We start from the raw sequence: 101,154 nt of genomic DNA, 5'->3' as shown, positions 1-101,154 counted from the left end.
TCATGGGGGGAATGCAGTCACTGAGCTTGAATAAAATTGACAAGCTTGATTGTTTAAAAGCCTTTATCGTCGGAATATTAGCTTCTTAATAAGTGCACTTGGGGTGGTGCGCTTATCGAATCAAACCTGCCGGAACAGTCTTAAAATCCATTCGTTTCGTATTCACGGGCACCAATGACATCCTTTCATTAGCACCGGCCTTACACTGCCTTTTGGCATTCCTGCGACCTATTATTATTGTTAGTCCCTGTTGCAGGTTTTTAGCTTACATAGCTGCTTTATATCAGCTTTTTATGTAATAAAATTGACAAACCTGAGGGTGAACAGCTCTATATTTTACAATAGATTTGTCGCTAATTAATTGCCGATGGGGGCAGCGTTTAATTCAATCAAGTTTGTCGGAACTGTGTTAATCCCCACTAATTGCTATTAATCGATAACAGCTGCTGATTCAGCTGAGATAACTTAAGTTGTAAGTGAGCTATCTCTGACACTAAAGCGCTTTTCTGTTTAGCTTGTGTACGCTTGCGAGTGGTCACGCCCTCGGCATTAGTTTTTGATGTCATCGCGGTTTCTTTATTTTTAACCCATTGGTAAACCGTTTTTGCTGAGATGCAGTATTGCTTAGCAACATCAGAAATTAATCGATTATGTTGCTTCACTTCAGCGATCACTTGCTGCTGAAAGCTCTCGGGATAAAACTTTGTTTGTGCTGACATATTAGCTCCAAGCATTTAAAAGCGATTAACTTCGTCGGCTTAACGATAAGACTATTCTACTTCCCATAGGCTACAGCCTACATGCTTATAAAAGTGGCACTGATTACGACAAAGATTCAAACATGTGTGTAATAATTTCATCATCGACTCCTGCTGATATTCAAATTTATAAGGCTTAAATTTCTCCACTAAATTGGTCAAATTAAAAGCTACCTCTTTAGTGATACGTAACTCAATGGAATACTTGTGCCAATTATGAAATAAATATTTTACCCTTTTATTACAATGACTTATTTTTTTAAAGTGTTAGCTCTAAAAAGTGGGCGTGAAACATCTTGGTGCAAAAGTACTATTTTGGTGCGAATTGGTTTTAATTGGTAAACAAAAGTAACCATTAAAACTCTATGGTTTTAAGGCACAAAAAAGCGGCAATAAATGCCGCTTTTTATGTTGATGAGAGAGGGGGTTTTACGGCGCTACATTAAGAAAATGGTCGCTAAGCCTAAAAAGGCGAATAAGCCAATCACATCGGTGACTGTGGTTAGTACCATACCGCCAGCCAATGCCGGATCGATATTGAGTTTTTTAAGTATGAGCGGAATACTGGCCCCCGCTAGTCCGGCAACGGTCATGTTAATGAGCATCGCGCCGCCAATGAGACCGCCCAGTGCCATATCACCTTTCCATAGCCACACTGCAAAGAAGACCAGTACCGACCACATGAGGCCATTAAGAAAACCAATGGCTAATTCTTTACCGATAAGCCAACGGGAGTTACTTTGGCCAATATGACCCAAGGCGATACCACGAATAACCAGAGCTAAGGTTTGATTGCCTGCCACACCGCCCATACTAGGGACAATAGTCATTAAAATCGCGATGGTGGCAAATTGCTCTAACGTGCCTTCAAACATATTACTTACTGATGCAGCAAGTAAGGCGGCAAACAAGTTAATGGTAAGCCATAGCGAGCGTCTGAAGGTGCTTTTCATTACGGGGCCAAAGGTATCTTCATCGTCATCCATACCCGCCATCCCCATCATTGAGTGTTCGGCGTCTTCACGAATAACATCGACCACATCATCAATGGTAATACGGCCTAATAATTTTTGCGCTTCATCTACCACTGGGGCCGAAATCCAGTCATGGCGTTCAAATAATTGCGCCACTTCATTATCAGGCATGTCCACAGGGATGCTTTCTAATTCAGGATCCATGATGCTGCGAATGGTTGAATTAGGATCACAAGTGAGTAGATCGGCAAGGCGCACCCCACCAAGCACATGATCGTTGCGATCAACCACATATAAGGTATCTGTGGTATCGGGTAAGTTGCCGCGCTGGCGCAAATAGCGTAATACCACATCAATATTAACGTCAGGACGCAAAGTGACCGTATCAGTATTCATGATACTGCCAGCGGTGTCATCAGGGTATGACAGTGCTTGTTCGACGCGATGGCGGTCTTGACTGCTCATGGATTGCAGTACTTTTTTATAAACAGCATCTGGCAAACTTCTTAAGATGTAAGCCAAGTCATCGGTATCCATCCCAGAGGTGGCTTGGGCTACTTTTTCTGGGGTCATAGCGCTGATGAGTGAATCTTTTAACTCTTCACCGAGTTCTTCTAGGATTTCACCCGCTTGCTCATGATCAATCAGTTGCCATAACACTTGACGAGTTTTCGGCGGTGATGATTCAAGAATTAATGCGACATCGGAGGCGGCCATGTCATGAAGCATATTTCTGACATGAACAAACATACCGCTACCTAATGCTTGTGTAAGCTGATTAAGACGTTGTTCGGTCAGTTCGCTGTCGATGACTTCAATACCCATTGGCTACTCCTGAAAAGACGATGATGAAATGTTAACTTAACTCACCGGAAAGAATGAAGAAATTTCTAATATCTGATGGCTTGATGCGCAATTCATAAATACGCTAATACTGCTTGGTGGTGTGTTGAGTATAGCTAATAAAATAATGGTAAAGGTGAGTCGCTGTGTTTCCTTGGAGATGTTACTGGGCGCAGGCGGTTAGCTTTCTTCGTCAAATTTATCGTTGATTAACTTGCATACGGCCTCAAGGGCTTTTTCTGCATCACGGCCTTGAGCTTCAACAGTAATGATTTTACCAATGCCACTTTCTAACATTAATAACCCCAATACACTGGCAGCACTGGCTTGTTTCTCACCTTGGATAAGGGTGATAGTTGCGTCAAACTCGGTAGCTAAAATTGCCAATTTAGTCGCCGCTCGCGCATGCAAGCCTAGCTTGTTACTGATGGTAATTTGCTTTGAATAGGCCACCGTTTTGGCTGGCGTTGTGGTTAGCTTATTCAATGCCAAGCTCTCTATGGCGGGCGCTGACTTTGTGCTTAGAGTTGTTGAAACGTTTAGCGAGCTGATCGGCAATATAAACCGAACGGTGCTGACCGCCAGTACAACCAATGGCAATGGTCAGGTAGCTGCGGTTATTACGCTCTAAATGTGGCATCCAAGTGTCAAAAAGGTTTTCAATTTGCCAGATAAACTTATTCACCAAAGGCTGTCGCTCTAAGAACTCTTGCACGGGCGCATCTAGGCCTGTGTAGGGCCTTAACTCAAGCTCCCAGTGCGGATTCGGTAAAAAGCGCACATCAAACATAAAGTCTGCTTCAGCCGGCATGCCATGCTTAAAGCCAAATGACTCAAAATGTACCACTAATTCTTTATCAACACTGCCTAGCAAGATTTGCCGAACATGATCGCTCAATTCGTAGATATTAGTTTGCGAGGTGTCGATATAGTGATCAACCATTTTGGCTATGGGTTCGAGTAACCGCCCCTCAAGCTTAATGGCTTCTTGTAACGAAATTTGATTCTTAGACAGTGGGTGTAATCGGCGGGTCTCACTAAAACGCTTCAGTAACACTTTATCGTTGGCGTTTAAAAAGAAACTGGTAATGCTGGTATCGTCAGACAGTAAAGCAATTTGCTCTTTGAGTACTTTGCCTTGCTCTTCGATATTACGCACATCGACGCTAATGGCGACAAGCTCGTTACTATCTTTAAGCTGTTCAAGCAGGCTGCCAATCAGTGGCAGTGGCAGGTTATCAACACAGTAATAACCTAAATCTTCAAGCACTCTCAGTGCGACTGATTTTCCTGAACCTGAACGTCCCGATACGATGACAAGTTTCATGCAGTAATAACCTGATAAAGTTCTGTAGCGTCATGACTCTTTCGAAGTCGTTTAAGTATCAATTTATCACTGAGTTTCTCTGCCATGCTAGATAATGTGCTTAGGTGTTGCTGGCACTGATCTGCAGGTACAAGAAGCGCAAATAAAATATCTACAGGTTGCTTGTCTATGGCATCAAAGGCGATTGGCTCTTCGCATTTGATTAAAATAGCAATGGGTTCTTCGATATTATCTAAGCGCCCATGTGGAATTGCTATGCCATTTCCTATACCTGTACTGCCCATTTTTTCACGCGCTATTAGACTTTCAAAAATAGCCTGTGAAGAAAGGGTTGGGTACTGGGCAGCCATTAAATTGCTGATTAATTCCAGTACCTTTTTCTTACTGCCCGGAGTGGCACAGGTAGTGCACGCCGGCTGCAGGATGGTACGAAGTTCCATCGTTAATGCTTAGTGAGTTTCTCTTTATGTTTAATTACCTGACGGTCTAGCTTATCTATCAGGGCGTCTATTGCCACATACATATCAGCGTTACGCGATACAGCAAACACTTCACCGCCTTTTAGGTGCAGTTTGGCTTCGGCAATCTGTTGTAGCTTTTGAACATCGAGCACAACGTGAACATTATTGATCTGTTCGAAGTGTCGTTCAAGCTTTGAAAATTTTGTTTGCACGTATTCCCGTAAAGATTGAGTTATTTCAATATGGTTTCCAGTCAGGTTAATTTGCATAGGTCATCCTCCAATAACAAAAGTTATAAGCTTTTGCGTTGGTTTGAGGGAGGGATGAGCATTGCCTCTCGATATTTGGCTATCGTACGTCGAGCAACGTTAATCCCTTGTTCAGCCAATAGTGTCGCCATTTTACTATCACTAAGAGGCTTTTTCGGGTTTTCTGCAGCTACGAGCTTTTTAATAAATGCGCGAATTGCTGTAGAAGAGCATTCTCCACCATCATCGGTACTTACATGGCTTGAGAAAAAATATTTTAGTTCAAAAAGTCCACGGGGGGTATGCATGTATTTTTGGGTCGTGACCCGTGAAATGGTCGACTCGTGCATTTCAACCGCTTCAGCAATATCATTGAGCACCATCGGCTTCATGGCTTCTTCACCGAACTCAAAGAAACCTTGCTGAAATTGTACGATACAGTTAGCCACTTTTAGTAAGGTTTCATTACGGCTATCGATGCTTTTGATAAACCATTTGGCTTCTTGTAAATGACCACGAATAAATTGGCTGTCAGCTTGGCTTGAACCGCCTTTGGCCATAGCTGCATATTGCTGATTAACGCCAATTTTAGGCATGTTATCGGGATTTAGCTCGACCACCCAGCGACCATTCTTTTTAAGTACAGTAACATCAGGAATGACGTACTCATCTTTAATGGGGGTAATTTGCAAGCCTGGACGTGGATTGAGCGTTTGAATAAATTCAATGGCTTCACGTAAATCATCTTCTTTAAGCTTGGTTTTACGCATCAGTAACCTAAAGTCACGACCGGCGATTAAATCAAGATGATCTTTAATCAGTAACTTAACATTATCTATGCAAGGAATTTCATTAGGGTATTGGCCTAATTGAATTAATAGACACTCACTTAAATCTCGCGCTGCAATGCCGACGGGATCGAAGTGTTGTACCCGTTTAAGTACAGCTTCAACTTCATCGAGTTCGATATCGTCAGTGCCTAAGGATTGCAAAATGTCTTCAACGCTCTGGGTGAGGTAACCGCGCTCATCAATGGCATCAATAATGGCGGTTGCAATCACCAAGTCATTTTCAGAAAAGGGAGTGAGGTTTTTTTGCCATTCAAGATGCTCATACAAGCCTTCACTGGTTTCGCCTTGAAACGGCATATCATTACCGCTCGATACTGCGCCAGAGCCAGAAGTCGGCGAGGCGGTATACACCTCATCCCATGTGGTATCCATAGGGAGTTCTTCAGGCATAGAATCTTTAGTGAGCGATTCAGTGGTATCAACCGTTGAGGTGTCTTTTTCTATGGTGACTTGGCTATTATCACTAAAATCGGTGTCAGTTTGCAGGGCGTTTTCTTTTACGGGCTCTTTGGCTTTAGTGAATTCGTCTTCAAGCTCTAATAGCGGGTTTGAATCAAGTGCTTGTTGAATTTCTTGCTGTAGCTCCAATGAGGAAAGTTGCAATAAGCGAATCGCTTGTTGCAACTGTGGGGTCATGGTTAAGTGTTGACCCATTTTGAGTTGGAGTGAGGCTTTCATGTACCGCTTGTCCCTAATTGAATTACATCATCGCGACGAACAGTGTGGGCGCTAGTTTATGATCCTAGAAAAATAGACTAGATTAAGGTTTGTTGTTGGCCGCGAATGCCATACTAAAAACTGAATAGTGCTAACTATAGCTTGAATTGTTCACCTAAGTATACCGACCTAACTTGCTGATTGACTAAGATCTCAGCAGGTGTTCCTTCAGCAATCAAGTTTCCGTGACTCACAATATATGCTCGCTCACACACATCAAGTGTTTCACGGACATTATGGTCGGTAATTAGCACCCCTAAACCACGGCTTTTAAGTTGTTGAATAATTTTCTTGATGTCGATTACTGAGATAGGATCTACCCCTGCAAAAGGTTCATCTAATAAAATAAACTTAGGATTTGCCGCTAATGCGCGTGCAATTTCAACTCGGCGACGCTCACCTCCCGATAACGCCATACCTTGGCTATCACGGATATGAGTTATGTTAAATTCTTCTAATAAATGTTCCAGTTCTTCAATGCGCTGCTCATTTGATAAGCTTTTGCGAGTTTGAAGCACTGCCATTATATTATCGTGTACTGTGAGCTTACGAAAAATACTGGCTTCTTGAGGTAAGTAGCCAATGCCTTTTCGGGCGCGCAAATGCATTGGATCTGCGGTTAAATCATCTTCATCGATCAGAATGCGGCCCTTATCACTTTTGACTAGGCCTACGACCATATAAAAGGTGGTGGTTTTACCCGCACCATTAGGGCCAAGTAAGCCAACAATTTGGCCGGTTTTTACCGTCAGGCTGACATCTTTTACTACCTGGCGACTTTTATAACTCTTAGCGAGATTTTCAGCGGTTAACGTAATTTGGGTCATTAGTCATTTTGCTCAGCTGCTGGGGCTGACAATGTCGCCTGCGCCTCAGCGTTAAGTGATTCAGTTACTTCGGGTGTTTCAGTTGAGTTCACAGCCTCTACAGCAGATAAATTGTTGTTTTCAATTATAGCTGGTGGCGTGTCATCACCGGGTTTAGCGCTGTCTGGTAAATGTGGTTGCTCATCTTTTTTCTTTTCAGAATCAATCAAGTCTGGGTGACTTTCTGGTTGAAAAATAGTGATAACCCGATCTTCACCAGTACCGGTGCTTTCAGCAATTAACTGCTGCTTTTCAATGTTGTAGCTAATTAGGTTACCAGTAACCTGGCTGCCAGCTTGGTCCAATTTAGCATTACCCGTTAAGGTTAAAATGCTAGTGGCAAGCTCATATTTAATTTCATCGGCACTGGCAGTACCAATACGGCCATCATCTAACTCTTGGGAAAATGTCGCAGGGTTACCTGTGGCAACCATGGTTTTTTGGGTGCCGCTTTCGGTGCCAAATGCGCGTAATTCGTCGGCATTAATGTTAATCGACCCTTGAGTCACATTAACTGGGCCATAGAAGATGACCTGATTGTTTTTTATGTCAGCTTTTTGGCTCACAGCTGCGACTTTAAGCTCTTGCTGTAAATCGCCTTCTTTTGCATAGGCGCTGGCAATACTGACTACACTGAGTAGTGAGGCAATCAAAAGTTTACTTTGCTTCATACGTTCCTTCTACTTGACTTAAAAGTTCAAGTTCTTGAGCATTTAAATCAGCATACAGGCCTAAACCTTGTATATTAAAATCTGACCCAGTAACAAAAATTTGTCTATCTGAGGTCAAAATCATGGTGTTCATATCGAGTGCCAACATGGTGGTTGTCAAAGATTGTAATGGCTCGTCGATGTTTATTGCATCAATAATAACATTATTTTCTAAAACTACTTTGCCTGTTTCATTATTCAGCTTGCCTAAATCTGCGCTTAATTGCCATTCGGCTTCACCATTTTCAGGATAAATAAGGTAGACAGGCTCAGTAAACATGGTTTCATTACTTTGCTGAAAGTGCTCCATGTATTTCGCTGAGACTCGGCTTTGCACTAAACCTTGCTCATTAAATTCAGTGGTGCGTAAGTCATTGGCGATAAAATCAGGGCGAGCAGGGGCAGGCAATTTACTTGCCTCCATCTGACTACGTTTAATTTGTACTTGCCAATAAAGGACTAAGGCTGCGCCAAAAAATCCGATAATAGCGAAGGTCACTCGGCTCATATACTCATTCCGTGGGCATTTTCAAACTTATCTTGGCTAAGTAATAGCAAATCGGTGAGTTCACGTAATGCGCCATTTCCGCCGTTAATGGTGGTGGTCATATGGCAATGTTGTTTAACATAAGGATGGCCATCAGCCACACAAACTGCAAGGCCAACCTGTTTCATCACAGGTAAGTCAACCATGTCATCACCAATATAGGCGACTTCATCTGGGCTAACGCCATAGGTATCTAACAGGCTTTGGTAAGGCACTAGTTTATCATCAACACCTTGATAAATATGAGTGACACCTAAAGCGGTCATTCTATTTTCCACAATGGCAGATTTACGCCCGGTTATCACAGCAACATGAATATTACTGGTTAAAATAGAGCGAATGCCATAACCATCACGGGTATGAAATGCTTTTAACTCTTCCCCTGCATTACTTAAATAAATACGGCCATCGGAAAATACCCCATCGACATCGCAAATAAGCAGCTTAATTTTTTTGGCTTTTTGCCAAACATCATCAGAGATTGGGCCGTAAAAACCTTGGTGCAGTGTTTCGTGTAATGACATGTTAAATGACTCCAGCTTTAACCATATCGAGCATGTTAAGTGCGCCGACTGGGCGTTGGTTCTCGTCTACGACAATTAAACCGTTAATACTTTTTTCTTCCATAATCTGTAATGCTTGCGCGGCTAAAATACCTGGGCTGATGGTAATGCAGTTGGTTGTCATTACATCGGCAATAGCGGTAGTACGCAGGTTCACTTCAGCATCGATGACGCGGCGTAAATCACCGTCAGTAAAGATCCCGACTAGCTTGTCTGCATTATCGATCACTGCAGTCATACCTAAACCTTTATTTGAGATCTCATATAGGGTTTCAGTAATGCAGAGCTCACTTTTCACCTGTGGAATATCAGCGCCTTTGTGCATTACATCGCTGACTTTAAGTAATAGTTTACGACCTAAAGATCCACCAGGGTGGGATAGGGCGAAATCATCACGGGTAAAGCCTTTCGCTTGCAATAATGCTACGGCCAAGGCGTCACCCATCACCAAGGTTGCGGTAGTGCTTGATGTTGGTGCTAGCCCTAATGGGCAGGCCTCTTCAGGCACTTCAATACATAAATGCAGTTTAGATAGCTTGGCCATATTGGATTCTGGTTTACCCGTAATCGCGATTACCGGGACCCCCATGCGCTGTATAACGGGCATTAAGGTGAGAATTTCACTGGCTTCACCAGAATTTGATATGGCTAAAATAATATCATTTTTTGCCAGAGCGCCTAAGTCGCCATGGCTTGCTTCGCCAGGGTGAACAAAAAATGCAGGCGTGCCTGTGCTGGCGAGTGTGGCAGAAATCTTATTGCCAATGTGGCCAGATTTGCCCATGCCCATGACAATGACTTTGCCTTTACATTCTAAAATGAGTTCACAGGCTTGGCCAAACTCGTCTGAGTCTACATATTGATAAAGGTTATCTAATGCTGCCTTTTCAATATCAATGACTTGACGACCCCATTGGCGCAATTGTGTTTGTTCTGTCATATGTATCTCTCTATTGTCCAAAGCGATTTCGGGTTACGCTTTGGTGAGTCACACATCTTTATGCCCCATTATTGTGATTGAAATAAGACAACTTGGTACGCAATAAAGACGATTAATAAAAGGGCTCCATGCCAGCGAGTAAGCTGCTTTTTAGCGCCACTCGATAATACCAGTACTGCTAATGCGGTGCTGGTTGCTAGTACCATGTAAAAATCTCGACCGCTTGCATTTATGTCGATTTCACCTGGGGCAATCAGCCCTGGAATGGCCAGCACTGCTAAAATATTAAAAATGTTTGAGCCAACAATATTACCAATCGCGAGGTCGTCTTCTTTTTTTAGGACGCCAGCGATGCATGCTGCTAGTTCCGGTAAACTGGTGCCAATGGCAATAATGGTCAAGCCGATGACCAGATCTGACAAGCCAAATGTCTTGGCAATGCCTACCGCGCCAGTCACCATCCAGTCTGCCGAGAGTGGCAATAACACCATACCAACAATGATCCAGATAATAGCATGTAATGTGGGTACATTTTTAGGGATCTCTGCGTCAGACTCATCAGCTAGGACATCTTTTTTCTTATTTCGCATCGCGCTCCAAATGAAATAGCCCATCAAGGCGAAAAATGCGATTAATAATACCCCACCTTCAACACGGGTGAGCATGCCGTCGTGAATAAGGTAGCCAGCTAATACGGTTGCCGCAATCATGATTGGAATTTCACGCTTTAAGGTTTCTGAGCGAACTGAAATAGCCCCAAACAATGCGGTAACCCCTAATATCAAGGTGATGTTAGCCACGTTTGAGCCGAGCACGTTACCAATTGCAGTATCGCTCATGCCTTCCATTGATGCGGTGGCAGCAACCAGCATTTCTGGCGCTGAGCTGCCCATGGCCACAATGGTTAAACCGATTAACATTGGTGGCAGGCCTAAGTTTCTAGCAAAGGCGGCTGCTCCGTAAACAAAGCGATCTGCGCTCCAAACTAATGCGCCCAATCCGACGATGAGCATCATGATATTAAAAAGCATCTTGTTCCAATTATTTGAGTTATGGCGATATTTTTGTCAGATATTAACAAAAATCGTCGCTATTGCGAAAATTGTTAGGGATTGTAACGCATGGTGATTGATTTGTTGTAGGTTCTTACACAATTTCGTACACTTCAGCTCTACATCTCGTTCTCTAGGAAGGCTATTATTTCCTCTATAGACATGTCTACTCCAAGTTTAGAGCCCACTAGGTCAGCCCTTGTAGAAGTTAAGAACATGGGCTTTAGCCGAGGGACTAAGGTTATCTTTGATGATATCAGTCTCAGCATTCCAACTGGCAAAGTGACCGCCATTATGGGGCCAAGTGGCATAGGTAAAACCACCTTACTTAAACTTATCGGCGGTCAATTAACCCCTGATAGTGGTGAGGTGCTTTTTGCTGGGCAAAACATTCACCAACTGAAGCGGCAACAATTATTTGAGCAGCGAAAGCGCATGAGTATGTTGTTTCAAAGTGGGGCGCTTTTTACCGATATGAATGTGTTTGATAATGTGGCGTTTGCCCTGCGTGAGCACTCAGGGTTAGCTGAAACTATTATTCGTAAGATTGTGTTGATGAAGCTGCAAGCCGTGGGGCTGCGGGGCGCCGCTCTGATGATGCCCAATGAGTTATCCGGCGGCATGCAGCGCCGAGTTGCATTGGCGCGGGCGATAGCACTTGAGCCTGAAATGATTTTGTATGACGAGCCTTTCGCCGGTCAAGATCCTATTTCGATGGCGGTGCTGGTGAAATTGATTGGCGAATTATCTGAAACATTGAGGCTGACTTCGGTGGTCGTGTCCCACGATGTGGATGCAGTATTGAGTATTGCCGACTATGTTTATGTTATCGCCGAGAAAAAAGTAATCGCTTCAGGCACGCCTGCTGAATTACGGGCTTCAACCAATCCACAAATTGAGCAATTTATTCATGGAGCACCCGATGGGCCGGTGGCTTTTCATTATCCAGCTGAAGACTATCAACAGGAGATGTTAAGTGGACGTGATTAACTTTATCAGTAATATTGGCCGCTTTGCTTTGGATTTTATTTCAGGTCTAGGCCGAGCAGGGCTGATGTTATGGGGCGCTATTGCCCGTTGGCCGAATGTTAAAAAAGATATTGGCTTAATCACCAAGCAAGTTTATGTGTTGGGTGTTCGCTCCATGGTGATCATCATAGTCTCTGGCCTGTTCATCGGTATGGTGCTGGCATTACAAGCTTATACGGTACTGGCTGATTTTGGCACGGTCGAAAGCCTAGGGCCCATGGTGGCATTGAGCTTATTAAGAGAGCTTGGTCCTGTGGTTGCGGCATTACTTTTTGCCGGGCGCGCAGGCTCGGCATTAACCGCTGAAATTGGCTTAATGAAGTCAACCGAGCAGTTATCAAGCTTAGAGATGATGGCGGTTGACCCTTTACACCAAATCATAGCGCCACGTTTTTGGGCGGGGGTTATCACCCTGCCATTATTAGTGATGATGTTTTGTCTTGTTGGCATTATCGGCGGTCATTTAGTGGGAGTTGAATGGAAAGGCATTGATAGCGGCTCTTTTTGGTCAATTCTGCAAGCATCGGTTGAGTGGCGCCAAGATATTGTAAATTGTTTAATCAAAAGTGTGCTTTTTGGCGTAGTGGTAACCTGGATATCTTTATATCGTGGTTATGAAGTCATTCCCAACCCCGAAGGCATTAGCCGAGCGACCACATCCACTGTGGTTCAGGCGAGTTTAGCAGTGTTAGCGCTCGATTTTTTACTGACAGCGATTATGTTCGGCAATTGATGTTAACTGCTGAGTGTTAGCGGGAGGTAAGTTGGGTAAATTTTGCATTCATTAATTAAAGTGGTTTAGTCGTATGTTGACACGGAAAATAGAGTTATTGGTTGGATTGTTCTTATTGTCAGGCTTAGTGGCATTTTGTGTGCTGGTATTTAATGTGGCCAATGTTGAGCTTAAGCCTAATCAGGCAACTTACAGTTTACACGCTGAATTTAGCAATATCGGTGGCTTAAAAGTACGCTCGCCAGTGAAAGTGGGCGGGGTGGTTGTCGGAAGGGTAACTGATATTCAGCTCGACCCCAAAAAGCTTGTACCGATAGTGAGCATCACTATGGATAAGCAATATGATCAATTTCCAGAGACCAGCAGCTTATCGATTTTAACTGCAGGTTTATTGGGTGAGCAGTTTTTGGGGTTAACCCCAGGCTTTATGGATGATGATATTGAGATGCTCGCTGATGGCGATAAAATTTATGACACGCGCTCAGCATTAGTACTGGAAGACTTAATCGGTCAGTTAATCTATAGCATGTCATCGGATGATAAGTAGGAGCGGTATATGAAGCAGTTTATTCGCGTTATGTTAAGTGTCTTTTTATGGTTAAGCATCAGCCCGCTTGGTGCTGCAGAGCTGACGACTGATGACATAGATACCCGTGATCCGTTCAAGCTAGTGCAGCAAGTATCAGAGAAAACCTTTGCGCGTTTTGATAAAGACAAAGCCCTCATTGACAATGATTTAAGCTATTTAAAAGTTATCGTTCGCGAAGAGCTTATGCCCTATGTTGATTATAAATACGCCGCGTATAAAGTGATGGGGCAATACCTGCGTGACACGACTCCTGAACAACGTCAGCGGTTTGTGGATGCTTTTGAAGGTTATTTAGTGGCTACCTATGCCCAAGCCTTTACTGAGTACACTGGTCAGCAAGTACAGTTTTTCCCGGCTGCTGATTTTAGTAACGAGAAAATGATCGATGTCCGCGTCGAAATTATTGAAGATGGTCGCCCGCCCATTAAAGTGGTGTTTAAAGCCAGACGTCTAAAAGATGACAGCTGGAAAGCGTTTGATTTGGTGGCGGAAGGCGTGAGTTTACTGGCGTCAAAGCAATCAGAAATTTCCAATTTAATTCGCCAAAAAGGCGTCGATAAGGTCATCGACATGCTTTATGAGCGCACCAACCAAGATATTCGCTTAGATCAGGACGAGGGCAATGCTGCGTGATTGAATTTTCACAGCAAGGTGATATTTGTCACCTAAAAGGGCAATTAACTCAGGTTGAGGTCAGAGAATTGTGGCCAAATCAACAACAATTGTTTACTGATACGACTCAAGTGTTAGACTTGTCTGCTTTAGAGTATGTTGACAGTGCAGGCGTGGCCTTATTGCTTGAACTAATATGTTTAGGTCATTGTCATGGGGACAACACTCAGCCAAGGAGCTTGGCTAATCCGAGTAAGCATCTAAAAAAACTTATCGAGTTGTATGATTTAGAGTCCTTTTTCATAGAACAATAGCATTGAATTTAAGGTAGCACATTTCATGGATTGCAAAGTAATTGAGCAGATTTTATCAGAGGCGTTAACCCTAGATGAAGTACATGTGACTTCAGATGGTAGCCACTACAAAGTGGTTGCAGTTGGCGAAATGTTCGACGCTATGAGTAAAGTGAAGCAGCAGCAGACCATTTATGCACCACTGAATGAACATATTGCCAGTGGTGAGTTACATGCGCTTACTATCAAGACTTTTACGCCGACTCAGTGGAAGCGTGAAAAATTATTTAATATGTAAGCGTAATACTGAGTGTAGAGAATTAGTGTGGATAAATTAACAATACAAGCCAGCAAGCCCCTTGCCGGAGATGTGACCATCTCTGGCGCCAAGAATGCGGCTTTGCCGATCCTGTTTGCTGGTGTTTTAGCTGAAACTGACTTTAATATTTCGAATGTACCTAACCTTCGCGATGTAAAAACAACCTGTGAATTACTTCGCTGCCTTGGTGCTGATATCACTGAGTTAGGCAATAGCCAATATCGGATCTCAACCACTAATCTCAAAGAGTTTTGTGCGCCATACGATTTGGTTAGAACCATGCGCGCCTCTATTTTGATTTTAGGGCCGTTACTGGCTCGATTTGGTACCGCTGATGTTTCATTGCCTGGTGGCTGCGCGATTGGCGCAAGACCTGTGAACTTGCATTTGCAAGGGCTAGAGCAAATGGGCGCTACTATTGAGGTAAAAGAAGGTTATATTAAAGCCAGAGTTGATGGCCGCTTAAAAGGCGCGCATATCTTTATGGATATGGTCAGCGTTGGTGCCACTGAAAACCTATTGATGGCTGCGACCTTAGCTGATGGTGAAACCATTATTGAAAATGCCGCTCGCGAACCTGAAATTAATGATTTAGCACATTGCTTAATTGCAATGGGCGCAAAAATTACCGGTGTTGGCAGCGCAACCTTGCGTATTCAAGGGGTTGAGAAACTCTCTGGTTGTAACCACAGAGTGATGCCTGATCGCATCGAAACCGGCTCATTTTTAGTGGCTGCATCCGTGACGCGCGGAAAAATTCGCTGTCTAAGCGCTGATCCTTCAAGCCTAGAAGCAGTTCTGGCAAAACTTGAAGATGCTGGCGCGGTGATTAATACTGGCGACGATTGGATTGAACTTGATATGCAAGGCAAGCGCCCTAAAGCGGTTAATATTAAAACTGCGCCATATCCTGCTTTTCCGACGGACATGCAAGCGCAATTTTGTGTGTTAAACGCATTAGCTGAAGGCACCAGTCATGTGACTGAAACGATTTTTGAAAATCGTTTTATGCATGTACCTGAGTTAAGCCGTATGGGCGCTGAAATGGAGCTAGAGGGTAACACCTGCATCATTAATGGTATTGAGCGCATGAACGGTGCGCAAGTGATGGCGACAGATTTACGCGCTTCAGCGAGTTTAGTGATTGCAGGCCTTATGGCTGACGGTACGACAACCGTTGATCGTATATATCACTTAGATCGTGGTTATGAGCATATCGAAGAGAAGTTTAAAGCCATCGGCGGTGAAGTGGTTCGTATTGCATAAGCTGTAGATTGCTTAAGTTGTTTGCCAAAGCGTTATAGTAAAGAATAAAAAGTCAGTTACCTAAGGTAGCTGACTTTTTTATGATTAAATGGTTAAGTTGTAATTTGTGCTTAAGGTTCGACAGCCTTCTCACCAATAATCACTGGCACATCATAAGACTTACCTTCGCGGATGATGGTCATTGTGATGCTATCTCCGGGCGCTGTTTCAGCAATTCTATCCATCAGCATTTCAACCCCAGGAACACTCTCTTCTGCATAAGCGATAATCACATCTCTTGGACGCAGTTTCGCATCTGCCGCAGGCCCTTTGGGATCAACAGCGGTGACCAATACGCCTTTTAAATCCGGTAAGTTGAGGATTTGCGCCATAACAGGGCTTAACGGCTCGCCTGAAATCCCTAACGCGCCACGAATAACGCGGCCATTTTTAATCAACTTTCCCATAATGCTGTGAGCCAGTTTAATTGGGATGGCAAAGTTAATACCGTGCCCGCCACCTTCATCACCGATTTGAAATGCCGCAGTATTAATACCAATTAGTTCGCCAGTGGTGTCGATAAGTGCACCGCCAGAGTTACCGGCATTAATGGCTGCATCGGTTTGTAAGAAATCAAGATAGCCTGAACTTAAGCCGTTTCGGCCGGTTGCACTGATAATACCTTGGGTAATGGTTTGGCCTAAGTTGTAAGGGTTACCAATGGCAAGTACCACATCGCCCACTTGTGCAGGTTTGGATAAATTGATCGGCACGATAGGTAGATTATCGCCTTCAATTTTAAGGACCGCTAAATCGGTGACTGGATCTGAACCGACAACTTCTGAGGTAAATTTTCGGCCATCTTGTAGCGCGATAACAATTTCATCGGCTTTTTTAATTACATGGTAATTGGTTAAAATGTAGCCTTCTTTACTCATGATAACCCCAGAACCCAAGCCTTGAAGCGAGCTTGAATTTAATGGGCTATTTTGATCTAAACTAAGGCTATAAATATTGACCACAGCAGGGGCTGCTCGACGAACGGCTTTAGCAAAGGATAAGTCATTGTGGTGCTGGGTAGTGGTTAAGCCATTATTGAAATTACTGTTGTTGGTTATCGAAGTAACAAATATGAAAGCGGCCGCCATGACTAATCCAAATGCCACAGCTTTGGTCAAATATAAAATTGTGTCTTTGAAATTCATTGGCTGACTAAATTATGAAAAAGTACCCAAGATATTATCATGATTAAAAAAATTAAGCATCGTAACAGGGCTACGATGCTTATTGGGTAAAACAACAGGGTTTATTCGGTGCTGCTTTAACGCAGTACCAAGTAAAGCAGCTTATTGTCACGCAATATTTTCAATGCGACCGCGCCTTGCTGAGTCTTTAGCTGCTCTTTTAAGTCTTTAAGGCTTTTTACTTTACTGCGATTTAGCCCGACAATTAAATCGCCTTTCTCGAGTCCATTTCTGGCGGCTGGCGATCCTTGAGCCACTTCAGCAATTTCAATACCTTTACGGCTATTACTTAACTCAGCCCCTTCAAGCATTGGGTGTAATGCATCAGCACTGGTGCCTGAACTGCTATTTGACTCACCAAGGGTGACATTAATGGTTTCATTATCACCATCGCGAATGATGCCAATTTTAACTTTAGCACCAGCGCCCATAGTGGCGACCTTTGCTCGCAAGGCTTGGAAGTTTTTAATCTGCTTACCATTGACACTGACAATGATGTCACCCGCTTCTATACCTGCTTTGTCTGCGGCGCTATCAGGCATGACTTCACTAATAAAACCACCATGCTGGGTTTCTAGACCAAATGCTTTGGCCAATTCGTTATCTAAGTCTCGGCCCATAACGCCAAGCACGCCACGTTTAACTTCACCATGCTCAATAATTTGATTAATTAGGTTGTTAACCATATTAGCCGGAATAGCAAAGCCAATACCGACGTTGCCACCACCGGGGGCCACAATGGCGGTATTAATACCGATTAACTCACCGTTAAGATTAACCAAGGCGCCGCCTGAGTTACCACTATTAATCGCGGCGTCAGTTTGGATAAAGTTCTCCAGCATTTCAATCCCTAAACCGCTACGGCCCAAGGCGCTAACAATACCTGAAGTCACGGTTTGCCCTAAACCAAATGGGTTACCAATGGCGATAGCAAAATCGCCGACACGGATATCATCAGAGTTGGTTTGTTTCACTTGGGTAAGGTTTTTCGCTTCTATTTGTAATAGCGCAATATCAGATTCAGGATCTGAGCCAATGAGTTTTGCGTCAATCTCACGGCCATCATGCAGACCAATTTTAATTTCATCAGCACCATTAATAACGTGGTTATTCGTGACGATGTAACCCTCTTTGGCGTTAATGATGACCCCTGATCCTAAGCCTCTAAAAGGGCGTTCACGCACTTGTTCTTGGGGGGCGTTAGGGCCAAAGAAATATCGAAACACATCGGGAATTTGTTGTTTAGAGGTTTGGGTGCCGCTGACTGCAACAGAGACGACAGCGGGAGTTGTTTTTTCTAGCATGGGAGCGAGGCTAGGTAGCGCTTGACCATTAACAGTTTGTGGAATTGCAGCTTGGGACAACGCCGGCATTAACGATAAAGAGGCGGATAATATCGCTGCTGAAACTAAGGTTAATTTGGGTTTCATTGTTTCTTGCTCCTTGAAAATTAATCTTTGCTTATACACATATTATGGGTGACTGGCGTAAATACAACTTCAGTTTAGCTGTATTGACTATATAACCTCGGAGTGTTCTAAGTTTCAATAAGTTCAGCCATCATTAACAAAGGTTAATTTTTATGTGGTTTACCGTTACGCCGGCTAAGGGTGATATGTTATGGTTGTGTGGAATTTTCAGCAGTATATAGAGAGTAGTCCCCGTGTCGCAGTTAAGCCCTTGGCAGCATTACCAGCAAGATTTAACCCGTGAAGGTTTCTCCCATGATTTAGCCCAAGAGCAAGCGGTAAAGTCATTGCAACGTGTTTATGAAGAACTTATCGCAGCCGATGTTCAGCAGTCCTCATTGAGTCGGCTTTTAGGTTCAATCGGCCTTAAAAAATCAGCCCCTAGCGTCAAAGGTTTATATTTATGGGGCGGAGTAGGTCGTGGTAAAACTTACTTGATGGATACTTTTTTTGATGCGCTGCCAACAGAGAAAAAACTGCGGGCCCACTTTCATCGCTTTATGCACCAGCTACACCATGACTTAGGCGAACTTGACGGTGTTCAGGACCCATTAATTACTATTGCTAACAAAATGGCGCAGCAATATAACATCATATGTTTCGATGAATTTTTTGTTTCTGACATTACCGATGCCATGTTATTGGGCACCTTGTTCCAACACTTATTTAAAGAAGGGGTCGCGTTAGTGGCCACCTCAAACATCATTCCCGATGACCTCTATAAAAATGGCTTACAGCGCGCAAGATTTTTACCCGCAATCGCCTTAATAAACCAAAACTGCGAAATCCTTAATGTGGATTCGGGTATTGATTATCGCTTACGAACCCTTGAGCAAGCTGAGATTTACCACTACCCACTGGATGAGCAGGCTGACACCAACTTGTTAAGCTATTTTGCCCAGCTTGCTCCAGAATCAGAAGTATTCACTGACGCCATTGAAATTGAAGGCCGTGAGGTGAATATTCGCCAGCAATCCCAAGGGGTGCTATTGGCCAACTTTAGAGACTTATGTGACGGCCCTCGATCCCAGCGCGACTATATGGAAGTGGCTCGTTTGTACCATACCGTTCTATTAAGTGGGCTTGAACAAATGGGCTCAGCCACAACCGGTGATGATATTGCTCGGCGATTTCTCGCGATGGTAGATGAATTTTATGAGCGTAATGTGAAGTTAATTATTTCTGCTGAAGTTTCATTAGAAGATATTTACACAGATGGTTTACTCAGTTTTGAGTTTAGACGCTGCCGCTCAAGATTGATTGAAATGCAATCACATGACTATTTAATGTTGGAGCATTTACCATAAATAGTTATTGAGGGATGAAATCAGCTAAAGCACCAGAGAAGTTTTTTAGAAAACTATCAGAAATTAGGTGATTTTTAACTCAGCTTTGTCTATAATCCGCCACCTGCCCTCGTTACTCCACCGAATTTGGGTGGACGATTTAAACCAATTTCAGCTCGAAGGGGCTTTGAAATGGTCATTGTGTTGTTTGCATTCCGCATTCAGCATTGAGACAGAATTTTAAACATTGGGTTTTTGTAAAAATGAAGACTACATTTACTGCTACACCAGAAACAGTCACACGTGACTGGTTCGTCGTTGATGCCGAAGGTAAAACTTTAGGTCGTATCGCTACTGAAATTGCTACTCGTTTACGTGGTAAGCACAAGCCAGAGTATACTCCTCATGTTGACACTGGTGACTACATCATCGTTATTAACGCTGAGAAAGTTACTGTGACTGGTAACAAAGCTAAAGGCAAAATTTACTACTCACATACAGGTTTCATCGGTGGTATTAAGCAGATTTCTTTTGAAAAGCTGCAAGATCATAAGCCTGAAATGATTATCGAGAAAGCAGTTAAGGGTATGTTACCAAAAGGTCCTTTGGGCCGTGCTATGTTCCGTAAGCTTAAAGTTTACGCTGGCACTGAACATAACCATGCTGCACAACAACCTCAAGTTCTTGATATCTAATACGGGAGTAAGCTAATGTCTGCAACTCAGTACTACGGCACTGGCCGTCGTAAAACATCAACTGCTCGCGTATTCGCTAAAGCAGGTAGTGGTCAAATCGTTGTTAACCAACGTCCACTAGATGTATATTTTGGTCGTGAAACTGCTCGCATGGTTGTTCGTCAGCCTCTAGAGCTAGTTGAAATGACTGACAAACTTGACATCTATGTAACTGTTAAGGGCGGTGGAACCACTGGCCAAGCAGGTGCAATTCGTCACGGTATTACTCGTGCATTGCTTCAGTTAGACGAAGCTCTACGTCCTTCTTTACGTTCTGCTGGTTTCGTTACCCGTGATGCTCGTAAAGTTGAGCGTAAGAAAGTTGGTCTACGTAAAGCACGTCGTAAGCCACAATTCTCAAAACGTTAATACGTTTTCAGAATTCAAAAAACCCAGCTATATGCTGGGTTTTTTATTGGCTTTTTTTAGGTAAAAACGCCAATTAGTCATTCGATGTAATGCGATGACCGCTTAGAAGCGTTATGGTGTAGTCGATGTTTTTTGCTAATGTGTAAACCAAATAGTGGAACTAGACCATGAATTTTCAAATGTTGATGTTTGCCATGGGGCTTGTTTTGGTACTTGAAGGTATCGGACCCTTATTATTTCCGCTGCAATGGAAAAAATATTTAGCCGAATTTTCGATGCAAAATAAGAATAATCTCAGGCGGTTAGGTGGCTGCCTAGTCTCTGCCGGCATAGTACTATTAATAATTTTCGCATAAAATACTTGCATATTACCCCCCTAAATCTGTTAAAATTCGCCTTTATACCGCAACCTTGCAGCAGACGATGGGCAAAAACGTAGTAGTACTCGGCACTCAATGGGGTGACGAAGGAAAAGGTAAGATTGTCGACCTTCTAACAGAACAGGCAAAATATGTAGTTCGTTACCAAGGCGGCCACAATGCTGGTCATACTCTGGTAATTGACGGCGATAAAACCGTACTTCACTTAATTCCGTCAGGGATTTTACGTGATAATGTGAAATGCATTATCGGTAATGGTGTGGTATTGGCTCCTGATGCTTTGATGAAAGAGATCAACATGCTTAAAGAGCGTGGAGTTCCTGTCGAAGAGCGTCTTCTTATTTCAGAAGCATGTCCACTGATCCTACCTTTCCATTGTGCTCTTGATGTAGCTCGCGAAAAAGCGCGCGGCAATCAAGCTATCGGTACAACGGGTCGTGGTATTGGTCCAGCTTATGAAGATAAAATTTCTCGTCGTGGTCTACGCGTTGGTGATTTATTCAATGCAGAGTTATTCGCAGTTAAATTAAAAGAAGTGATGAAATATCACAACTTTATGCTGACTGAATACTATGACTGTGACGCAGTTGATTATCAAACTACCCTTGATGATGCATTAGCAATTGCTGATTATCTTAAGAGTATGTGTACTGATGTTACTGAATTACTTGATACAGCCCGTAAAGCGGGTGAGCCTATCTTGTTTGAAGGTGCACAAGGTACATTACTTGATATCGACCATGGTACATACCCATATGTGACTTCATCAAACACTACAGCAGGTGGCGTCGCTACCGGTTCTGGTTTTGGTCCTCGTCACTTAGATTATGTTCTAGGTATCATGAAAGCTTACACTACACGTGTAGGTGCAGGTCCTTTCCCAACAGAGCTTGAGAATGAGATCGGTGATTACTTAGGTCATAAAGGCCAAGAGTTTGGTGCAACTACTGGTCGTAAACGTCGTCCAGGTTGGTTAGATGCTGTGGCAATGCGCCGTGCAGTTCAAATCAACAGTGTTAGCGGCTTCTGCCTAACTAAACTTGACGTTCTTGACGGTCTTGAAGAAGTTAAGATCTGTGTTGGTTACCAGTATCCTGATGGAACTGTAGAAACTGTTACGCCACTTGCAGCTGAAGGTTACGAACAGGTTACTCCTGTATTCGAAACTATGCCTGGCTGGAGTGAGTCTACCTTTGGTGCTACTTCAATTGAGCAACTGCCACAAGCAGCGCTTAATTATATTGCTCGTATCGAAGAGTTACTTGAAGCGCCTGTTGATATCGTATCAACCGGTCCTGACAGAAACGAGACAATCGTATTAGTTAATCCATTTAACTAACACATAAAAAGGCCGCTATTTAGCGGCCTTTTTAATATGCAGAATTAACAAACCTTAGACGATAAAATTGAAACTGTAACTCCGCGCAATTTCTCTTCTTTTTACTGCTTTTTTAAAATCATTTTGGCAATTCAAATAACCACTAAATATTGTTGTTTGTGCAGTTAATACTCAAGATATAGGCTATAATGCCGATGCATAGAGTAACTAAAGTGTCATTGAGAATCGTTATGCTGCGTTTATGTTTGTTGGTGTTGTGCTTACTGCCGAATTTAGCTGTTGCTGAATTAACCGCGGTGGATATCTATGGTGATGAGCAATTAATTAAATTGATCCGCAATGATGTTTATTTAAAGCAAGTTAAACGCGATGACTGCCAACTAGTGCAAGATATTGAAGCTAGAGCAGAAGTACTCCAGCAGCCCATGTATCAGTTTTTATGGGCCGAAATGCTCAACCATGGTGTGTGTGTAGATAAACACGCTTCCCGTGGCATGGCGTTATTACAAACTGCTGCAGAGCAAGGTAGCGCTGAGGCGATGCTGAAACTGGCCGAATATTACTATCACGGTGAAATGGTAGTGCAAGACAAAAATCGAGCAGTGCAATATGTGATGCCGGCAGCAGCCAATGGCGATCTGCCTGCAAGATTGATGTTAGTTCGCCTATACGGCGAAGGTTATGGTAGCCCTGTTGATTATCAATTAGGTTACCATTGGTTATATAACAGCGTATTTAATGATGCCGCGACACAGAAAAAAGCCACATCATTATTGCAGATGTTAGCCGCTAAAATGCCCGCCAGTATAATAGAGCGAGCACAGCAGCCACAGCTGCACAACCGCTAAGACTCCCACGAGGGAGTAAATTATTTGGAAATTGAATGATCATCGATCCTCATTTTGAGAGAGAGCAAGACAAGTACGAAAACCCAATCCCAAGCCGTGAATACATACTAGAGTATTTGCGTGAGCAAAAGTCACCTGTCACCAGAGAACATATCGCCGCCGCGCTAAAAATGGTTGATGAAGACCACTTAGAAGCGTTAAGAAGACGACTGCGCGCCATGGAGCGTGATGGGCAACTGGTTTATACCCGTGGCCATAGTTATGGTCTTCCTGAAAAAATGGATCTGCTTACCGGTACGATTATCGGCCATCGTGATGGTTTCGGATTTTTTAAATCTGATGAAGGCGGTGACGATCTCTTTATTAATAATCGTGATATGCAGATGTATTTTCACGGTGATAAAGTGTTGGCGCAAAAAGCAGGTTCCGATCGCCGTGGACGACGTGAAGCGCGTATCGTTCGTTTAGTGCAGCAGCGCAGCGCGCCATTAGTCGGCCGTTATCATGTTGATGCTGGCATGGCATTTGTGATTGCCGATGACAGACGAATTACCCAAGAAATCTTGATTGCCAAAGAAGACGCTAATGGCGCCAGAGCTGGCGACGTTGTTGTGCTTGAATTAACCCGTCGTCCTGGACGATTTGTTAAAGCGGCAGCCAAAGTGACCGAAGTGCTCGGTAAAACAATGGCGCCAGGTATGGAAATTGAAATTGCTCTGCGCAATTACGATTTGCCTCACAAATGGTCAGCTGTTATTGAGAAAAAACTTAAGCGCATTCCGGATGAAGTCCCAGAGTCAGATAAACAAGGTCGCGTCGATTTAAGACATTTACCCTTAGTGACCATTGATGGCGAAGATGCCCGCGATTTTGACGATGCTGTTTATGCCGAAACTAAACCTAGCGGTGGCTGGCGTTTATGGGTCGCTATTGCTGATGTAAGTCACTATGTGCGTACAGACTCGGCATTAGATGATGAAGCGAGATCCCGTGGTAACTCAGTGTATTTTCCATCGCAAGTTATCCCGATGCTACCAGAGAAAATCTCTAATGGTTTGTGTTCACTAAATCCCCATGTTGATCGCCTTTGTATGGTGGCTGAGATGACCATTTCAGCTGCGGGTAAACTATCGGGTTATAAGTTTTATCCGGCAGTGATGCACTCACATGCGCGTTTTACTTACACGCAAGTGGCAGCCATGCTAGAAGGTGGCAAGATTGCCCCTGAGCATGAAGCTTTGTTCCCGCATCTTCAGTGTTTACAGTCGTTATATTTAACCTTAAATGAGCGCCGCGCAGAACGTGGGGCGATTGCGTTTGAAACCGTTGAAACCCAGTTTGTGTTTAACGAGCAACGTAAAATTGAAGCAATTGTGCCCCGTAGCCGTAATCAGGCACATAAAATCATTGAAGAATGTATGATTTTAGCCAACGTCGCTTCAGCTAAGTTCGTCAAAAAGCATAAAGGTGAAGTGTTATACCGTGTGCATGAGTCACCTTCAGAAACCAAGTTGGCAAACTTCAAAGAGTTTCTGGCAGAACGCGGTTTATCAATGAATGGCGGCACTGAACCTACGCCGTCAGATTATCAGGACTTAATGCTGAAAATTGCAGATAGACCGGATGCTGAATTGATCCAGGTAATGTTACTGCGCTCAATGAGACAAGCGATATACACCCCTGATAATGACGGTCACTTTGGCTTGGCATTAGAAGAGTATTCACACTTTACCTCGCCTATTCGTCGTTACCCTGACTTAGTCTTACATCGCGTTATCCGTTATTTGTTAGCGGCAGAGCAAGGTGAGATGAAGCAGAAGTGGACCCCAGAAGGTGGCTACCATTATCTACTTGAAGAGCTAGATAAACTGGGCGAAGAGTGTTCAACTACTGAGCGCCGTGCAGATGAAGCCACACGTGATGTCAGCGACTGGCTCAAATGTGAATATATGCAAGATCATGTTGGTGATGAATTTGAAGCTGTCATTGCTTCAGTGACCAATTTTGGTTTGTTTGTACGTTTAAAGGATTTGTATATCGATGGCTTAGTGCATATCTCAAGCTTAGTCAGCGATTATTATCAGTTTGACCCAATGCGTCAGCGTTTGATTGGCGAAAACACCCGCAAGGTTTATCAAGTGGGTGACGAGGTCAATGTCAAAGTTGCCGCGGTTAACTTAGATGATCGTCAAATCGATCTGATCATGATTGGTGATCACGGTAAGAGCCGTAAGAAAGCCAATAAGAAGCCATTAACAGCCAGAGAAAGAGCCAATCTTGAAGGCGCTAAAATGGGCGCATCAGCAAAAGGTGAGCCAGCTGCAGAGTCGCCAGCAAAGGGGCGTTCTGGCAAAGCGGGTAAAAGCACAGCGGGCAAAGCGAAAAAATCTGCCACTAAAGGCGGAAAAAAGCGCAAGCCTGCAGCTAAAGCTGCAAATAGTTCAGCGGCTGGTGTAACATCACCGGCTGCTAAAACCATCGACTAAAGCAAAGCGCAAGAGAAAATAAGTAAATGAAAAAACAAGATATCATTTTTGGCATTCACGCAGTAGAAGCTTTGCTAAGCAACTCACCTGAACGCGTCATTGAAGTTTGGGTATTACAAGGTCGTGATGACGAGCGTTTATTACCATTAATCAAAAAAGCGACAGAGTTTGGTGTGTCTGTACAAAGTTCAGGTCGTAAAGTACTAGATGACAAAGCATCGAGCACTCAGCATCAGGGTATTGTTGCACGAGTTAAAGCTGCTAAAATCTTGGCTGAAGCGGACTTAGATGCTTTATTAGAAAAGACAGACCTACCATTTTTGTTAATTCTTGATGGTGTCACTGACCCACATAATCTAGGTGCTTGTTTACGTAATGCCGATGCTGCCGGTGTACAAGGGATTATCGTACCAAAAGATAACTCGGTGGGACTGACGTCAATCGTGAGCAAGGTTGCTTGCGGCGCGGCTGAAACGATTCCATTATTCCAAGTTACCAACCTTGCCCGTACTATGCGTCATATTCAGCAAAAAGGGGTGTGGATTATTGGTGCCGCCGGTGAAGCGGATTGTGAGTTATACCAAGCAGACTTAAAAGGGCCTTTAGCCATTGCGATGGGCGCAGAAGATAAAGGTTTACGCCGTTTAACCCGTGAAAGCTGTGATTCAATAGTGTCAATCCCGATGGCGGGAAGTGTCTCAAGCTTGAATGTATCAGTGGCAACCGGTATTTGTTTGTTTGAAGCTGTGCGTCAACGTTTAGTGAAGTAATTTACTGAGCTGATCAGCAGATAGTGGAACGGGCCTTAAGGCCCGTTTTTTGTATCTGGAATGTTGAAAAGGCTCATTACAGGCCGCTGTAACGGCGTTGCAATTTATTGGAAAGTATATAGCAAGTTAAATGTGGTGATGGTATCGGTTTTTACACTGTCTTCAGGAACTACCGCTGTGTATCTCACGTTCACCCCGAGTTTAAAGGCCCAGTCCTGTAAAAAGGTATTTCTGTAACTGACGTCTAAGGTCAAGGTATTGTTATCTTCACCCACTTCAGAGGTCAAATCGGCATTGAGGCTGGTATATTCTTGCAGTTTCACATTGTACTTGGCGGCGGTACGCAAAATGATGTCTTGGTTGGCTGCAGGGTTTAAGTCTGTATCTGTTGCTTTGGGTAAGTCATAACGGTAACCGGGGCCGACTTCTATGCTCAGGCTCTGGGTATAGTTTGAGAGTAAATCAAAACCATAACCGGTAGAAACCGTCGACAGTTTGGTATAACTACCAAAATCATCCCAGGTAAATTCACCGCGGCCAAAAATATAGCCGCTTTCTAGCTTATAACTCGACTGGGCAAATACATCATACTTTTCAGCCGTGGTAGAGTCTTTATCTGCGGCGTAATACACCTTAAAGGTAAATTCCTGACGGGCTTTTTCAGTATCGTAATTTAAGTAGGTGCGGCCGTTGAAGTTTTGCGATTGGTTATTACCAGTATTGAGTTGCATACCGGCTTCAATTTCAGCCTTAAAGTCACTGGGAGGCTCTTTATAGTCTGGGGGAACAAGTGCCCACGCTGAAGACGTTGTGAGAAGAGAAGACATAAAGATACAGACTTTTTTCATTACGTTGTTTCTATATAGTTATTAGGAACGCCTGAAATACGGATGAAGCGCCATAATACCTGTATTCGCAGTGGCTGCAAAGCGCTCAATGGCTTCATCTGTGTATTCAATATCAAATTAAATTTCACGCTGGTTATTGTTTTTTGCTGGGTATTTTCATTATTTACCGTCATTGCTGTCAACGCCTGCTTGAGTGAGTTAATCAGTTAAAGGTAATAAAGCATGCACCACACAAGTATTGCTTGAGTTTTGTGCGGGCTTTATGTATCATCCCGCGCTTAAATCAGTCATTTAATTCCGTTCCTTGCCTCCAACTTGGTCTGACTGAGCCACACGTGAGGCTAATTAACCGTAAGGAGCAATAAATGCGTCATTATGAAATCGTATTTATGGTTCACCCAGATCAAAGTGAACAAGTCCCAGGTATGATCGAGCGTTACAGCAGTTTAATCACTGATGCTAACGGTACTATCAGCCGTTTAGAAGATTGGGGTCGTCGTCAATTGGCTTACCCAATTCAAGACCTACATAAAGCTCACTATGTTCTTATGAACGTAGAAGCAACTGCAGAGTCTATCGAAGAGTTAGAAACAGCTTTCCGTTTCAATGACGCTGTTCTGCGTAACATGGTAATGCGCACTAAAACTGCTGTTACTGAAGCTTCTCCAATGGCTAAAGCAAAAGATGAGCGTGATTCACGTCGTGCTCCTACTGCTGCACCAGCTGCTGAAAAAGAAGTTGAAGCAAGCGCTGAAGAAACTGCTGAATAATTAGTCTGTGATTAATCACTTAGTGTTGACCGGAACGATAACTCGTTCAAAGCGTTTTGATAGTCCCAGCGGCATTCCCCATAAGGTGATTACGCTAGAACACAAAACACAGCGGTATGACGATCAAATGTTGAGAAATGTTTATTGTCTGATCCAAGTCATATTAAGTGGTAAGCGCTTTAACAGCGTAACAGAAGAATTAAAAGCAGGTGTGCAGGTCCAAGTTGAAGGGTTTATCTCTTTACAACAAGGGCGAAATGGCCAAAATAAATTGGTTTTGCATGCCGAAAATGTCGAATTGAAAACTTAGGAGACTGTCAACATGGCACGTTATTTCCGTCGTCGCAAGTTCTGTCGTTTCACCTCTGAAGGTGTTGCAGAAATTGATTACAAAGATATCGTTACTTTAAAAAACTACGTAACTGAAAGCGGTAAGATTGTTCCTAGCCGTATTACTGGTACTAGTGCTAAATATCAACGCCAACTAGCTCGCGCGATTAAGCGTGCTCGTTATCTTTCTCTACTGCCTTACACTGATTTACATCAGTAATCGCAGTATTTAAATCAGAGGAATTAGATAATGAACGTTATTCTGCTTGATAAAATCGCTAACCTAGGCAACTTAGGTGACCAAGTTGCTGTTAAAGCTGGTTATGCTCGTAACTTCCTTTTGCCACAAGGCAAAGCTGTTATCGCTAATGACGAAAACGTTAAAGTTTTCGAAGCACGTCGCGCTGAATTAGAAGCTAAATTAGCTGCTGAATTAAGTGTTTGTACTGCTCGCGCTGAAAAGCTTGCTGCATTAGAGTCAGTTGTTATCGCTTCTAAAGCTGGTGACGAAGGTAAATTATTCGGTTCAGTGGGCAACCGCGACATCGCTGATGCAGTTACTGCAGCAGGCGTTGAGCTAGCTAAAGCTGAAGTACGTCTACCTTTAGGTGCTTTACGCAACCTAGGTGACTTTGAAGTTGAAGTTCAACTTCACACTGAAGTTAAATCAGTAGTTAAAATCTCTGTTGTTGCAGAAGATTAATAGCTCATTGATTTAAATAAAAACACCGCCAATTGGCGGTGTTTTTTTATGTCTTAATTTTAGGCTTTTAAGGCTTCAGCTTTACCTGTAATGAGAGTGGTCAGGGTCACCCCAAGCTCGTTTGCACAAGTTGGGGCGTGATACTCTAATTTCTTACTAGCTCTAACTCATCAATCAAGTTTTGGGCGTGATCAACTTTATCCATCATCCATAGGATGTAACGAAAGTCTACGTGTACTGCACGGGTTATCGTTGGGTTAAAGAACCAATCTTTAGTAATCGCCTCGTAAGTTGAATCAAAGTTCAAACCTACTAACTCACCTTTACCGTTAAATACCGGTGAACCTGAGTTACCACCTGTAGTGTCAACACTGGATAAGAAGTTAACCGGCACTGAGTTAAATTCTTCTGGCGTATCTAAACAAGAGAATAAACGACAAATCCATGAGCGTGGATCTTGATAAACCGATGCGACAGAGTGCTCACCGTTATCATTGGCTTTAATTGCCGTTAATAGCTTTTGTGGCGCGTTATATGGATCTTCGCCAGTATGTTTAGCCACTATGCCTTCGAGACGGGTAAAAGGCTGCTTATAGAGTGCATCTGCAGACTGATAACCATCGACCATGCCGTAGGTGATCCGTAAGGTGCGATTGGCATCTGGATACACAGGCCAGTCATTGGCTTTGTAATAGCTGATGATGGCTTTCATGTATTCAGGGCGAGCGGTTGATAACTTACCTTTTAAAGTGTTTTCGGCTTTTTCCTGTGCCATGTTGGTGTCGTGCAGCGCTACCGCTAAGCGAATAAACGGATCTGAGCTGGTTTCAAAGGCTTGGGCGTCTTTGTCCATCCAAGCTAAACGCTGCTCTTTATCCATTAAAGTGGTTAAGGCGTAATAGGCATCTAATTTTGCTGATAATGCCTCAGCATCAGAGATCTTATTCAGTGCGTTATCAAGAATTTCAACGCGCTGATTTTGCCCCATGTAAGCGTTCAAGTCTTGTAACCACAAGGTTTTATCGACACTGGCATCAAAACTTCTATCAAGGCGTTTTAAGTTAGCGGCAAACATTTTCATATCACGCTGCTGAAACCCTTGCTCACGCTCTGCATCGGGCAGTTGTTTTTCTTTGGCTAAACGATAGAGCTTTTTAGCTGCGGCAAGTATTGCACTTGATTGGGCATTATTAAAATAATAGTCAGTTTGAATGAGGTTATTTTGCTCAGCCAGTAATGCTTCTAATTCACCAATCAATTGATGGTTAGCATTGGCGTCTTTTTTAAGCCAAGCTAAGAAGTTATCTTCACGTGATTGTTTGATACCGACAATATCTGTGGCTTTAAAACCATCGAGTAACCCGTTCAGTTTTTTCATTCTGTTTGCCATGGAGGCAAGGTTACCGGCGTATTTAATCGCAATGGCGTTATTGTCGGCAGCCATTTGATTAATGGTGTCGATTTGCAGTTGATAGCGCTTAGCGTAGGTTGGATACATCCAATCACTGGCAAACTCTAACTCGCTGGTTAGGCGGTAACGACTGGTCGCTCCCGGATAGCCTGCGGCAAACACGCCATCTCCGGCTTTAACGCCATCAGCATTTATTTTAAGATAACTTTTTGGCTGATAAGGCACATTGTCTTCGGCATAACTTGCCGGCTGACCGTCTTTGCCCACATAGGCACGTAAGAAGGTAAAATCGCCCGAGTGACGTGGGTATTCATAGTTATCAATATCGCCGCCAAAAGCCCCTACGCTTTCAGGTGGTGCGTATACTAGTCTGACATCACGAATAATGAGTTGTTTAATTAAGTAATACTCAAGTCCATTATGAAAGCTGCTGACTGAACAACGGTAGTTTTCGTCGGTTTCGCAGTCTTTGATTAATGCTTTACGGTTTGATTGGATATCTTCATAACGGCTAAGAGGATCGCGACTTAAATTCGCATTCACTTGAGAAGTGACATCCGTTACCTTCTCAGTGATGTATAATCGCTCATTAGGGCCTGCTGATGGCTCCTCTTTTTTAGTATTAGCTAGAAAGCCGTCTGCTAAGTAATTATGTTCAGTTTTGCTGTTATATTGGATGGCTCGATAGGCACAATGGTGATTGGTCACAACTAAGCCTTGGGGAGAGACAAAACTGGCGGTACAATAGCCCAGACCCACAACCGCATTCATTGGATACTGGGTTAAATCTGCAAGCTGTTTAGCAGGAATATCGATGCCGCGTTGTGCTAATTTATCTGCAATAGAAGGCATTTGATAGGGTTGCCACTGACCTTCATCGGCATAGGCAAATCCAGAAGACAGCACAAGGGCTGCAACGAGTGCATAACGCATGTTCTTTCCTTATTTTTTATTATTTATTGTTGTTATTTATTCTGATTGTTTATCCGTGTTGGGATAAATGTTACGCGATATCATTGTACTACATGTTTGCATGACCTCGGTGTTATACCATATTTACAAACAGGTTGGGAATTGGGAGTTTTAATGTCACAGAAAGGTCCTTTTAAAGCCAGAGAAAGGTTCAAAGATGCTCAAGTTGATGCGCTGAAATTACCGCCGCATTCAATTGAAGCTGAGCAATCGGTTCTTGGTGGGTTGATGCTTGATGCTGAGGCCTGGGATAGAGTGGCTGAAGCGCTTGTGCCCGAAGATTTTTATTCTCGCTCCCATCGGATGATTTACGCTGCGATGAGCCGTTTGGTTGAAAGCAGTCACCCGATTGATTTGATCACCGTATCAGAGCGCCTGGAAGTTGAAGATCAACTTGAAGACGCTGGCGGCTTTGCTTACTTAGGTGAAATTGCCAAAAACACCCCGAGTGCGGGTAATATTTTATCTTATGCCGATATTGTACGTGAACGAGCTGTTGTACGTGACATGATTGGTGTTGCCCATGAAATTGCTGATGCAGGCTATAACCCTGAGGGTCGTAACTCCAGTGATTTACTGGATTTAGCGGAAACTAAAGTTTTTAAAATTGCTGAGTCGCGTGCTAATGCCAACGAAGGCCCTGAAGGGATTAAATCGATCCTTGAAAAAACCGTCGACAAAATTGAGCAGTTATACAATAACCCCCATAACGGTGTGACCGGTGTATCAAGTGGTTTTACCGATCTTGATAAAATGACCGCCGGCTTCCAATCGGGTGACCTTGTTATTGTGGCGGCACGTCCTTCAATGGGTAAAACCACCTTTGCGATGAACTTGTGTGAACAAGCAGCCATGAATGAAGATAAACCTGTGCTTATTTTCAGTTTAGAGATGCCATCAGAACAAATTATGATGCGTATGCTGGCATCACTTGGCCGGGTTGATCAAACTAAAATTCGTACCGGTCAGTTAGATGATGAAGATTGGGCGCGTGTTTCTTCAACCATGGGGATTATGCTTGAGCAAGGCAAAATGTATATCGATGACGGTTCAGGCTTAACGCCGACAGAAGTGCGAAGTCGTGCCCGTCGTATTGCGCGTGAGTATGGCGGTTTATCAATGATCATGATTGATTACTTGCAGTTAATGCAGGTGCCTTCATTAAAAGATAACCGTACCTTAGAAATTGCAGAAATCTCGCGCTCACTTAAATCCTTAGCCAAAGAACTAGAGATCCCGGTCATTGCGTTATCACAGCTTAACCGCTCGTTGGAGCAACGTGCTGATAAGCGCCCAGTTAACTCTGACTTACGTGAATCAGGTTCAATTGAGCAAGATGCGGATTTGATCATGTTTATTTATCGTGATGAAGTGTATAACGATGATTCAGAACAAAAAGGTGTCGCTGAAATCATTATTGGTAAACAACGTAACGGCCCGATTGGCCGCGTGCCGCTGGCGTTCCAAGGCCAGTTCTCGCGTTTTGATAATTATTCTGGCGCACAAGTCTTTGATGAAGATTAATCTCATCAGATAGGTATTTAGTCTTTGCGTTAGTCGTACCGAAAAGCCTCTGTTTTAACGCAGAGGCTCATTTTTTAGTCTTGTGTTGCTCAATTATTTGAATGAAGCAATCAGTAAGGTTAGTTATTTGAAACCATTTCCCCGTGCTGAAATTAGTCGTAAAGCTTTGCAGGCTAACCTTGCAAGGCTGCGTGAAATTGCGCCCAACAGTAAAGTCATGGCTGTGGTTAAAGCCAATGGTTATGGGCATGGCTTGCTCAACGTGGCCGAGTCTGTCGCTGACTGTATTGACTGCGCCGATGGATTTGGACTGGCGCGACTTGAAGAGGCGCTTGAATTACGCCAAGGCGGTGTTAACGCTAAGCTACTGTTGCTTGAAGGTTGTTTTCGTCAATCTGACTTACCCACATTAGTTGAGCATAAAATTGATACCGTGGTGCATCATGAGTCGCAATTGGTGATGTTAGAGCAATCGACACTTACTGCGCCCATTACCGTCTGGCTTAAAATTGATACAGGCATGCATCGTTTAGGCTTTGGTATTGAACAATTCAAGGCTGTTTATCAACGCTTAATGGCTTGCCCACAAGTTGCCAAACCTATTCATTTAATGACCCATTTTGCTTGTGCCGATGAGCCTGACAATCCCTTAACCCAAGTGCAAATTGATGCTTTTCAGCAGTTGATTAACGATTTACCTGGCGATCGAACGTTAGCTAATTCTGCCGCTACGTTATTTTGGCCTCAAAGCCAGTGTGACTGGATAAGACCAGGTATCGCACTCTATGGGGTATCGCCTGTACTGGGTGATAAAGGTGTTCATCATGGGCTAGTTCCCGCAATGGAGTTAGTGTCAAACCTTATTGCGGTACGTGAGCATAAAGCCGGACAAAGTGTTGGCTATGGCGCTTATTGGACTGCAAAACAAGATACTCGTCTAGGCGTGGTTGCCATAGGTTATGGCGATGGTTATCCGCGCAATGCCCCTGAAGGTACCCCCGTGTTGCTTAATGGCCGCAGAGTGCCCATTGTTGGTCGAGTCTCTATGGACATGCTGACCGTTGATTTGGGGCTTGATGCAACTGATAAGGTCGGGGATTCAGTGCAGCTGTGGGGTAAAGGGCTCGCTGTAGAAGAAGTGGCAGAGCACATTGGCACCATTGCTTATGAGTTAGTAACTAAACTCACCCCAAGAGTCGTGGTTGATTTACAAGATTAATCTCAATTTAATTAATGGTTTATAGCCTAGAGCTTGAATCTTAAATTAGTCATAGATAGGAAGTGTTAAGTGCAGTTGTATAAATCAGTCGTTATGATTTATTGCGTGTTTTTTAGTATCGACAGTGTCGCCCAGTCTGAAGCTATTCACTCCGTAATTTCAAATGATCCAGAGTATGTGACTGCCAGTAAAACCACAACGAGTCATCGCCCTGATACAGAAGTGGTTGTAGAGACTGAGCTTATTTCTGAGATAAACCCACAGTCACAGCAACAAAATACTGCTGAAAAGCCGTCTGCGGTAACGCCCTCTGAAAAAGCACTGTCTCCAGAATTTGTCGCTGTGCCAATTGTCTTTTCAACTGAGACCTTGAGCACCACATTCGGCGCAGCAGGTGTCCTTAAGCATGCCGGTCAACCGCAAGCCGTAGCATTAGGCATTGGCTTATACTCTGCCAATGACAGTTGGCTAAGTTATGCAGGTTTTTATCATTATCAATTGCCAGAGCTTGATCAATGGTTATTTAGTGCCGAATTGTTTCGTGGTCATTACGAGCAAGGGATATATTACTTGCCCAAGAGTGACCTATACGAGCCAAAAGCCAATGACATCAGTCGAGTCATTAGTGTCGGGGATGAAGGCTTTAACAAACTGACCATGGAATATGTATTACCCATCGCCAGAGGTAAGCATGGCGCTGCAAACGCGCTTGGGGAAAACACCACACCAATTAGCTGGAACCCATTAGAGTCAGGTGTTAGCTCTATCAGCTTAACCCCGTTTAGCAAGTATCGAGAGCTTGAAGCATTAGCCTATTTAGCCGACGAAGCCCGTGGTGTTGAGCTTGCTTTTAATTGGGATAACCGCGATGCCAAACTAAATAGCACCGAGGGTGGTCAAACAAATCTAACCATCACCAAAGGCTTTAGTGTCGATGATGATCCAAGCTGGTTGATGTGGGAATTTGAACAAAGCGCATTTATGTCTTTTGGGAGTAACAGTTGGTTTGAGCAACAAGTGCTCGGGATTAATTTCTACTTAGCGGATACCCCAAGTTGGGAGCAAGATTATAAACAACAGCAATTTCAGCAGCCTCCTAGTTTTGCTGGGGTGTCATTAGGTGGCTTTGATCGTTTGCGCGGTTACTCTTCAAAGCAGTTTACTGGCCGCAGCGCAGTCAATTATGCCCTAGAGTATCGAGTCACACCTCAATGGCAGCCACTACAATCACTGCCGGTGTTTAATCTATATAACATTCCTTGGTGGCAGTGGGTATTATTTGCCGAAGCTGGCAATGTGGCTGATGAATTTACTTTAACTGAACTGCATGATGATATGAAAACTAACTACGGCGCAGGCATACGTTTTGAAGTTGAAGGTATAGTGATAAGAACCGACTTTGTTACTGGCGGTGATGAAAGTCAGTTTTGGGTTATGGTTAATCAAGCATTTTAGTTTCTTGGTGATGAAATTAGTGGCTGCTGATATTAATTAGCCGTTTGTTAATGATATAATCACTAGTTCGTTTTTTAGTAAGCATCATATTTTATTAATCGTTGATTTTCTTCGATAAGGTACCATTTTGGCTCTAACAACACTCAACCGCTCGCTTTCTATCGCCCCCATGCTTGATTGGACCGATAGGCATTACCGTTACTTTGCGCGCCTGATGTCTGCACATACTGTGCTTTATACCGAAATGGTGACGACAGGGGCGATCATTCATGGTCAGGCTGATTACTTAGCTTATAACCAAGAAGAGCATCCGCTTGCTTTGCAGCTTGGTGGGTCTAACCCTAAAGATTTAGCCACCTGTGCCAAACTGGCTTTTGAGCGCGGTTATGATGAAATCAATTTAAATGTGGGTTGTCCATCAGATAGAGTCCAAAGCGGACGGTTTGGCGCTTGTTTGATGGCTGAGCCTAAGTTAGTTGCAGAATGTGTTGATGCCATGAAGCAAGTTGCTGATATCTCTGTGACGGTTAAAACCCGTATTGGTATCGATGAGCAAGACAGTTATGAATTTCTCACCGAATTTGTTGATACGGTTAAAGCTATTGGTTGCGATACTTTTATTGTCCATGCCAGAAAAGCGTGGTTACAAGGGTTAAGCCCAAAAGAAAATCGTGAAATTCCAGAGCTTAACTATGAGCGGGTGTATCAATTAAAGCGGGATTATGCTGATTTAAATATCAGTATTAATGGCGGCGTTAAAACCATTGAAGATTCATTGGTGCATTTACAGCAATTAGATGGGGTGATGATCGGCCGTGAAGCGTACCAAAACCCTTATATATTAGCTGAAGTGGATCAACGTATTTACGGTGACGACAAAGCTGTGTTAACTCGTGAGCAAGTGATTGAACAAATGGTGCCCTACATTGAGCAGCATATACAGTCAGGCGGGCGTTTAAACCACATCACTCGTCACATGATTGGCTTATTTCAAGGCCTACCTGGCTCAAGGGGCTGGCGTAGATATCTTAGTGAAAACGCTCATAAGCCGGGTGCGGGTGTTGAGGTTATTTGGGATGCGGTTGAGAAAATGCATCAAAGTAGGCCGCCTGCTGATGTGACTTTCTACCCTAATAACATGAGTAATGATTAAGTCTTTATTCGTTAAAAATAGCGTCTCATTGAGGCGCTTTTTTTATGCCTGTAGCTTAGCTAATTAAGTATTAGCTAAATTCACTATCAGGATGGTGAAAATGACTAATTGTTTGATTATTGTTCAGTGGCTGTTGTGAGCCTGTTTTTGTTTAAAGTTAATATAACTACTATTAATCAGTCGTTTATATTGTTTTTTAAAACTTGGCACGTAGCTTGTAATAACCATGGTGTACCCAACATTAGGAAAGGAAAACATCATGTTTAACTCAATATCAAATGAAAATTCAGTGGTTAGTTCATCATCTACAACAAGCAATCGCATGTTTAAGAAACTGGCATTAATTGCTGTTATCGCCACCGCAAGTATTGGTGCTCAAGCAAATGAACTTAATAGTGCTGACATGGTAGAGGTATTAGAAGCTCGTTTGACTGATGCAACCACTGAAATGCTACAAACTGCGAGGCAAGAAATTAGCTTGAGCTTACATAGCCAAATTGCTGAACAAGTTTTTGAGTTAAACAGCTCGCTTGAAATGACTGACGATGTAATAGCAACACAATCAGACACTGCTTTAGCAAGCAATGAGGACTGATTTATGGATTTAATGATGATATTTCATTTAGCTGATCCATTAACTTCTTTACTACTGCTTCCTGTTTTTAGCTTTATCGCATGCTCGATAATGATATGTGGGTTGCAGTGGTACCAATTTAATAGCGTCAAGGCAATGTCTGCTGAACTGGCTTCAATGGAGATCGCAGGAGAACAAAAATGAACTTAACAGACTTAGAAAAATGGTTAACAACCGATGACAGTTTGATATGTGGCGCATCACACGGATTAGCAAAACAATTTGGCTGGTCAGTATTGTGGACCCGAGTGTTAACCCTAGTGGCAATTTTAATGAGCCCTAGCATCGGACTCATTGGTTACTTTGTGACTGCCATTATCATGACCCAGAAAAAATCCAGATATTAAACTGAAGTATGAACGCTGCTGTCGTTCAAGATTAGTTCAGCATTATCATTCATACTTCAGTGTTAAATGACTATTTTACTGGTTTATCCCAGCGTAAATGATATCAATGCTTAAACCAGAGACTACTTCGTTAAAAAAGCTTGGAACCGAGCTTTGGCCTCATCACTTTTTAGTCTTTCACTAAACAACACTAACTCTTTAAGCATTTGTTGTTTCACTTCAGCTTGGTTATGCCTTAATAACTGTTTAGATGCCTGCAGCGCCAAGGGTGGCTGAGCTGCTAATTTCTTTGCTTGTGATAATACAAAATCATCTAATTGTGATTGCTCAACCACTTGGTTGATAATATTTAATTCTTTTGCGGTGCTGGCAGTAAAGCTTTCACCTAATAAGATAAGTTCAGCCGCTTTTTGCTGCCCGACAATGAGCGGAAGTAACAAGCTTGATGCTGCTTCTGGTACCAAGGCGAGATTGACAAAAGGTAGCTGAAATGTAGCGCTGTTATCGGCATAAACCAAATCGCAATGCAGTAATAAAGTGGTACCAATGCCCACAGCTGCGCCAGATACTGCGGCTATCAATGGCTTTTTTATCTCAAGGATACAATGCAAAAATTGCACTGTGGGATGGGTTTCATTTAACTCGCCGCTGTTGAGGAAATCGCTAATATCATTACCCGATGTGAAACAATTGCCTTCGCCTCGTAACATAAAGGCGCGAATTGCATTGTCGTGCTCACCTTGGATCAGGTATTCTGTAAGCTGTTGGTACATTTTAAGATTAAAGGCATTTCGTTTTTCAGGACGATTGAAACTGATAATACGTACGCCTTGATCATCCTTTATCTGAATCTGACTCATAGGCTGTTTTCCTTCGGGAAGCGACTAGGGTGTACATGGAGTTTAAGACATTGAAAGCGATATTCAAACAGCTGTTTAGTTTTTTAGTTTTAACCACATTTTCTATTTCGGCCACTGCGGGCATTATGCTTTCAGAAGGCCATGTTAGAGCCATGCCTGCCAGTGTGCCCAACACCGCAGCTTATCTTACTTTAATGAACCATTCAGATAACACTGCTACATTAGTCTCTGTGACTACACCAGTGGCAAAAGAAGCCCAATTACATACCCTAATTGAAGAAAATGGCATTGTGAAAATGCGCCAAGTTGAAGGGTTTGATATAGAATCACATGGCAGCTTAACATTGCAACCATCGGGTGATCACATCATGCTGTTGTCACTGGTTAAGCCGTTAACCGTCGGTGATAAAGTACCATTAACATTAACTTTTGCTGATGGTCAGCAGTTAAATATTGAATTAATGGTTGATAAAAAGGCGAGTACTGATCAGCAAGAAAGCCATCATCACCATCATCATTAAGGAGTTGTATTGATGCAAATCACAAGGAAAAAAATTTTTAGTGTCATAGGGATTATTCTATTAATCGGCTATGTCATTGCGGTTTGGTGGAGCATTGAGCCAGACATCCTAGAGCCCGAAACGCTACAAAATGAACGTGGCGAGCACGTTATTGGCTACGCGACAACTTCTTCACTGATAGACACTCTCGAAAGCTTATTGGACAAACCAGGTGGCTGGCTTTCCAACGATATTATGCCGCCATCAGTGATGATGGATAATATGCCAGCATTTGAGTTTGGTGCATTAGAGCAGTCTCGCGATTTAGCGCTGATTATGCGTAAAGAGTTTAGTCGCTCACAATCTCAATCGACAGCAGATAGCGATTTACTGGCTGCGCATTCAAAACTTAATATTGAGCATACCAGTTGGTTGGTGCCTAGCGCTGAAGGCGAGTACCGTGAAGCGATAAAATTACTGAAACTTTACCGCGCTAAAATCAGTGATACCGAAAACAGTAATGCCCAGTTTTACGCTCGCGCAGACAACCTCAATGAATGGCTTAAAGAAGTGCAAAAACGTTTAGGCAGTATCTCACAACGGCTGTCTGCCAGTGTTGGTCAAGAGCGTTTAAATACTGATTTAGCCGGTGATTCTACTGCAAGGCAATCAACGCCATCGCTCGCCAGTTCAGAAATTAAAACCAGCTGGTGGAAAATTGATGATGTGCTTTATGAAAGCCGAGGCAGTGCTTGGGCTTTGCTTAATTTCATGAAGGCAATTGAAGTTGATTTTGCAGATGTACTGGAAAAGAAAAATGCTGAGGTGAGTTTACGACAAATTATTCGTGAACTTGAAGCCACTCAGCAAACTGTTTGGAGCCCAATGGTGCTGAACGGAGATGGTTTTGGTTTAGTCGCCAACCATTCATTAGTCATGGCTAACTATATTTCCCGCGCGAATGCTGCGGTAATCGATTTAACTAACTTACTCTCTCAGGGATAATGATGAAAAAGACACTTCTTGCCACCAGTTTATTGGGTTTATTAAGCATCTCTTCAGCGCAAGCTGCAACTGTGCTTGGTTTTAAAGTCGGTGGTGATTATTGGCAAGCTGACACCAGCGGCTCATTCAATAGTGACGATGGTGTAGGGCAAACTTATAACTATGACTCTGATGCACAGGGCAGTGTATGGATTGCTTTTGAGCACCCAATTCCGTTAGTGCCTAACGTTAAAATTCGTGAAAACCGTTTAGAAGGTAAAGGCAAGCAAACTGATTCAAACTTTTTCTTTAACGATATTTCTATCGATGGCGCTTCTACTGCTTATAATGATCTAAGTAATACGGATTTCGTACTTTATTACGAAATTCTAGACAATGATTTAGTAGCTTTAGATTTAGGTGCTGCCTACAAGCAAATGCATGGTTCAATAAGAATTAATGGCACTACCGATGCTGGTTCTGCAATTTCTTCAGAAGTCGATGTGGATAGCGGTATTGTTATGCTTTACGGTAGTGCTGAAGTCGGTGTGCCAGGGCTGGGTTTATATGCATTTGCTGACGTTATGCTAGGCATTGATGAGTCAAATGTTTATGACTACAACGCTGGTTTAGGTTGGAAATTTGATGGTGTTGCTTTAGACACGGCAATCCGAGTGGGTTACCGCGAGTTCAAATTTGATGTTGATGATTTTTCTCGCACAACTCAGAATATGTCGTTTAAAGGTGCCTTTGCCGGTGTTGAACTGACATTCTAAAGACTGAATAAGCGTTATAAATGCCCAATAAAAAACCGCCATTTGGCGGTTTTTTTGTTGCCTGAATAAGGCATCAGCAATAGGGCTTACTCAGTAACAAAGGTTATTCTGAAATAAGGCCATTGTTAATTGAGATGATATCGTCTTCGTTTAAAGTACCGGCTGCTTGTTTAAGAGCAAGGATTGAAGTGATATAGCCGTAACGAGCATCAGACAGTTGACGCTTTGAATCGTATAAATCACGAGTACGGTTTAATACATCAACAATGGTACGCGTGCCCACTTCAAAACCTGCTTGAGTGGCTTTTAAAGCACTTTCAGAAGATATAACAGATTGCTCGTAAGCGCGGATAGAGCTGATTGACGCGCCGACATTGTTAAAGTTATTGCGTACATTTTTAACCACACTACGGTGAGTTTGCTCAAGCAGTTCACTGGCTTCAACATATTGATATTGAGCTTGCTTTACTTGTGACGAAACTTTAAAGCCTTCAAAAATCGGTACGCTTAAGGTAATGCCAATGTTGGCATTGTCGTAATCAAGACCTGGGTTTTGATCAAAGCCTTTAGTGTAACCAGCGCCCAAGTTTAATGATGGCATATGGCCAGCTTTAAAAAGGCTAATGGTTTCACTGGCAATATCACGGCCAATACGTTGGGTCATTAAATCAATACTGTTGGTTTCTGCAATTTTTAACCATTCAGCTGAGGTTGTTGGCGAGGTTGCGCCAGCAGAAAAGCGGGTCGTATCTAGAATGTTAATTGACTTGTGATCTATACCTGTGATTTCACGTAATGCTTCGTAACTGTTTGCTAAGGTATTTTCGGCCAAAATCTCAGTGGCTGAGGCTAAATCATATTGCGCTTGAGCTTCATGAACGTCGGTAATCGCGGTAAGACCTACTGCAAAACGTTGCTTAGTTTGCTCCAATTGACGCTCAATCGCACGTTTTTCAGCACCTTGGAACTCAAAGTTATCTTTTGCGGTTAATACAGCAAAGTATGCATCAGTTACACGGATAATTAATGATTGTAACGTTGATGCATAAGCTGAGTCAGCTTGTGATGCTGCCATTTCAGCTAAATCTAAACCGACCCAAGCGCTGTGATCATAAATAACTTGGTTTAAGCTGATACCACCAGTAAAGCCATCTGGCTTGTTGGTGTCCTTACCATCTTCTTTATTCCATGCCTTTGAGTAACCCACGTTGGCACTAATAGTCGGCAGTAAAGGCGCACGGTTTTCTTCAATGCTTTCGTATAATGCATCGCGCTGAGCTTGTGCTTGCAGTACTACGGTGTCACTGGTAAGTGCTTGTTGATAAATTTGCAGTAAATCGTCAGCATTTGCCGCAGGTGCAGCAACTGCTAATGTTAGCGCTGCGTATATTGAACTAATTTTAAATTTCATTTGCTGCCCTTTTAGACAATATCTCCATCAATGGAGGAAAAATAATTTTGGTGTTTACGGTACTCATTATTAAGTAAGCATCATTTAGTACTATCGCACTTGCTTAAAATCCTGAGTTGTCGCTATGCAGCGAGGATCTGTTCATCTTTCTAGCTTAAATTTTACAGTGTTTCAGTAGCATTTATTGCTACGGATAATGCATTAATTGGTATGAAAAATGCCAATGTTACATTTATTGCTCAATTACCTAGATAGATTTTAGCTGTTGTTGCAAAAATAACCATGAAAGATCAACAGACTCTGCTGTATATCGTGAAAAAGGTTATCATTTCTAAGGCAAATATCAACTTTCAAGTTGTAACAGACTTTATTAAAATCCCCTGCTTAAATATAACCACCGTATAATAGTGTATGAAATATTTTAAAGGGCTTACAAATTGTAAGAAAAAAATATGAAAAATAATGAAATACTTGCACAGTTTAACGCTGAAACAGATGTTGAAATCATTGATACTAAAACCGTTTTTAAAGGCTTTTTTCAAGTGGATGAATATCAATTTAAGCATAAACTTTTTGACGGTGGTTGGAGTGAGGTTGTCTCTCGTGAAGTATTTGAAAGGGGTAATGCGGTTGTGGTACTGCCCTATGATCCAGTCACTCATCAAGTCGTCCTTATCGAGCAAATACGCTTACCTGCAATAGGGACCACCAATTCTGTTTGGCTACTTGAATTGGTTGCAGGTATGATCGCCGCTGACGAGGTGGCCGAAGAGGTTGCCCATCGAGAGTTAATGGAAGAGACAGGGCTTAGTGCCACTGAAATGCATTTCGTTAATAGCTTTCTGGCGACACCAGGTGGTTCATCTGAACGATTTTATTTTTACTGGGCTAAAGTTGATGCCAGTAAAGCCCAAGGCATACACGGCCTTGAATATGAGCATGAAGATATAAAAGTGCATGTGGTCGATTTTGATGTCGCCATGGATATGGTCAACAATGGCCGTATTGATAATGCCTCTACCGTGATTGGTCTACAATGGTTGGCATTAAACTTAGATAAAGTGACCTCATAGCCGTTCAATCAGCACACTGGCTAAGCGGCTTATCATCAATATTTAAGCGTAATGTAAAGCTAATTAAAGAGGTTTGAATTGAGTCAGCAAGTAACCAAAAATAAGTACCAGCCAAACGTGAGTGCTTTTTTAGCATTGTGCGGCCGTAATTATGCGCTGATTTTGAAATGGTTACCTGAAGATGGTGAAATTAATGAGCCTTGGACTGTTAAAGGCCAATTTGGGCTATTAGATATCACGATTATTGAAAATACTAAATATACACAACTAATTGAAATAAAGCGGCATTTTCCCACAGATAACTTCCTTACCACACCTAAAGCATGTGTGCGAGTCTATCATGATGCTCAATTAGCAGAAGTGTTAACTAGTCAACAGATTTATCGATTAAAAGCAGTGTATGATTATCCAAATGTACATATGCATCAAACGGATGAGAAATATCAAGTTAATGCATTTTTGGAAGAGCTACTTAAGATTGGATGCCGTCCCCAGCATCTATGTTCGACATAGTTCTGCTACATTGAATTAATTTATGTCTAGGATTAATTAGTGCTAAAAGAGCCAGTGAGTTACCCCATCGCTGAAACGGATGTCGTCAGGCTGATTCAAGTCACTGATCCTCATCTATTTGCCGATCCAGAAGCGCAGCTTTTAGGGGTGAATACGGCTGCCAGTTTTCAGGCGGTACTAGACACTTTTTTAGCATCAGATCAGCAAGCTGACATCATGTTGGCCTCTGGCGATATCAGCCAAGACTACTCTCCTCAGTCATACCAGCATTTTTCAAATGCAGTTACAAAACTCGATATGCCTTGTCATTATTTACCGGGTAATCATGATGACCCACGCTTGATGAGCTTGCATATGCAGGGCAAACAATTGTTTGGTCAGCAGCGCATTATCATTGGTAACTGGCAAATATTGATGTTGGACTCAACAGTGCGTGGTAAACCGGGTGGCTTTATGGCTGAAGATCAATTTAAATTGATTGATGCTGCTATCAAAGCTGATCCTGAGAAACACGTGTTACTGGTTATGCACCATAATCCCATTTTAGTGCAGTGCAGCTGGCTTGATCAGCATTGCATGATTAATGGCGATAACTTTTTACAGCGCATGGGGGAATACCCTCAAGTGAAAGCCGCGCTATGGGGCCATGTGCATCAAGCTATTGATAGTGAATATCAAGGCGCCAATGGTGCTATTCACTTAATGGCGACCCCGTCAACTTGTATACAATTTAAGCCAAAATCTTCTTATTTTGCCCTAGATGGACTTCAACCCGGCTATCGTTTGCTGGAGCTAGCTAGCAATGGTAGCATTCATACTAATGTTTATCGGGTGCCTGGCGAAAACTTCTCTCCAGATAATGATGCGAGCGGTTATTAGACGTTTTTTCGTTATTGGTTAACTTGATATTCATTCTGCTGTTGGAATTTCAATATCACCTTAGCGAGAGGAAATATGCTGCTCTATATACATGGATTTAATAGTTCACCTCTTTCAGATAAAGCCAAGGAAACGGCTGCCTATATAAAACAACGTTTTCCGGATTACCCTTTTCACCAACCTCAACTTCCTTCATCACCTAAAGCGGCGATGACCTTGTTATGTGGTATTGTGGAACAAGCGAAAGCCGAAGGTGAACCGTTAACCTACATTGGATCGTCTTTAGGTGGGTACTTTGCTAGCTATTTAGCTGAACAATATGGCGGTAAAGCAGTGTTGATAAACCCTGCAGTAAAACCCTTTGAATTGTTTGATGGGTTTTTAGGGCCGCAATATAACCCCTATACCGATGAACATTACCAAGTATTACCGCAACATAAACTTGATGTTGCTGAATATAATACTGAAGTCATTCGTCGCCCAGATAGATTTTTAGTTTTTTTGCAAACTGGCGATGAAGTGTTAGATTATCGTCAAGCATTATCGAAATATCATTGTTGTCAGCTTCATTTAGAGGCCAACGGTGACCACAGTTTTATTGGCTACAAAAATCAGCTAGATAAGATATGTGATTTTTTACAAATTAAATAACAAGTATTCTTTTCGGCCTGTAATATTGGGCCAATAATTGACCAAATGTGTGGACTATGAGCAATCAATATACTTCTGACGCTATCGAGGTTCTTAATGGACTCGACCCTGTTAAACGCCGTCCTGGTATGTACACCGACACCACCAGGCCGAATCATTTAGGTCAAGAAGTTATCGACAACAGTGTCGATGAAGCGCTCGCCGGTCACGCCTCAAAAATTGAAGTAGTATTGCACGCCGATAATTCATTGGAAGTGACTGATGATGGCCGTGGTATGCCTGTGGATATTCACCCTGAAGAAGGTATTCCTGGGGTTGAATTGATCCTCACTAAATTGCACGCCGGTGGTAAGTTCTCGAATAAAAATTACCAATTCTCTGGTGGTTTGCACGGGGTAGGTATTTCGGTGGTGAATGCCTTATCGACTCGGGTTGAAATTACCGTTCGTCGTGATGCTCAAGTGTATGATATGGCATTTGAAAATGGTGACAAGGTCGAAGACTTACGTGTTACCGGCACCTGTGGTCGTCGTAATACCGGTACCCGAGTTCATTTTTGGCCAGATGCCAGTTATTTTGACTCAGGTAACTTCTCGCTTACTAAGCTACTTTATTTATTGCGGGCTAAAGCTGTGCTTTGCCCTGGTTTACGGATTAAGTTTAGCAATAAGCAAAACGGTGAAGTACATGAGTGGTTTTACGAAAGTGGCTTAACTGATTACTTAAAAGAAGCGGTAAAAGATTCGGTCTTGTTACCTGAAGAGCCATTCATTGGTAGTTTTACCGGTAAAATGGACGCGGCAGAGTGGGCCATTACTTGGCTACCTGAAGGTGGAGATAGTTTGTATGAAAGTTACGTTAACTTGATCCCTACGCCACTTGGCGGGACTCACGTTAATGGTTTCAGACAAGGCTTATTGGAGTCGATGCGCGAGTTCTGCGAGTTTCGTAATCTGGTGCCTCGAGGCATTAAGCTCTCACCTGAAGATATTTGGGATAAAGCCTCATTTATTTTATCTATCAAAATGCAGGACCCACAATTTTCCGGTCAAACTAAAGAGAAGCTTTCAAGCCGTCAAAGCTCTGCCTTTGTTTCTGGTATTGTTCGTGATGCTTTCTCGCTATGGCTTAACTCTAATACCGAGCAAGCTGAACAATTAGCTGAACTTTGTATTAACAATGCTCAAAAACGCTTAAAAGCGGCTAAAAAAGTAGCCCGTAAAAAAGTTACTTCAGGGCCGGCTTTACCGGGTAAATTAACTGATTGTAGTGGCCAAGACCCAATGCGCGGTGAGCTATTTCTAGTGGAGGGTGACTCTGCGGGTGGTAGTGCTAAACAGGCGCGCGATCGTGAGTTTCAAGCGATTATGCCCCTTAGAGGTAAGATTTTAAATACCTGGGAAGTGGACGCGTCACAGGTATTAGCCTCGCAAGAAGTACATGATATCTCAGTCGCTATAGGCTGCGATCCAGACAGTGCTGATATTTCAGAGTTACGCTACGGCAAAATTTGTATTCTTGCTGATGCCGACTCCGACGGTCTGCATATTGCGACCCTATTATGTGCTTTATTTATGAAGCATTATCGTGTGTTGGTCGAGAAAGGCCATGTGTATATTGCAATGCCACCGCTGTTTCGTATCGATTTAGGCAAAGAAGTTTTTTATGCTTTAGATGAAGATGAAAAAAACGGTATATTAGACCGAATTGTGGCAGAAAAGAAAAAAGGCAAAGTGCAAGTCACTCGTTTCAAAGGTCTAGGTGAGATGAACCCATTGCAACTGCGAGAAACCACAATGGATCCTAATACCCGCCGTTTGGTGCAATTAACCATTGATGATAATGAAGACACAGTCGCACTCATGGATATGTTACTTGCGAAAAAGCGCTCGCCAGATCGTAAAATCTGGTTAGAGTCTAAAGGTGATCTAGCTCAGCTGTAATTTACTCAGTTTTATGCCCATAACAATTGCCCATAACGATTGCTGATAGCAATTGCTTATAACAACAATGAAGGCAAAAATTACTAAGATGTCGAACATAAAATTTAAAATGGACTTTAAGCAAGCGAAGACAGCGTTAAAGGCGTTGTCCGTGCTTGCTTTAACACAAATGACTGTGGTTAAAGCTTTTGCAGCCGACACCATGATGATTACTGTGACTAAAGGATTTGGGCTGACACTGTATGCCTCAGATTTAGGTGATGCCAAACAAATGGCAATGGGCACTAACGGCACCTTGTTTGTCGGCTCAAAAAAGAGCGGCACCATTTATGCTTTAGTCGACTCTGATAACGATGGTCAGGTAAACAAACGCTACCTAATTGGTAAAGGCTTAGAGTACCCAGAAGCTATCGCGTTTCATGACGGTGATTTGTATGTCGCTGATCAAGACCGTATTTTACGTTATCAAGATATTGAAGACCGCCTTAGGCGTCCTGGTAGACCCAAAGAGGTGTACTCAGGGCTGCCAAGTGTTGAGCGCAAACATGCTCGTGGGATGAAGTTTGGACCCGATGGCCGACTGTATATCTCTATTGGTTCTCCGTGTAATGTGTGTGAAGCAGAAGCGCCATTTAGCAGCATGTTAGCCATTGATATTAAGACGGGTGACACCGAACAAGTGGCATCAGGATTAAGGCGGGTTATTGGTTTTGACTGGTCGCCGAGCAGCGCTAAATTATGGTTTGCTGATCAAGGCCGAAATTGGATGGGTGATACCATGCCAGCCGATGAAATAAACCGCATAGACGTAAAGGGTAGCCATTTTGGTTTTCCCTATATTCATGGAACCAATGTTGTTGAGCCTTCTTTTAAGAAACCAGACAACCTCAATGTTTCAACACCAGAATTTGAATTACCAGCGCATGTAAAACCAACCAGCCTACTTTTTTATCAAGGTGATAATTTTCCTGAGCGTTACCATCATCAATTATTTGTTGCTGAAAATGGCTCGTGGAATCGCTCAAGTAAAATTGGTTATCAGGTGGTGATGTTAGCCCTTGAAGATGACCAAATTATCAAGCGCGAAAGAGTCGTCAGCTTTTTAGACGGTGAGTTTCCCGTTGCTAGACCTTATGACCTGATAAATGCACCCGATGGTGCAGTGTTCATCTCTGATGACCTAAAAGGCAATGTATATCGCTTGTTTTATAAAGCGCCAGAATAATCACAGGAATATTAACTAATGAGTGATGCGATTGAATTAAGCCTTGATGGTGTAGAGCAAATGCCCCTACGCCGTTTTACAGAAGAGGCTTATTTAAACTATTCAATGTACGTAATCATGGATCGTGCTTTGCCACATATTGGCGATGGTTTAAAGCCTGTTCAACGTCGTATTATTTACGCTATGAGCGAGCTTGGATTATCAGCTCAATCTAAGCCTAAAAAGTCTGCTAGAACCGTGGGTGACGTATTAGGTAAATACCATCCCCATGGTGACAGTGCGTGTTATGAAGCTATGGTATTAATGGCGCAGCCATTTTCCTATCGTTACCCCTTAGTCAAAGGTCAAGGTAACTGGGGGGCGCCAGACGACCCTAAGTCATTCGCAGCCATGCGTTATACCGAAGCGACCTTATCAAAATTTTCAGAAGTGCTTTTATCTGAATTAGGCCAAGGCACGGTTGAATGGGGCGTTAACTTTGACGGAACTTTAAAAGAGCCGAAATCATTGCCTGCACGCTTACCGCATATTTTATTAAACGGTATTACCGGTATTGCCGTGGGTATGGCAACCGATATCCCACCACACAATGTGCGTGAATTAGTGTCTGCGTGTGTGGAGTTATTGGATAATCCTAAAGCGGAACTTGAGCGCCTAATGGAGCTGGTACCAGGGCCAGATTATCCGACCCAAGCTGAAATTATTACCCCAAGTAAAGACATTGCCAAGATTTATGAAACAGGTCGTGGCTCGATTAAAATGCGCGCGGTTTACGAGATTGATAGCGGCGAAATTGTCATTACTTGTTTGCCACATCAAGCTGGTAGCGGCAAGATTTTAGAGCAAATTGCTAACCAAATGCAGGCTAAAAAGTTGCCGATGGTGGCAGATTTACGTGATGAATCTGATCACGAAAACCCAGTACGACTAATCATTGTGCCTCGCTCAAATCGTGTTGATTGCGATCAGTTAATGGCGCATTTGTTTGCCACTACGGATTTAGAAAAGAGCTTTCGAGTTAACTTAAATGTGCTCGGCCTTGATGGTCGCCCAAGGGTTAAAGGCCTGAAAGAGATGCTAACTGAGTGGCTCAGTTACCGCATCTCAACCGTGACCCGTCGTTTGCAATACCGTCTTGATAAGGTACTTGCAAGGCTGCATATTCTTGATGCTTTGATGATTGCCTTCTTAAATATTGATGAAGTCATCGAGATCATTCGCTTCAATGATGAGCCGAAAAAAGAGTTAATGTCACGGTTTGATTTATCAGATAAGCAAGCCGAAGCGATTTTAGAGCTTAAGTTACGTCATTTGGCCAAGCTTGAAGAATTTAAAATTAAAGGTGAGCAAGAAGAGTTAGCTGCAGAGCGCGATAAGCTGCAACTTATTTTGGGTTCTGAGCGCCGCTTAAAAACCTTAGTTAAAAAAGAGCTCATACAAGATGGTGAAACCTATGGCGATGATCGCCGCTCGCCTATCATTGAGCGTATTGAATCAAAAGCCTTAACTGAGCAAGAGTTGACCCCAGCAGAGTCAGTGACCGTAGTGTTATCTGACAAAGGTTGGGTACGCTGCGCGAAAGGTCATGATATTGATGGCGAAGGGTTAAATTATAAAGCCGGTGATAGCTTCTTATGTAGTGCCAGCGGTAAGAGTAATCAGCCATCAGTGTTTATCGACTCGACAGGGCGGGCGTTTGCAACCGATACACATACGCTACCTTCTGCTAGAAGTCAGGGTGAACCAATCACGACACGCTTTAATTTAGCGCCAGGGGCGGTAATGCGCCATGTGTTGATGGGCGTTGATTCACAATGCTATTTATTAGCCAGTGATGCCGGTTACGGTTTTATCGGCTCTTATGCAGATATGGTGAGTCGTAATAAGGCTGGTAAAGCATTATTAAGCCTGCCTGCGAATGCGCAGTCCTTAGTGCCTAAATTGGTTAAAAAAGGCGTGCCTCAGTCAATTATGGCGATAACCAATGAAGGCCGAATGCTTATCTTTGATGTTGATGCCTTGCCGCAGTTATCGAAAGGTAAGGGTAACAAGATCATTGGTATTCCAACGGATCGCGCTAAGAGCAGAGAAGAGCTATTGATCCATCTTGATGTTATTCCACAAGAGGCGTCAGTTACCCTGTGGGCTGGTAAACGTAAGCTAACTTTAAAACCATCTGATCTTGAGCATTATCGTGGTGAGAGAGGCCGTAGAGGCGCGAAACTACCTCGTGGTTTACAACGGGTCGATAGTGTTGATATCGAGCTCGGTGCGCAAACGGATGCTGACATTGAGCCATCAAGCGATTAATCGCGCAGCAGAATAGCCATAAAAGAAAGACATAAAAAATGCTGCCAATGGGCAGCATTTTTTATGAGAATTTGATTTTAACCTGAGGATGAACTTAAGGCTTGAGTTAGCCTTGCTTTTTAGCAACAGCTTACGCCACTTCGTAAAATTTAGGTTCTACGTCAACTTGAGCCTGAATAATGTTGCTCGCCATACGTGCACATTTACCACATTGATCAGCAACACCTAAGCGTTTTTTAACGTCAGCTAAAGAGCTATCGCCATGTTTGCTTACCGCTTCTTTAATTTGGGTATCAGTAATTCCGTGACAAAGACAAACGTACATAAAGCCTCTTCAATTAATCTGATTCATATCTTAACTTAGACAATTCATAAGGCTAAGAGATGATCGCTCGTTGACTATAATGCAATTCTAAATGAAAACCGTTCTCATTGCTAATAACTTTTTATCAATTTCTTAATTGGTGCCAAGAATATTAGTTATTAAAAATTGCTAACTTGCTCACAATTACTGCTGCAATGGGAGTTTAATGCCAATATCGGCGTTATCAATTGGATTAAAAGGAAGAGGTCTTAGGGTTTTCAAGTCGGGAGGATATAGACTCCAGAGGGGGTTACTTTTATTCAATATCAGCTCATCCATGAGATTTAAATTACAGTATGACTTAATTGTTAGGCATTATGCTGGCGGTTAATAATAAAGATTAATAGCCCTTAAAAAAATCGACCAGATGCTTTAAAGGTTGCTGTGTTGTCCATAAATGGAAGTTTTCAACGAACACTTCTACCACTTGTTCAGGAAAGCTTGGGGCGGCAATATGGGGGGTGATAATGGCATTAGGGCAATGCCAAATAGGGTGGTCTGCGGGCAATGGCTCTTGATTAAAGACATCAAGGATTGCGTTTTGTTGTGGCTTATTGAGTAATTGCGCAGCTAAGGCATCTAAATCGAGCACATTTCCGCGGCCAAGGTTGAACAGCACACATTCATCAGGTAGTAATGCCAGCATGGTTTTGCTTAATAGATTCTCAGTTTCTAAGGTGCTAGGTAGCGTACTGGCGATGGTGTGTGCACTAGGCAAATAGTTAGCTAAGTGCTCAATAGTATCAACATGGTCAAAATGCGCCTTTGGCTCGCCGCTACGACTCAGGCCGGTAACCGTCATGCCGAAATGCTTCGCCGTTTTAGCAATATGCTGGGCAATCGAGCCGGTACCGAGTAACAGTAAGCCTTGGCCTTGTAAGGTTCTGTAGCTACCAGGGATCCATTGCTTATGTTGCTGCTGTTGTTTATATTTTGCATGCTCTCGCTGGTGGGCAAGTAAATAACCAAATAAATATTCACTCATCAAAGGGCCAAAAATCCCTTTGATATTGGTTAGGACGTAATCCCGTCGTTGTCTAGAACCTGTAAGGCGATCAACACCAGCAAAAGTGGATTGCATCCAAGTTAAGTTGCGACCTAAGTTAAGTAATGGCGCCGCAAGATGTGGCTCTGCAAACCAGATATCAGCCTCAGTAATACTACTAGGCTCATCGCCTAGAATTGTCAGATCCTTGAGGTGGTGAGCCGCTAATAATTGACGAAACCTGTCGTTATCTTGGGTTAACAATAATAACTTGTGTGCCATAAAATCCCTGTAAGTCGATTAAATTGAGGAAGTTAATGGATCAAATAATAGCATTTATTGCCCAGCTTGGCGCAATGCTTCATCCGTGGATGAGTGAAATTGCCACTGCGTTAGTGGCCTGTTGTATTGTGGTGTTTGCCACCGATATTAATCGGGTATTACGCAAGGCGTTATCGGGTCAGGGCTTTTTTGTCCGAACTTGGGTATTTGTACTGGTGAATGCTTTTGGTTACGGCTTAGGGATTGTCAGCGTTAGCCCGTGGTTAGCGAGGCAACTTAAATCAATGCCTTCACAATGGATGCTGTTACTGCTACTGGTGGCATTTTTTGCTGTTGGCGCTTGGGCGCAACGAAACAGGCAAGTTTAACGGTGTCACTTGCCTGTTGCTTTAGGGGGTATTTAGCCAAAGCATAAATGGTGGTCAGTTGCTTGAGAATCAGTGTCTTGTTGATTTAATTGCTGGATTACAGCGGCGGCTTTATCGGGATAGTTACTGAATATCCCATCTACGCCAATGGCGTTCAAAGCTTGAATGTCTTCGGCATTATCGACGGTGTAGACATAAATTTTAGCGCCGCGTTGATGGGCATCATTGACCATTTTATGGGTGACAAAATGTATATCAACATGGATAGAATAGGCATCAAGGGCTGATACTGATTCAGCATAGTTTAGCGGCACGCCCGCTAAAATGGGTGCCACTCTAGCATGGGGGAGATGTTGTTTAACCTCGAGTAAGTAAGGCTGATTAAATGATGAGATCAGTAGCTGATCTGGGCTAAAGCCAAGCTGCTCAATCATGTCGTTATAGCAAGCAATAAGAGGCGCGGCGGTGTGATAGCCTTTAAGCTCAATATTGACAATACAGCGACCTTTAATCAGGCCCATGACTTGCCATAGCGTCGGTAGTTTATGCTGCTTGATAGTCACATTATTGATAGTGTCTAAGCTACTTAGATGCACTAACCCTTGTCCTGAGGTTTTGGTTTCTAGGCGGCGATCATGAAATACAATCAGTTGCCCTTCCACATTATAAACATCAAGTTCAATGGCACTAACCTTTAACGCCAGTGCTTTTTCCATTGCCGCAAGGGTGTTTTCTACTTCATAACCACTCGCACCGCGGTGAGCAAAAATCAGCATTTATTTAACCTTTGATAATTTTATTAAATTCACGACTCTGACCATTATTGATATGGATTTCCATTTGTGGGTACGCCAATTCAACTTGGTTTTCTTTTAGTTTTTTACAAATACGTTTGTGAAGGTTATGCCTTAAGGGCCAACGATCGTTCATGTCTTTAGCATAGGATCTGACTTCATAATCTTGGGTGTGCTGGCCAAAACCTGCAAACCAGACTTCAGGCTCAGGGAAGGTCAATGATAAGTCACATTCTCTTACTGCTTGATGGAGTAAGGCTTCAACTTTTGATGGATCTGCATCACGCTGCACTGACACATAAACGATAACTCGGGTAATAGGATCAGATAACGACCAGTTGACCAGTTGTTCTGTAATAAAGGCTTTATTGGGGACAATAATCTCTTTTCTGTCCCAATCGACAATGGTTGTGGCTCGAATTTCAATTTTGCTGACGGTGCCGGTTAAGTCGCGAATGGTCACCGTATCGCCTATTCGAATCGGTTTTTCAAATAAGATAATCAAACCAGAAATAAAGTTAGCAAAAATTTCTTGTAAGCCAAAACCAAGGCCCACCGATAGCGCTGCAACAAGCCATTGTAATTTCGACCATTCAACCCCGACGGTGGAAAACCCGATTAACATGCCAAGAAATACCACCACGTAACTACTTACGGTGGTGATAGCAAACCCTGTACCTGGCGATAGCTCTAATCGTTGTAAAATGGTCAGCTCTAGTAAACCCGGCAGATTTTTAGCAATCATGGCGGAAAAGCCAACGGTGATAAAGGCAAACAGAATTGACTTTAAGGTGATCGGAATTTGCTGCTCTATACCGTTAACTACCGAATGGGTGCTCCATAAGGTAATGCCATCAAGGAAAGAAAACAGTGCAGTATGGGTTTGAGAAATAAGCCCAAGTAAACTAGCAAAAAAGGCTAAAATCAGTAGCGAACGTACTAACCCCAGCGACTGACTCGAGATAGTTTCCAGGTCGACTTTGGGCTCTTCATAGTTTTCAGAGACATCGGGGGTATTATTTAGTTCGCCACGCTCACGTTGCGCCAGTCTTTCTGCTCGTTTGGTTTTAGCGCGATCAAAGGCAATTAAACGGCGCTCGATTAGCATCCAACGCTTTAGTAGTTGGTACAACAATAAAAAGCCTAAGCCTAGCAATAAGGCTAATTGCAGCTGCAGTAATACTTGAAAGGCACTAAAATAGTAACCTATTAGGGCGAAAACAATGCTGGCGCAAGGCACTGTGATTAAAAATGCCCAAATGACTTTATGGAGTAATTTCATGTTCTTGCCATCATTGGCGTTGGCACGAAAATCATTAATAAAGGCATATAAATCTTTATATAGCATCAATAGCGAGATGGTGAATAAGAAAAATGCCAAACGACCAATACTGTTACGAATAAGCGAGCTATCAAGGGCTTCAGTAAAACCGATAATGCCAATTAATGGCCAGCTTAAGACAATAAAGCGCAGGGTTTTTTCTTGAAGGCGCCTAATTAAGGTTTCAGGTCTTCTAAAGTGACAGACTAAAATGCCATTATCACAGGCAAGTAATGCAAAGACTCGGTACACCAAGTAGCTGCCACCCACAGATAACACGCCAACCCCAATTGCATGCACCAAGTTCAGTTCTGAGGCAAATAAAATCCATCCAGCAAGTAGTACCGGTAATGGTTTTACTAGCGAATAACATAAACTTAGCGCTAAGGTTTTAGCGGTGTATTTGAATTTATCTTGGGTTACGTTACCCACATATTGACCATAATGTTCAATGGTTCTATTAAATTTAGGCGTCAATAAATCCTGGGCCATTAAGCACAATATCAAGGTGATCACCCACCAAGCCCAATATATATTTTGCTCTGCCCACGCTTGTTTAAGCAGTTGCCCTTGTTGGGTTTGCATCATCCATACGGTGGCATTCTTTAAGTCAATAAGCCACAAACCGGATATTGCCGCCGCATTGGGAACCCAAAATAAATGTTCATTGAGGGTGTTTTTAAGATCAAGATAAATCTGTGTTAGCTGCTCATAACTATTGCGCAGTTTAGCTTGCTCATTGAGGTATACATCATAGCTTTGTACTACTTGTTCGATTAGGCTTTGCTGAGAGGTAAGTAATTTTACTTGGGTATTATTAAGATACTTCTGATTGCTCAATTGTTGCTTATTTAACGCTTTTTGTTGCTCAGCCTGATAACGCTTTAGGCGTGAGTCAGCAACGGATGCCAGTAATTTATCTTGGTTTGTCGGCTTAGGTAAGGACTGCAGCATCTGTAAAAAACGGTCGCCAAATGCAGAGTTAGTTTCTACCCAGGTGATTTGCTCCTCAACATTAGCCAGCTGTAGCGCATGGGATTGGTATTGTTTCTCTGCTTTTTCTTGCAACTCGATGGTGTCTGAAATGGCATTATTTATACGGATTAATTCGTCAGCATACTGCTGATTTTGTGCGCTTATCTCTTGCGAGGCTTCATCGGCAAGTTGTTGCTCATCAATCAGGTTGTTGGCAATGGTATTGGCGGCTTTTTGTTGGCGATATTGATTGTTTTTTTGGTTTAACTGCTCAATTAATCGCTCTTGCTGGGCATGCTCTAAGCGCAAAAGCTGTAATTGCAGTTGCACGATTTGTTTTTGTTTAGGACCACTGGAGAGCTCAGAAGATAAGGTTGCGATATGTTGCTCAAGTAACTCAGCTTGTAAGCTTTGCAGCTTGCCTAAAGGGGTATCCAAAGGCGCTTGTCGGGCACGCTTATGCTGATTTAAGGCTTCTTTGGCTTGGCGTATTAAGGTGGGTAAGGCTGTTTGTCTTTTATTAAGCTCAACTAACTGCAAGCTTAAATCATTTTCGGATTGTTTTTGCTCTGATAAATGGTAGTAAGCCATTGAGGCTTGTTGGCTAATATCAACATCGTCATTGATGATGATTGGCGCTGCGGGCTGATTGATTTTTGCAGTAATGCTGTTGATTGTGCCAGCACTTGTCGACTCAAGATCATCATAGCTTTGGGCTTCATTACGCAGCCTTGTGATACTTTGCTGGACATTGTCTATTTGAGTTGGAATGTCCACAACCGCGATTGTATTGGTATTTTTAGCAAAGCCCAAGCGCTTGTCTAACTGCAGCGGAGAGGTTGCAGAGGCAGTAAAAGAAATAATACAGAACAATAAAACCGCAATACGTATCATAGTTGGATGATTACTTAAGAGGGACTAATACAATGGTAACAAAAACCTGAGTTTACGCTTTATTTTTTTTATGATTTTGCTGAGTTTCGAAAATTGCGGTGGCTAAGATAATCAACCCTCCCACAGTGGTAGTGACATTGACTTGCTCATTTAACAATAGCAAGGCTAATACCGTGCCATAAAAGGGCTGCAGACATGAGACGAGTCCGACAGTTTTAGCGCTTAATTGACGCAGCGCTGAGGCAAATAAGGCGTGGGGGGCAGCGGTAAAAAATACCCCTAAAATGACAATTGTTGTCCACATTTCAGCCTTGATAGTATCTAATTCCACTTCTAACCACGGGCTTAACACGACTACAGCTACGAATGTTTGATAAAACATAGCCTGAGGGCCGCTATAACCACTGAAGTAGCGTTTATGGAGCAAATTGCGGCCAGTGAATAACGCAGCAGATAAAATACCTGTAGCAATGCCTAAGGTGACATCATTTTCGAGGTTGGCCTCGGGAATAAGTAACATCACTCCGATTAATACCACTAAACCTGAAATAACATCCACTAATTTAAGCCGTGTGTTATTGACTAGCGGCTCTATAAGCACAGTCATGACGGGGTAGGTGAAAAAAGCAATCATGCCAATGGCAACTGATGACAGTTGCATTGAGGCGAAATAGGTCACCCAATGCAAGCTAACAAGAATACCGAGGCCTAGGGCGACTAAGTAATGTTTGAATTGCTGTAATTGTAGCTTTTTCTTGCTTAATTTGACGATACAGCCAAGTGCAAAAAAGGCGATAACACAACGCAGTACTGTGATGTCTAGCGCATTGAGGGGGATAATTTTAGAAAATAGTGCAGTACCGCCAAATAGCAGTACTGCGATATGCAATTGAATTAACCCTGAGTTTGGATTCGATCCTTTGAAAGCGCCTGTTGGCATCATACTCGTTCAACTAACCATGTTGTGGGCAATAACGATTACTTTAAATGAGCGAAGGCTTGACCCATGCGTGTGGTTTGCGTTGGCTCAACGCCTTCGGCAAAGCTTTCAATAGCGTCTTGAGCAAATAACATTACTACGGTAGAGCCTAACTTAAAGCGGCCCATTTCGGCGCCTTTTTCTAACGTCAGTGCTTCAGGACCTTCAGTTGGGTAATCCCATGTGAAGACTTGCTTACCACAAGGCGGGGTCACTGTGCCTGCCCAAACAGTTTCAATACTTGCCACAATCGTTGCGCCAACTAATACCATGGCAAGTGGGCCTACTTCAGTTTCAAAAATAGCGACAACACGTTCGTTACGGGCAAATAGCCCTGGTACATTTTGCGCAGTTAACGGGTTAACCGAAAACAAATCACCAGGAATATAAGTCATTTTCGACAAGGTGCCAGTGATTGGCATGTGAATTCGGTGATAATCTTTGGGTGCTAAATAAATCGTTGCAAACTCGCCATCATTAAAACGTTCAGCATCTTTAATCTGACCGCCTAACAGGGCTAAGGTGGTGTAGTCATGGCCTTTTGCTTGGACAATTTTGCCAGCTTGTACTGGACCACATTGACTTACTGCGCCATCAACAGGGTGAGCGACTGTTTTCGCATCTTCAACAATTGGGCGAAGACCCGGTTTTAATGCGCGGGTAAAAAAGGCATTAAATGTTTTATAGGCTTCAGGCTCACTTTGAGCCGCTTCAGACATATCAATTTTATACTGCTTGATGAACCATCGAATACCTGCAGTGGTGATTGCGCCAGCTTCAGCGGCAGCAAGTTTACCCACAAGACGTGAAAGTAAGTGTTTAGGTAAGATGTATTGCAAAGCAATTTTAACAGAGTCCAATTGAATACCCTTTTGAGTTGTTGAGGTTGTTATAATATAACAGTTAATATTTGTACGTCAGCGACGTTACTCGTCAGCGGCGCGGAAGTGGCGAGCATGTCGCTGTTCATCTAGGCTGGCAATAATGCGCTGGTAATTACTAAATCTATCTTGGGTTATTTTCCCATCAGCTAGCGCCGCTTGCAAGGCGCAACCTGGATCATCACCATGTTTGCAGTCTCTAAACTTACAGGTACCGATGTAATCTCTAAATTCAATAAAGCACCAGCCTACGCGCGGGGCAGGTAAGTGCCATAGCGCAAACTCTCGTACACCTGGAGAGTCAATTAAGTCGCCGCCACTTTGAAAGTGAAGTAACTTTGCCGTCGTTGTAGTGTGCTGACCTAGGCCTGAGTTATTGGATACATCGCCAATTGCTAGCTCTGCATCAGGCATCAGTGCATTAATCAGCGATGATTTACCTACACCTGATTGCCCTGCAAATACGCTAATTTTATCAGCAAGTAAGGCTTTTATTTGATCAACACCTTCACCAGTATGGCTACTGACCATATAGACGGGGTAACCAATCTGGCGGTAACGCTCTAATGCCACTTCGACTTCTTCACGATTGTCATCGGTTAATAAATCCATTTTATTAAGAATGATGACTGGTGGAATATCGGTGTCTTCAGCGGCAACCAAGTAGCGGTCAATAATTTGGGTGGTAAAGCTGGGTAAAATCGACGATACAATCAAAATTTGATCAATATTGGCAGCAATGATTTTTACGCCATCATATAAATCTGGACGAGTTAGCGACGAAATCCGTGGATGAACCGCTTCAACAATGCCCCCAATACCACGATCGGTTTCATTGGCAAGGCGCACTAGCACTTTATCACCGGTTACAAGGCTAGTGATATTACGGCGAATATTACAACGGGCGACAGTGCCATCTTCGGTTTCAATATCAGCATGCTGACCGAAACGTGAAATAACAATACCCTGCTGTTCAGGCCCTAGTAGACTATCCTGTAACTCGTTAGCAGAATCTTGTGTGTCTTTGCGTTTTAGGCGCTTACTCTGATTGTCGCGCATTCTGCGCTTTTGACCTTGGCTAAGTGGTTTCTTTTTACTCACAGGCTAATCTTCATTAATTTGGTGTTTTTGTGTCGCTTAAAAAAACAGTATGATACACCCTCTTTAATAAAAAAGCCTGAATTATGGGCTTTTGACAGAATAAGGCAGATATTATGGCTGTAAACTCAAGCAATCTAATTTGGGTTGATTTAGAAATGACGGGTCTAGAACCTAGCGTCGATCGTGTAATTGAAATTGCCACTATTGTGACAGATCAAGAGTTAAACGTATTAGCCCAAGGCCCTGTGGTTGCGATTCATCAATCAGATGAAGTGTTAGCCGGTATGGATGAATGGAATCAAACTCACCATGGACAATCAGGTTTAATTGATCGCGTAAAGGCGAGTTCATACACTGAAGAAGATGCCATTAGACAGACGATTGCCTTTTTAGAGCAGTATGTGCCAAAAGGTGCGTCACCTATGTGTGGCAATACCATTGGCCAAGATCGCCGCTTTTTGAACAAGTACATGTTGGAGCTGGAAGAGTTCTTCCATTATCGCAATATTGATGTCAGTACGATTAAAGAGCTTACCAAGCGCTGGAAACCGGAAGTGATGGATGGGCTGACTAAGAAGAATACCCACCAAGCTTTAGAAGATATCAAAGAATCTATCGAAGAATTGCAGTTTTATCGCCGCGAAGTATTTAAAATTTAACCGATCAGACTTTTTTTTTGAAATAAGGGTTGCAGTGTAGTGAATATTACATATAATGCGGCCTCAACTTTTTACAGTAAGAGTCATTACTGCAAGAGGTTGAAGTTTGAAAGTTGAAACACCAAAATGCGACATTAGCTCAGTTGGTAGAGCGATACCTTGCCAAGGTATAGGTCATCAGTTCGAACCTGATATGTCGCTCCAATTTTCAAATTAAAATTTATGTGCGACATTAGCTCAGTTGGCTCTGGTTCAAACGATACCTTGCCAAATGTTTTGATAAAGCATTAAGTGATGCGACATTAGCTCAGTTGGTAGAGCGATACCTTGCCAAGGTATAGGTCATCAGTTCGAACCTGATATGTCGCTCCAAATTTTAAAATTGATTTGATATGCGACATTAGCTCAGTTGGTAGAGCGATACCTTGCCAAGGTATAGGTCATCAGTTCGAACCTGATATGTCGCTCCAATTTCAAAAGCTTCAAAATAAAATTGATATGCGACATTAGCTCAGTTGGTAGAGCGATACCTTGCCAAGGTATAGGTCATCAGTTCGAACCTGATATGTCGCTCCAATTTCTCATCTTAAGAAAATCATTCCTTTCAAATAAAAAAATAAACCCACTCTTAGCTCAGTTGTGCTTTTAGAAATAGTGATACCTTTTTTATTGCCAAGGTATAGGTCATTAGTTCGAACCACTTTTTATGAACAGACAGGTCGCTCCAATTTCTCATCTTAAGAAAATCATTCCTTTCAAATAAACCCGCTCTTAGCTCAGTTGTGCTTTTAGAAATAGTGATACCTTTTTTATTGCCAAGGTATAGGTCATCAGTTCGAACCACTTTTTATGAACAGACAGGTCGCTCCAATTTCTCATCTTAAGAAAATCATTCCTTTCAAATAAAAAAATAAACCCACTCTTAGCTCAGTTGTGCTTTTAGAAATAGTGATACCTTTTTTATTGCCAAGGTATAGGTCATCAGTTCGAAACACTTTTTATGAACAGACAGGTCGCTGCAGTTTCTCCCTGCGTTCAAAATGTCTCGGTTTAACCCCCCCCCGCTTGCACAATATTTATGCATTGTTTAGGGTGCTGTAGCTGGGTGTTGTTTCATTGTTGCTAAATTACTTGTTTTTTATATGCAAAATATGAACTCGCTCAAATATTCTCAACTTTTTTTCAACCATAATAAATACAAGCTTTTACAATCTTATTTTTACTGACCGCCAAAGGGCGGTGACAGATGGAGTGTTTATTATGCGTATCCAACAATTAAGTGAAGTGCTTGAGTTCATTGCCAAGTCACGCTTAGACATGGGTCAGCTTTATGGCCGACTACACCGCAATGCAGACTCTACAAGAGTAAAAATGATGTTGGAATATTTACAGCAACACCAACAGCATGTGCATGACAGTATTGAAAATTATATTGATGAAGCACCAAAGCGTATGCTTGAAACTTGGTATAAAGACATCACCTTCGAAGACTTTGAAAAACGCTGCCAAGACTCGACTCTAGCAGCCAATATGAGTGAAGATGATGTACTCGAGATGCATCTTGATTTAGAAAACCGTTTGATTGGTTTTTTAGAAAAAACCGCTAACAGCACTGAGGTCACTGAAATCAAAGATGCTTTATTAGATTTAGTTCGTGTGGAGAAAACCCAGCAGAAACGTATGGTACATAGCGCATTACGGATGGAAGATATCTAAAATCTGGTTTTCCAGCGTCAATTTTATGTTAATATTTGTATATAGAGCCAGCTATCAAGCTGGCTTTATTTTTTTAGGCCATCAAATAGCGCAATAGGCTAAGAGGTTAGTATTCTCAGCTATATTGCAGTTTTATATGATTAATCTCCCAAGTGCTGGTAAGTTAACATGACTTCGATTAAAAAATATCTTAAAGATGAGCAAGCAACGATTGATCTTGGTGTTGAATTATCTTTGTGGGTTTCAGCCCCATTAGTGATTTATTTAACTGGTAATCTCGGTGCAGGTAAAACCACCTTAAGCCGTGGTTTGATCCAAAGTTTAGGTCATGATGGCAATGTAAAGAGTCCAACCTATACCCTAGTTGAGCCCTATGAGCTCAAGGGAATGCAAATTTATCATTTTGACTTATATCGTTTGCTTGATCCTGAAGAGCTTGAATTTATGGGGATCCGCGATTACTTTACTGATAACACTATTAGTATTATCGAGTGGCCAGATAGAGGGCATGGCTTATTACCTGAAGCCGATGTTGCCATTCATTTAAGCTATGACGGAGAGCAACGACAGGTGGAGCTCACTGGCATGACAGAAGCTGGTAATCAGCTTGTCGCTAAGCTTTATAACTAATTAGTTCATAATAAGCTTTAAAAACAAACGCTAGTAAGCATAAGTCAATTAACTAAAATAATAATGACCCTAGAAAAAATGACACGATTTATAATCTTCATATGTTTATTATTCTGCTCCTTACAGGTTGCAGCTAATAAACTTGAAAGTGTGCGAATTTGGGATGCCCCGCAATCAACCCGAGTGGTATTTGATTTGTCTTCGGCACCTGATTATAGCTATTTTGTGCTAACAAACCCCCAGCGTTTGGTTATCGACTTAAAACAAGCTTCAACCAATGTGAAGCTTGCTGATATTGCTAAAGACAGCAAGTTGATCAAAAAAGTGCGTATTAGTTCCCCTCCCAAAAAAGGCACTTTACGTGTGGTGCTTGATTTAAACTCACCAGCAAAGCCGAATTTGTTTGCCCTGACACCGACAGCCCCTTACGGTAATCGTTTAGTGGTCGATTTAGATAACTCTGCCAGTAAAAGTGCAGCGGTACAGTCGGTGGTGCACACTAGCAAGCGCTCTACCGATGTGATTGTCGCTATCGATGCAGGCCATGGCGGCGAAGATCCTGGTTCAATCGGCCCCAAAGGCACCTATGAGAAAAAGATTGTACTTGAGATCTCCAAACGTCTTGCACGAGAAATTAATAAAACACCAGGAATGAAAGCGGTGATGACCCGCACTGGCGATTATTTTGTCAATTTAAATCAACGCTCGGAACTGGCTAGAAATAGTCGAGCTGATTTACTGATTTCTATTCATGCAGATGCATTTACGTCACCACAACCTAATGGGGCATCGGTATGGGTATTATCAAAGCGCCGTGCCAATACCGAGATTGGTCGCGTATTTGAGGATAAAGAAAAGCATTCCGAGCTATTAGGTGGCGTTGGAGACATAATTCAAAACTCCGATAGTGAACAGTATCTTGTGATGACCCTAATCGATATGTCGATGGACCATTCTCTGGCTGAAAGTCATCATATTGCCAGTGATGTATTATCAGGTTTAGGTAAAGTGACTAAACTACATAAGAGTAAACCAGAGCATGCGAGCTTTGCTGTTTTAAAGTCGACTGATATTCCCTCTATTTTGGTGGAAACTGGTTTTATCTCTAACCCTAGAGAAGAAGGGTTATTGTTAAATGGTAACCATCAACAAAAGTTAGCTAATGCGATCCATAAAGGTGTGCTGAAATATTTTGCCGCTAACCCACCTTCAGGCACCTTATTGGCGAAACAGAGTAACACTAAGCATACAGTAAGAAGTGGCGAATCTTTATCGGTTATTGCCCAGCGATATAAAGTCAGCATAGCCAGTATTCGAAAAACCAACAACCTTAAATCAGATGTCCTACGGATAGGCCAAAAGCTGGTTATTCCAAGAGCGTAAATTATGGCTATTCAAATTTTACCACCACAGCTTGCTAACCAAATTGCTGCCGGCGAAGTGGTTGAGCGTCCTGCATCTGTAGTTAAAGAGTTGGTTGAAAATAGCCTTGATGCTGGCGCAACCCGGGTGGATATCGAAATCGACAAAGGTGGCAGTAAGCTCATTAAAATTAGGGACAATGGTAAAGGCATTTCAAAAGAAGAGTTAGCCTTAGCCTTATCTCGTCACGCGACCTCAAAAGTACACTCCCTTGATGACTTAGAAGCCATTTTAAGTTTTGGTTTTAGAGGCGAGGCCTTAGCCAGTATTAGCTCTGTCTCCCGTTTAAGCCTAACATCAAAACCTGCTGAGCAAACTGAAGCGTGGCAAGCCTACGCTGCAGGCTCGCAAATGGACGTTAAAGTGACGCCCGCTGCGCACCCTAAGGGCACTACCATTGAAGTGGTGGATTTATTCTTTAATACCCCTGCCAGACGACGCTTTTTGAAAAGTGATAAAACCGAATTCACCCATATTGATGAATGGTTAAAACGCATTGCCATCGCCAGAACCGATGTGCATTTTACCTTAACCCATAATGGTAAGTTGGCGCGTCAATATCGAGCGGCCAATACTGAAATTCAATACAAACAGCGTCTTGGGCAAATTTGTGGTCGGGCTTTTGCCGAGCATGCTCTGCACCTAGAATGCCAGCATGATGGCTTGATATTATCGGGTTATTTGCAGTCACCAAATGACTTACAACCGACTGATAGCTGCTATTTTTATGTCAATGGCCGTTTAGTGCGAGACCGATTAGTTAACCATGCGGTAAAGCAGGCATTTGGTCAGTTTCAAGTTCAGCATCAACCGGGTTATGTGTTGATGCTTGAGCTGGATCCGCATCAGGTTGATGTCAATGTACATCCAGCAAAGCATGAAGTGCGTTTTCATCAAAGCCGATTAGTGCATGACTTTATTTTACAGGCATTGCAGTCTGTTTTAGCGCAAATACCTGAATTAGATCTCGGTATAGCTAACAAACCTACAGGCGCGCAAACTGGTATTGGCGAGGAAATTGGTCATTCATCAGAGGCAGAAATAAGCAATTGGCAGCAAGTAAGTCAAGACATGCCGCAAAGTCGGGGATCTGCCACTCAATTACATCAACCTAGAGAGTTATCGAGCAGCCGCTTTGGCAGCATGTCGGTGCCAGCGCAGGGCTATCAACACCAAAGCCATCAACCACAGCATAATGCAGCTACCGGAAGCACAGGAGCTACAAGCAGTGGCAATAATCCCTATAGCGGTGGTAGAACAGCTGACACGGTAGAAATAACCCCAACGGCTATCGCTAATTATGGACAATTACTGCAAACCCAAGCTGGAAATTCTTCATTAACGCAAATTAATGAGACAAATCTGTCTGCGCATATCACTATGCCGTCTATTGTTGATGGTCGCTTCTGGGTGATGGTTACAGGTCAGCAGATTTTATTAGTTGATATCGCGCAAGTTTCTATTTTTGTTACAAAATTAGAGATACAGACTAAAATAACAACAGGGCTTGTGGGTCAGCCATTATTAATGCCGGTTTCAATTGAAGCCGATGTTGACTGGAAAATTATCCTTGAAGAGCGAGAGCAGTTATTACGTAGGTTAGGATTAACCCTTTCAATCCGCTACCAACAGTTGATAATTAAGAATGTGCCCCCATATCTCAGAGATACCCAATTAGCTGTGTTGATCCCAGAATTATTAGATTGGATTAAATTAGAGCAGCCATCGGATGAAGCGTTGGCGTTGTGGATGGCAAAACAGCAAGCAAATCATTTTTCAGCCGCAGCTGAAGTGTGGCTTCAATATAGCCAATTAACCGCAGAGCAGCAGCAAATGCAGTTATCAAAGGCGAAATCATTGCCATGGCAATCCTGGTTAGAAGAGAATTAATGTGAACCAACTCAAACAGCCCAAAGTATTGTTTTTAATGGGGCCAACCGCTTCAGGAAAAACGGCTTTAGCAATTGAAATGGCCCAGCAGCATAATTGTGAAATTATCTCTGTTGATTCGGCATTAATCTATCGTCAAATGGATATTGGCTCAGCCAAACCTGATGCCGATGAGCTAGCCTTAGCGCCTCATCGTTTAATTGACATTCTCGACCCCAGTGAAAGTTACTCTGCGGCAGATTTTCGTCGCGATGCATTAATTGAAATAGAAGATATAATTAATCGTGGTAAGACCCCTTTATTGGTAGGGGGGACTATGATGTACTTTAAGGCATTGCTTGAAGGCTTGTCACCGTTACCTGCTGCAGATGAGCAGATCAGAGCGCAAATTATGCAAGAGGCAGAAGAGCAAGGTTGGGATGCATTACATCAACAACTTTGCCAAGTTGATGCCACAGCAGGGGCAAGAATTCATCCTAATGATCCCCAGCGGCTATCTCGCGCTCTAGAAGTATACAGAATTACGGGTAAATCGATGACTGAGCTAACGGCAACAAAGTCAGCGCCGTTACCCTATGATGTGATGCAATTTGCGATAGCGCCACATGAGAGAAAAGTATTACATGAATTGATCGCAAAAAGATTTAAACTAATGATGCAAAATGGTTTTATCGACGAAGTTCAACGATTAAAAGATCGCAAAGACTTACATTTAGATATGCCATCTATGCGTTGTGTCGGCTACCGACAGTGTTGGCAGTACCTCGATGGTGAATTTGACTACGAGACTTTAATAGAAAAAGGCACCGCTGCCACTAGGCAATTAGCCAAACGTCAATTAACATGGTTAAGAAGTTGGCCCGAGTTACATTGGCTTGAAAGTGGCGCCGAAGGAAATTTAGTTACACTTATGCAACATTCTAGCTAGCTAATTAGCTGTTGCTGTATAATACTAAAACTAAACAATAAAACATTCTTCAAAAATTCAAAAAATTTATTTTGAAAATAAAAAAAGGAAATTGAAATGGCTAAGGGGCAATCTTTACAAGACCCATTTTTAAACGCTTTGCGTCGTGAACGTGTACCAGTCTCTATCTATTTAGTGAATGGTATTAAACTACAAGGTCAAGTTGAGTCATTCGACCAATTCGTTATCTTGTTAAAAAATACAGTAAGCCAAATGGTTTACAAGCACGCTATTTCAACTGTTGTACCAGCACGCCCATTTAATGTGGCTGCACAAGGTACTCAGAGCTATACCCCAAATGATGAAGCACCTGCATCAGAATAATATTTAAGGAGTTTACTACTTGTTTGATCGCTATGAAGCGGGTGAAACCGCAGTACTTGTTCACATTGACTTTTCTGACGACGAGCGTAGAGAAGACATTACAGAGTTACAATTATTAGTCGAATCAGCAGGAGTACGCTCTGTTGGTGTTATTACTGGAAGTCGGCATTCACCAGATCGAAAGTTTTTTGTTGGGTCAGGGAAAGTAGAAGAGCTTGCAGCTATGGTTGCAGCTACAGAAGCTAAAGTGGTGATTTTTAATCATGCACTGAGTCCAGCTCAGGAAAGAAATTTAGAACAGATCTGTCAATGCCGAGTGTTAGACAGAACAACGCTGATTTTAGATATTTTTGCTCAAAGAGCGAGAACACACGAAGGTAAGTTGCAAGTGGAGCTAGCGCAATTGCGCCACATGTCGACGCGCCTTATTCGTGGTTGGACTCACTTGGAGAGACAAAAAGGTGGTATTGGTATGCGTGGCCCGGGTGAAACCCAGCTCGAAACCGATAGACGTTTACTTCGTGGACGGATTAAAAGTATTAATCGCCGACTTGATAAAGTAGACAAACAACGTGAACAAAGTCGACGTTCACGAAAGCGCAGTGACTTATCCACTGTGTCATTGGTGGGTTACACCAATGCGGGAAAATCGACCTTGTTTAATGCGTTAACCGCCTCAGAAGTTTATGCCGCAGATCAATTGTTCGCCACACTTGATCCTACTCTGCGTAAATTGAATTTACCTGACGGAGCAGTTATTTTAGCTGATACAGTTGGGTTTATTCGTCATTTACCTCACGACTTAGTCGCAGCATTTAAAGCAACCTTGCAAGAAACACGTCAAGCTGATCTGTTATTGCATATTGTTGATTGTGCTGATGAGAATATGACGGAGAATTTTGATCAAGTTCAAAATGTGCTTGAAGAAATTGAAGCAGATACTATTCCACAATTGGTCGTTTGTAATAAAATCGACTTATTGGAAGATTTTGTGCCTCGCATCGATTACGACGATGAAGGTAAGCCAGAGCGAGTCTGGGTATCTGCACAAAAACAAATTGGATTTGAATTGCTCTTGCAGGCTATCAACGAGTTAATCGGTGAAGTCATTATAGAGCAGACATTGAAAATTCCAGCTACGGCTGGACATTATCTTGGCCAGTTTTATCGACTGGACGCGATACAGCAGAAAGAGTACGACGATCTGGGGAACTGTATTTTGTCTGTTCGTTTATCGGATGCCAATTGGCGCCGATTAACAAAACAGAGTCAAGGCGAATTAGAGACGTTTATATTTGAGGATTCTTCTGAAGAATCAGACGTAGACGTTATTTGCTAATATCATTTATTTCATCCACTTATGGAGTGCTAAATGGCTTGGAATGAGCCCGGTAACAAGGGAAAAGACCCTTGGGGAAACAAAAACAGTAACGACAAAGGCCCACCAGATCTAGACGAAGTATTTCGTAACCTTTCAAAGCGCTTCGGCGGTGGTAAAGGTGGTTCAGGTGGATCTTCTAGCCCTTCTTTTAACCCAATGAGCCTTATTGTAGTTTTGGTGATTGGTTTAATTATTTGGGGTGGTTCAGGCTTTTATACCATTAAAGAGGCAGAGCGAGGCGTAACCTTACGTTTTGGTCAGCATTCTGGTGAAGTTGGTCCTGGTTTACATTGGAAAGCAACTTTTATTGATGAAGTGTTTCCGGTAAACATTAAAGCAGTGCGCTCTATTCCTGCATCAGGCAGCATGTTAACGGCTGATGAAAACTTAGTGAAAGTGGAACTTGATGTTCAGTATCGAGTGGATGATGCTTATTCTTACTTGTTTAGTGCAGTTGATGCAAATGAGAGTTTGAGTGAAGCAACAGACAGTGCGCTTCGTTATGTGATTGGGCATAACACTATGGATGACATTTTGACTACTGGTCGTGATGCTATTCGTCGTGATACTTGGGCTGAACTTGAGCGTATTCTTGAGCCGTATAAGCTTGGTTTATCAATTCAAGATGTCAACTTCTTACCAGCGCGTCCGCCTGAAGAAGTGAAAGATGCATTTGATGATGCTATTTCTGCACAAGAAGATGAACAGCGTTTCATTCGCGAAGCAGAAGCTTATGCGCGTGAAATTGAGCCTAAAGCACGTGGTCAGGTTGAGCGTATGGCGCAACAGGCTAGCGCGTATAAGCAACGTGAAGTCTTAGAAGCTCAAGGTAAGGTTGCTCGTTTCGAAAAACTTTTGCCTGAGTATCAAATGGCACCAGAAGTGACCCGTAAACGTTTATACCTTAATGCGATGCAAGAGGTCATGGCAGATACTAACAAGGTACTAATTGATACTAAAAACAATGGTAATTTAATGTATTTACCATTAGACAAAATGATGGGTAATCAAGCTAAAACTATGCCTGCAGAGCCAGTTGTTGAAACGCATGTGAACACGCCTTCAAATAATTCGCTTACGTCTTCTATGCCAGTTGATGGACGTCAGACTCGTGAGTCTCGTTCACGCCAAGGGAGGGACTAACTCATGGGTAGAATAGGACTGATTGTTCTGGTAATCATTTTAGGTGTTGGTTTTTCATCTGTTATGGTCGTTAACGAAGGTGAACGTGCTATCGTTTCTCGCTTTGGTGAGATCTTAAAAGATAACGTTGAAGGTCAACCTGTCACGCGTGTATTTGCACCAGGTTTACACTTTAAAATTCCAGCAATAGATAAAGTAAAATATCTAGATGCGCGAATTCAGACCTTAGATGGCGCTGCAGATCGTTTTGTTACTTCAGAGAAAAAAGACCTTATGGTTGACTCTTATGTTAAGTGGCGTATTAGCGATTTTGAAAAGTTTTACCTGTCCACTGGTGGCGGTAATGTTGCAACAGCTGAAAGCCTGTTACAGCGTAAAATCAACAATGACTTACGCACAGAGTTTGGTCGTCGTACTATTAAAGAAATTGTTTCAGGTGAACGTGATGAGTTGCAGATTAATGCACTTGAAAACGCATCTGAAAGCTCACAAGATCTTGGTATCGATGTGGTTGATGTGCGCGTTAAGCAAATCAACTTACCTGCCAACGTAAGTAGCAGTATCTTCCAGCGTATGCGTGCTGAACGTCAAGCTGTAGCAAAAGAGCATCGTGCACAGGGTAAAGAGCAATCTGAAATCATCCGTGCAACTATTGATGCTAACGTGACAGTTAAAGTGGCTGAAGCAGAACGTAAAGCATTAACGGTTCGTGGTGAAGGTGATGCATTATCTGCGAAGATTTATGCTGATGCTTATAACAAAGATGCTGAGTTTTATGGTTTCTTAAGAAGTCTTGAAGCTTACAAGGCGAGTTTCGCTGGCAATAGTGATGTTATGGTTTTAGAACCTGACAGTGATTTCTTCAAATACATGAAATCTATCGATGGTAAATAAGCCAACATTTCATTAATTGAAATTTAGCGTTAATTAAAAACCCGGTTTATACCGGGTTTTTTGCGTTTTGAGATTGTGCAGCGAAATAAATTGAATTTCTGCCAGTTGATACCATTAATCAGCTGTGACTAATTTAGATAGCGTATGTTTCATTAAATATTGTTTATTTACAGCAATTTAACTATTTTGTTTGTTCTTATCTTCATAACAACTGAACAAATCGGTAGCTTATTTTTTGCTCATTGCAAAAAAAACACGCAAATCCCGTAACTTAGTTGTGTGAATTACTATGATCTGGTTCTAATTTTTCGCTATAATGAGCCCCGCCTCAAAGTATAGATTTAGCCGTTAGTGATTCTAATGTTGCTAAGTTATTAAAATATAAGAATTCCAACACCCTCTGGGAGATAAGTGGATGAGCAAAGCGCCAGTCGATACCGGACGCCGCAGATTCCTGACAGCCGCAACCGCCGTAGTTGGTGGAGCTGGTGCCGTCGCTGTAGCGGTGCCTTTTATTAAGTCATGGAATCCGAGCGCTAAAGCGAAAGCTGCAGGTGCACCGGTAGAAGTTAACATTAGTAAAGTAGAACCAGGTCAATTAATTCGAGTTGAATGGCGTGGTAAACCTGTATGGGTTGTTCGTCGTACCGAAACCATTTTAAATGAGTTAAGTTCATTAGATGGTCAATTACGCGATCCTGCTTCAGAAGAATTACAACAGCCCGCGTATGCAGCTAATCCTGCACGTTCAATTAAGCCTGAGTTCTTTATTGCTGTCGGGATTTGTACACATTTAGGTTGTTCACCAACTTATTTACCAGATAGCTTTGGTGAGCAAGTAGAAGGTGTATCTGCTGGTTTCTTCTGTCCATGTCATGGCTCTAAGTTTGATATGGCTGGACGTGTATTCCAGGGCGTACCAGCACCATTGAACCTAGTTGTACCTCCGCATCAATATGTCGATGATGGAACTGTACTCATTGGTGTCGACACAGGAGCTGCATAATGGTTAAGAATATCGTTGATTGGATTGATGCTCGCATCCCAATGACGGCGACCTATAATCGCCATGTTGGTCAATATCCAACACCAAAGAACTTTAACTTTTGGTATTTCTTTGGTTCATTAGCATTACTTGTTTTAGTTAACCAGCTATTAACGGGCATTTGGTTAACCATGAACTACGTACCAACAGCTGAAGGCGCTTTTGCTTCAGTTGAATACATCATGCGTGATGTAGAGTACGGCTGGTTACTTCGTTATATGCACTCCACGGGCGCATCGGCATTCTTCGTGGTGGTTTATCTGCATATGTTCCGTGGCTTAATCTACGGTTCTTATCAAAAACCTAGAGAGCTACTTTGGTTATTTGGTATGTTGATTTTCCTCGTGCTAATGGCTGAAGCCTTCATGGGTTACTTGCTACCTTGGGGACAAATGTCTTACTGGGGTGCACAGGTTATTATCTCATTATTTGGTGCGATTCCATTTATTGGTGATGACCTCACATTGTGGATCCGTGGTGACTATGTTGTTTCTGGTGCGACACTAAACCGTTTCTTTGCATTACATGTTATTGCACTGCCTCTAGTTTTAGTTGTATTAGTTTTCCTTCACTTGATTGCTTTACACGAAGTAGGCTCAAACAACCCTGACGGTGTCGAAGTTAAAAAGAATAAAGATGAAAATGGCTGGCCAGTTGATGCTATCCCTTTCCACCCTTATTACACAGTAAAAGATATCATGGGCGTCGCCGGTTTCTTAATCGTCTTCTGTTACGTGTTGTTCTTTATGCCTGAAGGTGGCGGTTACTTCCTTGAAAAGCCAAACTTTGAAGCGGCTAACCCAATGAAAACCCCTGAGCATATCGCTCCAGTATGGTATTTCACGCCATTCTATGCAATTTTGCGTGCTATTCCTGACAAGCTTTTAGGTGTTGTCGGTATGGGGCTCGCGATTGCGGTACTGTTCGTATTACCTTGGTTAGATCGCTGTAAAGTGAAGTCGATTCGTTATCGTGGACTTGTTCATAAGATTAACATTGCGCAGTTTACCGTTTCATTCTTGATCCTAGGTTATTTAGGTGCGGTTCCAGCTACGCCTACATTAACTATTGCAGCGCGTATCTTTACACTTACTTATTTTGCCTTCTTCGTGGCGCTGTGGGTTTACAGTAAAAACGAAAAGACAAAACCAGTTCCTACGAGGGTGACGCACTAATGAAAAAGCTATTAATCGCATTAGTTACATTGTTACCAACGCTAGCAATAGCGGCTGGTGGCAACAATGAATTTGTTAAGAGTCCTGATCCGGAAATCAACCTACATGACAATGAGTCATTAGAGCGTGGTTTAGACTTATTTCAACAATACTGTTCAGGTTGTCATAGTACCCAGTACCAACGCTATGGCCGTGTTGCTGAAGATTTAGGTATTTCAGTTGATGACATGCGTAACAAGTATATGTTCACCGATGCTAAAGTGGGTGAGCTAATGGAAAACTCTATCCCTGAAGCTGACGCAGCTAAGTGGTTTGGTGCAGCGCCACCAGACTTAACTTTAGTGGCTCGCGTGCGTGGTGCCGATTGGGTTTATTCATACCTTAAAGGCTTTTATAAAGATGAAAGTCGTCCATTTGGGGTAAACAATACTGTTTTCCCATTGGTGGGTATGCCCCATGTTCTTGAAGATTTACAAGGTATTTCTGTAAAACAAGAAGATGGAACGCTAGTTGCGACTGGTGGCTCTATGAACGCAGAAGAGTACGATCAAGCGGTGCGAGATATCACCGGTTTCCTTGTATATTCAGCCGATCCAGTGAAGCTTGAACGTGAAGCTTTAGGCTGGTGGGTACTCGGATTTCTATTCTTTTTCTTTATCATTGCCTATTTGTTGAAGAAAGAATACTGGAAAGATGTGCACTAGACACGAATAACGGGTAAAATACATTATTCGCATACTCTAAACGAGGGGCTTAGCCCCTCGTTTGTTTTGTTTTTTCCGTTTCTGGAGGATATCAATGGCTGTAGCTGCCAACAAACGCTCTATCATGACACTGTTTTCAGGTGCCGATGATTTATATAGCCACCAAGTACGTATCGTACTGGCTGAGAAAGGGGTAACTGTTGATGTATTACAGGTAGACCCTAGCGAGAAGCCTCAGGAGTTACTTGACGTAAATCCTTACAACTCAGTTCCGACTTTAGTTGATCGTGAATTAGTATTGTATGAGTCTCGCATTATCATGGAATACCTGGATGAACGCTTTCCACATCCACCATTGATGCCAGTATATCCAGTTGCTCGCGGACAAAGTCGTCTAATGATGCACCGTATTGATACTGACTGGTATGAATTGGTTGCCCGTATTCGCCGTGGCGACAAAGCTGATGCTGCTCGTAAAGAGTTAACTGATAGCTTGGTTGCTTTAGCGCCAGTATTTGCTGAAATGCCATACTTTATGAGCGAAGAATTTGGTCTTTCTGATTGTTACTTAGGGCCGCTATTATGGCGTTTACCTGAACTAGGTATTAACCTTGATGCCCGTACTTCTAAAGATATCCATGCTTACATGACACGTATTTTTGAACGTGAATCATTTAAAGCATCGTTAACTGAGGTTGAGCGCGAAATGCGCATGGGCATGTAATGAAAGCAATTACCCCTAATCGTCCATATTTGTTGCGGGCTTACTATGAGTGGTTGATGGATAATCACTTTACCCCACATGTTGTCGTGGATGCATTTGTGAAAGGGACTCAAGTACCTCAAGAGTTTGTTAAAGACGGTCAAATCGTACTTAACATAGCTGGCGGTGCTGTGGGAAATTTGCAAATGACCAATGAATTTGTCGAGTTTAATGCTCGTTTTGGTGGTGTACCGCAGCAAGTCGTTTTACCGATGGCTGCTATCGTGGCAATTTATGCCCGTGAAAATGGTGCTGGTACCGTGTTTGATATGGAAGATGCTTATATGGCAGAAGATGAATCTGAAGATTTATCACCTGCTACAAGAGCATTTTCTACAGTAGAATCGACCGTAGATGCTACTGTTGACACTGCTGTATCAACTGAAGAAAAGCCAACTGGTGATTCTGAAAAAACTAAAGGACGTGCTCATTTAACGGTTGTTAAATAGTCGGCTCAAATCATAAAAAAACCAGTTATTAGTCCTAGATTAGTAACTGGTTTTTTATTGTCTGTTATTTACTGAGTGGCATAGTGTGCAGCTATTGAAGTCTCAGTAACATCTTAAACTTATCTTGCTAGTTTTACTTCCACTCCACTGAACTGTCCTAGTGCTTAAGCGCATGGGCTGCTAATCTTGTTAGTTTGAAAGCGACTTTTAAACAACGGTTTTCCAAATTATCATTTTCAATTTCTAGCTGGTATCGCGCCAAAATAGCCAGATAAGCACAGAGCTGCTCGCTATCCATGGCTAATGCTAATTGGGCGATTGGTTCGATAAAGGTTTGGTACTGATTTCGATAGCGAGCATTAGGAAATTGCTCACTAGGGTCCCAGTCTTGCCATAGGCAAAGATCCACTTGCTGTTGAAATTGGCATAAGGCTTCAGGGCTTATATCCACCTTAGGCAGTTGCTTTATCATCATCGCTAACAATGCTTCAACACCACTGGCAATCTGTTCTTCTGGGGTGGGTTGGTCAATAAAACAAAACTCGCCAAGGCTGAGTTGTGCATTATCAGATACGCAGGCGTCCTCAAGCTGTTTTTTGCGACCTTGATGCCAAGCAAAACTCACGAGTGGGTAGTTGGCAACCGCTGTGTTGTAATTAACACAAGCCAGGTATTCATTTTGAATATCTGGGAAACTGTCTAAGGGATAATGAGCCACTATTACCGGAACTGTTAACAGATAGTGAGGGTGTTGCTCGGTTAACTCAAATGTTGGGTAATTCAAAATAATATTTAGTGCATGATTGAGCGAGTGATCTTTATCAAACGCGCAGGGCCAATATTGCTGTGATAAAGCATGACTTGGCTCTATATACGGCGCTAACGCTGTGATTGTTTGTTGATCCCAACAAGCATGCACTGCGCGAATATGACCAAAATCCAAAAACAGTGGCAATGACATAAACCAATCTATCCATTGATAAATTGATTCGTCAGCGGGATCAAATAACGATAGGAAAAAGGGGCCTTGTTGGCTTAGGCTATCTGAATTGAGTGCTAGCTTGCTCGCGCTAACTAAAGGCTCGTCTGTGATCGGGTGGTGTTTACTCCAACCTATGGCGTTAAACTCATTTATGCCAAGCAAACAATAAGCATAACCTTCATCAACCAGCCGTTTTATAAAGTTGAGTAAGGCGATGTGCTCAATAGCGGCTGCATCGGTTTGAGCAGGCTGGTGTGACGCAATTAAGTTGCCACAAAAAACTAACTTAACAAATTGAATACTCGATTGTGGATCATCGATATCAAAATCAATTTCGGCTAATAAATCGGTTAACTTGTCTAAGCGACCATAAATATCACCAATAAAATAAAGACTGACATTTCCCACCTGTGTGACTTGTGTTCCTGAAACTTGTGTATTTAAAAATTGCATTCCCATAGTTTACCTTCCTAAGATGGCGGTAGGAGCCACTGATATAGAGCTATAGTATAACCTAGCAATTAAACGTTACAGTCAACAAAACCAGCGATAGGTCTAAACGCTTAAGCACTGAGCAAAGCTATGCTATTATCCGCCACCATTCAGGTATTTTAGCTTTCCTGATTAATTATTCTTATAAAGCAATCTTGTACTTAGGGTCCTTAATGCTGTTAATGATTGATAACTACGATTCGTTTACTTTTAACTTAGTGCAATATTTTCAGCAGCTAGGTTTTGAGATTATGGTAAAGCGTAATGACGAGATCAGCATTGCAGAAATCCAAGCCTTAAATCCAACTCATTTGGTTATTTCTCCAGGCCCTTGCTCGCCTAATGAAGCGGGGATCTCATTACAAGCAATCGAATACTTTGCCGGTAAACTGCCAATTTTAGGGGTATGTCTAGGTCATCAAGCCATTGCACAGGTGTTCGGCGCTAATGTTGTTCGTGCTAAAAGAGTGATGCATGGTAAAACCAGCAAGATAAATCACCATGAAGCTGGCTTGTTTAAACATCTTAATCAGCCACTTACAGTTACCCGTTATCATTCTTTACTAGTTGAAAGTTTACCTGATGGTTTTCAACTTGATGCATGGTTTGATGATCCAATTCATGGCCGTGAGATCATGGCGATGCGCCATAATAGTTTGCCTATATTTGGGGTGCAATTTCATCCAGAAGCTATTTTGACCGAACAAGGTCTTGAGTTACTACAGAATTTTTTAAATTATTAACTTGCTCATTTGGGGCCAATGAGTCGCATTTGGATCCCTTTATCATCTTCTAAACGGCTAACCTTACTTTCCTCTCCAATAATCAATAATTTCCGTTACAACTTTGACCAAAAAAGCTCACAAGTTTACTCCTTTTTTATGATATAAAAGAGCAATAATAAAAGCACTTGCCAAACAGTGGTTAACGTTTAGGCGAGAATATACCAAATATCTTTGATGACAAAGGATTCAATATGACAAGGCTACTGCGCAATACTGCGCTTAGTGCGCTTTCTTTAGCGATCATTTCTGGTTGCAGCGCGACCGCAACTAGCAATAACACCCCAAGCATTTCTAACGCAGCTTCAAGTTACACAGTGCCGCTTGCGACACCTCCTCAAGTTGAACAGCCTTTAACCTTAAATCAGATCATGGCCAACCCTGATTGGATGGGTGTGTTAGCTAAAAATGCTTATTGGGGCGATGATAGTCAGTCAATTTATTTTAATCGACAAGCACATCAGGCGCCAATTGCTGAGGTTTATCAGCAAGGCGTGAGTCAAACTCAGGCAAGTCTTATTAGCTTGAATCAGTTGCATTTAACTGATCAAAAGCACGGTGTGTTGAGTGCAGATAAATCGCAAAAAGCCTATATCTATCAGGGTAATATATTCGTTAAGCAATTAGCGTCAGGGGACGTAAAACAGCTTACCCGCGTGAATACTGCCATTGATGAGGTTAAGTTCCTTAGTAGCGGCGATTTGGCTTATTTTCAAGGTAATAGTGTCTTCAAGATACATCTGCAGACTGGGTTAACTGAGCAGCTAGCAGATGTGCAAATGGCCAATGCCCCTAAAGGGGTTAGCGATCCAGAATCTTACATTGCCAAACAACAGCATCGTTTGATTGCCTATGTTGCTTTGCAGCATAACAAGAGTAAAACCCGCGCTGAATATGCCGAGGAGTTAGCGGCGCAAGACCCGACTTTTGCGGCTAAAACTTGGTATTTAGGCGATGATGAAAAAGTCTCTGATATGAGTCTTTCCGCTGATGGCCGTTACTTAGTGGTTAACTTAGTTGATAAAGACTATAGCTGGCGCAGCGAGCACGACATCATGCCAAATTATCTAGGTAAAGATGGCTATGTTGATGCAGTACCTGCAAGGGCGCGTGTGGCTGAAGACAGTTACCCAGGTGAACGATTGGTGGTCCTAGACTTGGTCGATCACGTTAAGAAAGATATCACTATTGAAGGTCTTGATGGTTACGATGCCGACGTGTTAGCCAGTGTAAAAGCTGAAAATGCCAAAGCCAAAGGCGAGCGTTATAACAGCGAAAAATCGCCACGGGTATTGCAACTGATGCAAGATTGGACTTGGAGTCAAAGTCCGATGCAGTGGCATGAATCTGAAAATAAATTGCTGGTTATGATTGAAGCGGTTGATAATAAAGATCGCTGGATCGCCAGTGTCAACCTTGAAACCGGCAAGCTAAAAACAGAGCACCGTTTACATGATGATGCTTGGGTTAACTACACCTTTAATCAATTTGGTTGGGTAGGAACATCTGAGTCATTCTATTACTTATCTGAAGAGTCTGGTTATTCACAGCTTTATGTTAAAGGTGAAAATGGCAAGACCAGCGCACTTACCAATGGCGAATATGTGGTTGATCAAGTGACCTTATCACCCGATGCGACGCATCTTTATTATCGTGCTAACAAAGACCACCCTGGAACTTATAATGTTTATCGGGTTGAGATTGCTAGCGGTAAAACTGAGCAGCTGACCCAGTGGACAGGTACCCTTGATTATGAGTTAAGCCCTAATGGTCAATCGTTGCTATTAACGGCATCAACAGCCACCCAACCTAATGAGCTGTATGTGCAGCCAATTGGCGGCGAGCTTAAGCAGTTAACTCATTACACCAGTAAAGCGTTTGCAGATTATGCATGGCAAGCCCCTCAAGTAGTAAAAGTACCATCAACTCATGGTGCGAAAGACATTTACGCTAGAGTCTATTTACCTCAGGGCTATGATGCTAATAATGCTGAAAAATATCCTGCAGTAATTTTTAACCATGGTGCGGGTTACCTGCAAAATGCCCATAATGGTTTTTCTGGCTATTTCAGAGAGTTCATGTTCCATAACTTATTAACACAACAGGGTTATGTCGTCATGGATATGGATTACCGTGGTTCTAAAGGTTATGGCCGCGATTGGCGCACCGCTGTGTATCGCAATATGGGTCATCCTGAAGTTGAAGATTTAAAAGACGGCGTTAGCTGGATGGCGGCTAACAGTCATGTTGACGGCGCTAAAGTAGGTACCTATGGCGGCTCTTATGGCGGCTTCTTAACGTTCATGGCGTTATTTAATGAGCCTGAGTTATTCCAAGCGGGCGCAGCACTTCGTCCGGTCACCGATTGGGCGCATTATAATGCGCCATATACCTCTAACATCTTAAATACCCCAGATGTTGACCCCATTGCCTATGAAAAGAGTTCACCAATTGAACACGCACAGGGTTTACAAAAACCATTGCTGATCATGAGCGGTGTGCTCGATGACAATGTGTTCTTCCAAGATAGTGTGCGCTTAGTACAACGCTTGATTGAGTTAGAAAAGCCGATGTTTGAAACCGCGATTTACCCTGTTGAGCCACATGGCTTTAGACAGGCATCAAGCTGGTTAGATGAATATCGTCGTATCTACAAATTGTTTGAGCAAGAGCTAAAGTAATGATGCGTTTTACTTAAGCTGATTTAAACCATAAGGCTTCCATTTGGAGGCCTTATTTGTAACGATAAGCAGCAGTTGAAATATAATTTTCATATAACTAACACAGAATTAAAGGCAGTTTATTTGTGGCAGTGTCGGTAGCAGGTGGCGTAAGGCCAGGAAAAGTCATTGAAGTTGAGCGCAGGCTGTATAAGCAACTGATTATGGGTAAGGAAAAGTTACCCTCGCAGCTTGATGACTTAGATAAGCAGTTAGAAGATGACGCCAATAAACTTGAAGTTGAACGTTTAGCCATTAAAGCACGTTTAGAAGAGCAAGCGCGGGCTCAGTTGGTGTTACAGCGCATATCAGAGCAATTGACTAACACTGTCATAAGCTCCCTTGAGCATCAGCTCAATTCACCTCAGCAGATGTTAGCGCAATCGGGTTTAAAAGAGTCCCATATTTTATTATTGGATTTACTGCTTAACAAAGAACCTGATCTGCGCCGAGTGCGATCGCTTGTTGAAAATATCAGCTGGCTATCGACCGATCTTATCAATTTAATCAATAGCCCAGCCTCGAGTCACCGCAGACCGCAGCGATCAGAAGTCAAAGTAACCGACATTAAGTTAGTGCTTAATTATATTGGCATTGAAAATTTGCAAGCTGTGATCCCTTACTTTTGTTTACGGCATTGGCTGCCATCGGGCAATACTAACCTGATTTGGGCTAGTCGTAAGTTATGGCGTTACAGCATGATCACCGCCATAGCGGCCAAAGCATTGGCAGCGCTGCATCAAAAGGATGTGGCATTGGTTTATAGCGCAGCTTTGATGAAGCAATTAGGCGCAGCGACTATATTAAATGCCAGCGCCAGACAATTTGAAAACACATGGGGAACCTGGCTACGTGAGACCAGCGCCAAAGGGGATAAAACCTTATACGATGCGGTAATGGCCTCAGCATTTCCAGCTGAGGAAGTGTTTGAGCAAGTGATGTCCTATGGTGAGCAGCTTAATTGGCAATTATTGGACTTAATGGATTTTAACCAGAGCCAGCTAACCCAAGTGCTAAAAGAGCTCGATTTAAATTATCACTTTAGCGAGTTTTCCACAGAAAGCGCTATCGTTGCCAAAGCCAGTTGTTATGCCAAGGTATTAATATTAGAGCAATCGCGTTTAATTGAGCCGCAAGAGAAGCGAGTGTTATTTGATTATTATGAATTTACCGAGCAAGAGCTGATCCGTTTAAAAGCGCAAAATTACCGCAAGCTTAATTTAGTTTAAAGTCAGGCTTTATCCCCCTTAAGTATGACTAAATCTTGTTTAGTTATGCATTTATGATGAATAGCTAGCTTATTTGAGGCCAAATAACTTTTTTTATGACTATTTATGCTAAAAATAAGCTGTAATAGCACTTTGTATGTGAAGTTTGTTAACTCTTTATGCATTATTCATTTAAGTTATGAATAGTTAACCGCTAAAAACTGGTATTTTGATCACGTTTTAGCTAATAATGACCTGCAAGCTATACAAACATCCGCAGTCAACTTAAACCAAAATCAATACAGCAAGCGGAATAGAGTGACTTAAGTGTCGCTAATAACTTTAAGGAACGAAAAGCAATGAGCGTTGAAATGAACTTAACACGTGCCCAATTTGATGAAGTCATGGTGCCTAACTATGCGCCAGCAGCCGTAATCCCAGTTCGCGGAGAAGGCAGTCGAGTTTGGGATCAACAAGGTAATGAGTTTATTGACTTTGCTGGTGGTATTGCAGTGAATTGTTTAGGTCATTGTCACCCAGCACTTGTTGGCGCCCTAAAAGAACAAGGTGAAAAGCTGTGGCATTTATCAAACGTAATGACCAATGAGCCAGCATTAGAGCTGGCGACGAAACTGGTTAACGCCACGTTTGCTGAGCGTGTTTACTTTGCTAACTCAGGTGCTGAAGCCAATGAAGCTGCACTAAAACTTGCCCGTCGTTACGCATTAGATAATCACGGCCCACAAAAAGATCAAATCATCGCCTTTGATAAAGCATTCCATGGTCGTACCTTCTTTACTGTTACTGTGGGTGGTCAAGCGGCTTACTCTGATGGTTTCGGGCCTAAACCACAAAGCGTTACTCATGTACCATTTAATGATATTGCCGCTCTAGAAGCGGTAATTTCTGATAACACTTGTGCCATCATGCTTGAACCACTTCAAGGTGAAGGCGGTATTATCAATGGTGACCCAGAATTCTTAAAAGCTGTGCGCGCACTTGCTGATAAGCATGACGCATTAGTTATTTTTGATGAAGTGCAAACAGGTGTTGGCCGTACCGGTGAGTTATTTGCCTACATGGGCACCGATATTGTGCCTGATATTTTAACCAGCGCCAAAGCCCTAGGCGGCGGTTTCCCAATTGCTGCAATGCTAACCACTGCTAAAATTGCCGCACATCTTAAAATTGGTACTCATGGTTCGACTTATGGCGGCAACCCATTAGCGTGCGCTATTGGTAATGCTGTTATGGATGTGGTGAATACGCCTGAAGTACTGAATGGTGTTAAGCATCGCGAACAGTTATTCCGTGATGGTTTAGCGGCAATCAATGCCAAATATAATGTGTTCTCAGAAGTGCGTGGTAAAGGCATGTTATTAGGCGCAGTACTTAACGAGCAATATGCAGGCCGTAGCCGTGACTTCTTAGTTGCATCGGTTGCAGAAGGCTTAATGAGCTTGATTGCTGGCGCTAACGTCGTGCGTTTTGCTCCATCTCTTGTTATCCCAGAAGCTGATATCGCTGAAGGTTTAGCACGTTTCGAACGTGCTGTAGCTAAAGTGGTTGCAGGTTAATAGATAAGTAAAGCGTAAGGGTAAAACCTTGCGCTTTTTTATTGGGTTATCGGTAATGAAAAGTCTGTTTGTTGGTGACTTTTTATTACTGGATTATCAAGGAGAGTCAGATGCTAATCATACGACCGATTCGTGGCAGTGATTACGAAGCACTTTACAAGGTCGCCGTTGAATCGGGTCATGGGTTCACTTCCCTGCCAGTCAACGAAGAGCTATTACGCTCTAAAATCGCTAGAGCTGAAGCTTCTTTTTCCAAGCAAGTTGAGAAACCTTTCGATGAAGGTTATTTGATGGTGCTTGAAGATTTAAAAACCAATCAAGTTGTCGGTACCTGCGGTATTGAAGCCGCTGTCGGGATGGAAGATGCCTTTTATCATTACCGTTTAGGCACTGAAGTCTATCATTCTAAACAAATCTCAGTTCGTAACGAAGTGGAAACACTGACGCTTTGCCATGACTACACTGGCGCTGCAGAGTTATGTACGCTGTTTTTAAATAAAGAATATCGCAGAGGCTATAACGGCCGCATGCTTTCTCGCTCGCGTTTTTTATTCCTCGCTCAACATGAGCAACGTTTTGGCAGCACTGTAATTGCTGAAATGCGCGGCGTAAGCGATGAAAAGGGTGATTCACCTTTTTATGAGTGGTTACAAGATCATTTCTTAGGCATTGATTTTGTCGAAGCCGATTATTTATCGGGGTTAGGTAAAAAGGCCTTTATGGCTGAAATGATGCCAAGAAGCCCGATACATGTATGCCTATTGCCAAAAAAAGCACAAAAAGTGATTGGCGAGGTGCATAGAAATACTAAACCTGCGCTGAAGTTATTGCAGGCTGAAGGCTTTAAATTTAGAAATTACGTCGATATTTTCGATGGTGGTCCAACAGTGGAGTGTGCGCTAAGCGACATCCGCGCCGTGAGTCAAAGCCGTCTACTCACGGTCACTATTGGAAAGATGCCTCATGCCGATCATCAATATCTTGTCGCCAATACCTTGTTAGCGGATTACCGCGCAACAGCGGCAAGAATTTTAGTTTCACAAGAGCATGATAACGTCACCTTAAGCCCACAATTAGCTGAAGCGCTAATGGTTGAGCAAGGCCAGCAAATTCGCGTATTAGAACTGTAGGAAACAGCAAATGACACAATTTATCAAAGGCCAATGGTCTAATGGCGAAGGTCATGAAATTACATCACTCAACCCAGCAAATGGTGAGGTGATCTGGAGCGGTAAAACGGCGACAGAAGCCCAAGTTAATAGCGCCATTGATGCCGCAAGAAGTGCGCAGTTTGACTGGTTTATGCTTGGCTATGAGGCGCGTTTAGCCATTGTTGAAGCGTACCGCAGCGAACTTGAAGCGCACAAAGCTGAGCTTGCTGAAGTGATAGCCCAAGAAACCGGTAAACCTCAGTGGGAAACCGCCACAGAAGTGGGCGCTATGATAGGCAAAATTGGCTTATCAGCTGCAGCGCATGATAAGCGTACTGGTACTGAAACTAATGACATTCCCGCAGGTCGCGCCGTTTTACGTCATAAGCCGCACGGCGTTGTTGCGGTATTTGGCCCTTATAATTTCCCTGGTCATTTACCCAATGGTCATATTGTTCCAGCCTTACTTGCGGGTAACACCGTGGTGTTTAAGCCATCAGAGCTAACTCCGAAAGTCGCTGAAGAAATGCTAAAACTTTGGGACAAAGCAGGTTTGCCACAAGGTGTGATTAACTTGGTTCAAGGCGAGCTTGAAACCGGTAAAGCATTGGCCTCGCACCCGCAAATTGATGGACTATTCTTTACCGGTAGTTCTCGTACTGGTCACTTGTTGCATCAGCAATATGCAGGGCATCCTGGCAAAATTTTAGCCCTTGAAATGGGGGGTAATAATCCATTAATTATCAAAGACGTCACAGACACTAAAGCGGCCGTTCACGATATTATTCAATCAGCTTATATCTCATCTGGTCAACGTTGTACTTGTGCACGTCGTTTGTACATCCAGCAAGGCGCTGCAGGTGATGCGTTAATTGCTGAGCTTATTACCGCGATTAAGCAAATCAAAGTGGCTAGCTGGAATGCACAGCCGCAGCCATTTATGGGTTCGATGATTTCTGCAGCCGCAGCTAAAGGCATGGTTGCCGCGCAGGCTAACTTGTTGGCATTAGGTGCGACATCGCTTATTGAGCTTACTCACGTTGAAGCGGGGACTGGTCTAGTGTCTCCTGGGTTAATTGATGTGACAGCAATTGCAGAGCTGCCTGATGAAGAATACTTTGGTCCATTGCTGCAATTAGTTAGATACCAAGCCTTTGATGATGCCATTGAGATGGCAAACAACACGCGTTATGGACTTTCTGCTGGTTTGTTGGCGGATAGCCGCGAAGATTACGATTACTTCTTAGCCCGTATTCGTGCAGGTATCGTTAACTGGAATAAGCAAATCACTGGTGCATCTGGCGCAGCACCATTTGGTGGTGTTGGTGCATCAGGTAATCATCGTGCAAGTGCATTTTATGCTGCAGATTACTGTGCTTACCCTGTGGCTTCTGTGGAAGCGGATAGTGTTAGCTTGCCTGCGACATTAAGCCCTGGTTTATCTATCTAGTGATCTAGATTGCAATGAAGGCAATGACTTTTGGGTCATTGCCTTTTTTTAAAGAAGGATTTTATTATGCATACCGACGTTAACACTTTATTCGCCGCTTTATGGCAAGACTACATCAATATGACGCCCTCGGCGGCAAACATTCAGCAACTGTTAGGGCAGGGAAAACCGATCATTAACGATCATATTGCCCTGCGTACCTTTAATATTGAAAAAGTTAACCTTGCTGTATTGGCGGCTCATTTTGAGTCGCTTGGTTATGTTGCCAGTGGTGATTATCACTTTGAGCAGAAAAAGTTGGTTGCCAAGCATTTCGAGCATCCCGATCCGCATCAGCCTAAGGTGTTTATCTCTGAGCTGTTAGTGGAAGAATTTAGCCCTGAAGTGCAAAGCATTATCCATGGTTTAGTTGATCAAGTGGATGCTGCGGCGACAACTGCGGATAATTTTTTATATTCAGGCTGTCATTGGCGTGTCGATATCGCCACTTACAAAACCTTATTGGCAGAAAGCGAGTACGCAGCTTGGGTTGCGGCCATTGGTTATCGCGCTAACCATTTTACGGTTTCCATTAATGAGCTGCCTGATTTTGAAACCATTGAATCAGTCAATGAAACCCTAAAAGCTGCTGGCTTTACCTTAAACACCGCTGGTGGTGAGATTAAAGGTTCAGCTGAAGTGCTATTAGAGCAGTCATCAACGATGGCAGATCGCATGGCGGTCAGCTTTGCAGATGGCGAACTTGAAATTCCAACTTGTTTCTATGAGTTTGCCCGTCGTTATCCGATGGCTGACGGTGACCTGTATACTGGTTTTGTCGCCGCGTCTGCTGACAAAATCTTTGAAAGTACTAATGCTGTCAAATAATGCTGCTAGCTAAGTCGGTAGAATTGCGTTAATTTTACCGCTAATGAAAATGCCAAGTAAGTCAGTTTATCTGGCATTTTTCATTGTTAAGTTGCAAGGTTTTAGTACGCCATTAAGGGATTATGTTACGGCGCTACCATCTGGGGTGGTATTGGCAAATATAATGCAAACATGTAAGCCTTTTAACACATCACCACGCTCGAACTTGAGTTGATAACCATATTGCTCAACAATTTCTTTTACAATGGATAACCCCAGCCCATGGCCTAACACGGCTTCATCTAAACGTTTACCGCGATTGGTCAGTTGGCAAATTTGATCGTCATTGACGCCGGGGCCATCATCTTCGATACACAGGGTTAATGTTTGTTGCTGCTGAGATACCGTCAAATTGACCGCTGAATTTGCCCACTTGTAAGCGTTATCTAATAAATTACCAAACAGCTCCATACCATCTTCACGGTGTATCGGCAGGCGACTTATGTCATCGCTGACATCAATGCTGCAATGAATGTTTTTATGGTGATGTACTTTATCTAGAGTGCTAATGAGCGCCTCAAAATCACGTGGCACCACCATTTGCGCTGCTGGCAGCATATCACCAGTAATTCTAGCCGCAGTGAGCTTACGTTCGATCATGTTGCGGATCAGGTCTAATTGCTGCTGCATGGCTTCAGCCGCTTGCGGGTTTGATAAACCCAATACTTCAACTTGTTGCTGCATCACGGCTAATGGGGTTTTTAGGCCGTGGCTTAAATTACCTAAATTATTTCTACTACGCTCAATTTGATTAGCGGTGTAATCTAATAATTCGTTATAGGTTTCAGCTAAAGGTTTTATTTCAACTGGAATCTTGGTGACTTCTAGGGCATCGATTTCACCTTGGCGTAATTTGGCCAGTGAATCTTGAATGTGTTTAACTGGCTTAAATGATTGGCGTAGAATGATAAAAATACCGCCAATCATTGCCAGTAGCATGGCGATATTAATCGCCAACTTAGTGCCAAACACTTCACTAAAGACCCGCCGGCCAATACTTAAGTCTTGAGCAACCGTAAGGGTGGCAACTTTATCGCCATTGATTGAGCCTATACCAATCGATAATAACTGCATGTCATTATTTTTTGGCCCTTTGGCTTGCCATACCCGGGTTTGATCATGCTGCAATAATTCGATATCTAATTGCACATCCCATAGAGAACGGGAGCGGATCACTTGATCATCGGAGTTAAATTGAAAGTATCGACCTGAATAGGCGGGTTTGTAAAAGCTGGAGAGTTGGTTTTGGTCGATGATAATTTCACCAGCATTGATATGGCTGGCGATAATGATGTGTTCTAAATCTTCTTCGAGACGATTGATGATAGAGTCATGAAACGCTTGTCTTAACATGGACTCAAATAATATGAGTCCGATGACGGTGGCAATAATGATTAAACCGCTAAGCCATAAACTTAGCTTACTGCGGATTGATATCATTCAACAATGCCGTGAAAAATATACCCTTGGCCACGGCGGGTTTCAATGGCGGTTTTACCAAGTTTTTTACGTAAATGGGTAACGTATACTTCAACCACATTTGATTCTTTTTCATCGTCAAATTGATAAAGCTTATCGGTAAGTTGTGCTTTTGAGAGTAATTTCTTTGGCGACATTAAAAATATTTTTAATAGTCTAAATTCCATGGCGGTTAATTCGTAATGCTTGTCACCGATATGCACTCGTTGCTCTGACTCATCAAGGGTAATGCCACCATAACTCAACTGTTTTGATGAGGTATTAAGACGGCCATGGGCACGATGAATAAGTGCCTGAACTCGCGCTAACAGCTCTTGAGCATGAAAAGGCTTACCAAGGTAGTCATCAGCCCCCGCATTAAAGCCTTCGACCTTCTCGTGCCACTGACTGCGCGCAGTGAGCATAATCACCGGCGTATCAATGCCTTTTTCACGCCAAGACTCGACGAGTGTTAAGCCATTACCGTCAGGCAAGCCAATATCCAAAATCACACAATCGTATTGAGTTTCTTTGATGAGGTAATCTGCTTCAACAGCTTTATCGGTTACATCAGTAACGTAGCCGGCTTGTTTTAGTTGTTTTTCAAGCTCAGCAACTAAGAGGGTGTTATCTTCAACGAGTAGCAGTTTCATTTATTTGGCATTCACTTGGTAGTTGGTCAATTGACTCTGGCATCCCATTTGTAGCATCGAGAAATAAATGGATGATATGCCCTTTTTTTATCTTTAACTGTAAATCATAACGCCATTTGTCATCCTCTTGATAGAGGCTGGCATCAATTAATTCACCCTGACAGTATTGTGCAAGTAAAGTGAGGGAATAATCAAGCGAACGAATGCTACCGGATGTAACTAAGCGTTGAACTTCATCATGTGGTAGCTCTGCAGTCATTGCTTGTGATGCTGGTGTTAGAGTCGATATAAGTAGACTGAGTAGTAATGCAGTCAGCAGCCTCATCAGACAGACTCCCATAAAAAAAGTGATAATTAGAATTGCTAATTATCACTTTAATTAATCACCCTTAAATCAAGCTGAAGCTTAACTTAACGAGTGCCATATACCACAATAGTTTTACCGTGAGCTTGAATAAGATTTTGTTCTTCAAGCATTTTTAATATACGGCCAACAGTCTCACGTGAACAACCTACAATTTGACCAATCTCTTGACGAGTGATCTTAATTTGCATGCCATCAGGGTGAGTCATTGCATCTGGTTGCTTAGCAAGGTGTAATAATGTTTGTGCGATGCGTCCAGCAACGTCTAAGAAAGCTAAATCGCCGACTTTTTGGCTAGTGCTGTGCAAACGGTAAGCCATTTGCGCAGTTAACTTCATTAGAATTTCAGGATTAACCTGAATCAGTTGCTTGAATTTCTTGTAAGAAATTTCTGCGATTTCACAAGGTTGTTTGGCACGAACCCAAGCTGTACGTTCAGCTTGTTCTTCGAATAAACCAAGTTCACCAATAAAGTCACCTTGATTAAGGTATGAAAGGATCATTTCTTTCCCTTCTTCATCTTTAATCAATACAGCGACTGAACCTTTAACGATGTAATACAAGGTATCAGACTCTTCACCTGCGTGTATCAAGGTGCTTTTCGCTGGGTATTTATGGATGTGACAGTGTGAAAGAAACCATTCCAAAGTTGGATCAGGTTTAGGCTTGCCAATCAGAGCCATGTGTATTTCCTCGATTGATAAAATGAAAGTAAGGACTATCTAATAAAGTAATTGTACTTGAGTTAATCGTGTAAAACTTTGATGAAGATCGAGTTTAACATTATGAAAAAACAGTCAAGTACGGTATTAAGTTATTAAATTAGAAATTTATTTTTGCAGCTGCACGCCACATTATTATCTAATTTAGCCTTATCTGTTTTAATTGGCAAGTTGATGTTTCTTTAAAAGCATTGTTTTATCAGATTTTTATCAAGCTTTAGATTGAAGATGAACGATTTATTATGATTAATAGGGATTGGTTTATTGTAAAAATCCCCATTGGTGGTTATTGTTAATTTGATTATCAAAGTTGAATCGCTGCAGTACGAGGTTAGTTTGAAATATTCGCAGAAATTATTAAGTGTTGGCTTAGCCTGCTCATTAGGTTTATTGACGAGTGTCAGTGCGCCAGTCAGTGCCTTTTCAATTCCTCAATCGAAAGCATCTCAAGCGGCTAGTAAATTAGTTCATATCCAATTGCGGGCGGCGGAAGGCAATGCCGACGCACAATTTTTATTAGGGCTAATGAGTTTAGCGGGGCGATTTGTCGACCAAGATATTGATCAAGGCATTTATTGGGTCGAGCAAGCGGCGCTACAAGATCATATTAAAGCGCAGCAAACTTTGGCAGATTTAACCTTTGAAGGAAAGTTATTACCGCGGGATTTAACGGTAGCAGAAAAATGGTACCAGTCTTTAGCTAAGCATGGCGATCCACGAGCTCACTTTCGATTAGGCTTTATTTACTCTGCTGGTGGCGATGGTGTAACCCGCAGTTGCGGCAAAGCTTTAGAGCAATTCACCCAAGCAGGTGACGAAATTGCGCTGGGGAATGTGGCGTGGATTTTAGCGACCTGCCCTGAAGAAGAGTATCGTAATGGGTCAAAAGCGGTGCAGCTTGCACTGCAATTGCTTGAAAGTAACGCTAACGATCCGACCAACTTAGATAACCTTGCTGCTGCTTATGCCGAAATGGGTGAGTTTGAACTGGCTGTTGATACCCAACAAAAAGCCATTGAAGCATTAAAGCAAAACCCAGAAGTTGCCCAGAGCGATGAATTTATCATGCGACTTGAACAGTATCAGCAAGGCAGGGCTTATCGTGAAATCATTCCATTAATGAATTAAGCAATGTTTTGTTTGAATTGAAACGGCCAACAAGGCCGTTTTTTTGTGGCTAAATTTTAGTGCGCGTGGACAAATCATAGCTATTATTAGCTGATGATTAGAGTCAGTTTATTCATCACGACTAGGCGATCACAATGAATGGAATTGTAGATAATAAATTAAAGCTCTATCAGCTTACGGTGATATTTAGCTTACTGTTTTCGCTAATGGGATTCTCATATAACGTCTGGCGTATGGAGATAACAGAGCATAATAGCAATGTTAGAACAGCAAGTTTTGAAATGCTGCTAGAGCTAGCGCAATTAGAGCAATTGGTCTATGCGGCGCATTACGATAATGATACTGAATTAGGTAACCCTAGGGTGGGATGGGTCAAAGTGGGCTTAATTGAAGATTTAAGTTCATTAACCAATGATCAAGTCAGGCTTAAAGCACAAAATTTAACCTTGGTTTGGTCAGAACAATGGCAACAGATGCTAGAGAGCGAAGCTGCAAGTATGGAGATTACCGCTAAAATTGATTTGGTTCGGGCTGAGATAAAACGCTTACTGGTCTCGTTAAATTAACGGTTTAACAGGGCGAGTTGAAATGGTTTTAGTCTTAATTGAACGCGGCTTATAAGGGCGCTTCAAAGAGCAAGTGACAGGAACAGCGAATAATAGAAGCAGGTTTGCTGATATGCCCAAGTGCGCTAACAGATAAATAAGGGGGAATTAACACCCAAGAGCACATCAACTATCGTTCTTTCGCCTGAAGTCCCGACAGCGAGAATGATAATGGTTTAGGCTTAAATTAAGCTTAACCTGCCAAGTTTACTTGTATTAGTCGTTGCTTATTCTGCTGGGCTAGCATCATCGAGCTGTTGTACTTCATCGGCAGCTGCTTTTTTCTGCATAATATCTTTAATCAGTGGGGTTAATATTAACTCCATTGCTAATGACATCTTGCCACCAGGCACGACTAAAGTATTGATGCGTGACATAAACGAGCCGTCAATCATTCTTAAGTAATAAGGAAAATCAACATTGTCAATATCTCTAAAGCGGATCACCACAAAACTTTCGTCTAAGCTGGGGATGTCTTTAGCGCTAAATGGATTGGAGGTATCAACTGTAGGAACTCGTTGAAAGTTGATATGGGTGCGAGAAAATTGTGGCGTCATATGCTTAATATAATCATCCATACTGCGCACAATCGAGCCCATGACTTTTTCACGGCTATGGCCTCTGTCTGAGGTATCGCGAATAATTTTTTGAATCCACTCTAAATTGACAATGGGCACCATACCAATCAATAAATCTACGTGCTTGGCAACATTAGCATCTTCAGTGACGACGCCGCCATGCAAACCCTCGTAATACAGCATATCGGTTTTTTCAGGTAATGGGTGCCACTGGGTAAATGTGCCGGGCATTTGGTTAAATGGCACCGCTTCATCAAAAGTATGTAAGTAGCTACGGGTTTGGCCTTGGCCTGTTTCGGCATAGCTTTTAAAGCACTCTTCAAGTTTGACGAAATTATTGGCTTCAGGGCCAAAGTAACTGAGGTTGTTATTTTCAGCCTGTGATTTTCGAATTAATACTTCCATCTCTGCACGGGTGAAGTTATGGAAACTATCCCCTTCAATAAACGCTGCATTAATGCCCAGCTGGCGGAAGATATGAGTAAATGCTGTGGTCGTTGTTGTTGTGCCTGCGCCAGATGAGCCAGTAACAGCAATAATGGGGTGTTTAATAGACATTTATCCTACCTAGATCAAACGTGAAGAAGTTAATTATGATGACAATTCAGTATTTTATAATCCGTTAGTCATTCACATTCACATGTTTCAACCTGAAGAAAAACAGACTCTATTTATACGGCTTGAAACGGGTTAGGTCAATCTTGCATTAAAAGAATGGCTCTTTGTCATCACTGTTTGGATGAATGATCTGCTGTTTTTGTCTAATGGCAATGGATTCATCTTCTTCGCTAAATTCAACGATGAGTTCGCCTTGTTTTAAAGCTTGTTTACATTGATTTATGGCATTTTGTAACTGAGCGTCATCGGTTTGGCCAAAAGAGCCATCTTCAATTTGGGTAAACAAGTACTCTTTAATTAAATTGTCTAATGTTGCTGGTGGCAGTTGTAGCAAGGCATCATAAGGAATAAGCATAATTAGCTCTTTAAAAAATGGATAATTCTTGATTCAAGGTAAAAACGTGGCTTCCAAGGAACGCCGCCGCTGATAAAGCCAACATGGCCGCCCTTAGGGTGTAACTCGTATTCCACATGTTCTGATAATTCTACTGCCGCAGGAATGACATCATCGGTCATGAAAGGATCGTCTTGAGCATGGATAACTAAGGTCGACTTGCTGACATTTTTTAAAAAAGGCTTACCACTGGCTCTTTGGTAGTAATCATTAACGTCAGCAAAACCGTGTAAAGGAGCCGTCACTTTATCATCGAATAAATAAAAGGTGCTTAATTGCTGAATTTGCGCTTCAGTGACGGGCATTTTCTCAACCAAATTGCTTTGCAGTACTTTGCTGTGCATTTTGGCTTGCAGTTGCTTTATTAAATGCTGCTGATAAACTTTTGAAAAGCCCTTTTCTAATTTTTTAGCACAGGCTGCGAGCCACAAAGGCGCTGAAACAATTATGGTTTTTTCTAGCAAGCTTTGCTCGCCTTGTTCACCTTGATATTTTGCCAGTACATTGCCGCCTAGGCTGTAGCCGACGGCATACAGTGGTGATTCTGGGTACTGCTGATGTAACTGAGTTAGGGTAAAGTGAATATCTTCGGTGTCGCCACTATGGTAACTTCTGGCTAACCGATTTGGCTCGCCTGAGCAACTACGGTGATGATGGACAACAGCGCATAAGCCATGGTTTTGGGCGGTTTGTAGCATACGCCTGACGTAGTGTGATTCACTACTGCCTTCAAGTCCATGGAGGATCACTAAAATTGGCTGGCCATTTTGCGGCTTGCCTAACCAATCCAAATCAATAAAATCACCGTCAGTCAGCTCTTGGCGCTGTCTGTGGGTGTCTGGTTTGGCCACCTTAAATAAAACAGGTAAAATCGTTTGAATATGAGGACTTACTGCCCACCATGGTGGAGTGAAAATCTTTTTCATAAGGGTATGTATAGTGCAATAGTTTGTGAATGTTCAAACGTATGTTTAAATGTTGTTAGCGACCACTTTATCACAGATGTTTGCAGCAAGGGATAACTATGAAACGAAGAACCTTTTTGGCTGGCGCCTTTACCGGTACCGCTGCGCTGGCCTTGGGTGTGAGTTTATACACCCCAGACATTACCGATCATCCTGATGAAAATCATCGTTTACTTTTTAATGTGCTAATCCCTATTTTTATGGATGGCACTTTGCCAGAAGTTGCTAATTATCGCGAAGCCTTTATTAATCGTACCATAGTCGCGATTAATCAAACCATCAGTGTGCTGCCTGATGATCAAAAAAGCGAGATTAATCAGCTATTAAATCTACTTGAGAGCCGGATGGGTTTATTGCTGCTAACGAGTAGCCTGACGCCATTGATGCTTCGCTCTGCTGATGAGTTAGTGTTGATGCTAGAAGAGTGGCGCCATCATTTTCTGCAAATGCTGCAAACTGCCTATCTTGGCTTACGGGAATTAGTGCTATCCAGTTATTATGCCTGCCCAGAGCATTGGGGACGGTTACATTACGCTAAACCCACTTTTTTGACCGCCTAATTTTCTTTGATGTAAACCGTGTTTAGGAGTGAGACGTGGCCGCTAATATTATTGACCCCATTACAGAAGGTTTAAAAGCCGGCTGGCAACATATTGATGCGAGTAAACTTGAAAACGATCAGCATTTTGAAGCAGACGTAGTGATTGTCGGCACGGGCGCGGGGGGCGGAACGGCAGCTGAAATCCTCACTCAAGCGGGTCTTAAGGTCATCATGGTTGAAGCTGGACCACTTAAATCGTCCAGTGATTTTAATATGGAAGAGCGCCGTGCTTACCCTGATCTATATCAGCAAGCAGCAGCGATGAAAACCGCTGACAAAGGTATTGGTATTTTTCAAGGTCGCAGTGTGGGCGGCTCAACGACGGTTAATTGGACCACCTCAATTCGTACACCTGAGCAAGCCTTAGCATTTTGGGCCCAAGAAAAGTCAGTTAAAGGCCTATCGTCAGAAAGCTTATTGCCATGGTTTGAAAAAATGGAAACGCGGCTAAATATCAGCGAGTGGCAATTTCAACCTAACCGTAATAATGCGGCCTTAAAAGAAGGCTGTGAAAAACTCGGTTGGGAATATACGGTGATCAAACGTAATGTTAAAGGTTGCTGGAATACAGGTTATTGCGGTATGGGGTGCCCGGTCAACGCTAAGCAGTCTATGCTGGTCACCACCATACCGAGTGCCTTAGAGCAAGGCGCTCAGTTAATATCAAACGCTAAAATTACTGATCTACAGCATAAAGCCGATAAAGTGACTGGTTTAACCGCCAGAGCGCCTCTTGCTTCAGGCCATGGCGCGACTCTGACTTTTAAGGCGAAGCACTATATTCTTAGTGCGGGTGCTCTTCATACGCCGACGATTTTAATGCGTGCTAATACCCCAGATCCTTATCAGCTTTTAGGTAAAACTTTTCTTCATCCTACTTTGTTATCAGGCAGCATTTTTGATAAGCAAATTGATGGCCATAGCGGCGCGCCGCAATCGATATATTCCGATGAATTTGTATGGCGTGATGGCGCTGCTGGAGAGCTGGGTTATAAATTAGAAGTGCCCCCGATCCATCCAGTATTAATCGCATCAAAAACCATTGGTTATGGTCGTAGTCATGCCGAGTTAATGACCCAGTTTAACAATTTACAGGTGATGATTGCCTTAGTGCGTGATGGCTATTCGGCTCAGTCTCCAGGTGGGCAAGTACGCTTAACTGATACCGGCTTTGCGTTAGATTATCCGCTACAAAAACCTTTTTGGGATGCGGCGAGAAGGGCGTTTGCCACTATGGCAGAGCTGCAATTTGCTGCAGGTGCTAATGCCGTGTTGCCCATTAATGATGGTGTTGGCAAGCAGCTTAACTGGCAACAAGCCAAGCAAACCATTGCCACTATGGATATTGGTTTATTAAAAACCATTGTAGCCTCTGCCCATGTAATGGGCGGTTGCGCTATGGGAGAAGATAAAACCCTATCGATGGTCAATAGTGAGGGGAGCTCCCATTATTTTGAAAACTTGTCAGTTATGGATGGCTCCATGTTTCCAACTAGTTTAGGTGCTAATCCGCAGCTATCGATTTACGCGATTGTGGCCCGAAATGCGACCTTATTGGCAGAGCGTTTAAAGCCGTCAGTTAAGGTTTAATGCTATATGATTTTGTTAGTCTGCAGCGGTATTAAATTGCGTGTAAATTTTTAAAATCATCATGGTTAATCCCGAATAATGATAAGTAGTTATCGGTATTTTCATTTTCGCAATGCTGATTCGCTTTAATCTCTGGGGTAACAGTGTTGAGTTTTGTTAGTAGCATTTGCTGGGATTTACGTTCCAGCATTAACTCAATGTCGAGCATCTGCTGATATTCATTAGCTTTAATATGCTCTTTCGCTAAACGGCGCAAGGTGCGATAAGGGTTAACGACCTTGGTGTCCCAATCGTTTATGGTAGCCGCTAACGCTTGCCATTGGACTAAGGGCAGTAGATAGCCTTTTTTATCAAGGTATTGCGCCAGTAGCAGCATGTTAACATTCACTTGGTAAGCATCCTGAAGGCTGATGTAGCGCTTAGGTTCAATAGCGTATTGGCTTTCACATTCTCGCCATAGTAATGAATTAAACTGCTGCACTGATCCTATCCCTTGTTATCTGCATTATGAATTAACCGATACCAAACTCTTGTTCGATGATTTCAATTTCTTCTTGTAGCTCAAACCAGTTCATTTCACTTTCGTCCATTGATTGGGTGAGCGTGGTTCTTTCATTGAGTACTTTGGTCATTTTAGCTTTATTTTCAGCTTCATAAAGTGAACCATCAGCTAACTCTATTTCTAATTCTGCTAATCTGGCAGTGATTTTTTGTTGCTCAGTTTCTAACTTTATTTGTTTTTTACGCAGTGGCGATACTTTTTGTCTTAGCTCTGCTTCAATGCGTTTTTGCTGCTTTTTATCAATACTTGGAGTTGCCGAGCTATCTTTGCTGCTATTGGACTGAGCCGCTTTAGCCGCATCTAATAACCATTGATGATAGTCATCTAAATCACCTTGGAATGGTTTAACAGCGCCTTGGTCTACTAAGTAGTAATCGCTACAGCTTAAACGTAAAAGATGTCGATCATGTGACACAATCACCATCGCACCTTCAAATGTTTGCAGCGCCATGGTCAATGCGTGACGCATTTCTAAATCCAAGTGGTTGGTGGGCTCATCGAGTAACAGTACGTTAGGACGCTGCCAAACTAATAGCGCCAACACTAAGCGCGCTTTTTCGCCACCAGAGAACGGTCTAACGGGGGCAAGTGCCATATCGCCATTAAAACCAAAACCGCCGAGAAAGTTTCTAAGTTCTAGCTCTTTTGCGTTAGGCGCTAATCGCACCATGTGCTGTAACGGGGTATCATCAAGACTTAAAAATTCAATTTGATGCTGAGCAAAATAACCAATATTCATTCCTGGATTAGGTTGGTATCTACCCGTTTTGGGTTGTAATTGACCCGATAGCAACTTAATTAAGGTTGATTTACCCGCGCCATTTCGGCCCAGCAAGCCAATACGTGCACCTGGTACTAAGTTAAGCTCCACTTCGCTAAGGATGGTTTTATCATCATAGCCAATAGAGACTTTCTCCATAGTCACTAATGGGTTAGGCAAGGCTTCAGGCTCACGAAATGCCATGTGAAATGGGCTGTCTGCATGGGATGGCAGTAAGTTAGCCATTTTCTCCAGCGCTTTTAAGCGGCTTTGGGCTTGTTTAGCTTTACTGGCTTTGTAGCGGAAGCGGTCAACAAAGCTCTGCATATGTGCCCGTTCTTTTTGTTGACGCTCATAGGCCACTTGCTGCTGCGCCATACGTTCGGCGCGGATCCGCTCAAAGGAGCTGTAGTTGCCTTTGTAGTAATTAAGCTTAGTATGTTCAACGTGAACAATTTCATCCACGATACCATCAATAAAATCGCGGTCATGGCTGATTAAGATCAGGGTACCTTGATAGGCCTTAATCCAGCCTTCTAGCCAGTACATGGTGTCTAAATCTAAATGGTTGGTGGGCTCATCCAGCAGCAGTAAGTCTGAGCGGCACAACAGTGCTTGAGCAAGGTTGAGTCGCATTCGCCAACCACCTGAAAAGCTCTTTACAGGATTGCTTTGCTCCGCTTCGCTAAAGCCTAGGCCTGCCAACAATGAGCCGGCGCGAGATTTAATCGCATAGCCGCCAATCGCATCAATTTTACCGTGGATGAGGGCAATTTTATGGCCGTCATCTTCATCTTGAGCTTTGTTTAATTGAACTTCAAGCTCTCGAAATTCACTATCACCATCAAGCACATATTCCAGTGCAGACACCTCTAGCGCAGGCGTTTCTTGGGCTACAGTGGCTATTTGCCAACCAGCAGGAAGGCTAAACTCACCCTTATCAAGTTGTAACTGTCCCAAAATCAACGCTAACAGGGTTGATTTTCCGGTTCCATTGGCCCCGACCAGTCCCACTTTATGGCCCGGGTAAACGGTAAGGTTGGCATCATCGAGTAAGGTTTTAGTTCCGCGAATGAGCTGAGCTTGGCTGATGTTGATCATGAATAGCAACTTGATTGGAGTGAATACGTAAAGTGCAGCGATAATAACGTATCCTAATGCTGAATGACATTTTATTTCTGTGAAATAGTGAGACGCTTTGGCTGAAATCATGGCAAAATAGCGTCACAGGAATTGCACAATTACATTAGAAAAATAACAACATTATGCCAAAAATTAAAAAGCGCTTCGTTGCAGGAGCAAAGTGTCCTAAATGTCACGCCCAAGACAGTATCGTATTATTCAAAGAAAATGGTATTGAAACTGTGGAATGTACTGATTGTGATTACCGAGAGCAACAAACGGAAGCTAAAGTGGCTGAAAAAGCCAATGGCAATATGATCGGAGTATTTAAGCCAGATTAGCGGCTGGAGTAACTGGCTTTGCTTCTCAAGAATATTGAGTTTGGCCTAGTGTTTAAGTTGATACTGGCTGTTTAAGTTGAGGCTAGCTGGTGAGGTCGATAATCAGTACTTAGCTAAAATGAAAGCGACTAAAAATCACTTTTAGTCGCGGCTAGCCTTCTTTTTGTGCCAGTGATGTTGGCGCATCACTTTCTTCGATGATTTTCTTTTTATGATCAGTTAATACGATGATAACTTGACGATTATTGCTCATAAGCTCGTCAAAGCGTGAATTGATTTCTTTCAAATCTTTAATGTAATCAGGGTCATCTTTTTCTTTTTTATGCCAATAGCGATTACGATCAAGTTTTTGGATTTCACTGGCGCGCAGAATTTCGAAGTAGCTGTTTTCTTGCTTCAATCGATACACTTCACTATCAAGCAGCTGAATTAACTTCTCTTTTGAAATGGTTTTTTTCTTCAGTAGGGCTTTGAGCGGGTCTTCTTTAAGGACAACTTTATCAGAGTCGATTTCGGTAGTGATCCCTAATTGAAATTCGATTTTGTGCTGACGATACTCTTTCGGGCAGACAGTTTGACTAAAGACGACGCGTTCATCTTTCATGCACTTATAAATGCCATTGGCTGATGCGATAGGGCTTGCAATCAACGCTAGCAAAATGAATGTTTGTAATAGTCTACTTGGCATGCGGCCACAGATCCTTTTGTCTAACCGATATCGTATCAACTTAGGTGTTGGGTTTATATCAGAAGGTTACCGCTTGGAGGCTCAATATCCATTGAGTTCCGCTAGTTGTTAATTATTATAGTCGGTTATTGCTGTAATGCTTTAGCATACTTTTTAACTATGGCTTAATTTTGGTGAGAATGCCAGTTTTTTGACGCTGGTTTTATAATGTAATAGTAAAAAATCACTATAAATTTGTAATACTTAGTGGACAGTGGGTTAAGTCTTACACTGTCAATGGCGAATGGCTTAACGACTAAAAGTAAGGTTATTGATTCGGTGAGGTTTTCGCCAAAATTCAGTAATAAGTATTACAAAGTGATGATATGTTTCTGATTTAGCAATTACGATCGTAAGGCTTAGTGAATCCTCTTCTAAGTATTACTATCGAACAAGCCAACTAGCGAATGACTTAACGGCTAAAACTCAGGTTGTCGATTAGGCGAATATTGGCTAAAAAGGGCAGTAAAGCGAATTTCAAAATAACTATCTATTTGGATTAAAAATCATAATCATAATCAGAGTCAGCAATTAGACTAGTAAGACTTAGTGAATTCTCTTCTAAGTCTTACTAACGAACAAGCCAATGGTTTAACGACTAAAAGTTAGATTGTCGATTAGGCGAGTATTGCCCAGATAGGCCGCGACAAGTATAACAAAATGGTTATCTTCAGCTGTCACTGGGGCTAAAGTCGCTGCGTTTCTTACCGCTAAAAAGTCCATTTTAAAACCTGCATCAATGAGCTGTTGTTTAGCTACTTCAATGGCTAGCTCAATGGTTTCTCCAGCGGTCACTTGAGCGGCAACATAATCCATTACCTTCTTTATGCTTGTGGCTTGGATTTTTTGCTGGGCAGATAAATAGCCATTTCTAGAGCTCATAGCGAGCCCTGATGCTTCTCGAACAGTGTCGATGCCGATGATGTCGATAGGCAGAGATAAGTCTTCAACCATGGCGGTGATGACCATCAACTGTTGATAATCTTTACGACCAAATAGGGCGATATCCGCTTGAACAATATTAAATAGTTTACAAACTATGGTTGCCACACCGCGGAAGTGTCCGGGACGACTGGCGCCGCAAAACTCTTCGCCTATTTTAGGTACTTCAACAAAGGTCTGATTCTCTAAGCCTTTAGGGTAAATAATCTCTGGTGTCGGTGTGAATAGTAGCTCTGCACCCGCATTAATCAGTGCATTCTGATCATCTGCTAGGGTGCGCGGATAAGCTGCTAAATCTTCATGTTGTCCAAACTGCATTGGATTAACAAAAATAGACACCACCACATGATCGGCTCTTTTAAGCGCTTCAGTAACTAATCTAATGTGACCTTGGTGTAAATTGCCCATGGTTGGCACAAACGCAACGGTTTCACCTTGCATATGCCATTGCTTTACTTGCTTTCTAATCTCAGCAATATTCGCGGTGGTGATCATCATTTTTACCTAAACTATTTATCCAAAATATCTATCGATTTAATTAATTGGTTCACTATTAA

At 42.6% G+C, this 101,154-nt stretch carries 101 protein-coding genes and 4 tRNA genes; 67 read left to right on the top strand and 38 right to left on the bottom strand.

The genetic code is table 11. The annotated features are described in order from the left end of the window. Window positions 1–419: 419 nt before the first annotated feature. From AB4140_RS04285 to AB4140_RS04225, 13 genes are all read right to left on the bottom strand, one after another. Window positions 420–719, bottom strand: a complete 300-nt coding sequence (locus tag AB4140_RS04285; RefSeq protein WP_102440095.1) for a transposase — start codon at window positions 717–719, stop codon at window positions 420–422. Between the two features lie 476 nt (window positions 720–1,195). Next, the gene (gene mgtE, locus AB4140_RS04280; protein ID WP_102440096.1) at window positions 1,196–2,557 is read right to left on the bottom strand and encodes a magnesium transporter; all 1,362 of its coding nucleotides are present in this window, start codon (window positions 2,555–2,557) and stop codon (window positions 1,196–1,198) included. A 198-nt stretch (window positions 2,558–2,755) separates the two neighbouring features. Continuing rightward, entirely contained in the window at window positions 2,756–3,028 is a 273-nt protein-coding gene (locus tag AB4140_RS04275; RefSeq protein WP_102440123.1) for an HPr family phosphocarrier protein, read from the bottom strand. 25 nt (window positions 3,029–3,053) lie between these two features. Further along, a complete protein-coding gene (gene rapZ, locus AB4140_RS04270) occupies window positions 3,054–3,902 on the bottom strand; it encodes an RNase adapter RapZ (RefSeq protein ID WP_102475893.1) in 849 nt (282 codons plus the stop codon). Next, on the bottom strand, window positions 3,899–4,342 hold the full coding sequence (gene ptsN, locus AB4140_RS04265) for a PTS IIA-like nitrogen regulatory protein PtsN (protein ID WP_102440098.1): 444 nt from the start codon (window positions 4,340–4,342) through the stop codon (window positions 3,899–3,901). The genes rapZ and ptsN overlap by 4 nt, the downstream gene beginning before the upstream one ends. Before the next feature lie 2 nt (window positions 4,343–4,344). Further along, window positions 4,345–4,632 carry a ribosome hibernation promoting factor gene (gene hpf, locus AB4140_RS04260; RefSeq protein WP_076539186.1) on the bottom strand — a complete coding sequence of 96 codons (288 nt, stop codon included), beginning with the start codon at window positions 4,630–4,632 and terminating at the stop codon, window positions 4,345–4,347. 23 nt (window positions 4,633–4,655) lie between these two features. After that, window positions 4,656–6,140, bottom strand: coding sequence for an RNA polymerase factor sigma-54 (locus AB4140_RS04255; RefSeq protein WP_102440099.1), 1,485 nt, complete (start codon window positions 6,138–6,140; stop codon window positions 4,656–4,658). Between the two features lie 134 nt (window positions 6,141–6,274). Next, window positions 6,275–7,006 (bottom strand): LPS export ABC transporter ATP-binding protein, encoded by a 732-nt coding sequence (gene lptB / locus AB4140_RS04250; protein ID WP_076539182.1) that lies wholly within the window; start codon window positions 7,004–7,006, stop codon window positions 6,275–6,277. Further along, window positions 7,006–7,716 carry a lipopolysaccharide transport periplasmic protein LptA gene (gene lptA, locus AB4140_RS04245; protein ID WP_102440100.1) on the bottom strand — a complete coding sequence of 237 codons (711 nt, stop codon included), beginning with the start codon at window positions 7,714–7,716 and terminating at the stop codon, window positions 7,006–7,008. Before lptA ends, lptB begins: the two co-directional genes overlap by 1 nt. Next, complete coding sequence (gene lptC, locus AB4140_RS04240) at window positions 7,703–8,263, bottom strand: LPS export ABC transporter periplasmic protein LptC (RefSeq protein ID WP_102440101.1); 561 nt, start codon at window positions 8,261–8,263, stop codon at window positions 7,703–7,705. Before lptC ends, lptA begins: the two co-directional genes overlap by 14 nt. After that, on the bottom strand, window positions 8,260–8,826 hold the full coding sequence (kdsC, locus tag AB4140_RS04235) for a 3-deoxy-manno-octulosonate-8-phosphatase KdsC (protein ID WP_076539176.1): 567 nt from the start codon (window positions 8,824–8,826) through the stop codon (window positions 8,260–8,262). The genes lptC and kdsC overlap by 4 nt, the downstream gene beginning before the upstream one ends. A 1-nt stretch (window position 8,827) precedes the next feature. After that, window positions 8,828–9,805, bottom strand: a complete 978-nt coding sequence (locus AB4140_RS04230) for a KpsF/GutQ family sugar-phosphate isomerase (RefSeq protein ID WP_076539174.1) — start codon at window positions 9,803–9,805, stop codon at window positions 8,828–8,830. A gap of 68 nt (window positions 9,806–9,873) precedes the next feature. Then, window positions 9,874–10,836 carry a calcium/sodium antiporter gene (locus AB4140_RS04225; RefSeq protein ID WP_102440103.1) on the bottom strand — a complete coding sequence of 321 codons (963 nt, stop codon included), beginning with the start codon at window positions 10,834–10,836 and terminating at the stop codon, window positions 9,874–9,876. Between the two features lie 183 nt (window positions 10,837–11,019). On the opposite strand from AB4140_RS04225, the gene AB4140_RS04220 reads away from it, so the two are divergent. From AB4140_RS04220 to murA, 7 genes are all read left to right on the top strand, one after another. Beyond that, on the top strand, window positions 11,020–11,847 hold the full coding sequence (locus AB4140_RS04220) for an ATP-binding cassette domain-containing protein (RefSeq protein ID WP_102440104.1): 828 nt from the start codon (window positions 11,020–11,022) through the stop codon (window positions 11,845–11,847). Next, window positions 11,834–12,619, top strand: a complete 786-nt coding sequence (gene mlaE / locus AB4140_RS04215; RefSeq protein WP_102440105.1) for a lipid asymmetry maintenance ABC transporter permease subunit MlaE — start codon at window positions 11,834–11,836, stop codon at window positions 12,617–12,619. Before AB4140_RS04220 ends, mlaE begins: the two co-directional genes overlap by 14 nt. 73 nt (window positions 12,620–12,692) lie before the next feature. Beyond that, on the top strand, window positions 12,693–13,166 hold the full coding sequence (mlaD, locus tag AB4140_RS04210; protein ID WP_102440106.1) for an outer membrane lipid asymmetry maintenance protein MlaD: 474 nt from the start codon (window positions 12,693–12,695) through the stop codon (window positions 13,164–13,166). Window positions 13,167–13,175: 9 nt separating this feature from the next. Next, the gene (locus AB4140_RS04205; RefSeq protein WP_102440107.1) at window positions 13,176–13,841 is read left to right on the top strand and encodes a phospholipid-binding protein MlaC; all 666 of its coding nucleotides are present in this window, start codon (window positions 13,176–13,178) and stop codon (window positions 13,839–13,841) included. Beyond that, the gene (locus AB4140_RS04200; protein ID WP_076539162.1) at window positions 13,838–14,134 is read left to right on the top strand and encodes a lipid asymmetry maintenance protein MlaB; all 297 of its coding nucleotides are present in this window, start codon (window positions 13,838–13,840) and stop codon (window positions 14,132–14,134) included. The genes AB4140_RS04205 and AB4140_RS04200 overlap by 4 nt, the downstream gene beginning before the upstream one ends. A 25-nt stretch (window positions 14,135–14,159) precedes the next feature. Beyond that, window positions 14,160–14,411 carry a BolA family protein gene (locus AB4140_RS04195; protein WP_076539160.1) on the top strand — a complete coding sequence of 84 codons (252 nt, stop codon included), beginning with the start codon at window positions 14,160–14,162 and terminating at the stop codon, window positions 14,409–14,411. A 27-nt stretch (window positions 14,412–14,438) separates the two neighbouring features. Continuing rightward, window positions 14,439–15,698, top strand: a complete 1,260-nt coding sequence (gene murA, locus AB4140_RS04190) for a UDP-N-acetylglucosamine 1-carboxyvinyltransferase (RefSeq protein ID WP_371999896.1) — start codon at window positions 14,439–14,441, stop codon at window positions 15,696–15,698. Window positions 15,699–15,808: 110 nt separating this feature from the next. Here the strand turns inward: murA and degS are convergent, their stop codons facing one another. Together degS and AB4140_RS04180 are read right to left on the bottom strand one after the other, a co-directional pair. Continuing rightward, on the bottom strand, window positions 15,809–16,882 hold the full coding sequence (degS, locus tag AB4140_RS04185) for an outer membrane-stress sensor serine endopeptidase DegS (RefSeq protein WP_102440109.1): 1,074 nt from the start codon (window positions 16,880–16,882) through the stop codon (window positions 15,809–15,811). 116 nt (window positions 16,883–16,998) lie between these two features. Next, window positions 16,999–18,351, bottom strand: a complete 1,353-nt coding sequence (locus tag AB4140_RS04180) for a DegQ family serine endoprotease (protein ID WP_102440110.1) — start codon at window positions 18,349–18,351, stop codon at window positions 16,999–17,001. Between the two features lie 233 nt (window positions 18,352–18,584). Between AB4140_RS04180 and zapE the strand changes: the two genes are divergently transcribed. The 8 genes from zapE (at window position 18,585) to rlmB (ending at window position 26,602) form a co-directional block, all read left to right on the top strand. Beyond that, window positions 18,585–19,697, top strand: a complete 1,113-nt coding sequence (zapE, locus tag AB4140_RS04175) for a cell division protein ZapE (protein ID WP_102440111.1) — start codon at window positions 18,585–18,587, stop codon at window positions 19,695–19,697. A gap of 242 nt (window positions 19,698–19,939) precedes the next feature. Beyond that, a complete protein-coding gene (gene rplM, locus AB4140_RS04170) occupies window positions 19,940–20,371 on the top strand; it encodes a 50S ribosomal protein L13 (protein ID WP_076539151.1) in 432 nt (143 codons plus the stop codon). Between the two features lie 15 nt (window positions 20,372–20,386). Then, window positions 20,387–20,779, top strand: coding sequence for a 30S ribosomal protein S9 (gene rpsI, locus AB4140_RS04165; protein ID WP_076539149.1), 393 nt, complete (start codon window positions 20,387–20,389; stop codon window positions 20,777–20,779). A 167-nt stretch (window positions 20,780–20,946) separates the two neighbouring features. Beyond that, a complete protein-coding gene (locus AB4140_RS04160) occupies window positions 20,947–21,135 on the top strand; it encodes a DUF2065 family protein (RefSeq protein ID WP_102440112.1) in 189 nt (62 codons plus the stop codon). A gap of 67 nt (window positions 21,136–21,202) precedes the next feature. Beyond that, the gene (locus AB4140_RS04155; RefSeq protein WP_076539144.1) at window positions 21,203–22,498 is read left to right on the top strand and encodes an adenylosuccinate synthase; all 1,296 of its coding nucleotides are present in this window, start codon (window positions 21,203–21,205) and stop codon (window positions 22,496–22,498) included. Between the two features lie 194 nt (window positions 22,499–22,692). Further along, window positions 22,693–23,346, top strand: a complete 654-nt coding sequence (locus AB4140_RS04150) for a tetratricopeptide repeat protein (protein ID WP_102440124.1) — start codon at window positions 22,693–22,695, stop codon at window positions 23,344–23,346. A 35-nt stretch (window positions 23,347–23,381) separates the two neighbouring features. Continuing rightward, window positions 23,382–25,832, top strand: a complete 2,451-nt coding sequence (gene rnr, locus AB4140_RS04145; RefSeq protein WP_371999892.1) for a ribonuclease R — start codon at window positions 23,382–23,384, stop codon at window positions 25,830–25,832. A 26-nt stretch (window positions 25,833–25,858) separates the two neighbouring features. Further along, entirely contained in the window at window positions 25,859–26,602 is a 744-nt protein-coding gene (gene rlmB, locus AB4140_RS04140) for a 23S rRNA (guanosine(2251)-2'-O)-methyltransferase RlmB (RefSeq protein ID WP_102440114.1), read from the top strand. 104 nt (window positions 26,603–26,706) lie between these two features. Here rlmB and AB4140_RS04135 read toward each other — a convergent pair whose 3' ends face one another. Continuing rightward, complete coding sequence (locus tag AB4140_RS04135; protein ID WP_198590856.1) at window positions 26,707–27,450, bottom strand: YdiY family protein; 744 nt, start codon at window positions 27,448–27,450, stop codon at window positions 26,707–26,709. 365 nt (window positions 27,451–27,815) lie between these two features. On the opposite strand from AB4140_RS04135, the gene rpsF reads away from it, so the two are divergent. From rpsF to rplI, 4 genes are read left to right on the top strand one after another with little or no spacing between them, the layout of a single operon-like run. Then, window positions 27,816–28,220, top strand: a complete 405-nt coding sequence (gene rpsF, locus AB4140_RS04130) for a 30S ribosomal protein S6 (protein ID WP_102440115.1) — start codon at window positions 27,816–27,818, stop codon at window positions 28,218–28,220. Between the two features lie 7 nt (window positions 28,221–28,227). Further along, entirely contained in the window at window positions 28,228–28,530 is a 303-nt protein-coding gene (priB, locus tag AB4140_RS04125; protein WP_076539129.1) for a primosomal replication protein N, read from the top strand. Window positions 28,531–28,542: 12 nt separating this feature from the next. Then, window positions 28,543–28,770 (top strand): 30S ribosomal protein S18, encoded by a 228-nt coding sequence (gene rpsR / locus AB4140_RS04120; protein ID WP_055023454.1) that lies wholly within the window; start codon window positions 28,543–28,545, stop codon window positions 28,768–28,770. A gap of 30 nt (window positions 28,771–28,800) precedes the next feature. After that, entirely contained in the window at window positions 28,801–29,253 is a 453-nt protein-coding gene (rplI, locus tag AB4140_RS04115; protein WP_076539126.1) for a 50S ribosomal protein L9, read from the top strand. Window positions 29,254–29,398: 145 nt separating this feature from the next. On the opposite strand, the gene AB4140_RS04110 is transcribed toward rplI, so the two are convergent. Continuing rightward, window positions 29,399–31,597 carry a S46 family peptidase gene (locus AB4140_RS04110; RefSeq protein ID WP_102440116.1) on the bottom strand — a complete coding sequence of 733 codons (2,199 nt, stop codon included), beginning with the start codon at window positions 31,595–31,597 and terminating at the stop codon, window positions 29,399–29,401. Window positions 31,598–31,750: 153 nt separating this feature from the next. On the opposite strand from AB4140_RS04110, the gene dnaB reads away from it, so the two are divergent. The 6 genes from dnaB to AB4140_RS04080 all read left to right on the top strand — a co-directional run bounded on the left by dnaB (window position 31,751) and on the right by AB4140_RS04080 (window position 37,968). Then, the gene (dnaB, locus tag AB4140_RS04105) at window positions 31,751–33,160 is read left to right on the top strand and encodes a replicative DNA helicase (protein ID WP_076539121.1); all 1,410 of its coding nucleotides are present in this window, start codon (window positions 31,751–31,753) and stop codon (window positions 33,158–33,160) included. A 127-nt stretch (window positions 33,161–33,287) separates the two neighbouring features. Then, window positions 33,288–34,379: an alanine racemase gene (alr, locus tag AB4140_RS04100; protein WP_102440117.1), complete on the top strand. Its 1,092-nt coding sequence runs from the start codon at window positions 33,288–33,290 to the stop codon at window positions 34,377–34,379. Between the two features lie 69 nt (window positions 34,380–34,448). After that, on the top strand, window positions 34,449–35,834 hold the full coding sequence (locus tag AB4140_RS04095) for a hypothetical protein (RefSeq protein ID WP_371999888.1): 1,386 nt from the start codon (window positions 34,449–34,451) through the stop codon (window positions 35,832–35,834). A gap of 127 nt (window positions 35,835–35,961) precedes the next feature. Further along, entirely contained in the window at window positions 35,962–36,987 is a 1,026-nt protein-coding gene (dusA, locus tag AB4140_RS04090; RefSeq protein ID WP_371999886.1) for a tRNA dihydrouridine(20/20a) synthase DusA, read from the top strand. 259 nt (window positions 36,988–37,246) lie between these two features. Next, on the top strand, window positions 37,247–37,582 hold the full coding sequence (locus AB4140_RS04085) for a hypothetical protein (RefSeq protein ID WP_133126612.1): 336 nt from the start codon (window positions 37,247–37,249) through the stop codon (window positions 37,580–37,582). A 179-nt stretch (window positions 37,583–37,761) separates the two neighbouring features. Further along, the gene (locus AB4140_RS04080; RefSeq protein ID WP_102439957.1) at window positions 37,762–37,968 is read left to right on the top strand and encodes a PspC domain-containing protein; all 207 of its coding nucleotides are present in this window, start codon (window positions 37,762–37,764) and stop codon (window positions 37,966–37,968) included. Between the two features lie 122 nt (window positions 37,969–38,090). On the opposite strand, the gene AB4140_RS04075 is transcribed toward AB4140_RS04080, so the two are convergent. Then, a complete protein-coding gene (locus tag AB4140_RS04075; RefSeq protein ID WP_102439956.1) occupies window positions 38,091–38,828 on the bottom strand; it encodes an enoyl-CoA hydratase in 738 nt (245 codons plus the stop codon). 35 nt (window positions 38,829–38,863) lie between these two features. Here AB4140_RS04075 and AB4140_RS04070 point away from each other — a divergent pair, with 35 nt between their 5' ends. Genes AB4140_RS04070 through AB4140_RS04060 form a run of 3 tightly spaced genes read left to right on the top strand, consistent with a single transcriptional unit; the run spans window position 38,864 to window position 41,088 of the window. Further along, on the top strand, window positions 38,864–39,349 hold the full coding sequence (locus AB4140_RS04070; RefSeq protein ID WP_102439955.1) for a copper chaperone PCu(A)C: 486 nt from the start codon (window positions 38,864–38,866) through the stop codon (window positions 39,347–39,349). A 12-nt stretch (window positions 39,350–39,361) separates the two neighbouring features. After that, a complete protein-coding gene (locus AB4140_RS04065; protein WP_102439954.1) occupies window positions 39,362–40,333 on the top strand; it encodes a DUF2333 family protein in 972 nt (323 codons plus the stop codon). A gap of 2 nt (window positions 40,334–40,335) precedes the next feature. Further along, entirely contained in the window at window positions 40,336–41,088 is a 753-nt protein-coding gene (locus AB4140_RS04060) for a TIGR04219 family outer membrane beta-barrel protein (RefSeq protein WP_102475900.1), read from the top strand. Window positions 41,089–41,191: 103 nt separating this feature from the next. Here the strand turns inward: AB4140_RS04060 and tolC are convergent, their stop codons facing one another. Further along, on the bottom strand, window positions 41,192–42,499 hold the full coding sequence (gene tolC / locus AB4140_RS04055; protein WP_303446484.1) for an outer membrane channel protein TolC: 1,308 nt from the start codon (window positions 42,497–42,499) through the stop codon (window positions 41,192–41,194). Between the two features lie 452 nt (window positions 42,500–42,951). Between tolC and nudF the strand changes: the two genes are divergently transcribed. The 7 genes from nudF to parC all read left to right on the top strand — a co-directional run bounded on the left by nudF (window position 42,952) and on the right by parC (window position 51,093). Next, complete coding sequence (gene nudF / locus AB4140_RS04050; RefSeq protein ID WP_102475901.1) at window positions 42,952–43,572, top strand: ADP-ribose diphosphatase; 621 nt, start codon at window positions 42,952–42,954, stop codon at window positions 43,570–43,572. A gap of 78 nt (window positions 43,573–43,650) precedes the next feature. Next, window positions 43,651–44,085, top strand: coding sequence for a DUF1249 domain-containing protein (locus AB4140_RS04045; protein WP_371999882.1), 435 nt, complete (start codon window positions 43,651–43,653; stop codon window positions 44,083–44,085). A 39-nt stretch (window positions 44,086–44,124) separates the two neighbouring features. Continuing rightward, window positions 44,125–44,964, top strand: a complete 840-nt coding sequence (gene cpdA, locus AB4140_RS04040) for a 3',5'-cyclic-AMP phosphodiesterase (RefSeq protein ID WP_076539079.1) — start codon at window positions 44,125–44,127, stop codon at window positions 44,962–44,964. Window positions 44,965–45,039: 75 nt separating this feature from the next. Further along, window positions 45,040–45,615 carry a YqiA/YcfP family alpha/beta fold hydrolase gene (locus AB4140_RS04035; protein ID WP_371999880.1) on the top strand — a complete coding sequence of 192 codons (576 nt, stop codon included), beginning with the start codon at window positions 45,040–45,042 and terminating at the stop codon, window positions 45,613–45,615. Window positions 45,616–45,671: 56 nt separating this feature from the next. Next, window positions 45,672–47,558, top strand: a complete 1,887-nt coding sequence (gene parE, locus AB4140_RS04030; protein WP_102439947.1) for a DNA topoisomerase IV subunit B — start codon at window positions 45,672–45,674, stop codon at window positions 47,556–47,558. Window positions 47,559–47,667: 109 nt separating this feature from the next. Continuing rightward, window positions 47,668–48,783, top strand: a complete 1,116-nt coding sequence (locus AB4140_RS04025) for a PQQ-dependent sugar dehydrogenase (protein WP_102439946.1) — start codon at window positions 47,668–47,670, stop codon at window positions 48,781–48,783. Between the two features lie 18 nt (window positions 48,784–48,801). Beyond that, window positions 48,802–51,093: a DNA topoisomerase IV subunit A gene (gene parC / locus AB4140_RS04020; RefSeq protein WP_102439945.1), complete on the top strand. Its 2,292-nt coding sequence runs from the start codon at window positions 48,802–48,804 to the stop codon at window positions 51,091–51,093. A 130-nt stretch (window positions 51,094–51,223) separates the two neighbouring features. Here parC and AB4140_RS04015 read toward each other — a convergent pair whose 3' ends face one another. Both AB4140_RS04015 and AB4140_RS04010 read right to left on the bottom strand, forming a co-directional pair. After that, window positions 51,224–51,418, bottom strand: coding sequence for a bacterioferritin-associated ferredoxin (locus AB4140_RS04015; RefSeq protein WP_076539068.1), 195 nt, complete (start codon window positions 51,416–51,418; stop codon window positions 51,224–51,226). Window positions 51,419–51,797: 379 nt separating this feature from the next. Further along, on the bottom strand, window positions 51,798–52,724 hold the full coding sequence (locus AB4140_RS04010) for a D-2-hydroxyacid dehydrogenase (protein ID WP_303446487.1): 927 nt from the start codon (window positions 52,722–52,724) through the stop codon (window positions 51,798–51,800). A 35-nt stretch (window positions 52,725–52,759) separates the two neighbouring features. On the opposite strand from AB4140_RS04010, the gene AB4140_RS04005 reads away from it, so the two are divergent. After that, complete coding sequence (locus tag AB4140_RS04005; RefSeq protein ID WP_371999877.1) at window positions 52,760–53,092, top strand: DUF3392 domain-containing protein; 333 nt, start codon at window positions 52,760–52,762, stop codon at window positions 53,090–53,092. A gap of 32 nt (window positions 53,093–53,124) precedes the next feature. On the opposite strand, the gene AB4140_RS04000 is transcribed toward AB4140_RS04005, so the two are convergent. From AB4140_RS04000 to rsgA, 5 genes are all read right to left on the bottom strand, one after another. Then, entirely contained in the window at window positions 53,125–53,868 is a 744-nt protein-coding gene (locus AB4140_RS04000) for a glycerophosphodiester phosphodiesterase (RefSeq protein WP_102439942.1), read from the bottom strand. 4 nt (window positions 53,869–53,872) lie between these two features. Further along, window positions 53,873–57,076: a mechanosensitive ion channel domain-containing protein gene (locus AB4140_RS03995; protein WP_102475906.1), complete on the bottom strand. Its 3,204-nt coding sequence runs from the start codon at window positions 57,074–57,076 to the stop codon at window positions 53,873–53,875. A gap of 52 nt (window positions 57,077–57,128) precedes the next feature. Then, window positions 57,129–58,019 (bottom strand): DMT family transporter, encoded by an 891-nt coding sequence (locus tag AB4140_RS03990; RefSeq protein ID WP_241903573.1) that lies wholly within the window; start codon window positions 58,017–58,019, stop codon window positions 57,129–57,131. A 35-nt stretch (window positions 58,020–58,054) separates the two neighbouring features. Continuing rightward, window positions 58,055–58,915 carry an archaetidylserine decarboxylase gene (asd, locus tag AB4140_RS03985; protein WP_102439940.1) on the bottom strand — a complete coding sequence of 287 codons (861 nt, stop codon included), beginning with the start codon at window positions 58,913–58,915 and terminating at the stop codon, window positions 58,055–58,057. Window positions 58,916–58,981: 66 nt separating this feature from the next. Then, the gene (gene rsgA / locus AB4140_RS03980; protein WP_102439939.1) at window positions 58,982–60,037 is read right to left on the bottom strand and encodes a small ribosomal subunit biogenesis GTPase RsgA; all 1,056 of its coding nucleotides are present in this window, start codon (window positions 60,035–60,037) and stop codon (window positions 58,982–58,984) included. Window positions 60,038–60,150: 113 nt separating this feature from the next. Here rsgA and orn point away from each other — a divergent pair, with 113 nt between their 5' ends. The 19 genes from orn to AB4140_RS03885 all read left to right on the top strand — a co-directional run bounded on the left by orn (window position 60,151) and on the right by AB4140_RS03885 (window position 75,199). Further along, window positions 60,151–60,696 (top strand): oligoribonuclease, encoded by a 546-nt coding sequence (gene orn / locus AB4140_RS03975; protein ID WP_102439938.1) that lies wholly within the window; start codon window positions 60,151–60,153, stop codon window positions 60,694–60,696. 128 nt (window positions 60,697–60,824) lie between these two features. Then, window positions 60,825–60,900, top strand: a tRNA-Gly gene (locus AB4140_RS03970). 92 nt (window positions 60,901–60,992) lie between these two features. After that, window positions 60,993–61,068 (top strand) — tRNA-Gly (locus AB4140_RS03965). 22 nt (window positions 61,069–61,090) lie between these two features. Beyond that, window positions 61,091–61,166, top strand: a tRNA-Gly gene (locus tag AB4140_RS03960). A 30-nt stretch (window positions 61,167–61,196) separates the two neighbouring features. After that, window positions 61,197–61,272 (top strand) — tRNA-Gly (locus tag AB4140_RS03955). 684 nt (window positions 61,273–61,956) lie between these two features. Next, window positions 61,957–62,412: a hypothetical protein gene (locus AB4140_RS03950; protein ID WP_102439937.1), complete on the top strand. Its 456-nt coding sequence runs from the start codon at window positions 61,957–61,959 to the stop codon at window positions 62,410–62,412. Between the two features lie 168 nt (window positions 62,413–62,580). Further along, window positions 62,581–63,042, top strand: coding sequence for a tRNA (adenosine(37)-N6)-threonylcarbamoyltransferase complex ATPase subunit type 1 TsaE (gene tsaE / locus AB4140_RS03945; RefSeq protein ID WP_371999873.1), 462 nt, complete (start codon window positions 62,581–62,583; stop codon window positions 63,040–63,042). A gap of 78 nt (window positions 63,043–63,120) precedes the next feature. Continuing rightward, the gene (locus AB4140_RS03940) at window positions 63,121–64,425 is read left to right on the top strand and encodes an N-acetylmuramoyl-L-alanine amidase (RefSeq protein ID WP_102520665.1); all 1,305 of its coding nucleotides are present in this window, start codon (window positions 63,121–63,123) and stop codon (window positions 64,423–64,425) included. A gap of 3 nt (window positions 64,426–64,428) precedes the next feature. Beyond that, window positions 64,429–66,354, top strand: a complete 1,926-nt coding sequence (mutL, locus tag AB4140_RS03935; RefSeq protein WP_102439935.1) for a DNA mismatch repair endonuclease MutL — start codon at window positions 64,429–64,431, stop codon at window positions 66,352–66,354. Window position 66,355: 1 nt separating this feature from the next. Beyond that, a complete protein-coding gene (miaA, locus tag AB4140_RS03930; protein WP_102475908.1) occupies window positions 66,356–67,282 on the top strand; it encodes a tRNA (adenosine(37)-N6)-dimethylallyltransferase MiaA in 927 nt (308 codons plus the stop codon). 96 nt (window positions 67,283–67,378) lie between these two features. After that, window positions 67,379–67,645, top strand: a complete 267-nt coding sequence (hfq, locus tag AB4140_RS03925) for an RNA chaperone Hfq (RefSeq protein WP_102439933.1) — start codon at window positions 67,379–67,381, stop codon at window positions 67,643–67,645. 19 nt (window positions 67,646–67,664) lie between these two features. After that, window positions 67,665–68,984, top strand: a complete 1,320-nt coding sequence (gene hflX, locus AB4140_RS03920; protein ID WP_371999870.1) for a ribosome rescue GTPase HflX — start codon at window positions 67,665–67,667, stop codon at window positions 68,982–68,984. 33 nt (window positions 68,985–69,017) lie between these two features. Further along, on the top strand, window positions 69,018–70,169 hold the full coding sequence (gene hflK, locus AB4140_RS03915) for an FtsH protease activity modulator HflK (RefSeq protein ID WP_102439931.1): 1,152 nt from the start codon (window positions 69,018–69,020) through the stop codon (window positions 70,167–70,169). 3 nt (window positions 70,170–70,172) lie between these two features. Continuing rightward, on the top strand, window positions 70,173–71,063 hold the full coding sequence (gene hflC / locus AB4140_RS03910) for a protease modulator HflC (protein ID WP_102439930.1): 891 nt from the start codon (window positions 70,173–70,175) through the stop codon (window positions 71,061–71,063). A gap of 415 nt (window positions 71,064–71,478) precedes the next feature. Next, complete coding sequence (gene petA, locus AB4140_RS03905) at window positions 71,479–72,069, top strand: ubiquinol-cytochrome c reductase iron-sulfur subunit (protein WP_076539021.1); 591 nt, start codon at window positions 71,479–71,481, stop codon at window positions 72,067–72,069. Beyond that, window positions 72,069–73,283 carry a cytochrome bc complex cytochrome b subunit gene (locus tag AB4140_RS03900; protein WP_102439929.1) on the top strand — a complete coding sequence of 405 codons (1,215 nt, stop codon included), beginning with the start codon at window positions 72,069–72,071 and terminating at the stop codon, window positions 73,281–73,283. Before petA ends, AB4140_RS03900 begins: the two co-directional genes overlap by 1 nt. Next, on the top strand, window positions 73,283–73,987 hold the full coding sequence (locus AB4140_RS03895) for a cytochrome c1 (protein ID WP_102439928.1): 705 nt from the start codon (window positions 73,283–73,285) through the stop codon (window positions 73,985–73,987). Before AB4140_RS03900 ends, AB4140_RS03895 begins: the two co-directional genes overlap by 1 nt. Before the next feature lie 94 nt (window positions 73,988–74,081). Further along, a complete protein-coding gene (gene sspA / locus AB4140_RS03890) occupies window positions 74,082–74,711 on the top strand; it encodes a stringent starvation protein SspA (protein ID WP_076539012.1) in 630 nt (209 codons plus the stop codon). Further along, on the top strand, window positions 74,711–75,199 hold the full coding sequence (locus AB4140_RS03885; RefSeq protein ID WP_102439927.1) for a ClpXP protease specificity-enhancing factor: 489 nt from the start codon (window positions 74,711–74,713) through the stop codon (window positions 75,197–75,199). Before sspA ends, AB4140_RS03885 begins: the two co-directional genes overlap by 1 nt. 157 nt (window positions 75,200–75,356) lie before the next feature. On the opposite strand, the gene AB4140_RS03880 is transcribed toward AB4140_RS03885, so the two are convergent. Continuing rightward, window positions 75,357–76,640, bottom strand: coding sequence for a hypothetical protein (locus tag AB4140_RS03880; protein WP_371999866.1), 1,284 nt, complete (start codon window positions 76,638–76,640; stop codon window positions 75,357–75,359). A 206-nt stretch (window positions 76,641–76,846) separates the two neighbouring features. On the opposite strand from AB4140_RS03880, the gene AB4140_RS03875 reads away from it, so the two are divergent. From AB4140_RS03875 to AB4140_RS03845, 7 genes are all read left to right on the top strand, one after another. Next, a complete protein-coding gene (locus AB4140_RS03875) occupies window positions 76,847–77,416 on the top strand; it encodes an aminodeoxychorismate/anthranilate synthase component II (protein WP_371999864.1) in 570 nt (189 codons plus the stop codon). A gap of 233 nt (window positions 77,417–77,649) precedes the next feature. After that, a complete protein-coding gene (locus AB4140_RS03870; protein ID WP_102439924.1) occupies window positions 77,650–80,136 on the top strand; it encodes a S9 family peptidase in 2,487 nt (828 codons plus the stop codon). Between the two features lie 125 nt (window positions 80,137–80,261). Then, window positions 80,262–81,404, top strand: a complete 1,143-nt coding sequence (locus tag AB4140_RS03865; protein WP_303413327.1) for an HDOD domain-containing protein — start codon at window positions 80,262–80,264, stop codon at window positions 81,402–81,404. Window positions 81,405–81,742: 338 nt separating this feature from the next. Next, window positions 81,743–82,960: an aspartate aminotransferase family protein gene (locus AB4140_RS03860; protein WP_102439922.1), complete on the top strand. Its 1,218-nt coding sequence runs from the start codon at window positions 81,743–81,745 to the stop codon at window positions 82,958–82,960. Between the two features lie 110 nt (window positions 82,961–83,070). Continuing rightward, complete coding sequence (gene astA / locus AB4140_RS03855) at window positions 83,071–84,090, top strand: arginine N-succinyltransferase (protein ID WP_102439921.1); 1,020 nt, start codon at window positions 83,071–83,073, stop codon at window positions 84,088–84,090. 10 nt (window positions 84,091–84,100) lie between these two features. After that, a complete protein-coding gene (astD, locus tag AB4140_RS03850) occupies window positions 84,101–85,561 on the top strand; it encodes a succinylglutamate-semialdehyde dehydrogenase (protein WP_102475913.1) in 1,461 nt (486 codons plus the stop codon). 66 nt (window positions 85,562–85,627) lie between these two features. After that, window positions 85,628–86,428 (top strand): DUF1338 domain-containing protein, encoded by an 801-nt coding sequence (locus tag AB4140_RS03845; RefSeq protein WP_303446308.1) that lies wholly within the window; start codon window positions 85,628–85,630, stop codon window positions 86,426–86,428. A 120-nt stretch (window positions 86,429–86,548) separates the two neighbouring features. Here the strand turns inward: AB4140_RS03845 and AB4140_RS03840 are convergent, their stop codons facing one another. From AB4140_RS03840 to crp, 4 genes are all read right to left on the bottom strand, one after another. Continuing rightward, window positions 86,549–87,907, bottom strand: a complete 1,359-nt coding sequence (locus AB4140_RS03840; protein ID WP_371999861.1) for an ATP-binding protein — start codon at window positions 87,905–87,907, stop codon at window positions 86,549–86,551. Beyond that, a complete protein-coding gene (locus AB4140_RS03835) occupies window positions 87,904–88,578 on the bottom strand; it encodes a response regulator transcription factor (RefSeq protein ID WP_102439917.1) in 675 nt (224 codons plus the stop codon). Before AB4140_RS03835 ends, AB4140_RS03840 begins: the two co-directional genes overlap by 4 nt. Continuing rightward, window positions 88,559–88,903, bottom strand: a complete 345-nt coding sequence (locus AB4140_RS03830; RefSeq protein WP_076538976.1) for a PepSY domain-containing protein — start codon at window positions 88,901–88,903, stop codon at window positions 88,559–88,561. The genes AB4140_RS03835 and AB4140_RS03830 overlap by 20 nt, the downstream gene beginning before the upstream one ends. A gap of 86 nt (window positions 88,904–88,989) precedes the next feature. Continuing rightward, on the bottom strand, window positions 88,990–89,625 hold the full coding sequence (gene crp, locus AB4140_RS03825; RefSeq protein ID WP_076538973.1) for a cAMP-activated global transcriptional regulator CRP: 636 nt from the start codon (window positions 89,623–89,625) through the stop codon (window positions 88,990–88,992). A gap of 375 nt (window positions 89,626–90,000) precedes the next feature. Between crp and AB4140_RS03820 the strand changes: the two genes are divergently transcribed. Both AB4140_RS03820 and AB4140_RS03815 read left to right on the top strand, forming a co-directional pair. Continuing rightward, complete coding sequence (locus AB4140_RS03820) at window positions 90,001–90,792, top strand: sel1 repeat family protein (RefSeq protein ID WP_371999858.1); 792 nt, start codon at window positions 90,001–90,003, stop codon at window positions 90,790–90,792. Window positions 90,793–90,926: 134 nt separating this feature from the next. Beyond that, window positions 90,927–91,358: a hypothetical protein gene (locus AB4140_RS03815; RefSeq protein ID WP_102475916.1), complete on the top strand. Its 432-nt coding sequence runs from the start codon at window positions 90,927–90,929 to the stop codon at window positions 91,356–91,358. A gap of 266 nt (window positions 91,359–91,624) precedes the next feature. Here AB4140_RS03815 and AB4140_RS03810 read toward each other — a convergent pair whose 3' ends face one another. The 3 genes from AB4140_RS03810 to AB4140_RS03800 form a co-directional block, all read right to left on the bottom strand. Then, window positions 91,625–92,533, bottom strand: a complete 909-nt coding sequence (locus AB4140_RS03810; protein ID WP_303413335.1) for a phosphoribulokinase — start codon at window positions 92,531–92,533, stop codon at window positions 91,625–91,627. Between the two features lie 148 nt (window positions 92,534–92,681). After that, entirely contained in the window at window positions 92,682–92,948 is a 267-nt protein-coding gene (locus AB4140_RS03805; RefSeq protein WP_102439914.1) for a YheU family protein, read from the bottom strand. Window positions 92,949–92,950: 2 nt separating this feature from the next. Then, the gene (locus AB4140_RS03800) at window positions 92,951–93,913 is read right to left on the bottom strand and encodes a hydrolase (protein ID WP_102439913.1); all 963 of its coding nucleotides are present in this window, start codon (window positions 93,911–93,913) and stop codon (window positions 92,951–92,953) included. A 98-nt stretch (window positions 93,914–94,011) separates the two neighbouring features. Here AB4140_RS03800 and AB4140_RS03795 point away from each other — a divergent pair, with 98 nt between their 5' ends. Both AB4140_RS03795 and AB4140_RS03790 read left to right on the top strand, forming a co-directional pair. Beyond that, entirely contained in the window at window positions 94,012–94,512 is a 501-nt protein-coding gene (locus tag AB4140_RS03795) for a TAT leader-containing periplasmic protein (RefSeq protein ID WP_102439912.1), read from the top strand. 35 nt (window positions 94,513–94,547) lie between these two features. Further along, window positions 94,548–96,143: a GMC family oxidoreductase gene (locus AB4140_RS03790; protein ID WP_102439911.1), complete on the top strand. Its 1,596-nt coding sequence runs from the start codon at window positions 94,548–94,550 to the stop codon at window positions 96,141–96,143. 31 nt (window positions 96,144–96,174) lie between these two features. Here the strand turns inward: AB4140_RS03790 and AB4140_RS03785 are convergent, their stop codons facing one another. Together AB4140_RS03785 and AB4140_RS03780 are read right to left on the bottom strand one after the other, a co-directional pair. Further along, window positions 96,175–96,624 carry a TIGR02444 family protein gene (locus AB4140_RS03785; protein ID WP_371999854.1) on the bottom strand — a complete coding sequence of 150 codons (450 nt, stop codon included), beginning with the start codon at window positions 96,622–96,624 and terminating at the stop codon, window positions 96,175–96,177. 31 nt (window positions 96,625–96,655) lie between these two features. After that, window positions 96,656–98,566, bottom strand: coding sequence for an ABC transporter ATP-binding protein (locus AB4140_RS03780; RefSeq protein ID WP_102439909.1), 1,911 nt, complete (start codon window positions 98,564–98,566; stop codon window positions 96,656–96,658). A gap of 164 nt (window positions 98,567–98,730) precedes the next feature. Here AB4140_RS03780 and AB4140_RS03775 point away from each other — a divergent pair, with 164 nt between their 5' ends. Next, window positions 98,731–98,928, top strand: a complete 198-nt coding sequence (locus AB4140_RS03775) for a YheV family putative zinc ribbon protein (RefSeq protein ID WP_198589351.1) — start codon at window positions 98,731–98,733, stop codon at window positions 98,926–98,928. Window positions 98,929–99,079: 151 nt separating this feature from the next. On the opposite strand, the gene AB4140_RS03770 is transcribed toward AB4140_RS03775, so the two are convergent. After that, a complete protein-coding gene (locus tag AB4140_RS03770; protein ID WP_102475919.1) occupies window positions 99,080–99,616 on the bottom strand; it encodes a DUF4124 domain-containing protein in 537 nt (178 codons plus the stop codon). 630 nt (window positions 99,617–100,246) lie between these two features. After that, window positions 100,247–101,092, bottom strand: coding sequence for a pantoate--beta-alanine ligase (gene panC, locus AB4140_RS03765; RefSeq protein ID WP_102475920.1), 846 nt, complete (start codon window positions 101,090–101,092; stop codon window positions 100,247–100,249). Window positions 101,093–101,154 lie beyond the last annotated feature (62 nt).

The sequence above is a fragment of the Shewanella sp. 10N.286.51.B2 genome, from assembly GCF_041469265.1.
Lineage (GTDB): Bacteria > Pseudomonadota > Gammaproteobacteria > Enterobacterales > Shewanellaceae > Shewanella.
This window is presented reverse-complemented; position numbering and strand designations above follow the sequence as displayed.

Bases quoted from the DNA above. Each gene is read 5' to 3' on its own strand.
- AB4140_RS04285 (WP_102440095.1), bottom strand. From the start codon at position 719: ATGTCAGCACAAACAAAGTTTTATCCCGAGAGCTTTCAGCAGCAAGTG.
- mgtE (WP_102440096.1), bottom strand. From the start codon at position 2,557: ATGGGTATTGAAGTCATCGACAGCGAACTGACCGAACAACGTCTTAAT.
- rapZ (WP_102475893.1), bottom strand. From the start codon at position 3,902: ATGAAACTTGTCATCGTATCGGGACGTTCAGGTTCAGGAAAATCAGTC.
- ptsN (WP_102440098.1), bottom strand. From the start codon at position 4,342: ATGGAACTTCGTACCATCCTGCAGCCGGCGTGCACTACCTGTGCCACT.
- hpf (WP_076539186.1), bottom strand. From the start codon at position 4,632: ATGCAAATTAACCTGACTGGAAACCATATTGAAATAACTCAATCTTTA.
- AB4140_RS04255 (WP_102440099.1), bottom strand. From the start codon at position 6,140: ATGAAAGCCTCACTCCAACTCAAAATGGGTCAACACTTAACCATGACC.
- lptB (WP_076539182.1), bottom strand. From the start codon at position 7,006: ATGACCCAAATTACGTTAACCGCTGAAAATCTCGCTAAGAGTTATAAA.
- lptA (WP_102440100.1), bottom strand. From the start codon at position 7,716: ATGAAGCAAAGTAAACTTTTGATTGCCTCACTACTCAGTGTAGTCAGT.
- lptC (WP_102440101.1), bottom strand. From the start codon at position 8,263: ATGAGCCGAGTGACCTTCGCTATTATCGGATTTTTTGGCGCAGCCTTA.
- kdsC (WP_076539176.1), bottom strand. From the start codon at position 8,826: ATGTCATTACACGAAACACTGCACCAAGGTTTTTACGGCCCAATCTCT.
- AB4140_RS04230 (WP_076539174.1), bottom strand. From the start codon at position 9,805: ATGACAGAACAAACACAATTGCGCCAATGGGGTCGTCAAGTCATTGAT.
- AB4140_RS04225 (WP_102440103.1), bottom strand. From the start codon at position 10,836: ATGCTTTTTAATATCATGATGCTCATCGTCGGATTGGGCGCATTAGTT.
- AB4140_RS04220 (WP_102440104.1), top strand. From the start codon at position 11,020: ATGTCTACTCCAAGTTTAGAGCCCACTAGGTCAGCCCTTGTAGAAGTT.
- mlaD (WP_102440106.1), top strand. From the start codon at position 12,693: ATGTTGACACGGAAAATAGAGTTATTGGTTGGATTGTTCTTATTGTCA.
- AB4140_RS04205 (WP_102440107.1), top strand. From the start codon at position 13,176: ATGAAGCAGTTTATTCGCGTTATGTTAAGTGTCTTTTTATGGTTAAGC.
- AB4140_RS04195 (WP_076539160.1), top strand. From the start codon at position 14,160: ATGGATTGCAAAGTAATTGAGCAGATTTTATCAGAGGCGTTAACCCTA.
- degS (WP_102440109.1), bottom strand. From the start codon at position 16,882: ATGAATTTCAAAGACACAATTTTATATTTGACCAAAGCTGTGGCATTT.
- AB4140_RS04180 (WP_102440110.1), bottom strand. From the start codon at position 18,351: ATGAAACCCAAATTAACCTTAGTTTCAGCAGCGATATTATCCGCCTCT.
- rplM (WP_076539151.1), top strand. From the start codon at position 19,940: ATGAAGACTACATTTACTGCTACACCAGAAACAGTCACACGTGACTGG.
- rpsI (WP_076539149.1), top strand. From the start codon at position 20,387: ATGTCTGCAACTCAGTACTACGGCACTGGCCGTCGTAAAACATCAACT.
- AB4140_RS04160 (WP_102440112.1), top strand. From the start codon at position 20,947: ATGAATTTTCAAATGTTGATGTTTGCCATGGGGCTTGTTTTGGTACTT.
- AB4140_RS04155 (WP_076539144.1), top strand. From the start codon at position 21,203: ATGGGCAAAAACGTAGTAGTACTCGGCACTCAATGGGGTGACGAAGGA.
- AB4140_RS04150 (WP_102440124.1), top strand. From the start codon at position 22,693: ATGCATAGAGTAACTAAAGTGTCATTGAGAATCGTTATGCTGCGTTTA.
- rnr (WP_371999892.1), top strand. From the start codon at position 23,382: ATGATCATCGATCCTCATTTTGAGAGAGAGCAAGACAAGTACGAAAAC.
- rlmB (WP_102440114.1), top strand. From the start codon at position 25,859: ATGAAAAAACAAGATATCATTTTTGGCATTCACGCAGTAGAAGCTTTG.
- AB4140_RS04135 (WP_198590856.1), bottom strand. From the start codon at position 27,450: ATGAAAAAAGTCTGTATCTTTATGTCTTCTCTTCTCACAACGTCTTCA.
- rpsF (WP_102440115.1), top strand. From the start codon at position 27,816: ATGCGTCATTATGAAATCGTATTTATGGTTCACCCAGATCAAAGTGAA.
- rpsR (WP_055023454.1), top strand. From the start codon at position 28,543: ATGGCACGTTATTTCCGTCGTCGCAAGTTCTGTCGTTTCACCTCTGAA.
- rplI (WP_076539126.1), top strand. From the start codon at position 28,801: ATGAACGTTATTCTGCTTGATAAAATCGCTAACCTAGGCAACTTAGGT.
- AB4140_RS04110 (WP_102440116.1), bottom strand. From the start codon at position 31,597: ATGCGTTATGCACTCGTTGCAGCCCTTGTGCTGTCTTCTGGATTTGCC.
- dnaB (WP_076539121.1), top strand. From the start codon at position 31,751: ATGTCACAGAAAGGTCCTTTTAAAGCCAGAGAAAGGTTCAAAGATGCT.
- AB4140_RS04085 (WP_133126612.1), top strand. From the start codon at position 37,247: ATGTTTAACTCAATATCAAATGAAAATTCAGTGGTTAGTTCATCATCT.
- AB4140_RS04080 (WP_102439957.1), top strand. From the start codon at position 37,762: ATGAACTTAACAGACTTAGAAAAATGGTTAACAACCGATGACAGTTTG.
- AB4140_RS04075 (WP_102439956.1), bottom strand. From the start codon at position 38,828: ATGAGTCAGATTCAGATAAAGGATGATCAAGGCGTACGTATTATCAGT.
- AB4140_RS04070 (WP_102439955.1), top strand. From the start codon at position 38,864: ATGGAGTTTAAGACATTGAAAGCGATATTCAAACAGCTGTTTAGTTTT.
- AB4140_RS04065 (WP_102439954.1), top strand. From the start codon at position 39,362: ATGCAAATCACAAGGAAAAAAATTTTTAGTGTCATAGGGATTATTCTA.
- AB4140_RS04060 (WP_102475900.1), top strand. From the start codon at position 40,336: ATGAAAAAGACACTTCTTGCCACCAGTTTATTGGGTTTATTAAGCATC.
- tolC (WP_303446484.1), bottom strand. From the start codon at position 42,499: ATGAAATTTAAAATTAGTTCAATATACGCAGCGCTAACATTAGCAGTT.
- nudF (WP_102475901.1), top strand. From the start codon at position 42,952: ATGAAAAATAATGAAATACTTGCACAGTTTAACGCTGAAACAGATGTT.
- AB4140_RS04035 (WP_371999880.1), top strand. From the start codon at position 45,040: ATGCTGCTCTATATACATGGATTTAATAGTTCACCTCTTTCAGATAAA.
- parE (WP_102439947.1), top strand. From the start codon at position 45,672: ATGAGCAATCAATATACTTCTGACGCTATCGAGGTTCTTAATGGACTC.
- AB4140_RS04025 (WP_102439946.1), top strand. From the start codon at position 47,668: ATGGACTTTAAGCAAGCGAAGACAGCGTTAAAGGCGTTGTCCGTGCTT.
- parC (WP_102439945.1), top strand. From the start codon at position 48,802: ATGAGTGATGCGATTGAATTAAGCCTTGATGGTGTAGAGCAAATGCCC.
- AB4140_RS04015 (WP_076539068.1), bottom strand. From the start codon at position 51,418: ATGTACGTTTGTCTTTGTCACGGAATTACTGATACCCAAATTAAAGAA.
- AB4140_RS04010 (WP_303446487.1), bottom strand. From the start codon at position 52,724: ATGGCACACAAGTTATTATTGTTAACCCAAGATAACGACAGGTTTCGT.
- AB4140_RS04005 (WP_371999877.1), top strand. From the start codon at position 52,760: ATGGATCAAATAATAGCATTTATTGCCCAGCTTGGCGCAATGCTTCAT.
- AB4140_RS04000 (WP_102439942.1), bottom strand. From the start codon at position 53,868: ATGCTGATTTTTGCTCACCGCGGTGCGAGTGGTTATGAAGTAGAAAAC.
- AB4140_RS03995 (WP_102475906.1), bottom strand. From the start codon at position 57,076: ATGATACGTATTGCGGTTTTATTGTTCTGTATTATTTCTTTTACTGCC.
- AB4140_RS03990 (WP_241903573.1), bottom strand. From the start codon at position 58,019: ATGATGCCAACAGGCGCTTTCAAAGGATCGAATCCAAACTCAGGGTTA.
- orn (WP_102439938.1), top strand. From the start codon at position 60,151: ATGGCTGTAAACTCAAGCAATCTAATTTGGGTTGATTTAGAAATGACG.
- AB4140_RS03950 (WP_102439937.1), top strand. From the start codon at position 61,957: ATGCGTATCCAACAATTAAGTGAAGTGCTTGAGTTCATTGCCAAGTCA.
- tsaE (WP_371999873.1), top strand. From the start codon at position 62,581: ATGACTTCGATTAAAAAATATCTTAAAGATGAGCAAGCAACGATTGAT.
- AB4140_RS03940 (WP_102520665.1), top strand. From the start codon at position 63,121: ATGACACGATTTATAATCTTCATATGTTTATTATTCTGCTCCTTACAG.
- mutL (WP_102439935.1), top strand. From the start codon at position 64,429: ATGGCTATTCAAATTTTACCACCACAGCTTGCTAACCAAATTGCTGCC.
- hfq (WP_102439933.1), top strand. From the start codon at position 67,379: ATGGCTAAGGGGCAATCTTTACAAGACCCATTTTTAAACGCTTTGCGT.
- hflK (WP_102439931.1), top strand. From the start codon at position 69,018: ATGGCTTGGAATGAGCCCGGTAACAAGGGAAAAGACCCTTGGGGAAAC.
- hflC (WP_102439930.1), top strand. From the start codon at position 70,173: ATGGGTAGAATAGGACTGATTGTTCTGGTAATCATTTTAGGTGTTGGT.
- petA (WP_076539021.1), top strand. From the start codon at position 71,479: ATGAGCAAAGCGCCAGTCGATACCGGACGCCGCAGATTCCTGACAGCC.
- AB4140_RS03900 (WP_102439929.1), top strand. From the start codon at position 72,069: ATGGTTAAGAATATCGTTGATTGGATTGATGCTCGCATCCCAATGACG.
- AB4140_RS03895 (WP_102439928.1), top strand. From the start codon at position 73,283: ATGAAAAAGCTATTAATCGCATTAGTTACATTGTTACCAACGCTAGCA.
- sspA (WP_076539012.1), top strand. From the start codon at position 74,082: ATGGCTGTAGCTGCCAACAAACGCTCTATCATGACACTGTTTTCAGGT.
- AB4140_RS03885 (WP_102439927.1), top strand. From the start codon at position 74,711: ATGAAAGCAATTACCCCTAATCGTCCATATTTGTTGCGGGCTTACTAT.
- AB4140_RS03880 (WP_371999866.1), bottom strand. From the start codon at position 76,640: ATGGGAATGCAATTTTTAAATACACAAGTTTCAGGAACACAAGTCACA.
- AB4140_RS03875 (WP_371999864.1), top strand. From the start codon at position 76,847: ATGCTGTTAATGATTGATAACTACGATTCGTTTACTTTTAACTTAGTG.
- AB4140_RS03870 (WP_102439924.1), top strand. From the start codon at position 77,650: ATGACAAGGCTACTGCGCAATACTGCGCTTAGTGCGCTTTCTTTAGCG.
- AB4140_RS03860 (WP_102439922.1), top strand. From the start codon at position 81,743: ATGAGCGTTGAAATGAACTTAACACGTGCCCAATTTGATGAAGTCATG.
- astA (WP_102439921.1), top strand. From the start codon at position 83,071: ATGCTAATCATACGACCGATTCGTGGCAGTGATTACGAAGCACTTTAC.
- astD (WP_102475913.1), top strand. From the start codon at position 84,101: ATGACACAATTTATCAAAGGCCAATGGTCTAATGGCGAAGGTCATGAA.
- AB4140_RS03845 (WP_303446308.1), top strand. From the start codon at position 85,628: ATGCATACCGACGTTAACACTTTATTCGCCGCTTTATGGCAAGACTAC.
- AB4140_RS03840 (WP_371999861.1), bottom strand. From the start codon at position 87,907: ATGATATCAATCCGCAGTAAGCTAAGTTTATGGCTTAGCGGTTTAATC.
- AB4140_RS03835 (WP_102439917.1), bottom strand. From the start codon at position 88,578: ATGAAACTGCTACTCGTTGAAGATAACACCCTCTTAGTTGCTGAGCTT.
- AB4140_RS03830 (WP_076538976.1), bottom strand. From the start codon at position 88,903: ATGAGGCTGCTGACTGCATTACTACTCAGTCTACTTATATCGACTCTA.
- crp (WP_076538973.1), bottom strand. From the start codon at position 89,625: ATGGCTCTGATTGGCAAGCCTAAACCTGATCCAACTTTGGAATGGTTT.
- AB4140_RS03815 (WP_102475916.1), top strand. From the start codon at position 90,927: ATGAATGGAATTGTAGATAATAAATTAAAGCTCTATCAGCTTACGGTG.
- AB4140_RS03810 (WP_303413335.1), bottom strand. From the start codon at position 92,533: ATGTCTATTAAACACCCCATTATTGCTGTTACTGGCTCATCTGGCGCA.
- AB4140_RS03805 (WP_102439914.1), bottom strand. From the start codon at position 92,948: ATGCTTATTCCTTATGATGCCTTGCTACAACTGCCACCAGCAACATTA.
- AB4140_RS03800 (WP_102439913.1), bottom strand. From the start codon at position 93,913: ATGAAAAAGATTTTCACTCCACCATGGTGGGCAGTAAGTCCTCATATT.
- AB4140_RS03795 (WP_102439912.1), top strand. From the start codon at position 94,012: ATGAAACGAAGAACCTTTTTGGCTGGCGCCTTTACCGGTACCGCTGCG.
- AB4140_RS03780 (WP_102439909.1), bottom strand. From the start codon at position 98,566: ATGATCAACATCAGCCAAGCTCAGCTCATTCGCGGAACTAAAACCTTA.
- AB4140_RS03775 (WP_198589351.1), top strand. From the start codon at position 98,731: ATGCCAAAAATTAAAAAGCGCTTCGTTGCAGGAGCAAAGTGTCCTAAA.
- AB4140_RS03770 (WP_102475919.1), bottom strand. From the start codon at position 99,616: ATGCCAAGTAGACTATTACAAACATTCATTTTGCTAGCGTTGATTGCA.
- panC (WP_102475920.1), bottom strand. From the start codon at position 101,092: ATGATCACCACCGCGAATATTGCTGAGATTAGAAAGCAAGTAAAGCAA.